Annotated in this window: 114 protein-coding genes and 1 pseudogene (2 of these 115 only partly in view); 67 read left to right on the top strand and 48 right to left on the bottom strand. The window is 71.6% G+C overall.

From position 1 onward, the window contains the following. The 9 genes from treY to ACFYL6_RS10755 all read left to right on the top strand — a co-directional run. Positions 1–1,616: the 3' portion of a malto-oligosyltrehalose synthase gene (treY, locus tag ACFYL6_RS10795; RefSeq protein WP_387170051.1), read on the top strand. 691 nt of this gene lie to the left of the window's left edge; the window shows 1,616 of its 2,307 coding nt (coding positions 692–2,307); its start codon lies off the left edge, out of view; it ends in the stop codon at positions 1,614–1,616. Beyond that, complete coding sequence (gene treZ, locus ACFYL6_RS10790; RefSeq protein ID WP_387170049.1) at positions 1,613–3,337, top strand: malto-oligosyltrehalose trehalohydrolase; 1,725 nt, start codon at positions 1,613–1,615, stop codon at positions 3,335–3,337. Before treY ends, treZ begins: the two co-directional genes overlap by 4 nt. Positions 3,338–4,499: 1,162 nt before the next feature. Then, positions 4,500–7,280, top strand: a complete 2,781-nt coding sequence (locus tag ACFYL6_RS10785) for a tetratricopeptide repeat protein (RefSeq protein ID WP_387170047.1) — start codon at positions 4,500–4,502, stop codon at positions 7,278–7,280. Positions 7,281–7,631: 351 nt separating this feature from the next. Further along, entirely contained in the window at positions 7,632–8,822 is a 1,191-nt protein-coding gene (locus tag ACFYL6_RS10780) for a helix-turn-helix domain-containing protein (RefSeq protein WP_387170404.1), read from the top strand. Between the two features lie 118 nt (positions 8,823–8,940). Then, entirely contained in the window at positions 8,941–9,102 is a 162-nt protein-coding gene (locus ACFYL6_RS10775; RefSeq protein WP_387170045.1) for a hypothetical protein, read from the top strand. A gap of 250 nt (positions 9,103–9,352) precedes the next feature. Beyond that, positions 9,353–9,931 (top strand): hypothetical protein, encoded by a 579-nt coding sequence (locus ACFYL6_RS10770; RefSeq protein WP_387170043.1) that lies wholly within the window; start codon positions 9,353–9,355, stop codon positions 9,929–9,931. A gap of 102 nt (positions 9,932–10,033) precedes the next feature. After that, entirely contained in the window at positions 10,034–11,224 is a 1,191-nt protein-coding gene (locus ACFYL6_RS10765) for a helix-turn-helix domain-containing protein (protein ID WP_387170402.1), read from the top strand. 129 nt (positions 11,225–11,353) lie between these two features. Then, positions 11,354–11,515 (top strand): hypothetical protein, encoded by a 162-nt coding sequence (locus tag ACFYL6_RS10760; RefSeq protein WP_387170041.1) that lies wholly within the window; start codon positions 11,354–11,356, stop codon positions 11,513–11,515. Next, positions 11,502–12,749, top strand: coding sequence for a helix-turn-helix domain-containing protein (locus ACFYL6_RS10755; RefSeq protein ID WP_387170039.1), 1,248 nt, complete (start codon positions 11,502–11,504; stop codon positions 12,747–12,749). Before ACFYL6_RS10760 ends, ACFYL6_RS10755 begins: the two co-directional genes overlap by 14 nt. A 15-nt stretch (positions 12,750–12,764) precedes the next feature. Here ACFYL6_RS10755 and ACFYL6_RS10750 read toward each other — a convergent pair whose 3' ends face one another. Further along, positions 12,765–13,394, bottom strand: a complete 630-nt coding sequence (locus ACFYL6_RS10750; protein WP_387170037.1) for a VOC family protein — start codon at positions 13,392–13,394, stop codon at positions 12,765–12,767. Positions 13,395–13,638: 244 nt separating this feature from the next. Next, positions 13,639–14,277 carry a TetR/AcrR family transcriptional regulator gene (locus ACFYL6_RS10745; protein ID WP_387170035.1) on the bottom strand — a complete coding sequence of 213 codons (639 nt, stop codon included), beginning with the start codon at positions 14,275–14,277 and terminating at the stop codon, positions 13,639–13,641. A gap of 61 nt (positions 14,278–14,338) precedes the next feature. Here ACFYL6_RS10745 and ACFYL6_RS10740 point away from each other — a divergent pair, with 61 nt between their 5' ends. Further along, the gene (locus ACFYL6_RS10740) at positions 14,339–15,007 is read left to right on the top strand and encodes a class I SAM-dependent methyltransferase (RefSeq protein ID WP_387170033.1); all 669 of its coding nucleotides are present in this window, start codon (positions 14,339–14,341) and stop codon (positions 15,005–15,007) included. A 42-nt stretch (positions 15,008–15,049) separates the two neighbouring features. On the opposite strand, the gene ACFYL6_RS10735 is transcribed toward ACFYL6_RS10740, so the two are convergent. From ACFYL6_RS10735 to ACFYL6_RS10710, 6 genes are all read right to left on the bottom strand, one after another. Beyond that, positions 15,050–15,727, bottom strand: coding sequence for a hypothetical protein (locus ACFYL6_RS10735; protein ID WP_387170031.1), 678 nt, complete (start codon positions 15,725–15,727; stop codon positions 15,050–15,052). 95 nt (positions 15,728–15,822) lie between these two features. After that, positions 15,823–16,896: a glycoside hydrolase family 43 protein gene (locus tag ACFYL6_RS10730; protein ID WP_387170029.1), complete on the bottom strand. Its 1,074-nt coding sequence runs from the start codon at positions 16,894–16,896 to the stop codon at positions 15,823–15,825. Positions 16,897–17,174: 278 nt separating this feature from the next. Beyond that, positions 17,175–17,597 (bottom strand): hypothetical protein, encoded by a 423-nt coding sequence (locus ACFYL6_RS10725; protein ID WP_112698352.1) that lies wholly within the window; start codon positions 17,595–17,597, stop codon positions 17,175–17,177. 11 nt (positions 17,598–17,608) lie between these two features. Continuing rightward, positions 17,609–17,866: a hypothetical protein gene (locus ACFYL6_RS10720; RefSeq protein ID WP_387170027.1), complete on the bottom strand. Its 258-nt coding sequence runs from the start codon at positions 17,864–17,866 to the stop codon at positions 17,609–17,611. After that, positions 17,866–18,243, bottom strand: a complete 378-nt coding sequence (locus tag ACFYL6_RS10715; RefSeq protein ID WP_387170025.1) for a DUF2089 domain-containing protein — start codon at positions 18,241–18,243, stop codon at positions 17,866–17,868. The genes ACFYL6_RS10720 and ACFYL6_RS10715 overlap by 1 nt, the downstream gene beginning before the upstream one ends. A 127-nt stretch (positions 18,244–18,370) precedes the next feature. After that, entirely contained in the window at positions 18,371–19,036 is a 666-nt protein-coding gene (locus tag ACFYL6_RS10710; RefSeq protein WP_387170023.1) for a TetR/AcrR family transcriptional regulator, read from the bottom strand. Positions 19,037–19,135: 99 nt separating this feature from the next. On the opposite strand from ACFYL6_RS10710, the gene ACFYL6_RS10705 reads away from it, so the two are divergent. After that, a complete protein-coding gene (locus tag ACFYL6_RS10705; RefSeq protein WP_387170021.1) occupies positions 19,136–20,050 on the top strand; it encodes an SDR family NAD(P)-dependent oxidoreductase in 915 nt (304 codons plus the stop codon). Between the two features lie 65 nt (positions 20,051–20,115). On the opposite strand, the gene ACFYL6_RS10700 is transcribed toward ACFYL6_RS10705, so the two are convergent. Beyond that, positions 20,116–20,505 (bottom strand): hypothetical protein, encoded by a 390-nt coding sequence (locus tag ACFYL6_RS10700; RefSeq protein ID WP_387170019.1) that lies wholly within the window; start codon positions 20,503–20,505, stop codon positions 20,116–20,118. Between the two features lie 217 nt (positions 20,506–20,722). Between ACFYL6_RS10700 and ACFYL6_RS10695 the strand changes: the two genes are divergently transcribed. Next, on the top strand, positions 20,723–21,178 hold the full coding sequence (locus tag ACFYL6_RS10695) for a DUF3592 domain-containing protein (protein ID WP_387170017.1): 456 nt from the start codon (positions 20,723–20,725) through the stop codon (positions 21,176–21,178). A gap of 27 nt (positions 21,179–21,205) precedes the next feature. Here ACFYL6_RS10695 and ACFYL6_RS10690 read toward each other — a convergent pair whose 3' ends face one another. Beyond that, positions 21,206–22,138, bottom strand: a complete 933-nt coding sequence (locus tag ACFYL6_RS10690) for an NmrA/HSCARG family protein (protein WP_387170015.1) — start codon at positions 22,136–22,138, stop codon at positions 21,206–21,208. A gap of 105 nt (positions 22,139–22,243) precedes the next feature. Here ACFYL6_RS10690 and ACFYL6_RS10685 point away from each other — a divergent pair, with 105 nt between their 5' ends. Next, a complete protein-coding gene (locus ACFYL6_RS10685) occupies positions 22,244–22,822 on the top strand; it encodes a TetR/AcrR family transcriptional regulator (protein ID WP_387170013.1) in 579 nt (192 codons plus the stop codon). Positions 22,823–23,092: 270 nt separating this feature from the next. Here the strand turns inward: ACFYL6_RS10685 and ACFYL6_RS10680 are convergent, their stop codons facing one another. After that, positions 23,093–23,752 carry a winged helix-turn-helix transcriptional regulator gene (locus ACFYL6_RS10680; protein ID WP_387170011.1) on the bottom strand — a complete coding sequence of 220 codons (660 nt, stop codon included), beginning with the start codon at positions 23,750–23,752 and terminating at the stop codon, positions 23,093–23,095. Positions 23,753–23,827: 75 nt separating this feature from the next. Between ACFYL6_RS10680 and ACFYL6_RS10675 the strand changes: the two genes are divergently transcribed. Continuing rightward, positions 23,828–24,325 (top strand): pyridoxamine 5'-phosphate oxidase family protein, encoded by a 498-nt coding sequence (locus ACFYL6_RS10675; RefSeq protein ID WP_387170010.1) that lies wholly within the window; start codon positions 23,828–23,830, stop codon positions 24,323–24,325. Between the two features lie 41 nt (positions 24,326–24,366). Further along, entirely contained in the window at positions 24,367–24,933 is a 567-nt protein-coding gene (locus tag ACFYL6_RS10670) for a dihydrofolate reductase family protein (RefSeq protein ID WP_387170008.1), read from the top strand. Between the two features lie 4 nt (positions 24,934–24,937). Here ACFYL6_RS10670 and bla read toward each other — a convergent pair whose 3' ends face one another. From bla to ACFYL6_RS10655, 3 genes are all read right to left on the bottom strand, one after another. After that, positions 24,938–25,852: a class A beta-lactamase gene (gene bla / locus ACFYL6_RS10665; protein ID WP_387170006.1), complete on the bottom strand. Its 915-nt coding sequence runs from the start codon at positions 25,850–25,852 to the stop codon at positions 24,938–24,940. A gap of 26 nt (positions 25,853–25,878) precedes the next feature. Beyond that, positions 25,879–28,509 carry a rifamycin-inactivating phosphotransferase gene (gene rph / locus ACFYL6_RS10660; protein WP_387170004.1) on the bottom strand — a complete coding sequence of 877 codons (2,631 nt, stop codon included), beginning with the start codon at positions 28,507–28,509 and terminating at the stop codon, positions 25,879–25,881. Between the two features lie 169 nt (positions 28,510–28,678). Beyond that, positions 28,679–29,380, bottom strand: coding sequence for a DUF4396 domain-containing protein (locus ACFYL6_RS10655; protein ID WP_387170002.1), 702 nt, complete (start codon positions 29,378–29,380; stop codon positions 28,679–28,681). 155 nt (positions 29,381–29,535) lie between these two features. Between ACFYL6_RS10655 and ACFYL6_RS10650 the strand changes: the two genes are divergently transcribed. The 5 genes and pseudogenes from ACFYL6_RS10650 (at position 29,536) to ACFYL6_RS10630 (ending at position 31,647) form a co-directional block, all read left to right on the top strand. Then, on the top strand, positions 29,536–30,006 hold the full coding sequence (locus ACFYL6_RS10650) for a hypothetical protein (RefSeq protein WP_387170000.1): 471 nt from the start codon (positions 29,536–29,538) through the stop codon (positions 30,004–30,006). Between the two features lie 69 nt (positions 30,007–30,075). After that, a pseudogene (locus ACFYL6_RS10645) lies at positions 30,076–30,324 on the top strand (MBL fold metallo-hydrolase); the annotation flags it as partial. Positions 30,325–30,379: 55 nt separating this feature from the next. After that, a complete protein-coding gene (locus ACFYL6_RS10640) occupies positions 30,380–30,511 on the top strand; it encodes a hypothetical protein (protein WP_387170423.1) in 132 nt (43 codons plus the stop codon). Positions 30,512–30,538: 27 nt separating this feature from the next. Beyond that, entirely contained in the window at positions 30,539–31,189 is a 651-nt protein-coding gene (locus tag ACFYL6_RS10635) for a TMEM175 family protein (RefSeq protein ID WP_387169998.1), read from the top strand. 14 nt (positions 31,190–31,203) lie between these two features. Then, a complete protein-coding gene (locus tag ACFYL6_RS10630; protein ID WP_387169996.1) occupies positions 31,204–31,647 on the top strand; it encodes a DUF5990 family protein in 444 nt (147 codons plus the stop codon). Between the two features lie 13 nt (positions 31,648–31,660). Here the strand turns inward: ACFYL6_RS10630 and ACFYL6_RS10625 are convergent, their stop codons facing one another. Together ACFYL6_RS10625 and ACFYL6_RS10620 are read right to left on the bottom strand one after the other, a co-directional pair. Then, positions 31,661–32,752 (bottom strand): winged helix DNA-binding domain-containing protein, encoded by a 1,092-nt coding sequence (locus ACFYL6_RS10625; protein WP_387169995.1) that lies wholly within the window; start codon positions 32,750–32,752, stop codon positions 31,661–31,663. A 9-nt stretch (positions 32,753–32,761) separates the two neighbouring features. Continuing rightward, positions 32,762–33,949 (bottom strand): DUF418 domain-containing protein, encoded by a 1,188-nt coding sequence (locus tag ACFYL6_RS10620; protein WP_387169993.1) that lies wholly within the window; start codon positions 33,947–33,949, stop codon positions 32,762–32,764. 116 nt (positions 33,950–34,065) lie between these two features. Here ACFYL6_RS10620 and ACFYL6_RS10615 point away from each other — a divergent pair, with 116 nt between their 5' ends. Continuing rightward, entirely contained in the window at positions 34,066–34,632 is a 567-nt protein-coding gene (locus tag ACFYL6_RS10615; RefSeq protein ID WP_387169991.1) for a hypothetical protein, read from the top strand. Between the two features lie 5 nt (positions 34,633–34,637). On the opposite strand, the gene ACFYL6_RS10610 is transcribed toward ACFYL6_RS10615, so the two are convergent. Next, complete coding sequence (locus tag ACFYL6_RS10610; protein ID WP_387169989.1) at positions 34,638–35,354, bottom strand: carbonic anhydrase; 717 nt, start codon at positions 35,352–35,354, stop codon at positions 34,638–34,640. Positions 35,355–35,535: 181 nt separating this feature from the next. Between ACFYL6_RS10610 and ACFYL6_RS10605 the strand changes: the two genes are divergently transcribed. The 3 genes from ACFYL6_RS10605 (at position 35,536) to ACFYL6_RS10595 (ending at position 37,807) form a co-directional block, all read left to right on the top strand. Further along, positions 35,536–36,204, top strand: a complete 669-nt coding sequence (locus tag ACFYL6_RS10605) for a HEAT repeat domain-containing protein (protein WP_387169987.1) — start codon at positions 35,536–35,538, stop codon at positions 36,202–36,204. A 6-nt stretch (positions 36,205–36,210) separates the two neighbouring features. Continuing rightward, positions 36,211–37,221, top strand: a complete 1,011-nt coding sequence (locus ACFYL6_RS10600; protein WP_387169985.1) for a HEAT repeat domain-containing protein — start codon at positions 36,211–36,213, stop codon at positions 37,219–37,221. 109 nt (positions 37,222–37,330) lie between these two features. Next, entirely contained in the window at positions 37,331–37,807 is a 477-nt protein-coding gene (locus tag ACFYL6_RS10595) for a hypothetical protein (RefSeq protein WP_387169984.1), read from the top strand. An 87-nt stretch (positions 37,808–37,894) separates the two neighbouring features. Here ACFYL6_RS10595 and ACFYL6_RS10590 read toward each other — a convergent pair whose 3' ends face one another. Continuing rightward, positions 37,895–39,397 carry a DUF1996 domain-containing protein gene (locus ACFYL6_RS10590; RefSeq protein WP_387169982.1) on the bottom strand — a complete coding sequence of 501 codons (1,503 nt, stop codon included), beginning with the start codon at positions 39,395–39,397 and terminating at the stop codon, positions 37,895–37,897. Between the two features lie 244 nt (positions 39,398–39,641). Then, entirely contained in the window at positions 39,642–40,655 is a 1,014-nt protein-coding gene (locus ACFYL6_RS10585; protein ID WP_387169980.1) for a saccharopine dehydrogenase NADP-binding domain-containing protein, read from the bottom strand. Positions 40,656–40,748: 93 nt separating this feature from the next. Here ACFYL6_RS10585 and ACFYL6_RS10580 point away from each other — a divergent pair, with 93 nt between their 5' ends. Next, positions 40,749–41,708 carry a helix-turn-helix domain-containing protein gene (locus tag ACFYL6_RS10580; protein ID WP_387169978.1) on the top strand — a complete coding sequence of 320 codons (960 nt, stop codon included), beginning with the start codon at positions 40,749–40,751 and terminating at the stop codon, positions 41,706–41,708. Between the two features lie 78 nt (positions 41,709–41,786). On the opposite strand, the gene ACFYL6_RS10575 is transcribed toward ACFYL6_RS10580, so the two are convergent. From ACFYL6_RS10575 to ACFYL6_RS10560, 4 genes are all read right to left on the bottom strand, one after another. Further along, positions 41,787–43,838, bottom strand: a complete 2,052-nt coding sequence (locus tag ACFYL6_RS10575; protein WP_387169976.1) for a glycogen debranching N-terminal domain-containing protein — start codon at positions 43,836–43,838, stop codon at positions 41,787–41,789. Then, the gene (locus ACFYL6_RS10570) at positions 43,835–44,203 is read right to left on the bottom strand and encodes an SCP2 sterol-binding domain-containing protein (RefSeq protein ID WP_387169974.1); all 369 of its coding nucleotides are present in this window, start codon (positions 44,201–44,203) and stop codon (positions 43,835–43,837) included. Before ACFYL6_RS10570 ends, ACFYL6_RS10575 begins: the two co-directional genes overlap by 4 nt. Before the next feature lie 81 nt (positions 44,204–44,284). Then, positions 44,285–45,490 carry a WD40/YVTN/BNR-like repeat-containing protein gene (locus tag ACFYL6_RS10565; protein WP_387169973.1) on the bottom strand — a complete coding sequence of 402 codons (1,206 nt, stop codon included), beginning with the start codon at positions 45,488–45,490 and terminating at the stop codon, positions 44,285–44,287. Then, positions 45,477–45,989, bottom strand: coding sequence for an RNA polymerase sigma factor (locus ACFYL6_RS10560; RefSeq protein WP_387169971.1), 513 nt, complete (start codon positions 45,987–45,989; stop codon positions 45,477–45,479). Before ACFYL6_RS10560 ends, ACFYL6_RS10565 begins: the two co-directional genes overlap by 14 nt. Positions 45,990–46,217: 228 nt before the next feature. Here ACFYL6_RS10560 and ACFYL6_RS10555 point away from each other — a divergent pair, with 228 nt between their 5' ends. From ACFYL6_RS10555 to ACFYL6_RS10540, 4 genes are all read left to right on the top strand, one after another. Next, the gene (locus tag ACFYL6_RS10555; protein ID WP_387169969.1) at positions 46,218–47,168 is read left to right on the top strand and encodes an SRPBCC family protein; all 951 of its coding nucleotides are present in this window, start codon (positions 46,218–46,220) and stop codon (positions 47,166–47,168) included. Between the two features lie 29 nt (positions 47,169–47,197). Beyond that, a complete protein-coding gene (locus tag ACFYL6_RS10550) occupies positions 47,198–48,370 on the top strand; it encodes a zinc-dependent alcohol dehydrogenase (RefSeq protein ID WP_387169967.1) in 1,173 nt (390 codons plus the stop codon). Positions 48,371–48,456: 86 nt separating this feature from the next. Then, the gene (locus ACFYL6_RS10545) at positions 48,457–49,032 is read left to right on the top strand and encodes a GNAT family N-acetyltransferase (RefSeq protein WP_387169965.1); all 576 of its coding nucleotides are present in this window, start codon (positions 48,457–48,459) and stop codon (positions 49,030–49,032) included. Between the two features lie 190 nt (positions 49,033–49,222). Further along, positions 49,223–49,609, top strand: coding sequence for a DUF2267 domain-containing protein (locus ACFYL6_RS10540; RefSeq protein ID WP_387169963.1), 387 nt, complete (start codon positions 49,223–49,225; stop codon positions 49,607–49,609). Positions 49,610–49,652: 43 nt separating this feature from the next. On the opposite strand, the gene ACFYL6_RS10535 is transcribed toward ACFYL6_RS10540, so the two are convergent. The 3 genes from ACFYL6_RS10535 to ACFYL6_RS10525 form a co-directional block, all read right to left on the bottom strand. After that, positions 49,653–51,458 carry a hypothetical protein gene (locus ACFYL6_RS10535; RefSeq protein ID WP_387169961.1) on the bottom strand — a complete coding sequence of 602 codons (1,806 nt, stop codon included), beginning with the start codon at positions 51,456–51,458 and terminating at the stop codon, positions 49,653–49,655. Between the two features lie 61 nt (positions 51,459–51,519). Then, the gene (locus tag ACFYL6_RS10530) at positions 51,520–52,611 is read right to left on the bottom strand and encodes an LD-carboxypeptidase (RefSeq protein WP_387169959.1); all 1,092 of its coding nucleotides are present in this window, start codon (positions 52,609–52,611) and stop codon (positions 51,520–51,522) included. Between the two features lie 91 nt (positions 52,612–52,702). Next, positions 52,703–54,181: a glutamate--cysteine ligase gene (locus tag ACFYL6_RS10525; RefSeq protein WP_387169958.1), complete on the bottom strand. Its 1,479-nt coding sequence runs from the start codon at positions 54,179–54,181 to the stop codon at positions 52,703–52,705. A 153-nt stretch (positions 54,182–54,334) separates the two neighbouring features. Here ACFYL6_RS10525 and ACFYL6_RS10520 point away from each other — a divergent pair, with 153 nt between their 5' ends. Further along, positions 54,335–54,673, top strand: coding sequence for a DUF3817 domain-containing protein (locus ACFYL6_RS10520; protein WP_387170400.1), 339 nt, complete (start codon positions 54,335–54,337; stop codon positions 54,671–54,673). 102 nt (positions 54,674–54,775) lie between these two features. Here ACFYL6_RS10520 and ACFYL6_RS10515 read toward each other — a convergent pair whose 3' ends face one another. Next, positions 54,776–55,324: a hypothetical protein gene (locus ACFYL6_RS10515; protein WP_387170399.1), complete on the bottom strand. Its 549-nt coding sequence runs from the start codon at positions 55,322–55,324 to the stop codon at positions 54,776–54,778. Positions 55,325–55,466: 142 nt separating this feature from the next. Between ACFYL6_RS10515 and ACFYL6_RS10510 the strand changes: the two genes are divergently transcribed. Genes ACFYL6_RS10510 through ACFYL6_RS10500 form a run of 3 tightly spaced genes read left to right on the top strand, consistent with a single transcriptional unit; the run spans position 55,467 to position 59,485 of the window. Next, positions 55,467–56,591: a Vms1/Ankzf1 family peptidyl-tRNA hydrolase gene (locus tag ACFYL6_RS10510; RefSeq protein ID WP_387169956.1), complete on the top strand. Its 1,125-nt coding sequence runs from the start codon at positions 55,467–55,469 to the stop codon at positions 56,589–56,591. Continuing rightward, positions 56,584–58,338 carry a thiamine pyrophosphate-binding protein gene (locus ACFYL6_RS10505; protein WP_387169955.1) on the top strand — a complete coding sequence of 585 codons (1,755 nt, stop codon included), beginning with the start codon at positions 56,584–56,586 and terminating at the stop codon, positions 58,336–58,338. Before ACFYL6_RS10510 ends, ACFYL6_RS10505 begins: the two co-directional genes overlap by 8 nt. Positions 58,339–58,387: 49 nt before the next feature. After that, complete coding sequence (locus ACFYL6_RS10500) at positions 58,388–59,485, top strand: iron-containing redox enzyme family protein (protein WP_387169953.1); 1,098 nt, start codon at positions 58,388–58,390, stop codon at positions 59,483–59,485. An 86-nt stretch (positions 59,486–59,571) separates the two neighbouring features. Here the strand turns inward: ACFYL6_RS10500 and ACFYL6_RS10495 are convergent, their stop codons facing one another. Further along, the gene (locus ACFYL6_RS10495) at positions 59,572–59,802 is read right to left on the bottom strand and encodes a CDGSH iron-sulfur domain-containing protein (RefSeq protein WP_387169951.1); all 231 of its coding nucleotides are present in this window, start codon (positions 59,800–59,802) and stop codon (positions 59,572–59,574) included. Between the two features lie 182 nt (positions 59,803–59,984). Between ACFYL6_RS10495 and ACFYL6_RS10490 the strand changes: the two genes are divergently transcribed. Then, the gene (locus ACFYL6_RS10490) at positions 59,985–61,427 is read left to right on the top strand and encodes a hypothetical protein (RefSeq protein WP_387169949.1); all 1,443 of its coding nucleotides are present in this window, start codon (positions 59,985–59,987) and stop codon (positions 61,425–61,427) included. A gap of 222 nt (positions 61,428–61,649) precedes the next feature. Further along, positions 61,650–62,792, top strand: a complete 1,143-nt coding sequence (locus ACFYL6_RS10485; protein WP_357760174.1) for a SigB/SigF/SigG family RNA polymerase sigma factor — start codon at positions 61,650–61,652, stop codon at positions 62,790–62,792. A gap of 65 nt (positions 62,793–62,857) precedes the next feature. Here the strand turns inward: ACFYL6_RS10485 and ctaD are convergent, their stop codons facing one another. From ctaD to ACFYL6_RS10460, 5 genes are all read right to left on the bottom strand, one after another. Next, positions 62,858–64,849 (bottom strand): cytochrome c oxidase subunit I, encoded by a 1,992-nt coding sequence (gene ctaD, locus ACFYL6_RS10480; protein WP_387169947.1) that lies wholly within the window; start codon positions 64,847–64,849, stop codon positions 62,858–62,860. 124 nt (positions 64,850–64,973) lie between these two features. Beyond that, positions 64,974–65,702 (bottom strand): ATP-binding protein, encoded by a 729-nt coding sequence (locus ACFYL6_RS10475; protein ID WP_387169945.1) that lies wholly within the window; start codon positions 65,700–65,702, stop codon positions 64,974–64,976. Positions 65,703–65,810: 108 nt separating this feature from the next. Further along, the gene (locus ACFYL6_RS10470; RefSeq protein ID WP_387169943.1) at positions 65,811–66,269 is read right to left on the bottom strand and encodes a DUF4383 domain-containing protein; all 459 of its coding nucleotides are present in this window, start codon (positions 66,267–66,269) and stop codon (positions 65,811–65,813) included. Positions 66,270–66,353: 84 nt separating this feature from the next. Then, a complete protein-coding gene (locus ACFYL6_RS10465; RefSeq protein ID WP_387169941.1) occupies positions 66,354–67,511 on the bottom strand; it encodes a glycosyltransferase in 1,158 nt (385 codons plus the stop codon). Positions 67,512–67,587: 76 nt separating this feature from the next. Next, positions 67,588–68,571, bottom strand: a complete 984-nt coding sequence (locus tag ACFYL6_RS10460) for a glucosyl-3-phosphoglycerate synthase (protein WP_387170397.1) — start codon at positions 68,569–68,571, stop codon at positions 67,588–67,590. A 227-nt stretch (positions 68,572–68,798) separates the two neighbouring features. Here ACFYL6_RS10460 and ACFYL6_RS10455 point away from each other — a divergent pair, with 227 nt between their 5' ends. The 9 genes from ACFYL6_RS10455 to ACFYL6_RS10415 all read left to right on the top strand — a co-directional run bounded on the left by ACFYL6_RS10455 (position 68,799) and on the right by ACFYL6_RS10415 (position 79,663). After that, complete coding sequence (locus tag ACFYL6_RS10455) at positions 68,799–69,809, top strand: Gfo/Idh/MocA family protein (RefSeq protein WP_387169939.1); 1,011 nt, start codon at positions 68,799–68,801, stop codon at positions 69,807–69,809. Further along, complete coding sequence (locus tag ACFYL6_RS10450; protein WP_387169937.1) at positions 69,802–70,890, top strand: zinc-binding alcohol dehydrogenase; 1,089 nt, start codon at positions 69,802–69,804, stop codon at positions 70,888–70,890. The genes ACFYL6_RS10455 and ACFYL6_RS10450 overlap by 8 nt, the downstream gene beginning before the upstream one ends. Positions 70,891–70,930: 40 nt before the next feature. Beyond that, positions 70,931–72,712, top strand: coding sequence for an ABC transporter ATP-binding protein (locus ACFYL6_RS10445; protein ID WP_387169935.1), 1,782 nt, complete (start codon positions 70,931–70,933; stop codon positions 72,710–72,712). 75 nt (positions 72,713–72,787) lie between these two features. Then, the gene (secA2, locus tag ACFYL6_RS10440; protein ID WP_387169933.1) at positions 72,788–75,079 is read left to right on the top strand and encodes an accessory Sec system translocase SecA2; all 2,292 of its coding nucleotides are present in this window, start codon (positions 72,788–72,790) and stop codon (positions 75,077–75,079) included. A gap of 181 nt (positions 75,080–75,260) precedes the next feature. Then, positions 75,261–76,001 (top strand): GAF and ANTAR domain-containing protein, encoded by a 741-nt coding sequence (locus ACFYL6_RS10435; RefSeq protein ID WP_387169931.1) that lies wholly within the window; start codon positions 75,261–75,263, stop codon positions 75,999–76,001. Between the two features lie 192 nt (positions 76,002–76,193). Further along, a complete protein-coding gene (locus tag ACFYL6_RS10430; RefSeq protein WP_387169930.1) occupies positions 76,194–76,679 on the top strand; it encodes a DUF2231 domain-containing protein in 486 nt (161 codons plus the stop codon). A 168-nt stretch (positions 76,680–76,847) separates the two neighbouring features. After that, on the top strand, positions 76,848–77,042 hold the full coding sequence (locus ACFYL6_RS10425; protein WP_387169928.1) for a DNA-binding protein: 195 nt from the start codon (positions 76,848–76,850) through the stop codon (positions 77,040–77,042). 74 nt (positions 77,043–77,116) lie between these two features. Continuing rightward, the gene (locus ACFYL6_RS10420) at positions 77,117–77,881 is read left to right on the top strand and encodes a class I SAM-dependent methyltransferase (protein ID WP_387169926.1); all 765 of its coding nucleotides are present in this window, start codon (positions 77,117–77,119) and stop codon (positions 77,879–77,881) included. A 174-nt stretch (positions 77,882–78,055) separates the two neighbouring features. Then, entirely contained in the window at positions 78,056–79,663 is a 1,608-nt protein-coding gene (locus ACFYL6_RS10415; RefSeq protein WP_387169925.1) for an alpha/beta hydrolase fold domain-containing protein, read from the top strand. A gap of 150 nt (positions 79,664–79,813) precedes the next feature. On the opposite strand, the gene ACFYL6_RS10410 is transcribed toward ACFYL6_RS10415, so the two are convergent. Further along, positions 79,814–80,761 carry a DUF3500 domain-containing protein gene (locus ACFYL6_RS10410; protein WP_387169923.1) on the bottom strand — a complete coding sequence of 316 codons (948 nt, stop codon included), beginning with the start codon at positions 80,759–80,761 and terminating at the stop codon, positions 79,814–79,816. A gap of 31 nt (positions 80,762–80,792) precedes the next feature. Next, the gene (locus ACFYL6_RS10405; protein WP_387169921.1) at positions 80,793–81,185 is read right to left on the bottom strand and encodes an ankyrin repeat domain-containing protein; all 393 of its coding nucleotides are present in this window, start codon (positions 81,183–81,185) and stop codon (positions 80,793–80,795) included. A gap of 64 nt (positions 81,186–81,249) precedes the next feature. Here ACFYL6_RS10405 and ACFYL6_RS10400 point away from each other — a divergent pair, with 64 nt between their 5' ends. From ACFYL6_RS10400 to ACFYL6_RS10355, 10 genes are all read left to right on the top strand, one after another. Continuing rightward, complete coding sequence (locus ACFYL6_RS10400; protein WP_387169919.1) at positions 81,250–81,627, top strand: signal peptidase I; 378 nt, start codon at positions 81,250–81,252, stop codon at positions 81,625–81,627. A gap of 112 nt (positions 81,628–81,739) precedes the next feature. Then, entirely contained in the window at positions 81,740–82,195 is a 456-nt protein-coding gene (locus tag ACFYL6_RS10395) for a cysteine dioxygenase (protein WP_387169917.1), read from the top strand. A 42-nt stretch (positions 82,196–82,237) separates the two neighbouring features. Next, a complete protein-coding gene (locus tag ACFYL6_RS10390) occupies positions 82,238–82,726 on the top strand; it encodes a rhodanese-like domain-containing protein (RefSeq protein WP_387169915.1) in 489 nt (162 codons plus the stop codon). Positions 82,727–82,776: 50 nt separating this feature from the next. Then, positions 82,777–83,328 carry a winged helix-turn-helix domain-containing protein gene (locus ACFYL6_RS10385; protein WP_387169913.1) on the top strand — a complete coding sequence of 184 codons (552 nt, stop codon included), beginning with the start codon at positions 82,777–82,779 and terminating at the stop codon, positions 83,326–83,328. A gap of 248 nt (positions 83,329–83,576) precedes the next feature. Further along, entirely contained in the window at positions 83,577–84,182 is a 606-nt protein-coding gene (locus tag ACFYL6_RS10380; protein WP_387169911.1) for a winged helix-turn-helix domain-containing protein, read from the top strand. 41 nt (positions 84,183–84,223) lie between these two features. Continuing rightward, positions 84,224–84,886 carry a uridine kinase gene (locus tag ACFYL6_RS10375; RefSeq protein WP_387169909.1) on the top strand — a complete coding sequence of 221 codons (663 nt, stop codon included), beginning with the start codon at positions 84,224–84,226 and terminating at the stop codon, positions 84,884–84,886. A gap of 164 nt (positions 84,887–85,050) precedes the next feature. Next, positions 85,051–85,449, top strand: a complete 399-nt coding sequence (locus tag ACFYL6_RS10370; RefSeq protein WP_238659536.1) for a TraR/DksA C4-type zinc finger protein — start codon at positions 85,051–85,053, stop codon at positions 85,447–85,449. Positions 85,450–85,497: 48 nt separating this feature from the next. Further along, positions 85,498–86,370, top strand: a complete 873-nt coding sequence (locus tag ACFYL6_RS10365; RefSeq protein WP_387169907.1) for a DUF72 domain-containing protein — start codon at positions 85,498–85,500, stop codon at positions 86,368–86,370. Between the two features lie 111 nt (positions 86,371–86,481). Continuing rightward, positions 86,482–86,667 carry a hypothetical protein gene (locus ACFYL6_RS10360; protein WP_238659534.1) on the top strand — a complete coding sequence of 62 codons (186 nt, stop codon included), beginning with the start codon at positions 86,482–86,484 and terminating at the stop codon, positions 86,665–86,667. Further along, a complete protein-coding gene (locus tag ACFYL6_RS10355) occupies positions 86,660–87,088 on the top strand; it encodes a DUF2267 domain-containing protein (protein ID WP_387169905.1) in 429 nt (142 codons plus the stop codon). Before ACFYL6_RS10360 ends, ACFYL6_RS10355 begins: the two co-directional genes overlap by 8 nt. A gap of 42 nt (positions 87,089–87,130) precedes the next feature. Here the strand turns inward: ACFYL6_RS10355 and ACFYL6_RS10350 are convergent, their stop codons facing one another. Next, positions 87,131–87,910, bottom strand: coding sequence for a DUF72 domain-containing protein (locus ACFYL6_RS10350; protein ID WP_387169903.1), 780 nt, complete (start codon positions 87,908–87,910; stop codon positions 87,131–87,133). 157 nt (positions 87,911–88,067) lie between these two features. Here ACFYL6_RS10350 and ACFYL6_RS10345 point away from each other — a divergent pair, with 157 nt between their 5' ends. Then, a complete protein-coding gene (locus ACFYL6_RS10345; protein WP_387169901.1) occupies positions 88,068–88,373 on the top strand; it encodes a hypothetical protein in 306 nt (101 codons plus the stop codon). A gap of 9 nt (positions 88,374–88,382) precedes the next feature. Next, the gene (locus tag ACFYL6_RS10340) at positions 88,383–89,660 is read left to right on the top strand and encodes a cupin domain-containing protein (protein ID WP_387169899.1); all 1,278 of its coding nucleotides are present in this window, start codon (positions 88,383–88,385) and stop codon (positions 89,658–89,660) included. A 140-nt stretch (positions 89,661–89,800) separates the two neighbouring features. On the opposite strand, the gene ACFYL6_RS10335 is transcribed toward ACFYL6_RS10340, so the two are convergent. From ACFYL6_RS10335 to ACFYL6_RS10315, 5 genes are all read right to left on the bottom strand, one after another. Continuing rightward, positions 89,801–90,463, bottom strand: a complete 663-nt coding sequence (locus tag ACFYL6_RS10335) for a hypothetical protein (RefSeq protein WP_387169897.1) — start codon at positions 90,461–90,463, stop codon at positions 89,801–89,803. Next, positions 90,460–93,135 (bottom strand): FtsK/SpoIIIE domain-containing protein, encoded by a 2,676-nt coding sequence (locus ACFYL6_RS10330; protein WP_387169895.1) that lies wholly within the window; start codon positions 93,133–93,135, stop codon positions 90,460–90,462. The genes ACFYL6_RS10335 and ACFYL6_RS10330 overlap by 4 nt, the downstream gene beginning before the upstream one ends. Beyond that, the gene (locus tag ACFYL6_RS10325) at positions 93,128–94,300 is read right to left on the bottom strand and encodes a hypothetical protein (RefSeq protein ID WP_387169893.1); all 1,173 of its coding nucleotides are present in this window, start codon (positions 94,298–94,300) and stop codon (positions 93,128–93,130) included. Before ACFYL6_RS10325 ends, ACFYL6_RS10330 begins: the two co-directional genes overlap by 8 nt. Before the next feature lie 6 nt (positions 94,301–94,306). Then, positions 94,307–94,567, bottom strand: a complete 261-nt coding sequence (locus tag ACFYL6_RS10320) for a hypothetical protein (protein ID WP_030332749.1) — start codon at positions 94,565–94,567, stop codon at positions 94,307–94,309. A gap of 152 nt (positions 94,568–94,719) precedes the next feature. Further along, a complete protein-coding gene (locus ACFYL6_RS10315; RefSeq protein WP_387169891.1) occupies positions 94,720–95,112 on the bottom strand; it encodes a hypothetical protein in 393 nt (130 codons plus the stop codon). Positions 95,113–95,252: 140 nt separating this feature from the next. Between ACFYL6_RS10315 and ACFYL6_RS10310 the strand changes: the two genes are divergently transcribed. Genes ACFYL6_RS10310 through ACFYL6_RS10300 form a run of 3 tightly spaced genes read left to right on the top strand, consistent with a single transcriptional unit; the run spans position 95,253 to position 98,370 of the window. Continuing rightward, complete coding sequence (locus ACFYL6_RS10310; protein WP_238660179.1) at positions 95,253–97,811, top strand: ATP-dependent Clp protease ATP-binding subunit; 2,559 nt, start codon at positions 95,253–95,255, stop codon at positions 97,809–97,811. Continuing rightward, the gene (locus ACFYL6_RS10305; protein WP_387169888.1) at positions 97,808–98,020 is read left to right on the top strand and encodes a hypothetical protein; all 213 of its coding nucleotides are present in this window, start codon (positions 97,808–97,810) and stop codon (positions 98,018–98,020) included. Before ACFYL6_RS10310 ends, ACFYL6_RS10305 begins: the two co-directional genes overlap by 4 nt. Next, on the top strand, positions 98,020–98,370 hold the full coding sequence (locus ACFYL6_RS10300) for a DUF3140 domain-containing protein (protein ID WP_357351511.1): 351 nt from the start codon (positions 98,020–98,022) through the stop codon (positions 98,368–98,370). The genes ACFYL6_RS10305 and ACFYL6_RS10300 overlap by 1 nt, the downstream gene beginning before the upstream one ends. Before the next feature lie 54 nt (positions 98,371–98,424). On the opposite strand, the gene ACFYL6_RS10295 is transcribed toward ACFYL6_RS10300, so the two are convergent. From ACFYL6_RS10295 to ACFYL6_RS10285, 3 genes are all read right to left on the bottom strand, one after another. Beyond that, positions 98,425–98,670 (bottom strand): hypothetical protein, encoded by a 246-nt coding sequence (locus tag ACFYL6_RS10295; protein WP_053655798.1) that lies wholly within the window; start codon positions 98,668–98,670, stop codon positions 98,425–98,427. Positions 98,671–98,730: 60 nt separating this feature from the next. Continuing rightward, positions 98,731–99,711, bottom strand: coding sequence for a LysR family transcriptional regulator (locus ACFYL6_RS10290; RefSeq protein ID WP_238660183.1), 981 nt, complete (start codon positions 99,709–99,711; stop codon positions 98,731–98,733). Between the two features lie 82 nt (positions 99,712–99,793). Further along, entirely contained in the window at positions 99,794–100,405 is a 612-nt protein-coding gene (locus ACFYL6_RS10285) for a hemerythrin domain-containing protein (RefSeq protein WP_387169885.1), read from the bottom strand. 148 nt (positions 100,406–100,553) lie between these two features. On the opposite strand from ACFYL6_RS10285, the gene ACFYL6_RS10280 reads away from it, so the two are divergent. Next, a complete protein-coding gene (locus ACFYL6_RS10280; RefSeq protein ID WP_387169883.1) occupies positions 100,554–101,882 on the top strand; it encodes a M20/M25/M40 family metallo-hydrolase in 1,329 nt (442 codons plus the stop codon). A gap of 58 nt (positions 101,883–101,940) precedes the next feature. Continuing rightward, positions 101,941–102,603 (top strand): hypothetical protein, encoded by a 663-nt coding sequence (locus ACFYL6_RS10275; protein ID WP_387169881.1) that lies wholly within the window; start codon positions 101,941–101,943, stop codon positions 102,601–102,603. Between the two features lie 51 nt (positions 102,604–102,654). Here ACFYL6_RS10275 and ACFYL6_RS10270 read toward each other — a convergent pair whose 3' ends face one another. The 3 genes from ACFYL6_RS10270 to ACFYL6_RS10260 all read right to left on the bottom strand — a co-directional run bounded on the left by ACFYL6_RS10270 (position 102,655) and on the right by ACFYL6_RS10260 (position 104,542). Further along, positions 102,655–102,846 carry a DUF5703 family protein gene (locus tag ACFYL6_RS10270; RefSeq protein ID WP_013734349.1) on the bottom strand — a complete coding sequence of 64 codons (192 nt, stop codon included), beginning with the start codon at positions 102,844–102,846 and terminating at the stop codon, positions 102,655–102,657. A 329-nt stretch (positions 102,847–103,175) separates the two neighbouring features. Further along, entirely contained in the window at positions 103,176–104,126 is a 951-nt protein-coding gene (locus tag ACFYL6_RS10265) for an SseB family protein (protein ID WP_387169879.1), read from the bottom strand. After that, positions 104,123–104,542, bottom strand: coding sequence for a YbaB/EbfC family nucleoid-associated protein (locus tag ACFYL6_RS10260; protein ID WP_387169877.1), 420 nt, complete (start codon positions 104,540–104,542; stop codon positions 104,123–104,125). Before ACFYL6_RS10260 ends, ACFYL6_RS10265 begins: the two co-directional genes overlap by 4 nt. Before the next feature lie 92 nt (positions 104,543–104,634). Here ACFYL6_RS10260 and ACFYL6_RS10255 point away from each other — a divergent pair, with 92 nt between their 5' ends. The 3 genes from ACFYL6_RS10255 to ACFYL6_RS10245 are packed head-to-tail and all read left to right on the top strand — an operon-like array spanning position 104,635 to position 106,945. After that, positions 104,635–104,967 (top strand): hypothetical protein, encoded by a 333-nt coding sequence (locus ACFYL6_RS10255; protein ID WP_387169875.1) that lies wholly within the window; start codon positions 104,635–104,637, stop codon positions 104,965–104,967. Beyond that, positions 104,964–106,025: a WXG100 family type VII secretion target gene (locus ACFYL6_RS10250; RefSeq protein WP_387169873.1), complete on the top strand. Its 1,062-nt coding sequence runs from the start codon at positions 104,964–104,966 to the stop codon at positions 106,023–106,025. The genes ACFYL6_RS10255 and ACFYL6_RS10250 overlap by 4 nt, the downstream gene beginning before the upstream one ends. A gap of 11 nt (positions 106,026–106,036) precedes the next feature. Further along, positions 106,037–106,945, top strand: coding sequence for a hypothetical protein (locus ACFYL6_RS10245; protein WP_387169871.1), 909 nt, complete (start codon positions 106,037–106,039; stop codon positions 106,943–106,945). A 36-nt stretch (positions 106,946–106,981) separates the two neighbouring features. Here the strand turns inward: ACFYL6_RS10245 and ACFYL6_RS10240 are convergent, their stop codons facing one another. Beyond that, positions 106,982–107,953, bottom strand: coding sequence for an aldo/keto reductase (locus tag ACFYL6_RS10240; protein ID WP_130400857.1), 972 nt, complete (start codon positions 107,951–107,953; stop codon positions 106,982–106,984). Positions 107,954–108,139: 186 nt separating this feature from the next. Here ACFYL6_RS10240 and ACFYL6_RS10235 point away from each other — a divergent pair, with 186 nt between their 5' ends. The 3 genes from ACFYL6_RS10235 to ACFYL6_RS10225 form a co-directional block, all read left to right on the top strand. Next, positions 108,140–109,192: an LLM class F420-dependent oxidoreductase gene (locus ACFYL6_RS10235; RefSeq protein ID WP_030332780.1), complete on the top strand. Its 1,053-nt coding sequence runs from the start codon at positions 108,140–108,142 to the stop codon at positions 109,190–109,192. Further along, on the top strand, positions 109,189–110,025 hold the full coding sequence (locus ACFYL6_RS10230; RefSeq protein WP_091408473.1) for an undecaprenyl-diphosphate phosphatase: 837 nt from the start codon (positions 109,189–109,191) through the stop codon (positions 110,023–110,025). Before ACFYL6_RS10235 ends, ACFYL6_RS10230 begins: the two co-directional genes overlap by 4 nt. Positions 110,026–110,134: 109 nt before the next feature. Next, positions 110,135–110,735: the 5' portion of an MSMEG_4193 family putative phosphomutase gene (locus ACFYL6_RS10225; RefSeq protein WP_387169868.1), read on the top strand. 104 nt of this gene lie beyond the right edge of the window; only the first 601 of its 705 coding nucleotides appear in the window; the start codon lies at positions 110,135–110,137; its stop codon lies beyond the right edge, outside the window.

Below are 110,735 nucleotides of genomic sequence, written 5' to 3'. Positions count from 1 at the left end.
ACGGCATCCGCGTCGACCACCCGGACGGCCTGCGCGACCCCGCCGGCTACCTGGCCCGGTTGCGGGCCGCCGCGCCCAACGCCTGGCTCGTGGTGGAGAAGATCCTGGAGTACGGCGAGGAGCTGCCGGACTGGCCGGTGGACGGCACCACCGGCTACGAGGCCCTGGCCGCGGTCAGCGGGCTCTTCGTCGACACCGACGCCGAGGGTGACTTCACCGCGCTGGACAACCGCCTGACCGGGCGGCACACCTCCTGGGAGGACCTGACCCACGCCACCAAACTGGCCGCCGCCACCCAACTCCTCGCCGCCGAGCTGACCCGGCTGGCCGCCCTCGCCCCCGAGGTGCCCACCGAGCAGGCCCGCGCGGCGCTCGCCGAGCTGGCCGCCGCGTTCCCGGTCTACCGGGGCTACCCGCCGCACGGCGCCCGGCACCTCGCCGCCGCCCGCTCCGAGGCCGGCCGCCGCCGCCCCGACCTGGCCGGCGCCCTGGACGCGATCACCCGCCGACTGCGCAACCCCGACGACGAGCTGGCCCAACGGTTCCCCCAGCTCAGCGGCGCGGTGATGGCCAAGGGCGTGGAGGACACCGCGTTCTACCGCTGGACCCGGTTCGTGGCGCTCAACGAGGTCGGCGGCAGCCCCGCCCACTTCGGGGTGCCACCGGCGGAGTTCCACCGCTTCGCCGGCGCCCACCAGGTCCGCTGGCCGGCCAGCATGACCAGCCTCTCCACCCACGACACCAAACGCGGCGAGGACGTCCGCGCCCGGCTCGCCGTGCTCAGCGAGCTGCCGGGCCGCTGGGCCGAGCAGGTCAAGACCTGGATGGAGTACGCGCCGCTGCCCGACCCGTCGTTCGCCCACCTGCTCTGGCAGACCGCCGTCGGCGCGTGGCCGATCGAGCGGGAACGACTGCACGCGTACGTCGAGAAGGCCGCCCGGGAGGCCGGGGCCTCGACCAGTTGGGCCGACCCCGACCCGGCCTTCGAGCAGGCCCTGCACGCCGTGGTCGACCGGATGTACGACGACCCGAGCCTGCACGACGAGCTGACCGAACTCGCCGCCGCGATCACCCCGGCCGGCTGGTGCAACGCGCTCGGCCAGAAGCTGATCCAACTCACCATGCCCGGGGTGCCGGACACCTACCAGGGCACCGAGCTGTGGGACAACTCCCTCGTCGACCCGGACAACCGCCGCCCGGTCGACTTCGACGTACGCCGAGAGCTGCTGGCACGGATCGACGGCGGCTGGCGTCCCCCGATCGACACCGACGGAGCGGCGAAGCTGCTCGTCGTGTCGCGGACCCTGCGGTTGCGGCGGGCGCACCCGGAGCTGTTCACCACCTACCGGCCGGTGCCCGCGCACGGGCCGGTGGGCCGGCACGTGGTCGCCTTCGACCGGGGTGGCGCGATCGCCGTGGCGACCCGGCTGCCGCTGGGCCTGGCCCGCGCCGGTGGGTGGTGTGACACAGCGTTGTCACTTCCCGTTCACGAGATGAAGGACCTGTTCACCGGCCGGGTCTACAGTGGCGGGGAGACCCCTCTGGACGACCTTCTGGCCGACTATCCCGTGGCTCTGCTGACTCCTTCCACCACTTCCGTGGAGGCTGCGCGATGACCGAATTCAGCGTGTGGGCGCCGGACGCCGAGCGGGTGCGGCTGCGTCTGGCCGACGACTCCGACCACGAGATGCGCGCCGCCGCCGAAGGCTGGTGGCGGGTCGACGTGCCCGACGCCGGCCTCGACTACTCCTTTCTGCTGAACGACGACGAAACCCCACTGCCCGACCCCCGGTCACCGTGGCAGCCTGCGGGAGTGCACGGGCCGAGCCGCCGCTACGACCACGCCGAATTCGCGTGGTCCGACAGCGCGTGGACCGGCCGGCAACTGCCCGGCAGCATCCTCTACGAGCTGCACATCGGCACCTTCACCCCGGAAGGCACCTTCGACGCGGCCATCGACCGCCTCGACCACCTCGTGTCGCTGGGCGTCGACCTGATCGAGCTGCTCCCGGTCAACGCCTTCAACGGCGAACACAACTGGGGGTACGACGGCGTCTGCTGGTACGCCCCGCACGAGCCCTACGGCGGCCCCGACGGCCTGAAACGGTTCGTCGACGCCGCCCACGCTCGCGGTCTGGGGGTGATCCTCGACGTTGTCTACAACCATTTCGGGCCCTCCGGGGCCTACGCGCCGCAGTTCGGGCCCTACCTCGCCGAGCAGAGCAACACCTGGGGTCGCTCGATCAACCTGGACGGCCCGCACTCCGACGAGGTACGCCGCTACATCATCGACAGCGTGCTCATGTGGCTACGCGACTACCACGTAGACGGGCTGCGGCTCGACGCCGTGCACGCCCTGCACGACTCGCGGGCTGTTCCCATCTTGGAAGAGCTGGCTATCTCCGTGGAGTCGTTGTCGACGCACGTGGGCCGGCCGCTGTCGCTGATCGCCGAATCGGACCTCAACGATCCGCGGCTCATCACGCCTCGCGAGGCGGGCGGGTTCGGGCTGCACGCCCAGTGGAACGACGACGCCCACCACGCCCTGCACACGTTGCTGACGGGGGAGCGGCAGGGGTACTACGGGGACTTCGGATCCCTGGAGACGCTGTCCGACGTGCTGACCGGCGGGTTCTTCCACGCTGGCACCTGGTCTAGCTTCCGCAACCGGCACCACGGGCGGCCGGTTGACCCGCGGGTGCCGGGGCACCGGTTCGTGGCCTACCTGCAGAACCACGACCAGATCGGAAACCGGGCCACCGGGGACCGGATCTCGGCTTCGCTGTCGCCTTCACTGCTCCGCGTTGGGGCTACGTTGCTGCTGACCGCGCCGTTCACTCCCATGTTGTTCATGGGGGAGGAGTGGGCGGCTTCTACGCCCTGGCAGTTCTTCACCTCGCACCCGGAGCCGGAGTTGGCCTCCGCGGTGCGGACCGGGCGGCGGCGGGAGTTCGCTGCGCACGGGTGGCCCGAGGGGGACGTGCCCGACCCGCAGGACCCGCAGACGTTCGTGCGGTCGCGGTTGGACTGGGCGGAGCTGGACAAGCCTGAGCATGCTTCGATGCTGTCGTTCTATCAGCGGTTGATCGCTCTGCGGCGGTCTCTTCCTGACCTGTCGGATCCTCGGTTGAACGCTGTTTCTGTTCAGCACGGGGACCAGTTCTTGGTGATGCGGCGGGGGGACACGCTTGTCGTGGCGAACCTGGCTGGGCGGGGGCAGGGGGTGTCGCTGCCTGGGGTGGCTCGGCGGGTGCTGCTGGCTACGGGGGAGGGGGTCACCGTGATGCGGGACCGGATCCAGTTGCCGGCGGAGACTGCGGCGATCGTGGCGCTGTGACAAGTGCGCTCCACAGAAGCAATTCTAGGCCAGTTACCAACAAGGGCATCCTGCGTACGGCGCACGCGCCGCCGTTCCCGGGCTGTCCAGCCGGCTACAACCTGACGTTGTATTCGCAAGGTGCAGCGCGACGCTTTGTTCATGCAAGGATGACTAACGCATAGGCTTGTACTGATGATTGCTGCTGACCTGCCCACCGGCTGGTTGACCACGGAGCATGTGCGTGCCGACCTGGCCATGGTGGGTGCCCCGATCAGCCCTGCCACCTGGGCCTCGTACGCATCTCGCGGTCAGGCGCCCGCACACGACCGCATGTTCAGCCTGTCCCCGGCTTAGAAGCCCAGGACCATCCAGCAGTGGCAGGCCGATAGGCCACGCAAAGGAACTCCGGCCGATTAGCTCGGATCATCTGGGGCCTCCTTCCATCGGCTTCGATCTGCGGCGGGTTCCTGCCAACGAGACTGCCCTACGACCGGTCGGGTGGGCAGACCCCGGGAATGGACACGATGGACACGCCGCGTGTCTACGGAGGTAACCCGCCAGTTCAAGCCCAATCTCGTGCTGGTCAACCGCCGCAAGGCCGCCGTCCGGGGAGTCGCGAAAACGCCCCGCGCGCGAACTGCACCGCCTCGGCCTACAGCACGGCATCCGGGAGACATCCACGGTCGAGGCGATCGAGCACGCCGCCGGCCTTCTAGTCGCTCGTCGGTATAAGTCCTGGTCAAGTAATCATGCGAGCTGAGATCCTGAGGTCCCGGCCTCGCTCTCAAGGGACGACCGGTCCCTGACGGCGCCCTGAGGTGTCACCCATGTCATCGCTGCCATCAGAGGAGGGTTGACCTGCCAAAACGGTGAGCGAGCCATGTGACACCTTGGTGACACGATGAGGAGCGGGATGGGACCGTCCCTCGGAGGAGGATGCTGGGCTGTGTTTCGGCGTAAAGGGATGCAACGGGCCCCTGAGCTGCTGGTCGTCGTGGGACTAGCAGCTCTCGTCTTCTTCCTCGTGCGCGAGGGTCGCTCGAAGGCCGACCAGTGGTCAAGCATCCTCAGCGGGCTATTCGCGACGCTTGGCTTCGCGGGCATGGTGGTCTCGCGGGTGAGACGGTCCGCGGCAGCGGCTCCGGCGCCGCGCGGGCAAGACGTTGATCTAATGGGATTAGTGCTACATCTGCACGATGCCGCTCTGCCCCTTGTAGGGCAGCTCGACCCCCTCAGGCTCGGCGTCAAACCAGCGATCGGCACCGTGGCGGACGATGGCCGGGATCTACCGGCCTACGTGGATCGGGTCAGCGACGGCGACTTAGAGTGGGCAATCGCCGAAGGCGGACTTGTGCTTCTGCATGGGCCTGCGGCATCAGGCAAGACGCGTAGCGCTTTCGAAGCGATCCGGCGATTGCGTCCGGCATACCAACTAATTGACCCTACTCATCCGAGGGCATTGCGTCAGTTGCTCGACGCCGGTTACGAACTTCGAAACGCGGTGATTTGGCTTGACGACCTGGAAAGGTATCTCGTTCCAGGAGGCTTGGATGAGGGATTACTTCAGCGGCTATGTCCTGCCGGGAACCATGACGTTGTGGTGTTAGCGACTATTCGCGACGAGGAGTTAGCTCGCCTAGAGCAGGGAGCGGCAACGCATAGCCATGGAGAGTTGACGTCCACCGGGCTGGACCCAGGCGGAGCGCGTTTAGTGTTTCATCTACAAGGTCGCCGGCGGGTTGCGGTCGGCAAGTACCTGACCGCCGCTGAAAAGGGCCGAATTGACTCGACGACGTCGGATCAAAGGGTTGCCGAGGCTCTGAGGGCGTCTTCAGGCTTCGCGGAATACCTAGCGGCTGGGCCACAAATGATGCGCCGGTGGACTGTGGGAGACGGACCCCTATTCGATGTGGGCCAGGCCGTGATATGTGCGGCGGTTGACTGCCGCCGGGCGGGCTATCATCGACCGATATCCGTTGAAAATCTGTCGGCATTGTTCCGCAGTTACGTGTCCGAGGCGCGTCGCTTACGTGCCGATCTGCCGACGTTGGCGGAAGGGCTCGGCTGGGCGTCCCAGCCCGTCCTAGGTGCGAGTTCCTGTCTTGTGCCCCACGCTGGGAATAGTTACCTGGCCTCTGACTACTTGGTCGACCAAGCGCAGGTCGGCGCAGGGCCGCTAGCTGGGGAGATCGATCCAGAAATATGGCGAACTGTCCTAACTTTAGCGGACTCTGATGCCGCCTTTTCCGTGGCCATCGCGGCATACTCCGCTTCGCGGACGGATATTGCAGTCACCGCTTTCCGTCGTGCTGCGGATGCTGGTCACCCTAACGCCGACTACAACCTCGGCGTTTTGCTGGAAGACTTGGATCGGCAAGTAGAAGCGGAGCAGTCGTACCGACGCGCTGCTGATGCGGGACATGCCGAGGCGATGAGCAATCTCGGAATCATGCTGGCAAATCTTGGCCGAACCGAGGATGCTGAGCAGTGGCTGCGTCGAGCAGGAGACGCCGGTGAGAAGAGCGCCCTCTACAACCTTGGCGTCCTGATGGATGAGCTAAATCGTCCGGAAGATGCCGAGCGGTGGTGGCGCAAGGCAGCCGCCGCAGGCCATACCGTCGCGATGTTCAACCTTGGCGTGGTGCTTCGCGAGGCAGGACGCCTGACTGATGCTGAGCAGTGGCATCGGCGTGCGGCCTCGCAGGGTCATATTGGTGCGACGATGAATGTCGGTGTGCTTTTGGAAGAACAGGGGCGTGTCGAAGAAGCGGAGCAGTGGTGGCGTCATGCGATCGACGCGGGCCATACGAGTGCCATGTTCGACCTTGGGGTGCTGTTGGCGAACGAGGGCCGTGTTGAGGAAGCTGCGCGCTGGTACCGCACTGGCGCGGAGGCGGGCGATGCCAGCGCGATGTTCAACCTTGCCGTATTTCTGTATGAACACAACGATATTGCGGGGGCTGAGGAGTGGTATCGGCGTGCAGCCGAGGTGCCGTTGAAGCCACCGAACGACCGCAGTCGGAAGCAAAGTGCGCGCGCGACCGAAGTGGACTCCTGGCACTGGTACGAGCGGATGGCCGAGGTGAGCGTCGAGGCAATGAAGGCTCTTGGAACGCTGATGTTCCAACGCAACGATGTCGAGGACGCGAAGACGTGGTGGCAGCGGGGAGCCGAGGCTGGAAGTTCCGGGGCCATGTTCAACCTTGGGGCGATGCTGCTAAGGCAGGAGCAGGTGGCGGACGCGAGTGATTGGCTGCGTCGCGCGGCTGACGCTGGACATACGGAGGCAACATTCAGGCTCGGGGTGCTGCTGGCGGGGCAGGATTGCGGCGACGAAGCTGAGCAATGTTACCGACGCGCCGCCGCAGCCGCCCATCTCGACGCTATAAACAATCTCGGAGGGCTTTTAGAACAGCAAGATCGCCCAGACGAGGCCGAGCAGTGGTATCGGCGTGCAGCCGAGCACGGCCATGCAGGTGCGATGTCCAACCTCGGGGTGTTGTTGCAGGATCAGGATCGCGACGAAGAAGCTGAGCAGTGGTTCCGGCAGGCCGCCAGAGCCGGGCTAACTAACGCGATGTTTAACCTGGCTATGTTGGTCGAAGGGTTGGGTCGAACCGAGGAGGCAGAGCAGGAATACCGCGAGGCTGCAAAAGCAGGTGACGTCGGTTCTATGCTCAACCTCGGGATGCTGTTCGAAGATGAGGATCGTGACGATGAGGCCGAGCATTGGTATCGGCGTGCCGCTGGCGCGGGTGATGTGGAGGCGCTCTTCCGCATGGGGGCGCTCCTCGAAATGCAAGATCGCGTCGACGAGGGAGAGGAATGGTACCGCCGCGCGGCCGAGGCAGGTCATCTTGCCGCGATCCTCCGACTCGATGCCCGTTCTAAGGGCATGTCCTCTTCCGAAGATCGACAGGCTGAGAGTGGGGACCACTTGGGAACCGAACGCCACGAGTAATCGTGCACAGACCCGCACGAGGCGGCCGTGAGATTGTGTACGCACAGCGGGTTTGACGTGCGCGGACGCTTAGCGAATCGTCCTGGGGTCAAGGGGCCGTCGGCTCGAAGCCGGCCGTCCCGACGCAGGTGAGGCGCCATCTCGGAAGATCGATCGGCCGCTTGTCGTACCTGGGTGACTAACTAAGTGACTATGTCTCAGCATCGTAGATACGGTCCATGCCGGCTGTGCGGCGCAGCGGTACTGGACCTCTAGTGTCACCGCAACGATGTTCTGCAGGTGTACCGTTCGATCGCAGGGATAGAGGTGCTTGCCGCTATCTCAGTCCTCTACCTCAGGGTGGGCGAAGGCATGGCGAACAAGCCGGACACCGTCGGTACCAGGATCCGGTACTGGCGGATGCGCCGTGGCGGGATGACTCAAGCCGTCCTCGCTGGGCTTGCTGGTGTCACTCAGTCGTACGTGTCGCAGGTCGAGTCGGGTCGGAAGACCATCGACCGTCGCTCCACTCTGGTGGCTCTCGCTGCGGCCCTCCAGGTCACGGTGGCAGACCTGCTCGGCCAGGGCACGGAGTCCGGCGATCCGGCCCGTGAGAGCGCCGCAGAGTGTGTACCGGCGATCTGGTCGGCCCTGATCGAGATCGAGGACGGCGAGCGGCGCCCGTCGGCATACACCACGGAACGCCTGGCGGCCGAGATCGCCCGCGCCGATCAGCTCCGCAATTCGTGCAACTACCCGGCCATGGCGCGCATGCTCCCGAGCCTGCTGCTCGAAGCCGCTGCCGTGGGCGGGGCCTCGCTCGCTCAGGTCGCTTACCTAGCCTCCACCTGCCTCCGTCATCTCGGCTACCGCCACCTTGCCCTCAACGCCGCTCGAATATCCGTATCGGCTGCCGAGGACGTTGAAGATTGCGCGTGGATCGGCGCGTCGCGGTTCGTCTACGCGCAGAGCCTGCCGATCGAGTCCGCCCGCTTGGCCGCCAGGGCCGCTGACCGCTCGCTGGTGGAGCTTCAGGGGGATGCCGCCGACGTCCGGGTGCGGCAAATGCTTGGTCAACTTCACCTTATGGCTGCGCTGGCCTCGACCGTGGACGCTCGTCCGAATGTTGCCCGCGACCACCTTGCGGAGGCCACACGTGAGGCGGCGAGTTTGGGTGATCCGGCCGACGGTGGTGGTTTCAACGGTTGCTGCTTCGGGCCGACCAACGTCGGGCTCTGGAAAATGTCCATCGCGGCAGAACAGGGCGAGTCTGGCAAGGTGATCGAACTGTCTCGGACGATACGGCCGCAGGTGCTCAAGGCATCGAACCGCCAACTGTCTTACTGGCTCGATATTGGGCGAGCCTTGGCCGATGGCGGTCGTCGGGATGCCGAAGCCCTCGCCGCATTCGTGCAGGCCGAACGGGCAGCACCGATTCCGTTCGCCATCAATCCGCTCGCCCGCGACGCCGTGGTGACCCTGGCGCAGCGTGCCCAGCGCCGAGCCATCCCCGACGAGCTGCGCCTGCTCGCCGGCCGCATCGGCGTCAACCTGGCTGCATAACTGCCGGTAATCACGAAATCGCTATCCCCGTCCCACTGTCCGAACGTGAACGCGTTCTGATGGTCCACGCGGCAACGGTCGATCCTGAGCAGCTGGACCTCCGCCTGAGGAGGCGGGGATGGGCGGTCAGGACGACAACGCTCCGGAGACCAAGGGTGAGGCGGCCGAGCGGGAGGCTGCCAAGCAGCGCCTTCTGGCGCAGGCTGAGGCGGAGCGCGTACCCGTGGACGACCCAACCCGTGCGGTTCGGGACCGGCGGTGGCGGCGTGACCAGCGATGACGTGCGGATCGGCCGTCGGGTGGCGCGCTGGCGGGAGCGGCGGTCGATCGGAGACTGCGGCGATCGTGGAGTTGTGACGTCAAGGTCGAATCGTGTGAAGGGTATTGCATGCCGCACCGGACTTTGGACCGGTGGCTGGTCGACCGCGAGCTGACAACGCGACCGTTTCCGGTTGCCCGAGCGACGTAGCTTGGAGGACGGTGCCTCCTGATCGATGGCATGCCCGACTCACCGTTGGACGAGGAGAGCTGTGGACGCGAATTCGGTTACTGCCATCTGCGCAACTGTGATCGCCGTCGCTTCACTTGTGGTTTCGATTACAGAGGCAAGAGCAAGCCGAAGGCACAACTTCCAATCGGTTCGTCCATTGTTGAGCCTGGACTGCCTCCGGTTGAATAGCGGCCTGGCAGGCATTCGAATCCGGAACGCCGGCCTTGGCCCGGCTATCATTCGGGTAACTACGCTATATCTCGACGGCGATGAAGTCGGGCCGTGGGAGAAGCAGGTTGTTGATCCACTGCGCGGCACCTTCGCGGCCTGGCCAAACTTCTCAACCCTTCGCGCAGGTAAGCCCATCCCGGTCGGCCAGAAACTGATGATCCTTGCGGTAGAGGACTACGAACCAGCAAGAGATGCCGAATTTTGGGCGGCGGTGACCCAGCGGATCAGGATTCATGTGCAGTATGAATCGATATATGGCAACGAGCGGCAGGAGGCGTGGTTCGAAGGGTCCCCCTCTCATAAGATTGAACTTCCTTCGCTCGGGAGGGATGATGCGGGATCTTCGATAAATAACGAGGGTCAAACCGAACCAAGCCAATATCTGTAGTGGCCGCCGTCACTTGTACGCACTCTCGGTGTACCGTCCAACGTGCGGGTGCAGCAGGGTTTGGCCGCTGTCCTGGTCCTCTACCTGGGGGTTGGCGAAGGCATGGTGACGAAGCCGGACACCATCGGTGCCAGGATCCGTTACTGGCGGATGCGCCGGGGCGGCATGACCCAGGCCGTCCTCGCCGGGCTCGCCGGTGTCACCCAGTCCTACATCTCGCAGGTCGAGTCGGGTCGGAAGACCATCGACCGTCGGTCCACTCTGGTCGCTCTCGCTGCCGCGCTCCAGGTGACGGTGGCCGACCTGCTCGGCCAGGGCACCGAGTCCGGCGACCCGGCTCGTGAGAGCGCCGCCGAGTGCGTGCCTGCGATCTGGTCGGCCCTCATTGAGATCGAGGACGGCGAGCGCCGCCCGTCGACTTACACAAAGGACCATCTGGCGCGAGAGATCGCTCGCGCTGAGCAGCTTCGCACCTCGTGCAGCTACCCGGCGATGGCCCGTATGCTGCCCGCCCTCCTGCTTGAAGCCGCCGCCGTAGGTGGCACAGTGCTCGTTCAGGTCGCCTGCCAAGCCGCCACCTGCCTGCGTAACCTCGGCTACCGTCACCTGGCCCTCAACGCCGCCCGGCTCGCTGGGGCGGTCGCCGAAGATACCGAGGACCCGGCCTGGATCGCGGCCTCCCGCTTCGCCTACGCGCAGAGCCTTCCGATCGAATCCGCACCGGTCGCGGCCCGTGCCGCCGGCCGGTCACTAACCGAGCTGCAAGCTGACGCCGCCGACGAGCGGGTGCGACAGATGCTCGGACAGCTCCACCTGTCGGCAGCGCTGACGTCGACGGTGAGCGGTCGTTTGGACGTAGCTCGCGATCACCTTGCCGAGGCAGCGCGCGAGGCCGCAACGCTCGGGGATCCTGTCGACGGGGCCGGTTTCAACGGCTGCGGGTTCGGACCAACAAATGTCGGCCTGTGGGAGATGTCCATCGCCGCCGAGCAGGGCGAATCCGGCCGGGTTATCGAACTGTCCAGGACGGTCCGTCCGCAGGTGCTTGCGGCGTCTATCCGCCAGCAGTCCTACTGGCTCGACCTCGGTCGTGCCCTGGCGGACGGCGGTCGTCGAGACGATGAGGCCCTTACTGCATTCGTGCAGGCCGAGCGGGCAGCACCGATCCCGTTCGCCATCAACCCCCTCGCCCGTGATGCCGTGGCGACACTGGCGCAGCGCGCCCAGCGCCGAGCCATTCCCGACGAACTGCGTCTACTCGCCAGCCGCATCGGCATCAACCTGGCCGCATAACTGCCAGTAATCAGCACATCACCAGTTCGCCCTACTGTCCGGTTTGGGACGCAAGCACGTCCCGTGGCCTGGTGCGGCGGTGATCGAATCCCGAGCATCACCGCTGGGCCTCTACCGGAGGAGGCGGGGATGAGCGGTCGAGACGACAACGCTCCGGAGAACAAGGGTGAGGCGGCCGAACGGGAGGCTGCCAAGCAGCGCCTCCTGGCGCAGGCTGAGGCGGAGCGCGTACCCGTGGAGGAAACGACCCGTGCGGTCCCGGACCGGCGGTGGCGGCGTGACCAACGATGACGTCCCGATCGGTCGGCGGGTGGCTCGCTGGCGGGTGCGGCGGTCGATGACGCAGCAGATGCTCGCCGACCGGTTGCGGAGGTCGAAGAGTTGGGTGGACAAGGTGGAGCGCGGCGTGCGCGCCCTGGACCGGTACTCGGTGATCCAGGAGTTGGCCCACGTCCTGCGCGTCGACCCGGAGGTGCTGCTTGGCCAGCAGCGGCCAACGCCTGCCGGCACTCCGGACGGGGTGGACGACATCCGGGCCGCGCTCGCCCGCTACGAAACTCCGCATGCCCCACAACAGACGACGGAAGAGGTGAGAAGGCAGGTCGGGTACGCCTGGTTGAGCTACCAGCACGCGCACTACGGGCAGTTGGTGCGAGTCCTGCCGGGTCTGCTCGACGCCGCTCAGGGCGTGCGGACACCAGACTTGCTGGTGCAGGCGTACCGGATCACCTCGTCGCTGCTGGTTAAGCTCGGCGAGGCCGAACTCGCCTGGCTGGCTGCCGACCGGGCGATGTCCGCCGCCGGCGACGATCCGATCCTGGCGGCAACGGCGGCCATCTCGGTAGCCCAGGCACTTCGCGCCTCCAACCGCGACCGCCTAGCCCTAACAGCGGCCGTAACCGCAGCGAACCGCATCACCCCCACCCCAGCGCACTCCCGTGATCATGAAGTTGACGGGCCTTCCGAAGATCAAACCGACCGTCAACCTCATGATCACCGGGGCGGGGGCAGGGTCGCGCCGCAGCGGTCAGCGGGGGAGTGGGCCGTGGGTGGAACGTTGCTGCTCCAGGCTGCCCTGGCCGCCGGCGGCTGCGGCGAGAGCCGCCGCGCCGACGAGCTGATCGACCGGGCCGCGGGGGTCGCCGCCGGGCTCAGGGGGTACGACGATGTGCACCGGACCAGCTTCGGGCCGATCGCCGTCGACGTCGCGCGGGTGGTGGTGGCCGCGCAACGGGGTCAAGCCGTCGAGGCGCTCCAAAGGCACGGGACCGTGGTTCGGCGGGAGGCATGGCGGCGGTTGCCGGCCGAGTATCGGGGCGCGTACCTGGTGGACGTCGCGCGGGCGTACCTGCAAATGGGTGACCTGCGCGGGGCGGCACGGGCCCTGGTGGACGCGGACAGTGTCGCGCCGGCCGAGGTTCGGTGTCGGCCTCTGGCGCGTACCGTGATCGCCGATGTTGCCCGCGCGCAGCCGGCGCCGGCCGGCGTGGCGCGACTGGCGACGCTGGTCGGGCTCACGAGGTGAAAGCTCGCCGTCCTGCTATGCGCGGCCGACCCAAGTGGCGACGCACGCCTCGTTGCCCTCGGCGTCGGCCAGGACCCACCACATGGGTGCGTGCGCGTCGGAGACCAGGTTGCCGCCGGCGGCCAGGGCGGCGGCGATGCGAGCCTCTGCCTGATCGTGCGGGACAGCGATGTCGAGGTGCATGCGGTTGCGCTGTGGGCGCGCCTCGTCCGACGGTTGCAAACCGAAGCCCGGGCCGCGGCGCGACGGGTCGAACAGGTAGTCGTCGCCGCTCTGCCGATAGCCGAGCAGCGCCTGCCAGAACGGCAGCACGTCCGCGCCGGCGAGTGCGTCAAGGGTGACGTTGATGAGTTGTACGGCGGTCGGGTCGGCGGGGAGGCCCAGCTCCTTGGCGGCGGCCGAGATGCGCCGGGCCAACGAGATGTCGCGCCGACCGAGGCTCACCGTGACGCCGGTGCCGCGCAGATCGACGATGAGGTACTGCTGCTGGGCCTCGTCGGCTAGCCGGCCAATCTCATCGACGAGGGCGATGCCCTTGGACAGCGAGCCGGTCGGGAAGTAGGCCGAGACCAGATGGTAGAGGCAGCGCCAGTCCTCGACACCGTCGGCCGCGTGGAACTGCGCGGCCGTGATCTGCCCAGTCATGTCACCGAACCTAACATCGGCGGAACGACGGCCTCCGACTCGGCGGTTGCCAGCTGAGTATCGATCATCGGTGTGGCGCTGGCGAACAGGCTCACCTTCACCCGGCTTGCCGGCGGCGACGACACCCCCCGTCGGCGGGTCCGTCGCAGCCAGGCGAAGGGCTGAACGGGCGGGAGCGGGCAAACGCCGACTCCCGCCCACGATCACCGTGCCGGACTGGTGGACGATCGTGACATCCGTCCGCTCAGTCGGGGTTGGCGCAGAGTTGGGAGGTCAAGGCGGTGCGGGCCCACTCTTCCCACGTGTCCGGTGACCAGTCGCGGTCGCGGACGAAGATCAGGTAGAGCTGCGGGCTGAGCAGGCCGAACAGCAGGTCCGCCGCCATCTCGACGGAGAGGCTGGGACGGATGTCGGGCTTGCCGACCAGGGCTTCGGCCGCTGCGTACTGCACGGTGTAGCGCGGGTCGGGGCCGTCCGGCCACTGTGCGGCGATCTCCGGGTCGGTGGCTGCGGCAGCCTCGATCAGCGGCATGATCGGGGCGACCCGGCCCAGGACCTTGCCGGTGCCGTGGACGTGCGCGCGCAACTGCCCGGCCGCGGTGGGCTCGGCGCACGCGGCCCGAAACCACTCACGATCCATGGTGGCGACCGGCTCCGTGTCCCCGGCGATGGACGCGTCGACGACGTCCTTGAACAGCGTGCGCTTGTTGCGGAAGACGAAGTAGACCGTCTGGACGGCCACGCCCGCACGGTCCGCGACCTCCTGCAGGCTCGTCGCTCCGTAACCCTGTGCGACGAACAGCTCGCGAGCCGCCTCGATGACCTTTTCGCGGGTGCGGCGTGAACGCTCGGCTCGCTTGTCCGGCCGCTTGACCTTGTCCATATTGCGAGTCTAACTTTAGAGCATGTCACTAGAGTTCGACTCTAACTTGTTGGAGGAGACGATGGACCAGCCCAACGCCACCCAGAAGCCACGACCGGACCTGACCTCGACGCAGCGAGACCCGGAGGAGGAGTCCGTCCACCGTGCGCTGGAGAGCTACTACCGCGCCGGCAAGCCGCCGTGGGACACCGGCGTGACGCCGCCCGAGCTGGTCGACCTGGTGGAGGGGCACAGCGCGCTGCCGCCCGGTCGGGCCCTCGAACTCGGCTGCGGCACGGGGACCAACGCCATTTACCTGGCACGGCACGGCTGGGAGGTGGCCGCCGTCGACCTGATCGACAGCGCCGTCGACCAGGCCAGGGAGAAGGCCGCGGCGGCGGAAGTGACGGTACGACTGCTGCAGGGAGACGCCACCCGCCTCGACGAGCTGGACGTGCCCGGCCCCTTCGATCTGTTCTTCGACCTGAGCTGCTACTGCGGGGTCCCGCTACACCGCCGCGACGCCTACGCCGCCGGGCTCACCCAACGCGCCGCTCCCGGAGCACGGTTGCTGATGTTCGGGTACGGCCCCGAACCGGTCGACAATCCGAGCACCGAGATCGCGTCGTGGGCGGCGGGCGTCACCGCGGACGAACTTCGCGCCAGGTTCCCCGGCTGGGCGCTGATCGACGTCACGCCGGGCACCAACTCGGTGCCGACCTTCTGGTTCACGCTACGCCGCGACGCCTAGCAATCTTTGGTCGCGGGTTTCCCCAAGCTCCACAGGAGCCGACTAGCCCGGTCTGCGGGCCATGACGAGGGGGCGGAGCTTGGCAGTGATTTCCTCGTTGAGCACGAGCTGGTAGTAGGTCCCGCCCGTCACCGTGTAGACGACTGCCGGACAGGAGTTCACACTGCCCCTCAACGTGAAGCTGCTGACCTGCTTACCGGTCTTGGCCTCGAACACCCGGTAGATGAAGCGCGCCGACCGCAGCACGGCGGTCGTCTTCTCGCCGGTGCCGGTGTCGTAGGTACATGTTTCGACCTTCTTGCTCGGATAGTCGTCGTCGAAGTATTCGCATACGACGAGCTGCGTGTGCTGCTCCGGGTACAAGCCCGGATGCAGCTGCGACTGCCACTCGGCAGGCAGCTCGTACTCCTGCTCCCGGGAGTCATACGGGTGCATCACGAAGAATTCCGCCAGGTGGATGGGACCTCCGGCGTAGGCAGGGCCGTCCGGGTTGTAGGGACGTACCGCTCGCGGGTTGTAGGTGGAGCCGCCGCACGCCTCCTCGTAAGTTCCCATCGTCGGGGGCGGTGGCGGCCAGGTCGGGCTGGCTGCCGTCGACGCGGACGGCGTCGGCGTCGTTGCCGCCGGTGGCGGGTCGGGCTCGCCTGTGCACGCGGTGAGGCCGCACAGGGCGCCGACGATCACGGCCAGGAGTCGTGCTTTCCGCTGCGAACCGGTCACGCCGCCCCCATCGTCCTACTGTCGGCCCCACGGGAGCGCCCGTGAGTGCTCGGGTCACGTCCGCTGGGTCTCGACGATGGTACCGGCGGTAGCGATCACTCGAAGAACTTGATGCTGAACCCGGTGTCGGTCGTCGGGCCAGGCACGTTGGCGCGGCGGTAGGTGGTGTTGCCCCACCAGCAGAAGGTGCCGGTGTACCAGTACCGGTTCGCCCAGGAGTACGCGGTGCCCTTGGGTACGGCGTGGAACATCAACGGGAACCGCGGCCCGGCGGGCGGGCTCGTGGCAATGTCGCCGTTGAGCAGCACGAAGCTGTGGTGGCCGGGCCCGTTGACGTGCAGGGTGGGATCCCACCCGGCCATCATGGTGGCCCGGTTCGACCCGAACAGGCAGCCGTTCGACTTGTACCAGTCCCACACGTACGTCGGGTCGCCGCCGGCGCGCAGTCGCAGGTCGGCCAGGCAGTACTGGTCACTCCAGCTGCCGTTGGCGGAGTAGACGATGTGGAGCTGCCCGCTGGGGTCCCTGATCGCCTCCGGGGACTCGTTGATGTACGGGTTGCCGACGACGCGCTCCCAGCTCTCCCGTGGTTGGGAGATGACGTACCGGTTGCCAGTCGGGGTGAGCGGGTCGCTCATGCGGCTGAGGTAGATGTTCTGCTCGACGTTGGTGTCGCCGGCCCATCCCGACCAGACGAACCACCGCTGCCCGTTGAAGGTGAACAGGCTGCCGTCGATAGCCCATTTGCCGTCGGGCAGCGCGAGCTGCCGCTCGGTCGTGTAGCCGCTGGCCGGCGACGCCGAGTGGATCGCGTACATGCGGTGGGCGGCACCCCGCCCGGCCGAGAAGTAGATGTAGTACCGGCCGCCATCGGTGATGATCTCCGGGGCCCAGACCTCACCGAGATCGCGGGTGTCCGTCCACACCTGGCGCGCGGGTGCGGCGGCCAGCGCGTCAGGCGACGCTGCCTGCCGCACGGCGATCCCGCCGTTGAGCGACTGGACGGAGATGTAGGTACCGCCGACGCGGATCACGCTCGGGTCGGCAGCCCGCAGGCTGGTTTGCCCGGCGGTCGCCGGTCCGGCACCGGCGGCGGACAGGCCGGTGGCGAGCACGGCGGCCAGCAGGGCGGAGAGAAATCGCGGGAGGGTTCGGTTACCGACGTTCACGATCGGGCCCTTTCCTCGGACTGCGCTGATCGCCAGCATTGACATCCATAGATTAGGCGGGAGGGCGTCGCGCTGTCCGACATCCAGAAGAGGGCGTCCGGAATGCGACCAGCGGCAGGACGGCGCGGAGGGACCACCCGTCCGAGTGGTCCCTCCGCTGGTTTGCTGGTGAGTGGCTAAACTTCAGGTTGGCAGTTCACCTGTGCTCTGCTGCGGCGGGCGCAGCCTCGGGAGGGTGTTCCAGCACCCTCTCGAGGGCCCGTCCCATCAGACGGCGCCTACTCGCAGAAGACCCGCACGGTGGCATCGGGCGAATCCACCTCCACGGTCACCTCGTCGAGGTGCTCCACGAGCGCCTCCAACTGCTCGGGCTTGAGCTGCGTCAGGTCGATCGGCACGCCCGAGTCGCTGAGTGAGGCATTGGCCTTGACCAGGGCCTGCGGCGGGACCAGCGCCGCCAGCCGTACACCAGCCCGCAGCAGTTGCAGTGGCACCCGCACGTTGACCCGTGACGGCTCGCCGTTGTCGGTGGCGTCCACCACCACCCGCAGGTACTTCACCTTGCCCTTCGGTCGGGCGTCGTGACTCGCCGTCGCCGGGGCGTGGTCCCGTTCGAGTGCGGCGATGAGTTGCTCCGCCTCCTCGGCCGTGATCTTGCCGGCGGCCAGCATGTCGAGGATGTCCTTGCGTTGTTCGGTCATTCGAACCTCTCCTATCGGATAGCCACGAACACGGCCGTGCGGCCCTGCTCGATGTCGAAGCGGGCGCCGCGCAGCGCGGAGATGACACGCCAGGCGGCGCCGAGTGCCCGCACCACACCGATGCGGAACACGACGCAGGCCACGATCGCCGCCAGCACGACCAGGACCACGACCGGGAAGAGCACGAGCGCCACGGGAAGCACCGGAACCCAGACGCGGATGGGCCGGCGGTCCGGACGGTTGACCTTGACGGTCACCAACTGCGGCATCACGTCCGGCCGTCCAACTCGGCCAACGCCTGCTGTGCGGTGATCTCACCGCGGCGCAACCGGTCGATGATGTCGGCGCGCGAGGGCGCCGGGTCGGTCTCGACGAAGTCGAGCATCTGGGTGATCCGGTTGAGGCGCGACTTGATCGTCGGGTAGCTCACCCCGAAGATCCGTTCCATCTCCTTGATCGAACCGTGGCAGCGCACGAACGCCGTGACGAAAACCTGATCATCGACGTTGAGCTGAGCCAGTTGCGGTGGCTCGAACTCGCCCTCGATCGCGACGCCGTTGCTCGCCAGGCGCACCCGCTCGACGACGAACGGCTGCCCTCGCGTCAGGCTGGTGAGTTCCTGCCAGTCCATCGCCTGCTCTGTCATACCTGAATTTGTAACTCAGAAAACTTCAACTTCCAAGAGGTTGACCTTAATTTTCTTAAGATGAAGCTCGCGGCGGTGGAGGTGGTTGGCCGGAGGGAGGCCTGCGGCGGTTGCCGGCCGAGCAGGCTCAGGAGCGCGGCAGGATGCCCACGAGCGACGTGATGATGGCGAGCCGCAGGGCTGTCCGCAGGTCGACGTGGTGGACCGCGAGCGCCGGTTCGGACTCGTAGACGGCGAGCAGGCTCGGTGGTGGAGAGGTGTACGCGGACAGCGCGCCACCCATGATCAGGGCGTGCAGGCAGAACAGCTCGGCGTTGTCGCCGATCTCGGGCAGGTGTCGCCGGACGAGGCCGGCCATCACCGCGAGGTTGCCCAGCGCGGCCCGCTTGTGCCGGCGGACCACCTCGACCGACACGTTGTGTTCGAGCACCCCGCCCTGCGCGCCGAACAGATCGCAGAGCACCGTCTGGGCGGCGAGCGACCGGCTGAGCACGTCGGCTGTCTGCTCCGCCCGTTCCATCGCGGGTCGGTTCAGGTCGACGCCGTGGGCCAGTTCCTGGTCCAGCTCGGCCAGCCAGGTCGTCGTCCGGTCGTCCAGCAGGTCGAGCAGCGCCGCCTCGCGGGACTCGAAATAGCGCAGCACCGCAGTCTTGGCCAGGCCGACCCGCCGGCTCAGCTCGTTCAGGGTCACCTCGGCCACCGGCATCTCGTCGAGCATCGCCGAGGTCGTCTCCAGGATCGCCCGACGCCGGACCTCACGCTGCTCCTCGCTGCGCGCCCGCTGGAACGTCATGAGCCCACACTAGCTTAGGTACCGGCGGTCCCTTGACAGCGTACCGTCGGTACATTACCGTTCGGGTATAAGTTACCGGCGGTACCTAAGGAGCCCGAGATGAAGTGGACCGAGCAGCAGATCCCGCGCCAGGACGGCCGGGTGGCAGTGGTCACCGGCGCCAACACCGGGCTGGGCTTCGAGACCGCCCGGCGGCTCGCCGAGCGCGGGGCGTCGGTGGTGCTGGCCGTACGCGACACGGAGAAGGGCAAACTGGCCGCCGCCCGGATCAACGGCGACGTCTCCGTACGGGAACTGGACCTGACCTCGCTGGAATCGGTACGCGCCGCCGCGGCCGGCCTGCGCGCCGGCCACCCGCGGATCGATCTGCTGATCAACAACGCCGGCGTGATGTACACCCCGAAGCAGACCACCCGCGACGGCTTCGAGATGCAGTTCGGCACCAACCACCTGGGCCACTTCGCGCTCACCGGCCTGCTGCTCGACCTGATGCTGCCCGTGCCGGGCTCCCGGGTGGTCACCGTCAGCAGCGTCGGCCACCGCATCCGCGCCGCCATCCACTTCGACGACCTCCAGTGGGACCGTTCCTACAGCCGGGTGGCCGCCTACGGCCAGTCGAAGCTCGCCAACCTGATGTTCACCTACGAGCTGCAACGCCGGCTCGCCGAGCACGGCACCACCGCCGCGCTGGCCGCACACCCCGGCATCTCCAACACCGAACTCGCCCGCAACTCCCCGGCCGTCGTCCGCCGGCCGCTCACCTGGCTCGCCCCGGTGATCACCCAGCCCGCGACGGCGGGCGCGCTGCCCACCCTCCGGGCCGCCACCGACCCGTCCGTCCTCGGCGGGCAGTACTACGGCCCCGACGGCCTCGGCGAGGCGCGCGGCTATCCGAGGCTTGTCACCTCCAGCCCCGAGTCCTACGACGTGAGCGTGCAACAACGCCTCTGGGCCGTCTCGGAAGACCTCACCGGTGTGCGGTTCCCGCTGGGCCAGGCGGTCGTCGCGGCGTGACCGCACCAAAGGGCAGGCGCCGGTAACGGCTGGTGATCACCGGCGGCCCGGCGGCGGTCAGGCGGTCACGGAGTTGTCGTCCCTGCCCTCCGCCGGGCCAGTGTGTCGCGGATGGTGAAGACGACGAGCGAGAGCGGCACGAAGACCCACAGCTGGAGCACGGTGTAGCGGCGCAGTTCCCGGTTGGTGTCGACGCCAGCCAGTTCGGCGTCGAGCGCACCGCGCCGCATCAGCGCGATCGCGTACACGGACAGCGGTGCGTAGTTGAGACCGGCGCCGATCAGCCACAGGCCGAACGCCCGGCTGCCGAGGCCACTCGATGACGACAGCAACCAGATGCCCCACGTCACCATGGCAACCACGCCGACGAGGAACTCGGCCAGGATGATCCGCCGCCGGCGGGTCGTTCCTCGGCTGCCGTACATGTCGACGGCCGCCAAACGACGAACGTTCACCGAAACGATGGTGCCACCGGCGGACAACCTCCGGGGTTGCAGCGGCACAGGCCGCACGACCCGACGATCCACTCGCGTTCACGGAAGTCGGGGTGTCCCGGCTCCGGGGACACCCCGACTTCACGAACCCCGAGTCGATCTGGCGTGTCGGCGCCGGCCTCCACTGTGGCGTTGCGCCCTGGAGATGGTCTTGCGACGCGTGACTACCCTCTCGGCCATGTCTGACTTCCGCGGGGACACCTCAGGTGTCTCGACGCTCCGGGCCGCACTGACGATCGTCATCGTCGGAATCCTGGCGGCCGGTCTCGGCGTCACCTTCATCTGGGACGACCGAGGCTCCCCGCAGGAAGTGACCACGACGGGCACGCTGACCGGCTCACACCCATCGGCCCAGCGCGAGAAGCGCAAGGGAACGTGGTACGAGTTCCAGTACGCCATCGCCGATGGGCGGCAGGTCACCAGCACCTTCAAGGTCACCCCCAGCGGCTCCCTCGACCGCGACGGCGACACGGTCAAGGTCATCTACTCGCCGGATGCCCCGCTGGAGGGCCGGCTGTGGGTGACCCGAGGCGGCCTGGAGTTTCTGCCGGCGGGCGCCGGGACGGCGCTCACTCTCGGCGGGCTCCGGGTCGTCATCCGTGAGCTGCTCAAACGGCGCCGCCGACGGGGCTGATCTCCGCAGCTGCGCCGTCGTGGGTCCTTACGGCTGCGACGGCTCGGGCAGGTGGTGACGCGCCCAGGCTGCGAAACTCGTGAGGGGAATGCCGAGGGCTCGCGCGTACTCCGGGCGGGCGGGTTGCCCGACCACGTTCATCTGCTCGTGGGAGATGCCGGCCCACTCCGGCATGCCTGCGGCGACCGCCTCCTCCTCGGTCATGTCCGGCGCGGTCAGCTCGGTGCCCAGGGCGTCGGAGAGCGCCTTCGCGATCTCCGTCATCGTCAGGTAGTCGCTCGCCAGCTCCAGCTCGACTCCGTGGAACCGATCGGGTTCGGCGATGGCCGCGGCGGCCGCGCGGCCGATGTCGTCGACCGCGACGAGGGAGAGCGAGGTCTGTGGCTTGATCACCGTCGCCAGGCCGCCGGCGACGCCCCGGGGGAGCAGGTAGGCCATCGAGGGCAGGAAGTTGTCCATGAAGAAGCCCGGCTTGAGGAGCGTCCAGTGCGCGAAGCCGGCCTCTCGTACCCGATCCTGGATGCCGGCCTTGGTGGTGTAGTAGGGCTCCATGGTCGCCCAGCGGCCCTCGGCCCAGCCGGGCGCCTCGGTGTGCTGGCCGGCGCCGCTGACGGACGTGTGCACGAACTGCGGCACCTTCGCGGCCAGCGCGCTTTCGATCAGGTTGACGCCCTGGGTCAGCTCGCCCGCGAAGTTGATGGTGTTGCCGTCCATCGCGGGCATCTGCACCGAGAAGACGGCCCGTGCTCCGTGCGCGGCCCGAACCAGCGAGTCGCGATCGTCGAGGTCGCCGGTGACCAGCTCGGCCCCGAGGGCCTGGACCGCCCGCGCGCGGTCGGTCGCGGGGTCGCGGACCAGTGCCCGCACGGGTACGCCGGCCGCGAGCAGCGCGCGGGCAGTGGCGCCGCCCTGCCTTCCGGTGGCGCCGGTGACCAGGACGGGTGCGGAGTCGGTGGGCATGAGGGGGTCTCCTGTCGCGGGGCAACGCTAAACGGCGGGGCCCGCCGTTTCTTCTTCGCTAAGATACGGCGGACCCCGCCACTTAGCAAACCTTGAGGTGACGCCATGTCCACCCAGCGAGCGGACGCCCGGCGCAACTACGCGCGCCTGCTGGCCGTGGCCGAGCAGGAGATCGCCACGCACGGCGCGGACGCGTCCCTGGAGCAGATCGCCCGCATCGCCGGAGTCGGGTCGGCCACCGTGCGCCGGCACTTCCCGAGCCGCCACGCACTGCTGGACGCGGTCTTCCGCGGGGTGATCGAGAACCTCGGCGTCCGCGCCCGGGAGCTGTCCGATGCCGCCGACGCGCGGGCCGCGCTGCTGGAGTGGCTCACCGCCGTCAACGGGAACGTCGCCACCATCAGGGGCCTGGCCATCGCGCTCACCCGCGACTGCACGGCCAACCCCACCGAGGCGCACGAGCACTGCGCCACCGCGCAGCTCACCGAGGCGGGCGAACCACTCGTACGCCGGGCCGCGCTGGCCGGTGCGGTGGCGCCCGACGTGACCATCACCGATCTGCTCGCGCTGATCACCGGCATCGCCCTGGCCACCGAGCACCACTCAAATCCCGCCGCCGCCGCGACCCGACTACTCGACCTCGCGGTAGCAGGAATCAGCCCAGCGAAGGGCAAGCGCGCCTGACCCCCAACCCCGCCCCTGCCCCTGCCGCTGCCCCCGCCCCCGACCCTGGTTGATCATGGAGTTGTGGTGCCGGTTTAGGGATGCATCGCGGCTTTTGCGGCCCACCACAACTCCATGATCGACCACGGCCAGGGCGGGCGGGCCGGGGCGGGCCGGCCAGGGCGGGCCAGCCGGCCGGGGCGGGCCAGCCGGCCGGGGCGGGCCAGCCGGCCGGGGCGGGCCAGCCGGCCGGGGCGGCCGGGGCGGGACGGGCGGCGGGGTGGGTGGGCGTTAGCGTGCGGGGGTGAACGGGGTTAGGAGCAGGTCGGTGAGGCGTCGCCTGGCGTCCTCGTCGCCGGTGAGCCGCAGCGCGCCCGACTCGACCGCCGCCGCCATGGTGATCTCTCCGCCGCAGACGGCCCGGAGGGTGCCGATGTCGGTGCTGAGCGCCGCGTCGGGCTCGGACGCCGTGCCGCGCCGGAGTTGCACCGTGTCGTCGGCGACGTCAGCGAGGTACGTGTCGGCGTCGATGTGGAACGCGTAGCTGCCGGCGAGCTCCCGGGCCCGCGCCGGGTCGAAGGCCGCCTTGATGCTGAGCAGCAGGGAGTCGATGCCGAGAGCGCCGTCGGGTGACTGGGGGGACTGACTTCCCCAGCGGCCGAACTGCAGGAGGATCGGCTCCAGGGCGCGGCCCCACTCGGTGAGCTCGTAGAGGTGGACCCGCGTCGGTGGGCCCAGGTCCCGTCGGCGCACCACGCCGTGCTCGGTCAACTGGCGCAGCCGCTGGCTCAGCACGTTGGGGCTCACGCCGGGCAGGCCGCCGAGCAGGTCGTTGAACCGTCGGGGGCCGAGCAGCAGGTCGCGTACCACCAGCAGCGCCCACCGCTCGCCGATGATGTCCAGTCCACGCGCGACACCGCACGGATCTCCGTAACTACGCAGGCCGCTCATGACGTCCACCCTACCTGGATCCTAATTCAGGAGTTGCACTTGTTCTTTAGGAGTTAGCCCCCTAGCGTGGTTCTCATGAGCCTGCCGCAAGGTGACGTGAAGCTGCTGGACACCCCGTTGGCCCGACGCCTGCTCGCCGCGTCCCTGGTGGCACGCCTCGCCTACACCGGCAGGGACGGCACGCCGCGGTTGATCCCGGTGAACTTCCTCTGGACCGGCGACGAGCTGGTCGTCGGCGCGTTCGCCGGCAACTACAAGATCCGTGACCTGAGCGCCCGACCGGACGTGGCGGTCTGCATCGACACCACGGACGGCCTTCCCGAGGTGCTCATGCTGCGCGGGAAGGTCACCCTGGCGGAGGTCGAGGGCGTCCTGCCGGAGTACGCCACCATCCAGCGCGCCGGGATGGGCGACGAGGTGGGCAACGCCTACCTCACCGCGATCGACCAACCGGGCCTGCGGATGGTCCGGATCGGCCTGCGCCCCACCTGGGTCGGAGTCGTCGACTTCCAGGAGCGGTTCCCGGCCCGCACACCGGAACCCGTCCGAGCCGCGCTCAGCGGCGGCCAGTAACCAGCCCGGGGTTCACCACACCATCACGGAGGACGAGAGAGATGCGCAAGATTGTCGTGTCGATGTGGACCACCCTGGACGGGTTCGTCGCCGGCCCTGACGACGAGATGGACTGGCTCCTGGTCGACGACCACCTGCAGAAGTACGAGCGGGCCCTGGTGGACAACGCCGGCAGCCTGATGCTGGGCCGGATCACGCACGCCGACTTCGCCGGCCACTGGCCGCGGACCGCCCAGGACCCCGACCAGCCCGACGACGTACGGGGGTACGCCCAACGCCTCGACGAGCTGGAGAAGATCGTCGTCTCCGCCTCGGGTAACACCGCGACCTGGACGGACACCCGACGGCTCGCCCGCCTCGACCCGGACGAGATCACCGAAATCAAGCGCGGGCCCGGCGGTGACATCGTGGTCTACGGCAGTCTCACCCTGGTCCGGTCCCTCGCCGACCTCCGGCTCATCGACGAGTTGCACCTCCTGGTGCATCCCGTGTTCCTCCGCCAGGGCAAGCCGTTGTTCGCCGGTGGTCAGCCGCCGGCACGACTGGAGTTGGTGTCCGCCGAACCCTTCGCTTCCGGGGTCGTCCTCCTCACCTACCAGCCCGCCTAGCCGCTCACAGCTGGGCGACGACGACCCGGGTGGCCTGGGCGAGAAGGGCGTCGTCGGGGCTGGCGTCCTTCTTGTCGCGACTGGACAGCACGGCGAGGACGATCGGGGCCCGGTCGGGCGGCCAGAGCACCGCGATGTCGTTGCGGGTGCCGTACCCTCCGGTCCCGGTCTTGTCCCCGACCACCCAACCGGCCGGCACCCCGGCGCGGACCAGCGCCGCGCCTGTGGTGTTGCCCCGCAGCCAGCCGCGCAGCACGTCACGGTCCGCCGGTTCCAGAGCAACCCCCACGGTGTACGCCCGGAGGTCGCCGGCCAGGGCCCGCGCGGTGCTGGTGTCCCGCTTGTCGCCAGGTGTTCCCTCGTTCAGCGCGGTCTCGTAGCGGGCGGCCTCGGTGACCGTGTCGCCGAGCGCGCGCAGCTTCGACTCGAACCCCGCCGGCCCGCCGAGGTGGCGCAGCAGCAGGTTGCCGGCCGTGTTGTCGCTGTAGCGCACGGCGGCGTCGGCGAGGGCGCGCAGGCTCATGCCCTCGCCGACGTGCTTCTCGGTGACGGGGGAGTGCGCCACCAGGTCCTGCGTGGAGTACCGCACCACCCGGTCCAGTTGGGCGTCGGTGGTGCCGTCGAGCACCTCGGCGGCAGCGAGGGCCTTCCAGGTCGAGGCGTACGCGAACCGCTCGTCGGCGCGGTACTCCACCGTGCGACCGCTGCCCGTGTCGACGGCGTAGATTCCCAGCCGCGCAGCGAACTGCTCCTCCAACTGCCGGAACTCCTGATCGGTGGCCGGCGACGGGGCGAGCGTCACCTGCGGGCTCGGCGTCGTCCGCGTCTCGGTGGCGTCCCCGCCGCCGCACCCCGCCAACGACACCACTGTCGCCGCCGTGGCCACCACGGTCGCCAGTCGTCGGACGGGAACCGTCATCGTCGTTCCTCCTGAGGTGCCGTCGGTCAGGGCAGGATCTCGACGTACCCGTCACTGCCGTGTACGCGGATCCGCTGCCCGTCGCGGATCAGCCGGGTGGCGTCCAACACGCTGACGACAGCCGGCAGACCATACTCCCGTGCGATCACCGCGCCGTGCGTCATCGACCCGCCGACCTCCGTCACCAGCCCGGCGATGCCGACGAACAGGGGCGTCCAACTGGGGTCCGTGTGGGCCGTGACGAGGATGTCACCCGCTTCGAGGTCGGCCTGCGCCATGTCGAGGATGACGCGGGCGCGTCCTTCGACCGTGCCGGCGGAGACCGGCACACCGGCCAGGGCGCCGGCCGGCACGTCGTCACGTCGGTACGCGCCGGTGATGGTCTCGCCGTCGGAGGTCAGCACTCGGGGCGGGGTGAGCGCCTGGTACGACCGGAACGCCTCCCGGCGCTGCCGGACCAGTTCGTCGTCCACCCGGTGCGAGCGCGCGACCTCGTGGAACTCCTGGAACGTGAGGTAGAAGACGTCGTCGGTCGCGGTGAGCACGCCGGCCCGTACCAGGCGTTCGGCCTCCGCCAGCAGGGCCTGCTTGTAGATGAAGTAGCGGCTGATGATGTCGTACTTCGGGTACTCCCGATAGCCGGTGAAGGCCCGCACCCGGTCGATCATCCGCGCGGTCTCGTCGGCCTTCTGCTCCCCGTCCGGCAGCGCCCGCAGGCGCGTCAACACCTCCTGCGCCTTCTGCCGCGCCTGCTGTTCGCCCTGCTCGAAGCGCCGCCTGGCCGCGCCCGGCTCGAAGAGCTTGACGTTGTCCAGGAGCACGGGCACGAGTGTGCTGGGTCGTTCGCTCCACCGCGGCCTGGTGATGTCGATCTCGCCGACGCAGCGCATGCCGTACCGGTCGAGGTACGCCTCGATGGCGTCGCGCGCCTCGGCCCCGCCCGGGACCTTCGGCAGCTCGTCGAGGAAGTCGTCGCGCGCGACGCCGTCGTCCGCGGCGCCCTGCAGAAACGCCACCACCTCCGGGTACGGACGGATCACGTCGGCGACGTCGAGCAGCGCCAGCCCCATCTCCGAGGTCACGTTGCCGGGGGCGGAGAGGGTGAGGGTGTCCGCGGCGTTCTTCTCGCCCAGCCACTCGTGCAGCCGGTCGTTGAGCCACCAGGTGGCCTCCATGCCGGCCATGATCGCCTGGATGTTCAGCGGATCGCCGAGGACCCGCTTGTGCTCCTGGAAGGCCTCCAACAGGAAGTCGAACAGCGCCGGACCGGTCACCGTCGCGATGTCGCGTCGCAGGGCGGCGATGGACGCCCCGCTGCGCTCGATCAACTCGGTGACGACGGCCGGGTCGGTCTCGGTCGAGGTGGACGCGCCGCCGGTCGTCGGCCCGCCGGGACCGCCGCCGTCCGGGAGCGTCGGAACGAAGTCTCCGCGGTCGATCAGGGTCTCCAGCGCGTCCCTCATCAGCGGATCGGACTTGCCCGCCATGGTCAGGAAGCCGGCGCGGCTCGTGGGCGAGGCCAGCAGCCGGGTGGCGTCGACGAACAGCCTCCCGCCGGCCTGCAGCATCGGGGCCATGGCGGTCAATTGCCACATGGAGAGCCCCAGCGGCCGCATGGCGTCGGTCATCATCTGCTGGTGACCGACCGAGAGGTAGACGTGGTTCTCCTGGTCGGCGGCCGCCGGGATGGGGAACAACGTGGTGATCGGCCGGCTCTGCACGATCTGGAAGTCGTCGTCGAGAAGGCACCACTCGATGTCCTGCGGGCGGCCGAAGTGCGCCTCGATCCGTCGCCCGAGCCGTACGAGCCGTACCACCTGGGCCTGCGTCAGTGCCGGCTGCTCCTGCCGCTGCCTGTCGACAGCCACCTCGCGCGTCCCGCCGCCCGGCAGGGCGGCGACGGCACGCTGCTTGGCGGCGACCGTGGCGGCGACGACCTCCCCGTCGCGCACCGTGTAGACGTCCGGGTTCACCAGGCCGGACACCAGGGCCTCGCCGAGGCCGAAGCTGGCGTCCACTGTCGCGACCTTCCGGTTGCCCGTCACCGGGTCGGCCGTGAACAGGATGCCGGAGGCATCCGGAAAAACCATCCGCTGTACGACGACAGCCATCTGGACGGTGCGGTGGTCGATGCCGTTGCGCAGGCGGTAGATGACGGCGCGCTCGGTGAACAGCGACGCCCAGCACCGGCTGACGTGCCGCAGGATCGCCTCCGGCCCCACCACGTTCAGGTAGGTGTCCTGCTGGCCGGCGAAGGACGCCGTCGGCGTGTCCTCCGCCGTCGCGCTGGACCGCACGGCGTAGGCGGCCTGCTCGCCGAACCGGGCGAGCGCGCCGGTGATCGCGCCGGCCAGGTCGTCCGGTATGGCGGTCTCCTCGACGCTTCGGCGGATCTCAGCGCTGAGCGTGCGGATCCCTTCCCGGTCGTCCGGTTCGAGGCGCGACAGCAGATCGAGCCGTTCGTCGATTCCCGGCGTCTGCGCCATGACCTTCCGGAAGGCGGCCGTCGTCACGCAGAACCCGGCCGGCACCCGGATGCCGTCGATCCGGGACAGCGCGCCCAGGTGCGCGGCCTTGCCGCCGACCACCGACACCTGCGTCTCGTCGACCTCTCGAAGGTCCAACAGCGGTGCCCGGTCGCCGCGGTCTCCGTCCATCGACAACACACTCACGTCGCGCCCCCGTTACCTCGTTTGTGCTGGTCCGGCCGCCGATTGTGCGCCACGACCGGGGTCTTGCGGCAAGCCCCCAGGTGCGATATATGTTAGAAGTGGCAGGGGGAGTGATCTCCTTGCCGCTTGTTTTTGTCGGGGCGGCCGGGCCCGCTCAGTCGTAGGGGAGTTGGCGCGGCTCGATTCTCAGCCCCCGGCCGAGCTGCCAGGAGGCGGTCGGCCAGGCCGCGAGGAACCCGGCTATCAGCCCGAGCTGACCGGCGAACCAGAACGTGGGGCCGTCGGGTCGCAGCGGCGGCTCCGGCAAGACCACGCGATGCGCGAGCGTCAGCCACACGAACAGCGCCACCTCGAACGCGGTGATGGTCAGCAGCTCGATCCGGCCGACGTTAGACAGGGCGTGCCAGACCTTCGTCAGGCTGCGACCTGGCCCGGCGAAGTACCGGAAGAGCACGGCGATCGTCACCGCCATCAGGTAGTCGCCGGCGTAGTCGACCCACAGCGGGTCCTCCGCCGGGTCGAATCTCACCGCGTACAGGGCGACCTCGGCGATGATGAAGCCGAGAGCGCAGTGGGCGCCGCAGCGGGACACGTGGGTGACGACGAGGCCCCGGCGGGGTCGTCGCGGTCGACCCTCCTGCCGCCGTCGAGAGAACGCCTCGGGCCGTCCCCAGTTCCAGTAGAGGCGGACGGCGGCCGGGCCGATGTAGAGGACGGTCACCAGCCAGACGATCTCCATGACCCGGACGGGCTGTCGGTGTCCGCGGAGATAGGTGTCGGCCAGGACGACCGCGAAGCTGACGACGCCGACCGCGAGCGAAGCCCACGAGAGCGCTACGAGCCAGGTAGGTTGCATCCCCGCCCCTTCCGCCAGCCGGGCGAGTCTTTCACGTCGTACTCGTCGGCACCGGAAGATCGGGCGACCCGGCCGGCCGGTGCGAACGGGTTCACCCTCCCGCCGTCGCCCGGACGGTGGAGTGACCTTCGGTGCCGCTGCACTACCGTGCGAGGGTGACGAGTGCCCCTCGCGAAGCGGAAGCGCGTGTCGGTCCGATCGGCGCACTGCTCTCCCGGCTCCTGTTCCTGGTCATCTGCCTACCCGGACCGGTCCTGCTCGTCGTCGCCGTGACGCTGGACCCGCCGCGATCGTCGAGCGACTTCTGGGGTCTGCTGGTCGGAGGCGTCCTGGCGACAGCCATCGGTGTCGGGTTCGGCGTCTTCGGCTGGCGGGTGGTGGGCCGCTCACGTCGCGACGCGCGTCGACTGTCCGCCGCCGGTGTCGCCGCGACGGCGGAGGTCCTCGCGGTGGCGAACCACCTGGCTGGAGAGAATCCCGAGCTGGAACTCCACCTGCGCATCAGTGGGCCGGGGTTCGCCACCTTCGAGGCGGACACGATCCGCGCGACCGACCCGGCCCTCGTGCCCGGCGCGGTGCTGGCCGCCGTCGTGGACCCCGCTGACCGTCTGTTCGCGATCATCTGAGTTCTTCCCTGCCCCGGAGCGTGATTCGCGGGGTCGAAGCGGCATCGTCGCGCTGGCAGACTCTCGGACATGGTCGACTGGTACACGTGGGTCGAACTGGACGGCGACGTCGTCCGGATCTCGGAACCGCACGTCAACGAACTGTTGTCGGCGAACCTCTGGTGGCTGCGGGGCACCGATCGGGACGTCGTGATCGACGCCGGGCTGGGTGTCGTCGCCGTGCGGGAGGCGATTCCGGGCCTGTTCGAGCGCGATCCGCTGGTCGTGCTCACCCACGCGCACCTGGATCACGTCGGCGGGGCGTCAGAGTTCGGTGACCGGGCCGCCCACCCCGCCGAGGCGGGGATCTTGGCGGCGGGCGTACCGGCGAAGCATGCAATTCCTCGTCGACCTCGACGTGTCCGTCGTCCATCCCGGCCACGGGGACAGCTTCGACCGGACGCGCCTTCGCCAGTTGGCCGAGACCTACCTGCGTAAGGCAGCCGTCAGCGTTGCTGATAAATGAAAGCGGACCTATAGCATAATTCGCTGCGTGCCTCCCAAAAGGGAAACTTCACGGCTCACCCGTAGCCCGGGCCGCCTGCTGGCCTTCAGCGACGGTGTCTTCGCGATCGCCGTGACGCTTCTCGTGCTGGAGATCCAACCGCCCCACGACTTCGGGCACCTCGTCCAGGGGCTCGGTGCACTGTGGCCGTCGTACCTGGCGTACACGCTGAGCTTCCTGCTCATCGGGCAGGTGTGGGTGAACCACCACGTCATGTTCGACCACGTTCGGCACGTCGACCGAGGGGTCCTGTTCCTCAACACGCTGCTCCTGATGGTCATCGCGTTCCTGCCGTTCTCCACGTCGCTGCTCGCCGACGCGTTGCGGGCTGAGCAGGGGCTGCGCGCGTCGGTCGTGGTCTACGGCGGCACACTGTGGACGGCGGCCGCCCTCTTCAACATCGTGTGGGCCCACCTCCGCCGCGCCAAACTGCTGGACCCCGGCCTCGGTCCCGTCGGCGCTCGGGCCATCAGTCGCCGATTCGCGCTCGCGCTGGTCTGGATCGGCGGCGGGATCCTCGTCGGCGCGTTCGTGCCGATCGCCGGCGTCGCCATCATCGCCGCGTTCCTGCCCGCCTACTACCTGCCCATCCGCGGCGAGTACGGCGAGGACGACACCGCCGCGCAACCGGCCGACTGACTAGAGTCGGCGGCATGCGGATCCGGATCGACGGCACCGATTTCCCAGGTCAGCGTCCCGGTGCGGAGGCCGACGCCGTGCGGCTGGGCAACGTACACGTCGGGGTTCAGCGCAAGGCCGAGGTGGTCGATCAGGTGCCGGCCGACGCGGCCAGCGTCACCTGGTCCTTCGAGGTGTCCAGCCGTGAGATCGACGGCGCGCTCGACGTCGGCGGCCCCTGGGTGCACGGCCGTCCCGGGGCACGATTTTTGTATCTGAGCTGGGGTGCGGTGACCCAGGACGGGTTCGCCATGTTCCGACGAGCGAAGCTGATGTTCACCGACGTACCGACCGAACTGCTGCGCGCCGCCCACGAGGGCAACGGAACGCTTGTCGGCCGGGTCGGGTTGACCGATGCCGCCGGTGAGCCGATCTGCGCTCGGGTGCACCCGCCCGCAGTCGCCTGGGCGGTGGAGTGAGCGCTGTTGACGGCTAGCTGCCGAAGTCGACGCCGCTGAGGGAGACGGAGCGGTACGCGGCGAGGCGCTCGGCCTGCGCGGTGACGGCCATACGCGTGGCGTCCGACAGTCGGCGCCACGGCTGGACGGCGACAGTGAACGCCTTGCCGGACTTGCGAGGGCGCCAGGTGCCAACCAGTTCGCCGCCGACCAGGACCGCGCCCGGACGACCCAACACCGGCCACAGCTCCTTGGCGTGGGCGGCGTCCGGCACCAGCGTTGCCCGGTCCTTGGCCTGCAGGAACAGGTCGAACGGGCCGAGCAGGCGGGTGCCGGTGCCGTCGGCCGACTCCAGCGCCTCCTCGTCGGCGGCCAGCAGTGAGCGCACCTCGCGGTCGACCGTCACCTCGATCACATCGTCGGGCCAGTGCGCCTTCACATCCCTCACCGGGGCGTCGAGGTAGTCGGCCACCTGTTTCGGGGTCGCCGGGCCGAGCAGGCGAAGGTACGCGCGCACGAGGTCGAACCGGTCACCCGGGGCGGCCGACTTCCGGAACCCGGTGATGCGCCGCAGGACCGGAGGTGAGGTGTCGAGCTGCAACTCCAGTCCGGCCCGTACGGCGGCGAGCCGGAACGGCATCTCGTAGAGGTGCGTGGCGTTACACGGCCGGCAGAACCGCAGATACGGCTCGGGCAGCATGGTGGCCAGGCGCCCGGAGACCTCCCCCTTGACCGTCGGCGTGCTGACGACGGTCCGCATCCGGTCGGCGATCTCGTCCAGGGCCGTGAGGTTGTCGATGCCGGCGGCCTTCAACGGCTTGGCGGCGTCGTAGATGCGCTTGCCCGCGTCGGCGTCGGAGAAGGGCTCGACGGCGGCCGCTACCTTCGCCACGTCGGCCCGGCGGTAGAGGTGGGGCGCGCCCCGCACGGTCCACAGCAGGACCAGATCCGTGTCGGACAACGCGGTCACGTCGACCCCGCGCACCGCCAGCGCCCACCGGGCGCCGTCCGGACCGGTGTTCTGCACCCCGAAATCCAGGACGGCGGTGTCGGCGAGCGTGCCCTCGGCCCGGTCGAGCTGCTGGGCGCGGACCCGGAAGTTCATCACCTGGCGCCGATCGACCATGTCAGCACCCTAGTTGGGGTGGCGCTTCCGGTGGGTCCAGGCGCGCAGCGCCCATTCGACCGGGCCGTACCGGAACCGCCGCAGCCACCACGCGCTGGCCACCAGCTGGAACGCGAAGATCACCAGCGCGATCAGCAGTGTCTGTGCCGGCGAGGTGCGGCCAACCAGGCCCCACCCGACACCGGTGAAGACGAGCACGCACACGAGCGACTGGGCCAGGTAGTTCGTCAGGGCCATCCGCCCGGCCGGCGTGAACGCGTCCGCGACACGCGGTCGCCGCGTGAACAGGCGCAGCAGGGTCGCGGCGTAGGCCGCGGCCAGAAACGGCGCGGTGACGATGCTGACCATCAGCCCGGTCAGGTTCGCCGTGCCACCACCGACGGCGAACACGACGGCGCCGGCCAGACCGATCGGATACCCCACCCGTTCGCACCGGCGCAGTAGGTCCTCGTGGGCGGGCACGGCGGCAAGAAGCCGGTGCCGGCCGGCGGCGAGGCCGACGAGGAACGCCGCGAACGCCAGTGGCCCCTGCACGGCAAGGCCGCCGACCATCGCCGGCATCGACCGCAGGTGCTCCAGGACGACGTCACCGAGGCCACCGCCGAGCGCCAGCGTCGAGCGCGCGCCGGCGTCGACCGCGGCGGCCTCGTCCGGAACCAGCGTGGCGCCCAGGACCGCGGCGAGCCCGACCACGACGGCGATGCCGCCGATGATGGCCGCCGCCGCGATCAGCGCGGTGCGGGGCTCGATCCGGCGCACGGCGAGCAACACCAGTCCGAGCAGCGCGTACGTGGTGAGGATGTCGCCGTGGAACAGCAGCACCGCGTGCAGCACACCGAGAACGAACAACCCGGAGAGCCGGCGCAGGAACGCCGGACGGAATGCCACACCGCGCCGAGCCGCGGAGTCGAGTTGCAGGGTGAAGCTGTAGCCGAACAGAAAGGCGAACAGCAGGTACGCCTTCATCGCGAACAACAGCTCCACCGCGCCGGCGATCAGCAGGTCGAGTGCGCCGCGCGTCGGGTCGTCGACGAGGTGGAACTCGTACCCGGAGCTGAAGAACGCGATGTTCACCAGCAGGATGAGCAGCAGCGCGCTGCCCCGCAGGGCGTCCACGACGGTGATTCGGGCGGAGGCGCCCCCGGGCGAGGACTGTGGACGACCGTCGCCCGGTCGGTCGAGTCGGGTCACATTCATGGTGTCCAGCCTCGGGAGCATGGCCCGCCGCCGGGAAGTGTTTTCGTCACACGCGCTGTCGTGACGAAAAGACGCCATGGGCCCGCCGAGCCGGTCACGTGGCGTGGATCGCCCCCGTGCTGGGATTCATCCCGCTGCACGTGCCGTGGATCCTCGGCATCCCGCTGTTCGCCAATCCCGGTCCGTTCCGTGAGTGGTACCACGGTCGCGGGCCCGGGGTGGGGGACCACCCGGTGGACGGTTTCCTGGGCCTGCCGGCCGGCGCGTTCTACCTGGGTCTGCTGTGCGTCCTCGCCGGGCTCGGTGGCCTCCTGGCGTTGGGACTCATCAAGGACTGGGGTGTGGTCTTCCCCCGGTGGGTGCCGTGGCTGCGCGGACGTCGGGTGCCACCGTGGTTGCCGCTGACGCCGACGGTACTGGGATCCGCCCTGATGATCGGCTACTCGGCGACCCTGCCCTGGCAGTTCACCGCAGACCTGGCCGAGTCGAGCGCGGAGGACATCTTCACCCCGACCGGCGTTCTCATCGGCCTCCCGCTCCTGCTGGCCTGGACGGTCGCGTTGCCGCTGGCCGGGTGGTCCTACTACCGCCGCACCCGGCTGCCGCGACGCGACCGGCGACGCTGGTCGGTGTCGGTGGATGACCGACCAGCGTCGCCGCCCGGGTTGCCCAGGATCGGGTGACGGGCTCAGGCCACCAGCGAGACCTGCCCGTTGTCCAGGTCGTAGCGGGCGCCCACCACGCGCAGCGCGCCCTCGTGCACCTTCTCGGCGATGATGGTGCTGCGCGCGCTGAGCGCCCGCACCTGCGCGGCGATGTTGGCGCGCACACCGTTCTCCACCGGGTCGCCGGGCTGGTCCAGCACCGGCTCGACGATCGGGCGCAGGGCGTCCACGATGGTGCCGATGTGCCCCGGTGCCGTGCCGCCGGTGTGGATGGCGTCGATGGTGGCGGTGATCGCGCCGCAACGTTCGTGGCCGAGGACGACGATCAGCAGGCTGCCGAACTCCTCCACCGCGAACTCGACGCTGCCGAGCAGCAGGTCGTCGACGATGTTGCCGGCCACCCGGTTGTCGAACAGGTCACCGAGCCCCTGGTCGAAGAGCACCTCGGGGGCCACCCGGGAGTCCGCGCAGCCGACGGTGATGGCGAACGGGTGCTGGCCGGCGGCGAGCCGGTGCAGGTCGGCCAGGCTCTGGTGCGGGTGCCGGCCGTGACCGGAGGTGAACCGCCGGTTGCCGGCCTGCAGCCGACGCAGCGCCTCGGTCGGCGTATCGACCGGGTTGTCGGCTGGTGCGGCGGCAGCGGCGGAAGGGCTGGCTGCGGCCGCGCCGAGCGCCACGGCGGCGGCGCCACCGGCGGACAGCAGCGAACGGCGGGACAGGTGGGAACGTGCCACGATCATCTCCCTGAGGGTAGGCGATTCGCTCTTCCTACCAGGCCGCCGTCCACAGTGGTTTTCGCCCTCTCGTGGTCAGCAGGCGACGGTGAATCGCCCCTGCTCCTTCGCCACGCGAGCAACAGCATGGACGGGTTGACCTTGACACAGTGACAAGGTCTTCACTGGGGCGGAAGGGGTGATTCCGATGACCACGCCGAAACAGGACACGAACGCGATGAGGGTTCTCCGCGGGCTGGGAAACAGCGACTCGTCGGTGCGGCTGCGCGCGGCACTGACGGCCGGCACGACCCCTGACCCGCAGCTCATCGACACGCTCATCGAGCGCTGCGCGGTCGAGCCCGAGTTCTCCGTACGCGAGATGCTCACCTGGGCACTCCTGCGCCACCCACCCGAACTGACCGTCGCGAACCTCACCGACGAGCTCCGCTCGGAGCGTGCGCAGGCCCGAAGTCAGGCGTTGCACACGCTGTCCAAGATCGGGGACCGGCGAGGCTGGCCGGCGATCACTCGGGCGCTGCTGACCGACGCCGACGACGAGGTGGCGCGAAGCGCCTGGCGCGCAGCGGTCGCGCTCGTACCCCTCGGCGGCGAGCCCGAGTTGGCCACGGTGTTGTCGACACAGTTCGGGCGGGGCGGGCGGGAGATGCAGTTGAGCCTCAGCCGGGCGCTCATAGCGCTCGGCGAGGTGGTCATGCCGGTCCTGCGCGCCGCGATGGCGGATCTCGACCCACGCGTACGCGCGCACGCGGTCGCCACACAACGGCTGAGGCAGGATCCGGATGCCGGGTTCGAGTTCGCGATCGAGGCGGCGAAGCGCGTCGTCGCCCTCGGCCCGATGGGAGAGAAGGGATGACGCCAGGTGTTGATCGGTGAGGTGGCGCGACGGTCCGGCGTCAGCGCCCGCATGCTCAGGCACTACGACGCGCTCGGGCTGATCCGGCCCACCGGTCGCACCGGTTCCGGCTATCGCGAGTACACCAGGGGGGACATCCGGCTGATCTTCCACGTCGAGAGCCTGCGTTCGTTGGGCCTGTCGCTACGCGACGTGCGCCGCGCGCTCGATGATCCCGGTTTCACACCCGCCGAACTCGTCGACGACCTCATCCGGCGGACGCGACTCCGCATCGCGGACGAGATGGAGCTGCTCACCCGACTCCGCCGGATCGGTGCCGCGGACCCCGCCGACTGGGAGGACGTCCTTCAGGTCGTGACGCTCCTGCGGGCACTGGGGTCGGAGAGCGCGGGCACCCGCCAGCGCGCCGCCCTGTCCTCGGTCGGTGAGGGTCCGGTGCCGGTGGAGGCACTTGTCGAGGCGGTGCTGAGCGAGTCGGACCCGAACGTCGCCGGAGCCCTGCGCTGGGCGCTGGCGCAGTCCGGCGACGGCGGGGTGGCGCTGCTGGCCGAGGGCCTCGGCTCACCAGAAGCCGAGGTACGCAGGCGTGCCGTCCAGTCCGTCGCCGAGATTCCGCACGCTGCGGCGACCGACGTGCTGCGGGACGCCCTCGCGCACCCCGACCTCGTGGTCCGCGGGTACGCGGCTCTGGCGCTCGGGGCACGCGGAGTGGCGGACGCGCTTCCCACGTTGATCGGCATGGTCGTCGAGGAGACCAAGGACGTCGACGCCGCCGACGCGTTGAGCCTGCTGGCGGCCGATCCCGCGCTGGCAGACCAGATCACGACCCGGCTCGTGGCCTGCCTCGGGCAGAGCGGCGTCGCACCGTCTGCACGGAGACGGCTGACCGAGGCCTTGGCGGACATCCCGGGGAGCCTCGCCACACGCGCCCTCACGGACCTGTCGCACGACGAGGACCGCGCCGTCGCACTGACGGCGACCTCCATTCTCGCCCTCCGCGACGAGGGTTCACCATGACCACACCCTGTGGAGCCGACCAGAATCGGTGCGGCGTCGCGCGAATTGATCATCGTTTGGGCTTCGACTATCGTCCGCGTCCGTGAAATCTTCCCGTCTTGCTTCCGTCATGTTGATCCTTGCCGTTACGACTGCCCTCGCCGCCTGTGGCGACAGTGACAAGGCGACCACCGCCGGACCCGCCACGCCCGCTGCCACGTCCGCGGCCCCGTCCGCGGTGGCCACCTCCGCCGCCACGCCCGCCTCGTCACCCGCGGCCGGCGCCGCGAGTGACAAGGAACTCTGTGAGTCGGCGAAGAAGGCCAGCGACGAGATGAAGGCCGAGCTGGTGAAGGTCGCCATGACCGGCCAGGACTCGCCGGCGGATTACCAGAAGATTCTGAGCGACCTGGACAAGAAGATCGTCGCGGTCGCCTCGACCGGCGACGGCAAGGTGGCCACCGCCCTGCGGGCGTTCGGCGCGGAGGCGGCCAAGGCTGCTGCGGCGGCGGACCCGGCGACCGCCGCCGACAACCCGGCCTTCGAGAAGGCCGGCAAGGACATCTCCGACGCGTGCAAGGCGGCTGGATTCAAGCTGGTCATCTGACCATCGTGGCGTGGTCGCGCCGGGTGCGATGACGGACGGCCCCCTCGCCTGAGCGTGGGGGCCGTCCGCCGACAACGGAGGCGGTGGTCAGCCGCCGGCGAAGGTCGTGTCGACGCCGCACTTGGCGTTCTGGTTGAGGCAGGACTTCACCAGGTCACCGAGACGCTCCGGCTCCCAGGCGTTCATGAAGTCGCCGTGCATCGAGGACGGCTTGCCGGAGGAGAGGCTGAGGCCGTCACCGCCCAGCGACTCGTAGTTGACCATGAAGGAGAGGTCCGGCACGGCCACCGGGTACTTGCCGGTGCAGACGCCGTTCACCGGGTCGCCCATGTGCGACTTGTGATCGGGTGAGTCGATGTTCTTGCCGTCCCAGCAGTCCTTGAACACGAGCTGGAAGATCAGGTTGCCGCCGGGGGCGCACCTCGGCCAGTTGCCGTCGGCGCTGCGGCCGATCTCGGCGCTGCCCGCGCACCAGAACTGGTTGCTACCGGCGTTCTTCGGAGTGTCCACCTGCCGCTTGGCGTCGCCTTCGACCACCACCAGGCCCGGCGGGAAGGGCTTGACGGTCGACGGGTCCTTGACCCGCGAGCCGTAGTAGATGCGCATGCTCTTGATCGGCACGGCCTTGCCGTCCTTGCGTAGCTCCGGGGTCCAGTAGGCGCTCTTGTCCCCGGGGGCGTTGCAGGTGTTCGGCGCGGAGAACAGCTTCTCCGTCGTGGTGAAGGCGTCGATCTTCGGGCCGAAGAAGGTGTGCATGTGGGAGGCGCCCGAGAGTCCAGGCAGGACGATCGGGTCGTCCGGGGCGGAGTTCGCGACGCCGCAGTCGGTGTGGAACTCGGGAACCCGGGTGGTGCCCGGCGGCACCGCCTTCGGCGTGATGGCGTTGAAGGCGGCCAGTTCCCTGCTCCACTTGGCCTGGTCGACCGGCACCCAGCCGCCGGCCGGCGCGCTCGGCGGGACGGACGTCGACGGGGACGCGGACGCGGTGGAACTCGGCGTGGCCGAGGGGACCGGGGCAGCCGACGTGCTCGGCGTGCCCGACGTGCCCGTCACCGGGCCGAACGTGAACCAGTTCAGGTTCACGAAGTCCGACGTCGAGGTGCTCTTCATGACGGCGAAGACGGTCTGCGGGCCCGCCGGCACGGCGGACGCCGTCGCGGTGACGGTCTTCCACTTCTGCCAGCCACCGGTCTGGGCGATCGGGAAGCTGGCCAGCAGTTGACCGTTCTGCGCGCCGAGGCGCAACTCGACAGTGCCGCCGGCGGCGTTCTGCGAGGCGACCCGGGCCGTCAGGTCGACGCCGGTCAGCGACACACCGTCGTAGCGCAGCCAGTCGCCGCTGGCCAGCCAGCCGACGTTCCGGCCGCCGTCGGCGTCGCCGGTGCCCTCGGTCTGCGCACCGGACTGCGCCGCGAAGGTCTCGGCCTGCACCCGGCCGGGCACGGCGACCTCTTCGGCCTGGGCGCCGGCGATGTAGATGCCACTGCCGGCCAGCGCGGCGACGACCGCGGAGGCAAGCGTGATGCGGGCGAGACGACGACGCTTTCGCGCCCGGTCCGGCGGCGCGACATGCGCGGGGGTAGTCCGCATTACCAGTGATTTCCTTCGAGTCGGTGACAAAGCTCCTGTTGAAGGAAGTATGTGCACGTCAGGGGCCTGCATCAACTCGCGGGGAAAGAATTAAGGAGGCCGTTCGGCACCTGCCCTGGCTGCCAGCGCGTCGGCTCGGAATGACAGTTTTTCGCTCGTACAGCCTTAAGTTTCTTTTAAGTCCGGTCCCCGCGTTCCGGTTCACTGATTACGAATTTCGCGTAACGAATTGCGGTCGAATTCCTCAGTCCCGGAGCAGTTCGACGGCGACGGCTGGTGACAGTGCGCGCAGGAAGTCTGGCGCGTCGAACATCTCGCCCGCGGAGGCCACGCCGCTCGTCCTCGTCCGACCGTCGAGGATGCGCCGGACCGCCTCCACGGCCAGGGGCGCGCTGACCGCGTAGATGTCGTGGCCGCTGGCCACGACGCGGCGGCGCGTGTCGCCGCGACGCACGATGACGTCGACCGTGAACGTCTGCGCCGATCGGCCCGCCTCGTCGACCGCGACCGGCGCCGCCGCGGCGGCCAGGTCGGTGGCGGCGTCGACGCTCATGTACGTGCGGACCTCGGGGATGGCCAGGTGACGGGGGATGGTCACGACGTCGGCCATGGTGAACCCACCGAGGACGGTGCGCCGGCCCAGCGGCGCGGGGAAGTCCCAGTCCATCCTCGGTAGGTCCCGCGCACCGGAGTGGTACTCCAACCGGCCTCCGGTGTAGCGGACCCGGCGGCCGGCGCGGCGCTCGTGGGAGACGGCGCCCGCGGCGACCGTCCCGGCCGTCGGGTGCCAACTGCTCAGTCCGTACGCGACGTGCGCCTCGTCGGCCGACGTCCAGTCGCCCATCGCCGTCGTCGCGAGCAGGTCGCCGAGCCCACCGAAGAAGGCCATCGCCGGGACCACCGCGACACCGGCCGCCCGGGCGCGTTCGGTGAAGTGCGTGAACGTGTCGAGGTTGGCCTCGATCTCGGCCGCCACGTCCACGTACGGGATCCCGGCTCGCAGCGCGGCCTCGATCACGCCGGCGGCGGTCGACGCGAACGGGCCGGCGCAGTTGATGACCGCGTCCACGCCGGCCAGCGCCGCGTCGAGCGAGGCCGGATCGTCGGCCGACGCCACCCGGTAGGCGAGCCCGGACGCCGCCAGCCGGCGCGGGTCGCGGCCCACCGGCAGCGCGTCGAACCCGCGCTCGCGCACCTCCGTCACCACGAACCGTCCGGTGTGCCCGTACGCCCCGACAACCGCCACGATGTGGCCCATTGCTGCCCCCTCAAAGATCGACTGGGACCAGCCTCACCCAGCGGCCGGCGACCGACCAGTGTCGGAAACGCCAACCCCCGTACAGTTTCGGACATGGCCCGTGTCGCGATCGCCGCCACCGACGGGATGCTGCACTTCGAGCTGGCCCTGGCCTGCGAGGTCTTCGCCCACGACCCCTCCGGCCTGGCCGACCCCTGGTACGACGTGGTGGTCTGCGGCCCCGGCCCGGTCCGGATCGGCCGCTTCCTGGTGGCGCCCGACGACGGGCTGGACCGCCTCGCCCGCGCCGACACCGTGATCATCCCGTCGGTCGAGGACGTCGACGCGGACGTACCCCCCGACCTGCTCGACGCGGTCCGCGCGGCCCACCGCTCGGGTGCCCGGCTGGTCTCGCTGTGCACCGGCGCGTTCGTGCTGGCCGCCGCCGGCGTGCTCGACGGGCTGCGGGCCACCACGCACTGGGCCCACACCGAGGCGCTGGCCGCCCGCTACCCCCGTGTACGGGTCGACCCGGACGTGCTCTACGTCGACAACGGCACCGTGCTCGCCTCCGCCGGCAAGGCCGCCGCGATCGACCTGTGCCTGCACCTGATCCGCCGCGACCACGGCTCGACGGTCGCCAACGCCGTCGCCCGCCGCCTGGTCGTGCCACCGCACCGCGCCGGTGGTCAGGCCCAGTACGTCACCACCCCGGTGCCCGCCCGTGACGACCACCCGCTCACCACCCTGTTCCCCTGGGCGCTGGCCCGCCTAAACCGGCCGCTGACCGTCGAGGACCTGGCCCGACAGGCGAACATGAGCTCGCGCAACCTGGCCCGCCACTTCCGGTCGGCCACCGGCACCACCCCGCTGCTGTGGCTGTCGACCCAGCGGATCCGCCGCGCCCAGGAGCTGCTGGAGAACACCGACCACAGCATCGACGTCATCGCCGAGGCGGCCGGCATGGGCACCGCCGCCACACTGCGCCGACACTTCCACCGCACCGTCGGCGTGCCGCCGGACGCGTACCGGCGCACCTTCCGCGCCGCCGGGCCTGCCGTCGGTTCGCTCTGAACCCCGCCGGCCCGTGGTTCTGTCGGGAGCGCGTGCGGTGGGCCGGCATGGCGGCTTCACCGTCGGCTGACGGTGTCGCTAGAGCTGGTCGGGGCGTTGGCGGGCGAACGCGTCGCGCTTGCCCCAACGACCGGGGATGTCCAGGAGCGCGATCCGCCCGAAGGTGGCCGGCAGCGCCGGGTCCACGGCCAGGTGGTCATCGTGCGGGTTGATACCGAGCATGGTGCGGATCAGCAGCATGGAGGCGCCGCTGGACCAGGCCTGCGGACTGCCGGCGGTCGGGTACCGGATCGGAAACCGGGTGGTGTTGCGGTCGAACCCGCCGAACGCCTCGGGTAGCCGACCCTCGAAGTAGGTGGCGGCGGAGAGGATGCCCTCGGCGATGCGGGCCGCCTCGTTGCTGAACCCGTAACGGCGCAGACCCCAGGCGATGAACGAGTTGTCGAAAGGCCAGACCGTGCCGTTGTGGTAGCCGAGCGGGTTGTAACGCCGCTGCCCCTCGGCGAACGTCCGCACCCCCCACCCGGAGAAGAGCGCCGGACCCATCAGGTGCTCGACCACCCGGGGCGCTCGCTCCGGTGGCACGATGCCGCTCCACAACAGGTGCCCGATGTTGGACGACAGGCTGTCCACGGGGGTGCCGTCGTGGTCGAGCGCGAGGGCGTAGAAGCCGCGGTCCTCAAGCCAGAAGTCCCGGTTGAACCGCTCGTACAGGGCCGCCGCCTCGCTCTCCAGCCGCTCGGCGTAGGCAGGGTCACCCCAGACGGTACGGGCCAGCCGTGCCCCTCGGATCTTGGCGTCGTAGGCGTACCCCTGGGTTTCGCAGGTGGCCCTCGGGAAGCCCGGCAGCCGGCCGTCGGCGTAGGAGATGCTGTCCCAGGAGTCCTTCCAGCACTGGTTGTCCAGACCGGTGGCGCGGTTGCGTCGCTGGTACCAGACGTAGCCGGTGGAGGTCAGGTCCGCGTACCTGTCGATCCAGTCCAGGGCGGCGCGGGCCTCCTGCTCCAACTCCGTCACCAGCGCGGTGTCGCCGCTCCAGCGCTCGTACTCGTCGAGCAGCACCACGAACAGCGGCGAGGCGTCCACCGTGCCGTAGTAGGGGGAGTGCGGCTGCTCCTCGAACGCGGCCGACTCCCCGTAGCGCAACTCGTGCAGGATCCGGCCGGGGTCCTCCTCCAACACGTCGTCGGTCCGGGCGCCCTGCAGCGACGCGAGGATCCGCAGTGTCGGTGGGGTCAACGACGGGGTGATCGGCAGGGTCTGCAGGCAGGTCAACAGGCTGTCGCGCCCGAACAGGGTCATGAACCAGGGCAACCCGGCCGCGGGCACGCTCGCGCCGCTGAGCGAGAGCGGGGCGAAGCGCAGCGCCGCCAGGTCCACCAGGCTGCGCTTGTAGACCTGCTGGAGGGCGACGCTGTCGGTGTCCAGGGTCGGAGCCGCCGCGACCCAGGCCTGCACGCTCGTGGGCAGGGTGGATTCGTCCGGCCGAAGGGCGCGCAGGGCTTCGCGCAGGTCGACGCCGTCCGGGCGCAGCGCCAGCATGGCGGCCTGCAACCGGGTGGACCACTGCTGCCCGGGACGCAGCCGGACCGCGAACCGAAGGCCGCCCGGGTCGAACTCCGCCGGCTCACTCGCCGACACGACGACCTCACGTCGGTAGGTGCCGCGCCGGTAGCCCAGGCGCAACTCGTCCGCGCCGACGTGGGTGTAGTACGCGCCGGTCTTGTCACCGATGTCGAACTTGATCTCGAAGATGTCGGCGAAGTCGGCGGCCACCTCCAGGCGCACGTCGAGCGTCATGTCCCGCTCGCCGTAGTTGAAGATCGTCAGCGACTCGGTGAGGTCCGGGCCGATGCGCCGGCGCCGAATGGCCGACACGTCGGCCTCCACGTAGTCCACCGCCGCGCCCGGCACCACGAAGAACGTGACCTCGAAATACTGGCTGTCGTCCACCGACAGCGCGGTCATGCACTCGCCGTTGACGGTGAGCCGCCAGCGGGACAGGAAGCGCGTGTCGGCCGCGAAGAGACCGACGGGGGTGCTCGGGGACGACTCCACGTCGCCACTGGCGTCGGACACCATGAAGGTGTTCCCGTCGATGCACGCCGCGGTGCCCGCGATGTCCCTCATCGGTCACGTCCGTTGTCGGGGTCATTGCGCTGAAGCCGTCCGGGCTCTCGCGGAAACAACCGCCCGATGCGCAACGCCAGGGCGAGGTCGCCGTCGACCATGATCTCCCCCCGCGTGATCGCCGCCAGCCCGTTCACCTCGCCCCGCGCCATTGCCTCCGCGAGCTGCGCGGACACCTGGATCACCGTGGTGGCCGGGCCACCGCTTCGGGTCACCCGCATCTGGCCATGATCGATGTCCAGCATCCACTGCTCCAGGTGGCCGCCGTCGCGGATGTCGAATCGCACGCTCCCGCAGATATTGCTGAACCGGGGATCCTGGCCGGCGACCGTCAACCGCTCGAAGAAGGCACTGGTCGCCGACATCCCACCTCCTCGGGCGCTGGTCAGAGCGGATGCCGGCTACCCGCTGCGGGTCACTCCTAACGCCGCACGGTGCCCGTTTGTTCACGGTGCGAGCGAGAAGCGGGTCCAGGTGGTCGCGTCCGTGGTGACGAGGACGTGGTCCGGTTCGCCCGTCGACCCGTCGTCCCGCCCGAAGAGCCAAACGTAGCCGGGCGCGACACTGACCGAACCAACGAGCCGGCCGTACTCCCGGGCGACGGTGAAGTGCCGCCCGTCGTCCCGGCTGACCAGCAACCGCGCGCGGCGGTCGGGCTCGGTGCCCCCACCGGCGGTGATCGCCAGCAGGGATCCGTCCGACCCCACCGTGAGGTCGTAGGGGATCTGATCCGACAGCTCGGCACCGGTGTCCGTCCAGGTCTTCGCGCCGTCCGTGGTCCGCAGCAGCCGCACCCCGCCACCTGCCGTCGGTGCGGTCAGCACGTACCCTTCCTGGTCGTCGATCCCGACCGCCGCGATCACGTCCCGGTCGTCGCCCACCTCCCAGGTGGTCCAGGTGGCGCCTCGGTCGGCGCTGCGGGCGACGGTCGATCCCTGGGTGCTCCCCATCCGGTACGTGGCCCAGATGCTGCCGTCCGCTGCCGGGTAGAGGCTGAACAGCGGACGCCACGAGGGTGCCCTGGCGGTGAGCCGGTACACCGTTCCGCTCGACGGGTCCACCGCCAGCGGCTCCGACACCGGCGCACAGCGGAACCCGCAGAGGACCGGTCGGGCCGTCGCCGGGAACGTGGGCACGGCGACGATGGCCGAAGCCGCGTCCTGCCAGGTGCGGCCGTAGTCGGTGGAGATGTGGGCCAGCCCGGAGTCGGTGACCAGGTAGGACCGCTCACCGAGTACGAAGAAGTCCGTGCCGCTGCCCGGCGTCCCGGCGGCGGTGCCGGCCGTACATCGGGTGCCCTCGAAGCGCGCCGCGTCCCAGTCCGACCAGCTGCGGCCGCCGTCGCCGGTGTAGGCGAAGCGCACGACGCAGCCGTCCTGCCGCACGTCGACCCCGGAGTCGGGCCCGGTCAGCGTGAGTTGGCTGAACTGCGCACCCGACGGTGTCGGAGGGTCGGCCGGCGCGGCCCGGTCCGGCTCAGCCAGCAGCGGTACGACCGCCAGCGCGGCCAGTGCGACCAGTGCGGTCGTCACCGTCGCGACCGACCGGTGCCGTCGCGATCGGGCGTTGCTTCGCAGCTCGTCGAGGGACGGCTGCGAGACGGCCTCGGTGACGGCGTCCACGTCGAAGCCGGAGAACTCATGACCGGACATCGATCCTCCCGGTTTCCGTAGCGTCGGTGTCGGCGAGCAGCGCTGCCAGGGCGACCCGACCCCGTGACAGCCGGGACTTCACCGTCCCGGACGACACGCCCAGCGTCGCGGCGACCTCGTCCACCGGCAGGTCGACGAGGTAGTGCAGGGCCAGCGCATGTCGCTGCCCCTCCGGCAGCACGCGCAGCGCCGCGAGGAGGGCGAGGTGCTCCGGGGAGTGGTCGGCGACGGCCGGCGGCGGACCGATGCGGCGCAGCAGCCCGTCGAGCATCCGACGGCGGCGGAACCGGCTGCGGGCCCAGTTCACCGCGACCCGACGCAACCAGGCCTCCGGGTTCTCCAGCCCGGCGAACCGCCCCGGCGCCATCAGCGCTCGGGTGAACGCCTCCTGGACCGCCTCCTGTGCCTCGGTCAGGTCGCCCGTCACCGCGTACAGCTGGACGACCAGGCGTCGGAAACAGCCGGCGTAGAGCTCGGAGATCAGATCGCCGTCGGACACCGCCACCCCCCTTCTCCACCACTCCCACCAACGGGCGGGGGAGAAGGTTCCGGTGGCCGGCCAGAATATGTCGGCCGTCGGCGCCGCGTTTCCGTCCCCGCAGCCCGCATCGGACGTTCTGCGCCGAACCTGGCGCATACGGCACCTCTACGACATAGCGTCACGGGGGCGGACAACCGCTGCCTCCGCCGGCGGACCGGCGGCGACGCCCACCGGAAGGGACCGGACATGAGTCATGTCGACACTGTGCTCCTGCCGGAGCTGGACGGACCGGTGCCGGCGACGCTGCCGAGCACGCTCGGCCTGCTGAGCCTGGCCCTGGGAGTGGGTGCGCTGGTCGCGCCCGGACCCATCGCACGGCTGACGGGGGTGGACGACGCCCCGACCGCGCGGGCCGTGCTTCCGGCCATCGGCCTGCGGGAGTTGGGCAGCGCCGCCGGCCTGCTCAGCGGCCGCCGCCCGGCCGGCTGGGCCTGGAGTCGGGTGGCCGGCGACGCGATGGACCTCACCCTGCTCGGTCGGGCCCTCGCCGACCGCGGCGGGGAACGCCGCCGTCGGGTCGCGCTGACCACCCTCGCCATCGCCGGCATCACCGCCGTCGACGTGCTCGCCGCCGTACGCGTCAGCCGGGCTGGACGGGCCCGCGCCCGGGTGATCCGGATGCAGGTCGCGGTGACGGTGAACCGGTCGCCCGCCGAGGCGTACCGGTTCTGGCGGGACATGGAGAACCTGCCCCGGTTCATGGCGCACCTGGAGTCCGTACGCGCCGACGACCTACGCCGCTCACACTGGATCGCCCGTGGTCCGGCCGGGCACCGCGTCGAGTGGGACGCCGAGATCATCGACGACCAGCCGAACAAGTCGATCACCTGGCGTTCGCTGCCGGGGACCCGGGTGCCGAACGCCGGCCGGGTCCGGTTCGTGCCCGCGCCCGGCGACCGGGGCACCGAGGTGCGGGTGGAGCTGCGCTACGCGCCGCCGGCCGGCGCGGTCGGCAGAGCGGTGGCGAAGCTCTTCGGCGAGGAACCCGAGCAGCAGGTCCGTGACGACCTGCGCCGGTTCAAGCAGGTGCTGGAGACCGGCGAGGTCGTCCGCTCCGAGGGCAGCCCCAACGGCATCTCCCTACGCCACCAGGCCATGCAGCGCCCCGCCCAGCCGCTGCCGGCGTCCCGCCGCTGACCGCCCGAGCTCTCCGAAAGGGACCGAGAATGAAGGCCACCGCCTGGATGGGCACCGACAGGGTCAAGGTCATCGACGTGCCCGACCCGAAGATCATGAACGCCCGGGACGCGATCGTCCGGATCAGCACCACCGCGATCTGCGGCTCCGACCTGCACCTCTACCACGGCTACATCCCCGCCATGCGCAAGGGCGACATCCTCGGCCACGAGTTCATGGGCGAGGTGGTGGAGGTCGGCCCGCAGGTCCGCAACCTCGCCCCCGGCGACCGGGTGGTGGTGCCCTTCCCGATCGCCTGCGGGCACTGCTCGTCCTGCCAGCGCGGCCTCTACTCGGTCTGCGAGAACTCCAACCCGAACGCCGGCATCGCCGAGAAGATCATGGGGCACTCGCCGGCCGGCATCTTCGGCTACTCCCACCTACTCGGCGGCTACGCCGGCGGCCAGGCCGAGTACGCCCGGGTGCCGTTCGCCGACGTCGGCCCGGTCAAGGTGCCCGCCGAGATCAGCGACGACCAGGCGGTGTTGCTGGCCGACGTGTTCCCGACCGGCTACATGGGCGCCGAGATGTGCGACATCAAGCCCGGGCAGGTGATCGCGGTCTGGGGTGCCGGGCCGGTCGGGCTGCTCGCCGCGGCCAGCGCCCGGCTGCTCGGTGCGGAGCGGGTGATAATCATCGACCGGTTCCCGTACCGGCTGCGGCTGGCCGAGGAGCACATCGACGCCGACACGATCAACTACGAGGAAGTCGACGTGCTGGACACCCTCAACGAGATGACCGCCGGCCGGGGCCCCGACGCGTGCATCGACGCGGTGGGCCTGGAGGGCCACCACGGCAACGCCGCCATGTACGCGTACGACCGGGCCAAGCAGGTGGCGCGGGTCGAGACGGAACGGCCCTTCGCGCTGCGGCAGGCGATCCTGGCCTGCCGCTCCGGCGGGGTGGTCTCGGTCGTCGGCGCGTACGGCGGCTTCGTCGACAAGTTCCCGATGGGCGCGTTCATGAACCGGTCGCTGATCATGCGGACCGGTCAGTGCCACGTCCAGCGCTACACCCGACCGCTCCTGGAGCGCATCCAGCGCGGCGAGATCGACCCGAGTTTCATCGTCAGCCACCGGATGCCGCTGCGCGACGCCCCGAAGGGCTACAAGATCTTCCAAAAGAAGCAGGACGACTGTACGAAGGTGCTGCTCAAGGTCTGACCGGGTGGCAGCTTTGCCGGCCGTCACCGTTTCGGCCAGGCGGTCGCCGGGCGCGTTTTCCGTTGCCCGGCGGCTAGCGTGTCGTCATGGACAGTGGTGACACCTCGACGCCGGGCTCGGCCGACCTCACCGTCCGGCTGCGGCCGGTTGCCGAGCCCGACCTGGCGATATTCCGGCGGTTCTGCACCGAGCCGGGCCTGATCGGGTTGGACTGGGCCGGCTTCCGGGATGCTGGGGCGCCGGCGCGGCGGTTCGCCGTCGACGGCTACCTCGGTGAGGACGACGGGCGGCTCGTCGTCGAGGTCGAACAGGAACGGGCTGCCGCCGGCGTCGTCAGCTACCGCTCCGGCCGTTACGCCGGACGGGCGTCGTACTGGGAGATCGGCATCGTCCTGCTGCCGTCCTGGCGCGGGCGGGGCATCGGCTGGCGCGCGCAGGCGTTGCTCTGCGACTACCTCTTCCAGCACAGCCCGGCACAGCGCATCCAGGCCGGCACCCATCCGGAGAACGTGGCCGAGCAGCGCGCACTGGAGAAGGCCGGCTTCCAGCTTGAGGGCGTCATCCGGGCCAGCGAGTTTCGGGCCGGTCAGTGGCGCGACGGCTATCTCTACAGCCGGTTGCGCGACGATCCGTCCCCGTGGGACGCGCCGACCGCAGGCTGACGCGCGCCCGACCTGGCTCAGCGGGCAACCCGACTGACGTGACTGGCACGTTTTGCGAGGCCCCGCCCACCGATGGCAGGGAGTCCGGATCCGCGCGTGACCCCGTTTGCGGGCAGGGAGCCGGGGAACTCGCCCCGTTCGTCCGCCGGCAGGGCCTGACGGCCGGTCGAGGAGACGGAAGGAGCGGGTCATGGAGTACGAGCAGATGATCGCCACGGTACGGCGGCGCGCGGGCCTCGGGGAGAACGAGGCCGTCCGGTCCATACAGGCCGTTCTGTCGGTGCTCGGCGAACGGCTCGCCGGAAAGGAAGCCGACAACCTGGCGGCACAGCTACCGGACCGGCTGGACGCGTCGGTCACCCGTAATCCGCAGGGCCGCCGGTGGGACATCGGTGATTTCCTGAAACACGTCGGCGACCGGGAGCAGGTCGCGGATGCGGACCAGGTGCGTCTACACGCCCAGGCGGTGTTGCGGACCGTCGCCGAGGCGCTCAACGACGACGAGCGTCACGACCTGCTCGCCCAGCTTCCCGCCGGCATCATCGATCTCTTCGGTGTTCCCACCCCGCGCGGCTGAGCACCGCCCCCGCCGCAACCGGCGCGGGCAGGGCAGCGTGGGGTCAGGTCTTGCGGACGGCGCTGGTGAAGCCCGCGATGAAGAGGGTCGCGAAGCTCCAGGCGAGCAGTTGCAGGATCCAGCCGGCGATGGTGAGGGTCTGACCGGCAGCGGTGTCGGTCGGTTGGCAGCGATCCCGGGCGCCGGTCCTGAGCAGTGGGGCGCCGAGGTCGAGGCCGACACCGATCTGGTCGATGCTCGTGCAGGCGGCGGCAGCTCCGCTGGCCACCGCCTTCTGCGCGAGGCCGCCGTGGTGGCCGCCGACGACGCTGAGCGCGACGGCGACCGCCAGTGTGGCGAGGAGCAGGAGCAGGGCGCGCCAGGGCTGGTAGCCGTAGCCGAGGGTGATCCCGATGAGGCGACCCCAGGCGCGTTCGGCGGCGCTCAGCCCGGCGCGCTGGAGCTGGTCACGGCGTTGGGCGATGAGGATGGTGCGGGCGTCGCGGTCATGGCCGGCGGCCCGGTAGGCGGCGGCGAGCTGCTGGTAGGGCTGGGCGCTGTAACGGGGCGTGTCCTCGCGCAGCAGGGTCAGCCAGCGCCGCAGTGACGCCCGCCGCGGCTGCCCGCTGTAGGTGAGCCCCTCCACCTCGACAAGCGGGCCCGGTGTCGTACGGACCACCCGATCCATGTCGAGGCGGAGAGCACCGCCGACCCTGGTCCCGGCCAGCACCAGCACCACCACCTCGTCACCGCCGCTGGTGGCACTGAACCCGTCATCCAGGAGCACGTCCTGGTCGACCCGAAGGCCGTTCAGGTCGAGGGCGGGACCGACCGTGTTCTCCAGTTGCGCCCCACCGCAGGCCAGAAGCCCACCGATGTGGGCGCCGGCCAGGCCGACGCCGCCCCACCCACTGGCGCTGCGGGCGGTGAAGCCATGATCCAGGGCCAGGTCCCGGTCGACGGTGACGCCGTCGGCGTCGAGAACCGGCCCGGCGGTGTTCGTGAGCCGCGCACCGCCCGCGCTCAGCGACCCGATGTGCGCGCCGATGAGCCGGACCGTGCCCTGCTCGCTGGCGCTGCTGGCACTGAAGCCGTTGCGGAGCAGCACGTCCTGGGCGGTTCGAAGGTTGTCGGCGTTGAGCGCCGGGCCGACGGTGTTCTCCAGCCGTGCCCCACCGCAGTTGAGCTGGCCGCCGATGTGAGCGCCGAGCAGCCGGACCGTGCCGCGCGCACTGGCGCTGGTGGCGGTGAAGCCGTCATTCAGGAACACGCTCTGGTCGACGGTGAGGCCGTCGGCGTCCAGGGCCGGACCGCTGCTGTTCTCCCACCGCGCCGCGCGGCAGTCCAGTGTGCCGACGCGGGCGGCAGCGAGACGAATGGTGGCGGCGACGGTGTCAGCGCTCGCCGTGCTCCCGTCGAGCGAGAGCGCCCAGGCCGCACAGCGCGTGGCCTCCACTGCCGGGTCCGTCGAGCCGGGCGCCTGCTCGATGCGGCACCCGCTCAGGGCGACCGCGGACAGGCGGGCGTTGCGAAGGTTCACGCCGTCGGGCAGCAGGCAGTCGCGCAACTCCAGCGCCAGGTCACTGGTGACGTTCTCCAGGTCGATCCGGCCGACGACCCGGGCTCCGCGCAGCCGCAGGCCGTGCGGGTCGGGCTCGCCGACCAGCCGGCCGCGCACCAGCTCACGGATGACGGAGGCCGAGATCGCGTGGTCGTCGCCCCAGGAGCGCATCGCTTCCTCGTCGACCGGCCCGTCGCCGGCCAGGTCGAGCACCTCGCCGCGGGCGACGGACTCGATCAGTCGCTGCTCCACCGCAGTGTGCGTCGCGCCGTTCGCATCCCGCACCCGCTGGGCGCCCACTGACGTCATGACACCCATCATCAACGACAGGCGCGCCGAGCGGTCGGCGAGCCCTGGTCGAGCCAAGCGGCTAGCGGGGACGGACTCCCGGCTCCACGGTCAGGGTCCCCGCCGCGGCGTCGATCGTGGCCCGCGAACCGAGCGGAACCGTGAGCTGCCCGTTGCCGTGGCCCAGGCGGAGCCCGCCCAGGACCGGCACCCCGAGGTCGTACAGGCGGTCCTTCAGCACGGCCGCCGCGTCCCACTCACCCGGTTCACCGACGCTGTTGGTGATCTGACCGATGACCACCCCGGCGACCCTGGACAGCACACCCACCCGGCGCAGCTCGGTCAGCATCATGTCGATGCTGTACGGAGCCTCGTCCACGTCCTCGAAGAACAGGATCGCGTCGTTGAACTTCGGCGAGTCCGCCGCGCCGAACGACGTGGAGATCAACGTCAGACAGCCGCCGAGCAGCGGCCCCGATGCCCGCCCCGGGACCAGCACGGAGGCCGCTGTCTCGGCCGGGTCCCTGGTGATCGTCACGGGCTCGGTGGTCATCACCGCCTTGCGCAGCGCCTCGGCCGACTCGGGGCCGGTGCGGGCGTCACTCCAGTTGACCATGGGGCCGTAGAACGTGACCAGGCCGGTGTCGCGCCAGAGCTTGCCGTGGATGCTGGTGATGTCGCTGAACCCGACGACCACCCGGGGGTCGCGGCGGAGAGCGGAGACGTCGATCTGGTCGACGATCCGCTGGGTGCCGTATCCGCCGCGGGCGGCGAAGACGGCACGGATTCCCGGGTCGGTGAGCGCCGCGTTCAGGTCGGCCAGCCGCTCCGCGTCGGTGCCGGCGAGGTAGCCGTACTTGGTGAAGACGTGCCTGCCCAGCTCGACCATCAGACCCCAGCTCCGCAGGATCTCGATGCCGCGGGCCATGTTCGTGGGGTCGGGGGTGCTGCCGGGCGACACGACCCGAACCCGGTCACCGGGTGCCAGCGCCCGCGCCCGCAGGACCCGCTTCGCATCACCGGGAGCGGCGGCCTGCGCCAACGCCGGCTCCGCCGCGGCGACGAGCGCCGCCCCACCGGCAGCCGCCGCGCCGATCCGGAGCATGTGCCGACGGGACAGGGCCAGCTGCGCGGGCCGTTGGGTCGGGACGCGGTCGGTTCCAGAAGTGGCCACCGGCAACCCTCCATCATCATCGATGTCCGAGTCGCCAAAGCCTACGGCAGTCTTCGATGAGCGTGGGGGTCCACAAGGGACACCCGAGGGCTTACGGGATCGGCCACTCGTGCACGGGGCGGTTGCTGTGCATCAGGTCCACGTAGTGCCGCACCACCTCGCGCAGCGCCTCCGGCCGGTCCAGGTGGTCGGCCGACTCCAACCGGTGCAGCGTCTCCACCTGCCAGGTCGCGCCGTTGCGGCTGGTCAGGCAGCGCTGCTCGATGATGCCGAGCAGCCGGTCACGCTCGGCCGGGTCGAGCCCCCACCGGTCCAGGCCGTGATGCGCCATCGGCAGCAACCGGCGCAACACCAACTCGGTGACCGGCAGATAGCCCAGACCGGGCCAGAAGACCTGCGCGTCGATGCCGTGCCGGGCGCAGCTGGTGAAGTTCTCCTCGGCGGCGCTGAACGACATCTGCGACCACAGTGGCCGGTCCGATTCGGCGAGGGCGCGAACCAACCCGAAGTAGAAGGCGCCGTTGGCGATGGTGTCCAGCACGGTCGGGCCGGCGGGCAGCACCCGATTTTCCACCCGCAGGTGCGGGCGGCCCCGCGACACGTCGTACACCGGGCGGTTCCACCGGTAGACGGTGCCGTTGTGCAGGCGCAACTCGGCCAGATTGGGCACCTCCCCGGCCGCGAGGGCCTGCGCCGGGTCCTCCGGATCGCAGACCGGCAGCAGCGCCGGGAAGTAACGCACGTTCTCCTCGAACAGGTCGAACACGCTGGTGATCCAGCGTTCGCCGAACCAGACCCGGGGGCGTACCCCCTGGGCTTTGATCTCTTCCGACCGGGTGTCGGTGGCCTGCTGGAACAGCGGGATGCGGGTCTCGCGCCACAGCTCCCGGCCGAAGAACAGCGGCGAGTTCGCGCCGACCGCGACCTGGATGCCGGCCACCGCCTGGGCGGCGTTCCAGTAGTCGGCGAACTGGGCCGGGCTGACCTGGAGGTGGAACTGGGTGCTGGTGCAGGCCGCCTCCGGGGTGATCGTGTCGGCGGTGACCGCCAAGCGTTCCACCCCGCTGATGGCGATCGGCAGATCCTCGCCCCGCGCCGCGAAGATCTGCTCGTTGAGCAGCCGGTAGCGGGGGTTGGCCGACAGCGTCTCGGCGGTCAGGTGCTCGGGACGCAGCGTCGGCAGGATGCCGATCATGACCATGTGCGCGCCGATCGCCCGGGCCTTCACCTCGGCGGCGTTGAGGCTGGCCCGCACGTACTCCTCGAAGTCGGCCGTGCCGGTGCCGGTCAGCCGGCGCGGCGGCACGTTGATCTCGATGTTGAACTGGCCCAGCTCGGTCTGGAAGCTCGGGTCGGCGATGGCCGCCAGCACGTCCGCGTTGCGCATCGCCGGGTTCGACGCCTCGTCGACCAGGTTCAGCTCGATCTCCACGCCGGTCATCGGCCGGTCGAGGTCGAAGCGGGACTCCCGCAGCATCTCGGCGAAAACATCCAGGCAGCGGCGGACCTTGTCGCGATAGCGGGCTCGATCCTCTCGACTGAAGGTTCGCACGCCGACGTCCTCGCCCATGGTCACCGCCCTGTCACCGCTGGTCCCCCTAACCTCGCACGCGGTCGGCGAGCGGGGGAAGACCTGAGGACCCTTTCCTACCCAACTGCCCGCCCTGTTAGCCCAGCCAGAGCAGACCGATAGCATGGCGGCCCGAGAGGTGGTGGCGTGCGGATGCGCGAGAAGGTGACCCGGTTGTTCGTCGCGGCGGCGATCGCCGAGGCCTGCTCCTGGCTGGCCCTGCTGGTCGGCATGCTGGTCAAGTACGGCCCGCCGGACAACGAGCTGGGCGTCAAGATCTTCGGGCCGATCCACGGCGGCCTGTTCGTCGCGTACGTCCTGCTGGTGCTGGCCGTGGCCCGGCTGCACCGGTGGAGCCTGCTGGCCACGGCGGTGGCCCTGGCCAGCGCGGTGCCGCCGTTCGCCACCCTGGCCTTCGAGCGCTGGGCCCGCCGCCGGGGAATGCTCGGCGTAGAGCGGCAAGCCGCGCGCGAGCCTGCCCCGGTCGGCTGAGCCGCCGTCCGCGCCGGTTGGGCTGAGTCGCCGTCCGCCCCGGTTGGGCTGAGCCCGCCCTGACCGGTCGGACCGTCCGGCCCCGACCGGGCCGGGCACGGATCAGGTCAGTGCGGAGCAGGCCGCGACGCCGGCCAGCAGCAGCGCGCCCAGGAACGCCTGCAACAGCAGTGGCGGCCCGAGGTGCGACCAGAGCGTCGCGGTACGCGGGGTCAGCAACTGCCCGGTGGTGAGGTTGACGATGCGCTCGATCCGGGGCGGCAGCTCCGGGTCGCGTTGCGGGCGCAGGGTGAGCTGCACCTGGTCCGCCGGGTGCAGGGCGCTCTGCGGCAGGTGGCCGTGCAGCTCCACCTCGCAGAGCTGCCCGGCGGTGTTGCGCAGCCGCACGGGCGTGACCAGATATTCGGGGCCCTGCTTCAGCTCCTTCCAGCGGCGCCGGGTGCCGCCGCCGCCGAACGAGAAGAGCGAGCGCAGCAGCAGGGCGGGCAGCCGGGCGAAGGCCGCCGCGGCGAGCACCGCCACCAGCACCGGCTGACCGATGCGTACCTCGCGGGTGTAGCCGTCGAGCAGGCGGATCAGCCGCCCGGTGACGATTCGTTCCGTCGGGTGCACGATCCGTCGGGTATCGAGTCCGCTGTCCATCTCCACCACCGAGAGTCCGCTTGTGTTCACAGATCGTATCGACGTCCTCGGTTGAACGACGTGAATGAAACCTGGTCACGGGCTCACGGCCGCGAGGTGACATCCCCGGCGACCCGGGTAAGCGGGGGGCCGAGCTGGAAAGGGGTCGAGCATGCAGCTGTCCTTCCTGCGCCCGCTCTACGACCGTCCCGGGCCGTGGTGCTCGGTGTATCTGGATGCCTCCGCGGACACGGAGGACGCCCACCCCGCCCTGGACCTGCGCTGGCGTGCCCTGGAGCGCAGCCTGATCGAACAGGGAGCGGGCGAGGCGAACATCGCCGCGCTGGACCGGGTGGTCCGGGGTCATGACCCGATGGTCGGGGACTACGGCCTGGCGGTCTTCGCCAGTCACGGCCGGGTGGTGCTCTCCGAGTTCCTGTCCGCGCCGCCACTGCGCGACCTGGCCCACGTCGGCCCGTTGCCGCACGTGATGCCGCTGCTCGCCCAACGCGGCGAGCAGGTGGCCTGGGTACGCGTGCTCGCCGACCGCACCGGCGCGGACGCGATCGCCATCAGCGCCGGTGGGGTTCCCCGGAAGGCGCACGTCGTCGGCGGGGAGACCTTCCCGCTGCGCAAGCCGCAGCCCGGTGGCTGGTCCCAGGACATCTACCAGAAGGCCGCAATGGAGGCCTGGCACCGCAACGCCGGCGACGTCACCGCGGCGACAGTCGACCTGGCCGAGAAGGTCGGCGCGGAGGTGGTGGTGGTGGCCGGCGACGTCCGGGCCACCGGAATGATCGCCGCCCAGATGCCCGAGCGCTGGCAGGACCTGATGGTCCGTACCGACGCCGGCTCCCGGGCCGCCGGCGCCGACCTGACGTTGCTGGACGACCTCACCGTGCAGACCATCGCGGAGATCGCCGACCAGCGGATCAGCGCCGCGCTGGACAAGTTCGGCGTGCAGGAGGACGTGGGCGGCGGCCTCGACGCGGTCGTCTCCGCCCTGCAACGCAACCAGGTCGACACGATGCTCATCGTGGACGACCCGTCGGCCAACGGTGAGCTGTGGATCGGCGCGGAACCCACCGAGATCGCCGTCGACCCCGGGCAACTGGCCGCCATGTCGGTGGCCGACCCGCAGCGGGTACGCGCCGACGCGGCGCTGGTCCGGGCGCTGGTCGGCACCGACGCGGCACTGACCGTGCTCGGCCCCGACGAGGCGCCCGACCTGACCGACGGCGTCGGCGCGGTACTGCGCTACGTCGACCCCAGCACACCGGGGCGCGGCAATGGTTGACCGAACGGTCGCGGACGTCGTGGTGGAGCGGCTCCTGGCCTGGCGGGTGCCCCGCGCCTTCGGGTACCCAGGCGAGGCGATCGCTCCACTTGTCGACGCGCTGGACCGTACCGGCGGCGAGCCGGCGTTCATCCCGGCCCGGCACGAGGAGACCGCCTCGTTCATGGCCACCGGGCACGCCAAGTTCACCGGCGGCATCGGGGTCTGCCTCGCCACCCAGGGGCCCAGCGCCGTCCAGCTGCTCAACGGCCTCTACGACGCCAAGCTGGACAGCAAGCCGGTGGTCGCCATCGTCGGGGAGGACATCTCCGGGCCGCTCGGCGGCGCACACCAGGAGATCGGGCTGAGCCGGCTCTTCGGGGACGTGTGCAACCAGTTCGTCCGGTACGGCCGCAGCCCGGACGAGGTGGGGGTGCTGCTGGACCAGGCGTTCCGGACGGCGGCGGCGACCCGCAGCCCGACCTGTGTGGTGCTGCCCCGCCAGTTGCAGGAGGCGCTAGTGCCCGACCTGCAGTCGTACGGCGCCGGGGTGATCACGGCGACCCCCGGCGAGCCGCTGGCCCGGGTCCTGCCGCACGACGCGGACCTCGACGCCGCCGCGCAGCTGCTCAGCGGGGGCCAGCGGATCGCGATCCTGGTCGGCCAGGGCGGTCGGGACGCGGCCGCCGAGATCGTCGAGATGGCCGACCGGCTCGGCGCCGGGGTGGCCACCTCGCTGCTGGGCAAACCGGTGCTCGACGAGCGGCTGCCGTTCCACGCCGGGGTGCTCGGCGAGGTCGGCACCCCGGCGGCGGCCGAGCTGATGGGTGGCTGCGACACCCTGCTGATGGTCGGCACCAACGACCCGTGGACCGATTACTTCCCGATGCCCGAGCAGGCGCGCACGGTGCAGATCGACATCGACGGCCGCCGGATCGGCACCCGGTACCCGGCCGACGTGCCGTTGGTCGGTGACGCCGCCGAGACGCTGCGGGCGCTGCTGGGCCGGGTGCGGGCTCGGCCCGAGCAGCAGTGGCGCGCCACCGTGGAGAGTTCGGTGGACCGCTGGCGGGAGGTCGCCGCCGAGCGGGCCGCCGCTGTCGCGGACCCGGTCAACCCGCAGCTCGTCCTCCAGGAGTTGTCCGCCCGGATGCCCGGCACCGGAGCGGTCGCCGTCGACGTCGGCTCGGTCCTCTACTGGTACGCCCGGCACCTCACCCTGCCGCCGGGGGTCAACGCGCAACTGTGCGGCACCCTGGGCTCGATGGGCTGCGCCTTGCCGTACGCGGTGGCGGCCAAGCTCGCCGCCCCCGACCAGCCGGTGGTCGCGTTGGTCGGTGACGGGGCGATGCAGCTCAACGGGCTGGCCGAACTGATCACCGTGTCGCACCTCTGGCAGCAGTGGCGCGACCCGCGGCTGGTGGTGCTGGTGCTCAACAACCGGGACCAGAACGGCATGGGTGGCGGGCGACAACCGTCGTCCGACCCGACCCACCGCCGCCCCGACGTGCCGTACGCCGGGTGGGCCCGGCTGCTGGGGCTGCACGGGGTGCGGGTGGACCGCCCCGAGCTGGTCGGCGCGGCCTGGGACGAGGCCCTCGCCGCGGACCGCCCCTGCGTACTGGAGGCGGTCGTCGACCCGGCGGTGTCGCTGGCGCCGCCGGAGCCCGCCTTCGCCGACCTGCGGGGTCTGTACGCCGAGGGCGCTCCGGCCCGGAAGGTCCGCGAGCAGGTGGAGGTCACCGCGAACGCCGACGATCTCGTTTAGTCACTCTGGACCAGGGCATCAGTAGCGGCCCGACGACGCTGGAGGTCCCATGTCCGAGCCCGCCGACCGCCGCTACGGTCCCGCGACCCTGCCGAGGGAGCGGGGTCCGCTCTCCGCGGCGGTCGTCGAGGCTCTGCGGCACCCGCCGCACGACCTGCGGGCCGATCTCGGCGTCGGCCTCGACCCGGCGGAGCCGATCGCCGACGAGGACCTTCAGCTGACGCTGTTCCTCTGCTACGAGCTGCACTACCGGGGCTGGTTCGGGGTGGACGAGTCGTGGGAGTGGCAGCCAACACTGCTGGCGTTGCGCGGCCGCTGCGAACGCGTCTTCGAGGCGGCGCTGCGTCGGCTGGTCGGCGCGCCGCCGGTGCCGGCCGCCGGGGTGGCGGCCGGCCTGGCCGAGCTGGTCGCGGCCGACGACGGGCCGGCGCTGGCCGCGACGCTGCAACGGCACGCCGACCTCACCCAGTTCCGCGAGTTCGTCGTCCACCGGTCGGTCTACCACCTGCGGGAGGCGGACCCGCACAGCTGGGCGCTGCCCCGCCTGGGTGGCCCGGCCAAGGCCGCGCTCGTGGAGATCCAGACCGACGAGTACGGCAACGGGCGGTTGGACCGGATGCACGCCGAGCTGTTCCGACGCACCCTCGACCGGTTGGGGCTGGACACCGGCTACGGCGCCCACGTCGACGTGGCGCCGGCGGTGACGTTGGCGACCAACAACGTGATGTCGCTGTTCGGGCTGCACCGACGGTTGCGCGGCGCGCTGCTCGGGCACCTGGCCGCGTTCGAGATGACTTCCTCGCTGCCGAACCGCCGCTACGGCAACGGACTGCGCCGGCTCGGCTTCGACGAGGTGGCCACCCGCTTCTACGACGAGCACGTCGAGGCCGACGCGGTGCACGAGCAGATCGCCGCGCACGACATGTGCGGCGGCCTGGTCCGCGTCGAGCCGGCCCTCGGCTCCGACGTGCTCTTCGGCGCGGCGGCCGGGCTCGCGGTGGACCGGCTGTTCGCCGCGCACCTGCTGGACAGCTGGGCCGCCGGCCGCAGCTCGCTGCGCGCACCCGCCCCGCCGGCGCTGCCGCCCAAGGTCTCGCTTGTCGCGTTGCCCGCGGTGGCCCCGCCAGCCCCGCCCGCGCTCGTCTGACCCGAGGGGCTTGTCACCTCCACGCCGTCGACAGTGGTGCCGGTCTTGCGGCGGAGAGGAAGCCGACAGACCACGCCCGGCGTGGGTCACCCCTCGCGGGCGGTGCCCGCGCGGAAGTTGATCGCCTTGTGGGTGCCGTCGCAGAACGGCTTGAGCGCCGACTTGCCGCACCGGCACAGCGCCACCGTGCCCCGCCGCGCGTCGATGCGCTCGCCGTCCGGGCTGACCAGCGCGAAGTCGCCGCGGATCAGCAGCGGCCCGTCCTCGTACGGGGTGATCGTGGCGGCGGCTGGCTCGCTGGTGTCGTCGGTGCGCATGGCCCCGGAAGTGCCCGTCCTAACCCTGGCGAAACCCGAGCCCTCCGCCGCCGACCAAGCGCGACTCCGGCCGATCGTCGCGGAACGCCGGCGATGACCGAGGCACCCCGCTGACCAGCGGAATGTGCCGCCGGGTGGGTGATGCCCCGTTTGAACCCCATCGGGACGGGAAGCCGGGCCGCGTGGTGAGCGAACGAGGCAAGGTGGGGCCGGTGCACAAGGTGCACAAGGGGCTCACGGCCGATGGCGCCGGTCTCGCCGGCGACCGGGTCGTGGCCGCGGGCAGCTCCGCCCGGGTGCTGGTCGCCGCCACCGCCCGGGCGCTGCGCGGGGCCGACTGCGCCGACCTCGGGCACACCGGGCCGACGTCGCGGTTCCCCGGCGCCCCCGAGCCGGTACGCCGCGCCGCGGTCACCCGCGCCGCCGGCCGGGTCGCGCTCACCGTGGCCCAGGTCGACGAGGTGGACGCCGCCCGGGTGGCCCGCTGGTTCGTCGACCAGTACCCCCGCCGGCGCTACCCCGGGGTGCTGATCGGCTCTCCGCACGGCGCCGCGGCGCACCTCGCGGTGGCCCTCGGCGTGCCGTGGCTGCCGGCCGGCTTCGAGATGACCGTGCACTGGTCCGACGGCGGGGTGGACCGCCCGGCGGACGCCGTGGAGCACGGCGCGGCACTCGCCACCCGGTTGCTCGCCGGCAACGCCGACCTGCACCTGCGCCAGGTGCACTGCCCGGCCAGCCGCGGGGCGCTGACCGGGGCGACCGTGTCGCTGACCGCCGCGTGGAGGGCCCTACCGGCCGCGTACGCGCAGTTCCTGGCCGACCGGCTGGTGCCGGAGGCCCCCGTGCTGCTGGTCCACGACGCGCGCACCTGGCCGGTGCTGGAGCGCGGGCCGGGACACAGCTTCCAGGTCGGCTGCCCGGGCAGCGGGCTGGACCCGGTGGACTTCCACCCGGACAGCCACGCGTTGCGGCAGGTGCTGCGCTCCGCCGGCGGCGACGCGACCCGGTGGGAGCCACCGGAGGTGTCCATACCGGCGGCGTACGCCGAGCACGGCGTCGACTCGGGCTTCGAGCTGGCCACCCGGGACTGGTCCGCCCGGCACCAGCACCCGTTGCACCGGGTGCTGGTGCCCCGGCCGGCGGCGCTCAGCGCGGGCGTGGCCGACCTGTACCGGCGGTGGTTGCGGCGCGCCGGTAAGACCGGTGACCGGTTGGTGGTGGAGTGCGGCCGACTGCTCGATCCGTGGCAGGTGGTGCGGGCGGGGCTGGTGCCGTACTGGTGTGAGAACGCCACCCGCCGCAGCGTCGACGAGGCCGAGTGGTGGCTCGCCGGCAGCGAGGCGTTCAGTTCGGTGGACGTGTTGCCCGAGCCGCCCGGGGTGCGCTCGCCAGCGCTGGCCGGGCTGCCGCAGTGGCTGGCCGTCGCCGGGTTCGGCCGGCGGCGTCGGGCGCTGGACCGCACCACCGCCCGGGGCTACCCGGTCACCTCGGTGCCCACCCGCCGGGCCACCGAGGTCCTGCGCGCTCAGCCGTACGACCTGCCCGCGCCGCCCCCACTGGGGGTCGCCGAGGCGCTGGCCGTGCTCCGCGACAGCGGCGGCCACCAGGGGTTGTTGGTCTCCTGAGACGCAGCACGCCGAAACATCCTCGCGAACCCGGGGTCCCGTGATTGAGTACCTACGGAGCGGGAACATCGCTGGCTGCGACGGCCTGATTGCGCTGCGTAGAGGCGGTGTCGCCCGCTGGCATCCCAGTCACTGACCCACTTTCCGGCCCGGTGCGTGGCTCGACCACGCGCACGACCGGTTTCCCGATCCGGGCGGGGGACCTTCCTGAGGGAGGCGCGGATGTTCGGACAGACGAGCACGACCACGACCACACCACCACCCACCGATCGAGGTCTGGAGGATCTCGACGCGGCGGCGATGGCGTACGCGGCCCGGATCGCCGGGCTCCCACCGGAGCGGCGGGGGGAGGCCCGCGAGGACCTCGTGCGCTTCGCGCTGCCGTTCGCCGGACGGCTGGCCCGCCGGTACCGGGGGCGGGGGGAGCCGCTGGAGGACCTGGAGCAGGTGGCCCGGCTGGGGCTGGTCAACGCGGTCGACCGCTATGACCCGGAACGGGGCTCGTTCACCGCGTACGCCGCGATCACCATCGTGGGCGAGATCAAACGGCACTTCCGGGACCGGACCTGGGGCGTGCACGTGCCCCGCCGACTGCGGGACCTGATCCTCGAGGTGGGCCAGGCCACCGCCGCGCTCACCAGCGAGCTGTCCCGGGCCCCGTCGGTGGCCGAGCTGTCGGCCCGGCTGGAGACCCCGGAGGAGGAGATCCTCGCCGCACTGGAGTCGGCGGCCGGCTACAGCCCGGCCTCGCTCAACGCCCCGGTGGGTGGGGAGAGCTCCGCCGAGTTCGGGGACCTGGTCGGCGAGTCGGACAACGCGTTGGAGTCGGTCGACGACCGGGTGACGGTGAGCGGTCTGCTGCACCGACTGCCCTGGCGTGAACGGCGGATCCTCGCGATGCGCTTCTACGGCAACCAGACCCAGGCGGAGATCGCCGCCCGGTTCGGCATCTCGCAGATGCACGTGTCCCGGCTGCTGTCGCGGGCGCTCACCTGGCTGCGTCAGGCGATGCTCGCCGACGCGCCGCCGCCCTGGCAGAACGGCGCCGCCGAACCCGACCCGGGCAAGACCCGGATCTCGGTCAAGCAGAACGGCGACTCGGTGGTGGTCGAGGTCGGCGGCGAGATCGACCGCGACGGCGCGGACCAGCTGCGCCGGGCCATGCTGGAGGCGGTCACCGGCCAGCCCAGCGAGGTGGTCGTCGACCTGGTCGGCGCGGGTGGCTTCGACGCGGGTGGGATCGCCGCGCTGATGGCCGGTCGGGACGCGGCGGAGCGGACCGGGGTGCCGCTGCGGCTGACCCGGGTCCAGCCCGCGGTACGCCGTTCGCTCACCGCCGCCGGCCTGGCGCCCGCCCGGGACTGACCGCACCCAGACGAACGAAGGGCCGACACCCCGCGGGGTGTCGGCCCTTGCGCGCGTACCCCTGGTCAGTGCTCTTCGGGGTTGCCGTCGCTGTGCGGGTGCCGCCAGCGCTCGTGCGGCTTCGGTGTGTCCTCGGCGTCCTTCGGCGAGTCGCTCTCCTCGAAGCTCGGCCGGCGGACGCCCTCGGGCTCCGGCACGTCCACCGGCCGGGCGCCGGAGCGCGGCGCCGGCTGGTAGTCGGTCGCGTCGCGGGCACCGTGCGCGCCCTCGGCGGACGGCGACTCCGGGGCGTGGTGCTCCATCCGCAGCTCGTCGGAGAACTGCTGCGGCGGCTTCGTGGTGCGCTGCGGCAGGTCGCGGCCCAGATCGGCGACGAGCGGACCGTACTTCAGGTCGAAGGCGGGGCGCTCGGACCGGATCCGGGGCATCCGGTCGAAGTTGCGCAGCGGCGGCGGGCAACTGGTGGCCCACTCGAGGGAGTTGCCGAAGCCCCACGGGTCGTCAACGGTCACCACCGCCCCGTACCGCCAGGACTTCCAGGCGTTGTAGATGAAGAAGAGGGTGGACAGGCCGAGGATGAACGCGAAGATGCTGGAGATCGTGTTCAGCGTGGTGAAGCCGTCGGTGGGCAGGTAGTCGGCGTAGCGGCGCGGCATGCCCTCGCTGCCCAGCCAGTGGTGCACCAGGAAGGTGCCGTGGAAGCCGATGAACATGGTCCAGAAGTGCGCCTTGCCGAGCCGCTCGTCGAGCAGTCGCCCGGTCATCTTGGGCCACCAGAAGTAGTAGCCGCCGAAGAGGGCGAAGACCACGGTGCCGAACACCACGTAGTGGAAGTGCGCCACCACGAAGTAGGTGTCGTGGGTGTGGAAGTCCACCGGCGGGCTGGCCAGCAGCACCCCGGTGAGGCCGCCGAGCAGGAACGTCACCAGGAAGCCGATGGCGAACAGCATCGGCGTCTCGAAGGTGAGCTGCCCCTTCCACATGGTGCCGATCCAGTTGAAGAACTTCACGCCGGTGGGCACCGCGATCAGATAACTGAGGATGCTGAAGAACGGCAGCAGCACCTGGCCGGTGGCGAACATGTGGTGCGCCCAGACCGTCATGGACAGCACGGTGATGGCGATGGTGGCCAGCACGATCCCGGTGTACCCGAACAGCGGCTTGCGGGAGAAGACCGGGATGATCTCGGTGATGATGCCGAAGAACGGCAACGCGATGATGTACACCTCGGGATGGCCGAAGAACCAGAACAGGTGCTGCCAGAGCATCGGGCCGCCGGTGGCCGGGTCGTACACGTGCGCGTTGAGCAACCGGTCGGCGGAGAGCGCCAACAGCGCGGCGGCCAGCAGCGGGAACACCAGGATCACCAGCACGCTGGTGAACAGCATGTTCCAGGTGAAGATCGGCATCCGGAACATGGTCATGCCGGGCGCGCGCAGGGTCAGGATCGTGGTGATCAGGTTGACCGCGCCGAGGATGGTGCCGAGCCCGGAGACGACCAGGCCGATCACCCACATGTTGGCGCCCACACCGGGGCTGTGCTCGTAACTGCTGAGCGGGCTGTACGCGGTCCACCCGAAGTCCGCCGAGCCGCCCGGGGCGAGGAACCCGCCGACCACCATGAGGCCGCCGAACAGGTACAGCCAGTAGGCCAGCGCGTTGAGGCGGGGGAACGACACGTCCGGCGCGCCGATCTGGATCGGCACGATGAAGTTGCCGAACCCGAACGCGGCGGGCGTGGCGAACAGCAGCAGCATCACCGCGCCGTGCGAGGTGAAGAGCTGGTTGTACTGCTCCGAGGAGAGGAACTGCAGCCCCGGGCGGGCCAACTCGGCGCGCATCAGCATCGCCTGTAGCCCGGCCAGCAGGAAGAACCCGAAAGAGGTCAGCAGATACAGCAGACCGATCTGCTTGTGGTCGGTCGTGGCGAGGAACTTGATCAAAGAGTTGCCGGGGATCGGCGTGCGTACCGCTCCCGGGAAACCCCCGAAACGGGCCGGTGCCAGGATCGCCGGGCCCCGATCTCGACCGGGTTCTGTGGTTACCCGCTTGGGCATGGCTGCTCACCCCGTCGTGACGGCAGAAAGGACGGGCGTGCTCTACCCACCCTCACACCATGTAACCAGCCAGCAGCGGTAATTTCGGTCAGATCGCCAGTACCGGGGCAAGCACCCCAGGCGTTCAGGTCGCCGGCAGCATCGCCCAGACGGCCTTGCCCCGACCGGCCGGCACGCTGCCCCAGCGCTGGGTCAGCTCCCGGACCAGCATCAACCCCCGGCCACCCTCGGCGTGCAGGTCAGTCCCACCCGCCCGGGCCTGGGCGCTGCTGCCGTCCACCACCGCCAGGTGCAGATAGGGCCGGCGCAGGGTCACCGTCACCTGCATGGGCGTGCCGGCGTGGCGCACCACGTTGCCGACCAGCTCGCTGAGCACCAGCGCGGCCGGGCCGGACGCGTCGGGCAGGTTCCACCGGGCGCACGCGTCGGTGACCAGCTCCCGGGCCCGCCGGCACGCCCCGGCCACCGGCTCCAGCCGGGCCCGCATCCGCAACGTGGACGTCGTGCCGGCCAACCGGGTCGCCTCCGCGCAGTCCGCGGAGACCGGGAGCACCCGGCACGTGGTCGACTCGGCCAGCCAGCGCGCGGCGACCGGCGACGGGGCGCAGAGCAGCACCGGCACGGCCGGCCACTCCTCGGCCCGGCGGGCGGTCGCGGCGAAGACGGACAGCGCCAGGCGATCCTCCACGTTCACGCCGGCCATGTCGACCACCAGCGCCTCCGGCTGGTCGACAAGCGCGTCGCTGAGCGCCTGGTGCACCGAGCGCATCGTGCCCAGGTGTAGCGGGCCGGTGAGCCGGACGACCGCCACCGGTGCGGTGGTACGCACCTCGCAGGTGATCCCGCTCGACATCGGCGCCTCAATTCGCTGCTGGGTCCGGATCTGCCAACTACCCGAGGCCGTTCCCGATCAAACCGGACCGACGGCGGGGCGAGGCAGGTCACGCCCCGCAACGCCAGGTCAGGGACGGGGTCGGCCGGTCAGGATGCCCAGTGCGATCATGCCGACACCGAGACCCAGGTGCAGCCAGTCGTCGGCGTCGTTGACCGGGAGCACGTTCGCTCCGGTGTCGTGGTCCACCGCCAGCCCGTAGAGCCAGAGCACCAGGTAGATCGCGCCTCCGCCGATCAGGAACGCCCGAGCGCCGGTGACCGTCCGCGCCAACAGCAGACCCGCCACCCCGAACGCCAGGTGCACCAGGTTGTGCAGCACCGACACCTGGAAGACGCCGAACAGGTACGCGCCCGAGTCGTGGCCGGCGAAGCGCAGCGCGTCCATGCCGCTGGTGATCCCCGGCACGAAGCCGAGCACGCCGACCAGCAGGAACAGCACCCCCACCGTCGCCGCCGCGCGACGGACCGGCGGTTTGCCGTCGGCCGGGTTGGGTCGCGCCCGGGAGTGCGCCATCGGTCCGACCATTCCCGGCTCCTCGTCGCGCGGCGGACATGAGCGGTGCCGGCTACCCGCTGTCGCGGCCGACAAACCGGTCGGCCGCGCCACCGATCAGGCCGGCAGCAACCTCGGCGCGCTCGCCAGCTGCCGCACCCGCTCGTACAGCTCGACGTAGCGCTGCGCCATCACCGCGGGCGTGAAGCGCTGCGCGGCCACCCGCCGGCACTCGTCGGGGTCGAGCAACTCGGCGGCGAGGACGAGGTCGTCCAACTCCTCCTCGTCGGTGGTGAGCAGCCCGGTGCGGCCGTGCTCGATCAGCTCCGGCAGGCAACCCCGGGCGGTGGCCACCACCGGCGTGCCCAGGGCGAGCGACTCGACGACCGCCGTGCCGCCCGGCTCCTCCCACCGCAGCGGGAACAGCGACGCGCGGGCGCTGGCGAGCAGGTCGTCGCGCTCCTGGCCGGCCACGGTGCCGACCCAGCGGACCAGGTCACCGTCGACGTGTGGAGCCACCTCGTCGAGGAAGAACCGCACGTCCGGGTTCTGCCGGGCCTCGTCGCCGGCCGCGGCCAGGTCGGCCGGCCGGTGGTACGGGCCCACGGGGCCGGCCAGCACCAGCGGAAGACCGACCCGGTGCGCCAGGCGGGCACCCACGTCCTGCCCCTTGCCCGGGTTGATCCGACCCAGGATGAGCAGGTGCTCGCCCTTCTCCGGTCGCGGCCGCCGGTCGGCGTCGACGGCGAGCGGCGTGGACAGGTGCACGTGCCCCACCGAGTGCTCCCGCAGCGCCAACGGGGCGCGGGCCAACTGCGACGCGGAGACGCCGTTGACCCGGACCCGGCCGCCGCCGTCCAGGCCACCATAGAGCGCCGGGTGCTTGGCCAGGTCCCAGTGCAGGGTGTGCAGGGTCGGCGGCCCCGCCGGCCCCATCGCGGTGAGGGTGGCCAGCCCGACCGCCTCGACATGATCGTGGACCAGGTCGATGTCGTCACGGGAGCGCAACTCCCGGACCACCCCGGCCAGGTGCGCCTGGGCGATCCCGCAGACCTGGTTGTACGGCCGCTGCAACGCGGCGAACTGCCCGTCGGCGAAGACCGAGACCTGCTCGTCCACCGGCAGGGTGCTGCTGCCCACCGAGGCGAGCACCACCCGTACGCCGAGCCGCCGCAGCTCCGGCACCAGCGTGGCGATCACGTTCTCGATGCCGCCGTAGCCGGGCGGTGGCACCGACAGCCACGGGCCGGCGTTCATCAGCACGGTGAGGCTCATCCGGCTCGTCCCTTCCGGCCGGCTGTGCCTCCGGTTCGCGACTGCGGGGCTCGCAAGATCGGCTCACTCCTCGCGCTCACGCGGCGGCCACCCGGCGGCGGGGCATCCGGTGGCGCAGCTCGGCCAACGGCGGGCGCTCCTCGATGGACACGTCGCTGACCACGATCTCGCGGTCCAGGTTCGGCAGAGTGTCCGAACCACCGCGACGGAACTGGGTCAGCAACGCCTCCGGCGCGAACCCGGGGGTCGCCCAGCCGCGCCGTTGCAGCCGGGACCAGGCGGTCAACATGATCTGCGCCGACATCCGGCCCAGGGCGGCGGTGTCCTGGTGGCGGTGCTTGCGCTCACCGAGGTCGACCTGGGCCAGCGCGTCCAGGCCGACCAGGTCGAGCAGGTCGATCATCATGGCCGTCTCCACCCCGTACCCGGAGACGAACGGCACCTGGGCCAGCACGTCGCGGCGGCCCGCGTACTCGCCGGCGAGCGGCTGCACGAAGCCGGCCAGCTCGGGCCAGAAGAGGTTGAGCAGCGGTCGGGCCATCAACTCGGTCACCCGACCCCCGCCGTCCTGCTCCACGCTGGCGGTGCCCACCAGGGGCCGGTGGTAGAAGCCCTTCACGAAGTCGACCGACGGATCGGTCAGCAGCGGGCCGAGCAGCCCGCTGACGAAGTGCGGCCGGAACTCCCGCAGGTCGGCGTCGATGAACGCCACCACGTCTCCCTCGGCGGCGGCCAACCCGGCCCAGAGCGCGTCGCCCTTGCCGGTGAGCCGGGGCAACCCCCGGGTCATCGCGTCCTGGCTGACCACCTCCGCACCGGCGGCCCGGGCCACCTGGGCGGTCCGGTCCGTCGAGCGGGAGTCCACCACGATCAGCTCGTCGACCAGGGCGACCCGATCCATCAGGTGCTCCCGGATGGTCGACACGATCGCGCCGACGGTGGCCTCCTCGTTGCGGGCCGGCAGCACCACGCTGACCCGTGTCTGACCCTTGGCACGCAACAGTCGACGTGTCGGCCAGTCCGCCGCCGACGTCGTCCGGTACGTGGCCCACGCCTCCACCACCGGTGACACGCTCGATGTCGTATCCCGCACGGGCACCCCTCCGTTCGTGCGTGGAAAAACCGAATTTGGTTGTTCCCATTCCTCGTCACGCGCTAACCGCTTTCTCGGCAACAGCTTGATCACAGAGGTGACGTCAATGGGTTCCCGGGGGATGAACGTTTGATTGCGCACACCCCAGGGGACTGCTCCCAGGGCACATGAAATGTCTTCGAAGGGGTGTCAGGATGCGGAAATGCCGGGTGGGTCTGGTCGGCGCCGGCGGCGTGGCACAGCGTCACGCGCGGGTGCTGGCCGGGTTCGACGACGTCGAGCTGGTCGGGGTCACCGACGTGACGCCGGAGGCGGCGTCCGCGCTTGCCGCACAGCACGGCGGGCGGGCCTGCGCCGACGTCGCCGAGCTGCTGGCCATCGAGCCGGACGCCGTGTACGTCTGCGTGCCACCGTTCGCGCACGGCCCCGCCGAGGAGGCGGTGATCGAGGCCGGGCTGCCGATGTTCGTGGAGAAGCCCGTCGCGGTCGACCTGAGCACCGCCGAGCGGATCGCCGACCTGGTCGCGCACCGCGGGCTGCGCACCGCCGTCGGCCACCACTGGCGCTACCTGAGCGTCCTCGACCAGGCCCGTGACCTGCTCGCCGACCGCCCGGTCCGGATGGTCAGCGGCGCCTGGCTGGACAAGGTGCCCCCGGTGGCGTGGTGGTCGCGGCGGGACCGCTCCGGCGGCCCGGTGGTCGAGCAGGCCGCCCACGTGCTCGACCTGATCCGCGTGCTGGCCGGCGAGGTCACCGAGGTCACCGCGTACGGCAACGGCACCCCACCGCCGGTCGACGGCGCCGACATCGACTCGGTGACCACCGCCGCGCTGCGCTTCGCCGACGGCGCGGTCGGCACGCTCAGCGCCGCCTGCGTCCTCGGCTGGAAGCACCGCGCCGGCCTGGAGATCCTCGCCGACGGGCTGGCCCTCGCGATCACCGAGGACGGGCTGTCGATCCGCGACGCCGACGGCGAACGACACCTCCCCGCCGACCCGGAAGCCGCCCGGGTGGCGGTGGACCGGGCCTTCGTCGACGCCGTCCGCGGCATCGGCGACGACGTGCGCGTCCCGTACGCCGAGGCCCTCGCGACCCAGCGCCTGGCCCTCGCGGTGGCCGACTCGGCCCGTACCGGCACGACCGTGCGGCTCGGCGCCGCGACGGCGCCGGCGGTGCTCACCACCGGGGTGGCCGTCGATGCGTGACAAGGTCGTGGTGGTCACCGGCCCCGGTCAGGTCGACCTCGTCGAACAGGACGCCGCCCCGCTGCGCCCCGGCACGTTCCGGGTCGAGACGCTGTTCAGCGGTGTCTCCGCCGGCACCGAGCTGAGCTACGTCAAGGGCACGAACCCGTACCTGAACGTCACCTGGAACGCCGACCTGGGGCTGTTCCAACCGGGGGCGGCCAGCACGCCGTACCCGGTGACCCGACTCGGCTACATGCAGGTCGGCCGGGTGGTGGAGAGCGACACCCCGGCCGTTGCGGTGGGCACGGTCGGCGCGATGACGTACGGGCACCGCACCGGCTGGTTGGCCGACCCGGTCGCCGAACGGTTCGTGGCGTTGCCCGACGACCTGGACCCGCTGCTCGGCGTCTACGTCGCGCACATGGGCCCGATCTGCGCCAACGGTCTGCTGCACGCCGCCGCCGACCTGCACGGCACCGACGTCCGGACGCTCGGCGACGGGGTACGCGGCCGACGGGTCGCCGTCGTCGGCGCCGGTGTCGTGGCGCTGCTGACGGCGTTGTTCGCCCGGCGCAACGGCGCCGCGTCGGTGGTGGTGCTCGACCCCACCCCGCACCGCCGTCAGGTCGCCGAGGCGCTCGGCCTGGAAACCCTCGACCCCGACGCGGACGACCCGGCGGTCGTGCTCAAGACCCGCTGGGCGCACACCGCCGGCGACCGGGGCGCCGACGTGGTGTTCCAGTGCCGGGGGCAGGCGTGGGCGTTGCACCTCGCCCTGCGGCTGCTGCGGCCCCAGGGCACCGTCATCGACCTCGCCTTCTACCAGGGCGGCGCGGACGCGGTCCGCCTCGGCGAGGAGTTCCACCACAACGGGCTGTCGCTGCGCTGCGCCCAGATCGGCCGGGTGCCGCGCGGGCTCGCGCCCACCTGGGACCGCGAACGGCTCTCCGCCGAGACCGTCGACCTGCTCAGGACGTACGGAGACGCCATCCGCAAGCACCTCGTCTCGGCGGTGGTGCCGTTCGACGAGGCGCCCACCCTCCTCACCGACCTGGCCGACCGTCGCCGGCAGGAGCTCCAGGTGGTGCTCGCCGCCTGACCGCCGTCGCCGCGTGCCAGGGCCGGCTACCGTTCGCGACATGAGCACAGTGCAGGACCGACCGGCTCTTCCGGGCACCGCCGCCAAGAGCCGGTCGGTCGGCCTGGCCGCGTTGCTGCCGTACCTGCGGGAGCACCGCGGCACCCTGGTCGTGGTGGGCGTGCTGTCGCTTGTCGGCTCGGCGGCGTCGCTGGCGCAGCCGCTGCTCACCCGGTCGGTGCTCGAGCGGATCGGCGCCGAGCAGGGGGTGTCCCGGCTGGTGGCGGTGCTGGTGGCCCTCGTGGTGCTCGGCGCGGCGATCGGCGGGCTGCGCGACTACCTGCTGCAACGCACCGCCGAGGGAGTGGTGCTGGGCACCCGGCGCCGGCTGGCCGGGCACCTGCTGCGGCTGCCCATCGCCGAGTACGACCGCCGACGCACCGGCGACCTGCTCTCCCGGGTCGGCTCGGACACCACGCTGCTGCGCGCGGTGGTCACCTCCGGGCTCTTCGAGACGGTCACCGGGGCGGTGACGGTGGTCGGCGCCGGCACGGCCATGGTGCTGCTCGACCCGCTGCTGTTCGGCGTCACCCTGCTCGGGGTGGCGCTGGGGCTGCTCTTCGCCGCCACCTTCGCCCGCCGGGTCCGGGCGCTGGCCCGGGTCGCCCAGGAACGGATCGGCGAGATGACCTCGGCGGTGGAACGGGCCATCTCGGCGGCCCGGACCATCCGGGCCAGCCGCGCCGAGACCCGGGAGACGGAGGCCGTCACCGGCAGCGCGCGGGAGGCGTACGCGGCGGGGCTGCGGGTGGCCCGGGTGCAGGCGTTGGTCGGCCCGATCGGCTCGGTCACCGTGCAGGGCGCGTTCCTACTGGTGCTCGGCATCGGTGGGGCGCGGGTCGCCGCCGGGGCGATCTCCGTCGGTGACCTGGTGGCGTTCGTCATGTACCTGTTCCTCCTGGCGCTGCCGCTGGGCCAGGTGCTGCGGGCGTACACCCAGTTGCAGTCCGGCCTGGGCGCCCTGCAGCGGATCGAGGAGATCCTCACCGTGCCGGCGGAGGGCGCGGACGACCGTCCGGCGGCCGCCGCGACGGCGACCCCGCGCCGCCCGACCCCGATGATCGAGTTCGACCGGGTGGGCTTCGGCTACCCGGGCGGCGAACCGGTGCTGCACGAGGTCAGCTTCGCGGTTCCCGCCGGCACCCGGACCGCCCTGGTCGGTCCCTCCGGCGCCGGCAAGTCCACCCTGCTGGCCCTGGTCGAACGCTTCTACGAGGTGATCGCCGGCGCGGTCCGGCTCGACGGCACCGACGTCCGGGACCTGCCCCGCGACGCGCTGCGGGCCCGGCTCGGCTACGTCGAGCAGGAGGCTCCCGTGCTGGCCGGCACGCTGCGGGAGAACCTGCTGATCACCACCCCGGACGCCACCGACGACCGGTTGCGCGAGGTCCTCGACGAGGTCAACCTGGGCCACCTGGCCCGGCGCACCCCGCAGGGCCTCGACGTGCAGGTGGGGGAGGGCGGCGTCCTGCTCTCCGGAGGTGAGCGGCAGCGACTGGCCATCGCCCGCGCGCTGCTCGCCGGCCCGCCGGTGCTGCTGCTCGACGAGCCGACCAGCAACCTCGACTCCCGCAACGAGGTCGCGCTGCGCCGCGCCATCGACGCCGTGGCCGTCCGCCGGACGCTGTTGATCGTGGCGCACCGGCTGGCCACCGTGGTCGACGCCGACCAGATCGTCGTCCTCGACGGCGGCCGGGTGGTGGCCGTGGGCACCCACGCCGAACTGACCGCCACCGACCCGCTGTACCGGGAGCTCGCCACCCACCAGCTGCTGGTGGGCTGACGTCGTCCCAGGAAGTCCGACTTCCCGGCCGGCCGGGCCGCGCACGCCGCCCGGAATCGCGTACCGTTGCCGCTCATGGGTGTGTCGCAACGGTTCAAGAGCAAGTTCCGGCGGTTCCTCCAGCGCCCCGGCTCGACCGTGGATCTTGCTCCGCTGGAGAAACTGCTCCCGGCGATCGAGGCGCGCGAGGCTGAGCTCGCCGCGCTCGACGACGCCGAGCTGACCCAGGCCGCGGGCGCCGCCGCCGGTTACGAGGAGATCTGCGCCGTCGGCCGCGAGGCCGCCCGCCGTGGCCTCGACCAGCGGCCGTACGACGTGCAGCTGCTCGGCGCGATGTCACTGCTCTCCGGCAAGGTCGCCGAGATGGCCACCGGTGAGGGCAAGACACTGACCGCCACGATCGCCGCGTACGGGCACGTCCGGCTCGGCAACGGCCCGGTGCACGTGCTCACCATCAACGACTACCTGGCCCGTCGCGACGCCCAGTGGATGGAGCCGGTCTACACCCTGCTCGGCCTCACCGTCGGCTGGGTCAACGAGGCCTCCACCCCCCAGGAGCGGCGCGACGCGTACGCCTGCGACGTCACCTACGTCTCGGTGAGCGAGGCGGGCTTCGACTACCTCCGCGACCAGCTGGTCACCGACGTGGAAGACCGGGTGCAGCCCGCGCTGACCACCGCCATCGTCGACGAGGCCGACTCGATCATGATCGACGAGGCCCGGGTGCCGATGGTCCTGGCCGGCGCGGTGCCGGGCGAGCAGGATCCGGTGCACGCGGCCGCCGCGCTGGTGCGCGGCCTGCGTAAGGACAAGCACTACACGGTCGCCGAGGACGGGCGGAGCGTGGCCTTCACCTCCGCCGGCCTGGCCGCCATGGAGGCCAAGCTCGGCATCGACCTGTACGACGAGGAGCAGGTCGCGCAGCTCTCCGCGGTCAACGTGGCGCTGCACGCGCACGCCCTGCTGCACCGTGACGTGGATTACATCGTCCGGGACGGCTCGGTCGAGCTGGTCGACGAGATGCGCGGCCGGGTGGCCCAGCGCCGCCGCTGGCCGGACGGTCTCCAGGCCGCGGTCGAGGCCAAGGAGGGGCTGGACGCCACCGCCGAGGGCGAGGTGCTCGGCACCATCGCCATGCAGGCGTACATCGCGCTCTACCCGAAGGTCTGCGGGATGACCGCCACCGCGGTGCTGGTCGGCGACCAGTTGCGGGAGTTCTTCGGCCTCGAGGTCGCGGTGATCCCGCCGAACACCCCGTGCATCCGCGAGGACGAGCCGGACCGCATCTACGCCACCCGGGCGGAGAAGGACGAGGCGCTGATCGACGAGATCCAGCGCTGGCACGCCAAGGGGCGACCGGTGCTGGTCGGCACCCTGGACGTCAAGGAGTCCGAGGGGTTGGCCGCCGGGCTGAACGCCGCCGGGGTGCCCTGCGTCGTGCTGAACGCCAAGAACGACGACGAAGAGGCCGCGATCATCGCCGAGGCCGGCGCGTACGGCGCGGTGACCGTCTCCACCCAGATGGCCGGCCGGGGCGTCGACATCCGCCTCGGCGGCAGCGACCAGGCCGACCAGGAGCGGGTCACCGAGCTGGGTGGGCTCTACGTGATCGGCAGCGGCCGGCACGACAGCCGCCGCGTGGACGACCAGCTGCGCGGTCGGGCCGGCCGGCAGGGCGACCCGGGTGGCTCGGTCTTCTTCGTCAGCCTGGAGGACGACCTCGTCGTCCGGCACGCCGCCGACTCGGTGCCGGCCTCGCCGCGGATGAACGCCGACGGTCTGGTGACCGACGAGCAGGTCGACTACGCGGTGGAGCACGCCCAGCGGGTCGCCGAGGGCGTCAACCACGAGATCCACCGCAACACCTGGCGTTACAGCGTGGTGATCGAGCAGCAGCGCAAGGCCCTCGCCGCGCGCCGGGAACGGCTGCTGACCAGCGACGTGGCCGCGGTGATGCTGCTGGAGAAGGAGCCCGAGAAGGCCGGCGAGATGGACGAGGATTTGCTAGCCCGTGCCGCCCGGTCGATCGCGCTCTACCACCTGGACCGGCTCTGGGCCGAGCACCTGGCCGAGCTGTCGGAGGTCCGCGAGGGCGTGCACCTGCGCGCGCTGGGCCGGCTCGACCCGCTGGACGAGTTCCACCGGGCCGCGGTGCCGGCGTTCAACGACCTGATCCCGGAGATCGAGGCCCGCACCATCGCCACCTTCACCGAGACCGAATTCGATGACGACTGGCAGCCCGACGACGGCACCCTGGTCCGGCCCACCGCCACCTGGACGTACCTGGTGCACGACAACCCGTTCGGGTCCGAGCTCGACCGCCTGATCGCCTCGATCGGGCGGCGGCTCAGCGGCGCCTCGCGCTGACGTACCGGCCGTCGGGACCCCGGTCGCGCCTCAGCACGCGGCAGGGGCCCCGATTTACGCCGTTTCGACCCAGCTTTCCCAGGGTAGTAGGGCTGGTCGGTCGAGTCGGGAGAGAGCAGACGATGACACAGGTGACGATGCGTGCCGGGCAGGCACGAGACGGCACGGAGGCTGCGAACCGGTGAACCTCGACACGCGGGAACCGGTGGTGCAGACCCTCGGCGTACTGGAAGCAGCCGCGCTGCTCCGGGAGTTGACCGCCGGGCTGATCTCCCTGACCGACTTTGATGAGGCGCTTCTGGCACTGGTCCGAGTCACCCGGGACGCCGTCGCCGGGGTGCGCTGGTGCGGGTTCACCGCCCTGCGAGCCGGCGAGCCGGCCGGGGTGGCCGCCTCCGACGAGGGGCTGGCCGGGCTGGACGACCTGCGACACGGGCCGGACTCGCCCGCGATGAGCGCGATCCACCGCCGCGAGATGATCCTCGCCGCCGACCTGGCCAGTGAGCCCCGCTGGCCGGCCTGGACGGCACGTGCCCGCGACCTTGGCGTACGCGGGGTGATCTCCGCGCCGGTCGACATCGACGACCAGGTGATCGGCGCGATCAACCTGTACGCCGCCGCGCCGGACCTGCTGACCCCGCAACACCAGTTGACCGCGATGCTGCTCGCCGAACACGCCGGCCTGCTGCTCGCCGCCGTCCGCGACCGTGGCCGGCAACTCACCCTCGCCGGTGAACGGGACGCCTCACTCCTGCAGGACGGGGTGGTGGGCCAGGCCGTCGGCGTGATCATGACGCAGCGCGGGTGCCCGCCGGCCGAGGCCCTCGACGTGCTGCGGACCGCCGCCTCGTCGCTGGACATCCCGCTGCGCGAGGTGGCCGAGCGCCTGGTCCGAACGGTCTCCCGCCAACGCGACAACTGACCCCGGCCGCACCGGCTGTGTCGGCTACTCGGGCCGCCGTTCTGGCCGTCCGGCATCGACGGACGGCGTCGGCGGGCGTGGCCAGGGTGCCCGTTCTCCCTGCTGCCGGCGAGTCGGGCGGCATCGTTTCGCCTCGACCGGCCTCGGGTAGCACTCTGGTCAGGTGAGCTGCGCCGACCCGGGGGAGGACCGATGCAGAGCCGGCTGCGGGTGCAGGGGCACCCGATCCAACCGATGCTGGTGACGTTCCCGCTCGGGCTCTTCGTCAGCGCGACTGTCTTCGATCTCACCGACGTGGTCGGCGGGCCGGCGTTCCTCGGCGAGGTCGGCTACTGGACCGGCGTCGCCGCCCTCGTCGCCGCCGCGCTGACCGCCGTGGCCGGCATGGTCGACCTGTGGGACGTGCCGGTTGACCGGACCCGCCGTACCGCGGTCGCCTTCAACCTGGTGAACGCGGTGATGGCCGCCATGTTCCTGCTCACCTGCCTGGTCCGGTCCCACTCCCCGCAGCGCGGCGCGTCGGTCGCGATCCTGGTCACCGAGCTGGTCGCGCTGGCCGTCGGCGGGGTCGGCGTGCACCTGGGCGCCCGGCTGATGCGTCAGTTCGACGCCCCTCGCACCGAGGCCGGCGGCCTGGACGCACTCGCCAGCTCCACCGGCGAGATCGCCCGCCCCTGACCCGACGGACCCGTCCCTGACCCGACCTGCCGGACGGGCCCGTCCCCGAGCCGACCTGCCGGGCCTGCCAGACGGGCCCGCTCGACCCGTGAGCCGGGCGCCAGGCCTGCCGGCGGGCCTGGCGCGCGGGGCCGGCATCCGTGCGACTGGTCGGTCTACCATCCCCGGATGACCTCCTCTCTGGACACGCTGCCGAAGATCGGCGCGCCCGCCACCCGGGCCCTGCACGGCGCCGGCTACACCGCGCTGCGCCAGCTCGCGGGTGTCCCCCGGGCGGACCTGGCCAAGCTGCACGGCATGGGCCCGAAGGCGCTCGGGATCCTCCAGGCCGCCCTCGAAGAGCACGAGCTAAGCCTCGGCTGAGATCCACCGCGGGCGTCCCGGCAAGGCGGCAATTGGGTTGCCGGTCGGGTGGCCCGGCTACGAGGCTGACCGGCATGACCGCTGAGCGTGACGCCGAGGACTTGATGGCGGAGGCCGCCGCCGCGCCCGTCGATGGTTGGGGCTTCGGCTGGCTGGCCGGCCGGGCCACCGAGGAGCGTCCACCCTGGGGGTACGCCCGACTGGTCGCCGCCCGGATGGCGCACGCCGACGCGGCTCTCGACGTGGACACCGGCGGCGGGGAGGTACTTGCCGAGGTGCCACGTCCACCGAAGCTGCTGACGGCGACCGAGGCGTGGCCGCCGAACGTGGAGGTCGCCCGACGGACCCTGCGTCGGGTCGGCGCGTCGGTGGTCGCGGTCGCGCCGGACGGACTGCTGCCGTTTCGCGGCGCCTCGTTCGACCTGGTGGTCAGCCGGCATCCGGTGCGTACCGACTGGATTCAGACGGCGCGGGTGCTGCGACCGGGCGGAACGTTCCTGTCGCAGCAGATCGGGGCCGGCACCATGCGGGAGCTGAGTGAGGCGATCCTCGGGCCGTTGCCGCCGCCGACCCAGCGACACCCCGAGCACGCGGTCGCCGCCGCCGAAGCCGCTGGCCTGCGGGTGGTCGACCTGCGTCGGGCCACCCTGCGGGCGGAGTTCTTCGACGTGGGCGCGGTGGTCTGGTTTCTGCGCAAGGTGATCTGGACAGTCCCCGGGTTCACGGTCGACCGCTACCGCGAGCAGCTGCGAGACCTCCACCACCGCATCACGAATGAGGGCCCCTTCGTAGCTCACGCCCAACGCTTCCTCATCGAGGCCACCCGCGAAGTCCGGTGACATCGCCGGCCATCCCCGCCAGGACGGCCGGTCATGCGGGGGGAGCTGGGCGCCACCGCCTGGCTGGGCGTGCGCTGACCAGCGTCGACCCGCCCGTTCGGGTTGTCGTCGACATGCCAGGTTATGCCGCGGAGGCGGTGCCGGTTGCGGTAAACGTGGAGGAGGAGGTGTCCGATGACGCTGCCGTACGCGACCTTGCCGGGCGACCTCGACCACCTGATCGCCGACGAGCACGCGGTGGCGAGCCGCCTCTTCGAGCACCTCGAGGCCGGACGCGGTGACCGGCGCACCTTGGTCGACCAGGTGAGTTACGGCCGCGCCCTGCACGCCCACGCCGAGGAGGAGGTGTTGTATCCGGCGCTGGCCGAGATCGGCGCCGCCGGGGACGCCGAGGAGGGGCGGGACGAGCACCAGGCCTCGAAGAGGCTGCTCGTCCTGCTTGACGATGCGGATCCCGGCAGCCGCGAATTCGAGCGGGCGCTGAACAAGCTGATCGGCGGTATCCGGCACCACGTCGAGAAGGAGGAACGGGAGTTCCTGCCGGCGCTGCGTCGGGCGGTGGGCGCGGAGGAGATGGGTCGGCTCGGCGAGCGGTACCTCGCCGCCAAGCGGTCGGTCCCGGCCCGCTCGCATCCCACTGTCCCACCCACCGGACGCCGTCGCAGGGTCATGCACATGGCCGCCGGGTTCATGGACAAGGTACGCGACCGGGTATCCGGCCGCAGCAACGTCCTGTCGACCGACGCCTCCTGTCTGCTCGACACCCAGGCGCAGCGGATCCTCGACACCTGGTCCCGACTGGTACTGGCCCCGTACGAACTCCTCACCCCCGAGCAGGCCCGACAGCAGCCGAGCCTCGCCGACGCGGCGATGGAAATCCTGCAGCAGGACGGGCGGCCGACGGACCCCGAGGAGGTCGGATCGGCAGCGGACGTCACCGTGCCCGGCCCGGGTGGTGATCTGGTCGTACGGGTCTACAAGCCGCTCGGCCAGACCTCCGACCCGGTGCCCGTCGTGATGTGGGTGCATGGTGGCGGTTGGGTCCTGTTCACGAACGACGACTATGACGCGTCCTGCCGCGCCCTGGTCAACCGGACGGGCGCGATCGTGGTGTCGCCGGAGTATCGCAAGGCTCCCGAGCACGTGTTCCCGGCCGCCCACGAGGACGTGTTGGCCACCTACCGGTGGCTCCGGGCCAACGCCACCGGGCTCGGCGGCGACCCGTCACGCATCGCCGTCGGTGGCGAGGGCGTCGGGGCGAACATGGCGGCCGCGACCTGCGGTCAGCTCAAACAGGCAGGTGAGGCACCGCCCGTGGCGCAGGTGCTCGTCTGCCCACTGACCACCACCGCCCAGTACGGCGCGTCCATGCGGGACGCCGCAGACGCCCGGCCGCTGAATCGTCCACTGCTGTCCTGGATGATGATGCACGCCTTCCGTGGCGTGGCCGACAGCCTGAGAGACCCCAGGGTCGATCTGCTTCCGCTCTCCGCGCAGGGCCTCGCCGGTCTGCCGCCGACACTGATCGTCACCACCGACCGCGACGTGCTTCAGAGCCAGGGCGACGAGTGGTGCGGCCGCTTGGAGGCCGCCGGCGTGCGGGCCACGTCGGTCCGTTACGGGGGAGTGATGCACGACTTCTTCGGCCTTGCCGCGGTGCTTGACAAGGCCGCGCACGCCCAGGAGGAGGTCGCCGTGCACCTGCGCCAGGCGTTCGGGGAGGCCCCGGCCACACATCCGTTGGATGGTGCGTCAATGCGAGCGCCCAGGGTCATCGGGTGACCCTGGCTGTCCTGTCGCCGATCGTCCGACTGCTGGCCCCGCCGGCACTTCGGTAAACAGGCGCATCGCGACGCGAGCGTGAGTGATCGCGCAGATCGTGGTCCAGGTCGGTGGCGATGGCAGTGCCACCGAGGCCCGCAGGCTGGCCGCCTAGTGGTGGGTTTGGTGGTGGGTGGCTAGGACGTCGGCGCCGAAGTCGCTGGCGGGGCGGCGCAGCACGGTGTGCGCGTGGTTGCCGTCCGCGGTGGTGTTGTCGTACTCGATCAGCAGGTCGTCGCCCTGCACCCGGTAGTAGTGCCGGCGACCGGGGTGGGTCGGGCCGGCCCAGGCGAAGTGCAGCGCACCGGCGTCCAGTCGAGCCGCCTCCCGGATGGCCAGCTCGGGCGGCAGTCGGTCGAGGTAGAGGGCGACCACCTGGTCGAGCAGCGCGCGGCCGGTCGGTCCCAGCCGCTGCGCCGGTACGCCGAGTGGCTCCAACGGCCCGTCTACCCGACCACGGGTGGCGCTGATGATGTCCGCCGGCGCCTCGTCGGCGATGATCGCGGCGGTTCGTTCGGCCGGGCCGAGCGCGTCGAGCAGGGCTCGGGCCAGGTCCTCCTCGACGCCGAGCGGGCGGGAGACGGGCCGGCCGGCGTAGCGGACCGCGGCCGGGTTGGCGCCGAAGAAGATCGGCGCGGGGGAGACCTGACCGTCCACCACTGTCATGTTCACCGACAGGTGGTGCCCTTCGAGTCGCCACGCCCAGCGGTCGTCGCGCGCCGGGTCGCCGAACACGGCCACCCAGTAGTCGGCGCTGTGTCGCCCGCGCTGCCAGCCCTCGGCCCGGTCCAGCACCTCCTCCAGCGAGATGATCGCCATGGACTGCGCGTACGCCGAGGGGCTGAGCGCGGTGGCCAGCAGCCGGTGCGCGGCCTTGCGGGCGGTGACGTCGAGTTCGGCGAGGCAGACACCCGGTCGGGGTCGGGGCCGGTACTCCAGCCAGCGTCGGGCCGCCTCGTCGTCGAACGAGTGCACGGCGCTGTCGCGGGCGGCGGGGTCGAGCGCGGTCAGCAGCGCGGTGCTGGCGGCCCGCATCTGCTCCGGCAGAGGATCTTCCACCGACCCTGTATACCGGCCGGCCGTGCCGGTGTCAGCCGACGCGCAGCAGCTCCGTCATCTCCGGCAGGTCGAAGAAGTTCGCCGTGTCGATGGCGGAGGGGTTGCCGTGTGCCGGATCCGCGCCGGCGGCGAGGAGCGCGCGGACCGCTTCGGTGCTGCTGCGGAAGACCGCCGCGGCCAACGCGGTCTGCCCCCGGTCGTTGGCCCGGGTGTGGTCGGCGCCGCGGCTGAGCAGGGCGGCCACCGTGTCCGGGTGGGAGTGGTACGCGGCCAGGATGAGCAGCGTGTCGCCCTTGTCGTTGGTGAGGTTGACCGGCAGGCCGGCGTCGATCTGCGCCGCCAGCTCGTCGGTGGCGCCGGCTCGGGCCAGGTCGAACATGCGGTGCGCGAACGCCAGCGTCTCGGCGTCGAGGTCCTCGGTCACCGGTCCAGGTTAGTCGTACCGGTCCTGATAGGTTGCTCGGCCGGCGTGCTGGGGGAGGGGCCCGATGGGTGAGACGGTGTACGTGGGCAACGCGGGTGTCGACGGCGCCACCAACGCCGGTTGGCTGCTCGGGCACTTCGCGCCGCCGGGGGAGGTCCGACACAGCACCGACGTCGAGGTGAAGTGGGGCGTGCACCCACCCGGGCAGGCCCGGTCGCGGTGGGCGACAGGCGAGCTGCGGACCACTCTGCTCGTCCTCGTCGAGGGGTGTTTCCGGGTGGAGTTGCCGGACCGGACGGTACGGCTGGCCGCGCCGGGCGACTACGTGGTGTGGGCCCGGGGGGTGGACCACTCCTGGTTCGCCGAGCGCGCGTCGGTGGTGTTGACCGTGCGTTGGCCGTCGCTGCCGGGCTACCGGGCGGACCCGCCGGTGCTGCGCTGATCCACCCGTACGGCTGACCTGCGTCCCAACAGGCGGAATTACCTACTAAACCTATAGGCTTTGCCGTCTAGAGTACGAGAGCACCCCGCCGAACGACCCGCGAGGAACCGTCATGACGCACCACCGTCCGGAGCCCGACCTGCTCACCGTCGCCGCCGGTTGGGCCGACCCGGCCGGCTGGCCGGTGGCGCTGTGTTTCGACCCGGGCGAGCGCTGGTACGCCCGCCTCGCCGTCAGCGACGAGCACGAGGTGTGGGCGCTGAGCTGGCTGCCCGGGCAGGGCACCGACCTGCACGACCACGGCGGCTCCTCCGGCGCGTTCCGGGTGGTCAGCGGCACGCTCACCGAGGAGACGGTGAGCGCCGGCCGACTACGTCCCCGACTGCTGCCCGCCGGCGCCGGCCGCCGCTTCGGCCCCCGGCACGTGCACCAGGTGACCAACCGGGGCGTGGAGCCGGCTGTCAGCGTGCACGTCTACCGGCCGGCGCTGCTGCGGATGACCCGCTACCACCTCCTGGACGGGCGGCTACGGGTCGCCGAGGTCGCCGAGGCCGGCCGGTCCTGGTAGCCGCCCGCACCGAGATCCCCTGTCACCGGAAGGAACCGAGAGATGCAGATAACCGCCGAGCACTGTCCCGCCCCCGTGCCGCCGCCGGGCTCCCGGGGCATCGACGAGATCCTGGCCGCCGCGCGGGCCCGGCTGCACCGGCTGGACCCGGAGCGGGCGCACCTCGCGTACCGGACCGGAGCGCTGCTGGTCGACATCCGCCCGGCCGCGCAACGGGCCGCGCACGGCATGGTGCCGGGCTCGCTCGTCGTCGAGCGCAACGTGCTGGAGTGGCGCTTCGACCCGCGCTGCCCGGCCCGGCTGCCGCAGGCCGTCGACTACGACGTACCGGTGGTGATCCTCTGCCAGGAGGGCTACACCTCGTCGCTGGCCGCCGCCGCGTTGCAGGACGTCGGCCTGCACCGGGCCACCGACGTGGTCGGCGGGTTCGCGGCCTGGCGGATCGCCGGCCTGCCGGCCCTCGGCCCGACCCCGCTGCACCGATCCTCTCCCCTCGCGTCCCCGGTCAACGCCGGCTGGGCGCGCCACTGACCGCCACGCCACACCCGGCGTGGCGGCCGCACCGCCACTCAGGAGGCACCATGTCCGTCGTCGCCATCCCCACGCGCCGCCACCCGGGGGTGCGCCCGGCCCGTCCGCGCACCAGCCCGACCCTGACCATCACCCTCGACCTCGTGCCCGGGCCGCTGAGCCCCCGGCTGGCCCGGCTGGTGCAGCTGCTCGGCGAGCTGGCCGAATCGGGAGAGGGCCAACTGCGCGCGGTGGAGGACACCGCGTCGGCGCCGCGACCGGCCGCACGCCCCGTCGCCGCCGAGCCGCCCGCCGCGACGGCGGACCACGTCCGCATCCTGGCCGGCTCGCGGATGGTCCGCCAGGGCGACCGGGTCATTCCGCTGACCCGCATCGAGTACGAGCTGCTGCTGTTCCTGGCCGAGCGGCCCCGTCGGGTGTTCACCCGCCTGCAACTGCTCTCCAGCGTCTGGGGCTACGAGCACGCGGTGGCCCGGACGGTGGACGTGCACGTCCGCCGGCTGCGCGCCAAGCTGGCCGGCTCGGAGGTGGTCACCACCGTCTACGGGGTCGGTTACCGGCTGGCCGACGAGGCCCCGATCAGCGTGGACCACAGCAGCTGAGCCGGGGTCCGGCGGCCATGTGACCGGCCTGGTGAACCGGTCGGGGACCCCCGTATCGGGGCATCTCGGCGACTCTGCTGTAATCATCAGGCCTCGTACGCAGAGCGAGCATCTGGCTCCGATGTGTTCGTCAATTGTCACATTCATGCAACGCAGCCGCCTCTTGACCCTCGCCCAGGCGCCGGGAAGCATCGATGAAGCGGCGTCCCGGGCCGTGGGGAGATACCCGGACCAGCCCAAGGAGGACCATGTCGGTCAGCCCCGCCTCGTCGCGCGCCGGATGGCATACGTCCCAACCCGCGGTGCCCGGTCGACCTCCCGGCGGCCAGCGTCGCCCGGCGAACACCGCCGCGCCCGTGCTCACCGTGACGCTGTCCATCCCGCTGGCCTGTGAGGAGTCGCTGACCCCGGCGGCACGTCGGCTGCTGGAGGCCGCTCGGGAGATGCTGGAGCGGGGCGAGGGCGTGATCGTCGGCTCGGTCCCGGCCGAACGGCGCCCCGACCAGGCGCCGACCGGCCGGTCGCCGGCCCGTCCGATCAGCCCGACCATTCCCGCCCTGCACATCCTCGCCTCGTCGCGTTCGGTGCTGCGCGACGAGGAGCCGCTGCCGCTGACCCGGCTGGAGTTCGACCTGCTGCTGCACCTGGTCGCCCACCCGCGTCGGGTGTTCACCCGGCTGCAACTGCTCAACGCCGTCTGGGGCTACGAGCACGCCGGCGTCCGCACCGTCGACGTGCACGTACGTCGGCTGCGCGGCAAGGTCGGGGTGGACGTCCCGTTGGTTACCACCGTCTACGGCGTGGGCTACCGGCTCGCCGACGACGCCCGGGTCACCATCGACCGCTCCGGCTGACCGGCGGCACCGACGCGCCCGGCGCGGGGCAGGATGGTCCGGTGCGCATCCGTCCCATCTCGCCCGACCTGCTCGTGACCGAGCTGACCGGTCGGCTGGCCGACGCGGCGACCCGTGCCGCGAGCGCCGCCGCCGGGCCCGCGCGACTGCGGGTGGCCGTGGACGGCGCCCCCGCCGCCGGCGCCGACGAACTGGCCGCCGCACTCGTCGACCCGCTGCGCGCCCAGGGCCGCCCGGTGCTGCACGTCCGCGCCACCGACTTCCTCCGCCCCGCGTCGCTCCGTTTCGAGCTGGGACGCACCAACCCGGACTCCTTCTATGAGGGCTGGGTCGACGAGGCCGGACTACGCCGGGAGGTCCTCGACCCGGCCGGTCCGGGCGGCACCGGCCGGCTCCTCCCGTCGCTCTGGGACGCCGACGCCGACCGGGCCAGCCGCGCCCGCTACGTCGACCTGGCACCCGGTGGTGTCGTCCTGGTCAGCGGTTCGCTGCTGCTCGGCGGCGCCCTGCCCTTCGACGTGACCGTCCACCTGGAGCTGTCGTCGGCGGCGCTGCGCCGACGGACCGAACCAGCCCAGCAGTGGGCGTTGCCGGCCTTCGACCGGTACGCCGAGGAGGTCGTTCCGGCGAGCTTCGCCGACGTCGTGGTACGCGCCGACGACCCCCGCCGACCGGCGCTCGTGGAGCCGGGCGGAAACGACTGACAACAACCGAAAACTTGTCGGTTTGCGCGACTGATCCGGCGGGTACTCGCCCGGCTCACAGAGCGCGGGTGATCGCCCGCGTACCGAACGCGACCGTGACCGGGGCCCCGCGCCGCCGGCACCCGGTTCACCTTGAGCCACAGGCCCAGGAAAGGCAGGCAGCGATGCTCGTCCACGACACGGTCGGTACGACCCGGTCCCAGACGGAGATCGACCAGATCCGACAGTCGCTCCAGGCGCGTTACGACGAGCTGACCGCGGAGTACGACCAGGCGGTGCTCCAGAGCCAGGTGCTGCGGCTGGTGGAGGTCGGCGACACCGCCGGCGACGACCAGGCCGACAGCGGCACCAAGACGGCCGAGCGGGACACCGCCCAGTCCCTGCTGCGCACCATCCTCGACCGCCGCGGCCAGTACGAGCACGCGCTCGGCCGGCTCGAGGAGGGCACCTACGGCTGGTGCGAGGGCTGCTCGGCGGCGATCCCGGTGGAGCGGCTGGAGATCTTCCCATCCGCCACCACGTGCGTGACGTGCAAGCAGACTCGCGAGCGGCGGGCGGCCTGAGCCACGCCAGCGGTTGCCGGTCGGTCCGCGACGCGGTGGACTTCCACCATGGGTGACATCCTGGTGGGCACCGCGTCCTGGACCGACCGCACACTGCTGGACTCGGGGTGGTATCCGCAGACCGCCGACACCCCGGAGAAACGGCTGGCCTACTACGCCCGGCAGTTCCCGCTTGTCGAAGTGGACGCCACCTACTACTCGCCGCCCGCCGAGGCGACCGCCCGGCTGTGGGCCGAGCGCACCCCGGCCGGCTTCACCTTCAACGTCAAGGCGTTCAGCCTGCTGACCGGGCACCCCACCCGGGTCAGCGCGCTCTACAAGGACCTGCGCCCGGAGACCGAGAAGAAGAACGTCTACCCCGACGACCTGCCCGCGCAGTCGTACGAGGAGGTGTGGACGCGCTTCCTGTCCGCGCTGGACCCGCTGGTCGAGGCCGGCAAGCTGGGCGCGCTGCTGTTCCAGTTCCCGCCCTGGTTCACCATCAAGCGGGCCAACAAGCAGTACCTGCTGGAGGTGGCGAAGCGCTGCGCGCCGCTGCGCCCGGTGTACGAGTTCCGGCACGCCTCCTGGTTCGACGGCGACAACGCCGACGAGACCCTGGCCTTCCTGCGCGAGCACAAACTCCCGTACGTCTGCGTGGACATGCCGCAGGGCCACCGCTCGTCGCTGCCCCCGGTGCTGGCCGCCACCGCGGACCTCGCGGTCATGCGCTTCCACGGGCACAGCGACAAGTGGACAAGCAAGGACATCCACGAGAAGTTCGGCTACCACTACTCCAAGCGGGAGTTGGCCGACTGGGCGCCGAAGCTGCGCGAGCTGGCCGACGAGGCCGGGCAGACCCACGTGCTGATGAACAACTGTTACCGCGACTACGCGCAGACCAATGCGAAGACCCTCGCGGGTCTCCTCGACGCCGGCTGACCTCACCCGATCCGGGTGGGGCCGGCTCACCCGCTCGGCAGGGATGGTGGACGCGGTGGGTACGGCCGCCCGCGGACGGCCGACGCCGGAGACGACACGGAGGTGACGGGGATGACGGTTCGATTGGTGACGGATCGACGGCGTGGTGCCGTCCTGCACGTGGTCGGTACGGCCGACAACGCCCGGCGCGCCCCGCAGGGCAGCCCGGTACGGGCCCGCCGTGGCCCGGTGGGGCCGCCGCGCCGCGCCGACGACCGACGGTGGGACAGCACGGAACGGGGGTCGACCGATGGCTGACACGATGATCTCAGCGTTCGAGTCCTCGCTGGACAAGACGAACCTCATTCTCAAGGACATCGAGAATGCCTACGGTTGGCCGAAGGATCGGCGTAACCAGTCGTACGCGGCCCTGCGCACGGTGCTGCACCTGCTGCGCGACCGGCTGCCGGTGGACGAGAGCGTGGAGTTCGCCCAGCAGTTGCCGGTGCTGGTCCGGGGGATCTACTTCGACGGCTGGGTGCCGTCCGACGTGCCGATCAAGCTCAACCGCGACGACTTCCTCTACGAGGTCCGGCAGGGCTTCCCGTACGACGCGGAGGGTGGCCCGGAGCGGGTGACGCAGGTGGTGCTGGACACGCTGCGCCGTCACGTCACCCAGGGTGAGTGGCAGGACGTGAAGGACACCATGCCCAAGGACCTCGCCATGATGATGCCGTGACGGCCTGACGCCGTGAGCCCGCCCGACCACTGTCGGGCGGGCTCAGTCGTCGCCGCCGGTCGCCTGCTCGGCGGTGGGCACCCGCGACACGGGGTGCCCGGCCCGACGGGCCAGCGCGGCGAACGCCACGGCGTCCACGATCGCCGCGCCGCCCGGATCGTTGTTGAAATAGACGTACGCCGGCTCGTCCGCGCCGAAGGTGTCGGTCAGCCGGCCCACCCAGGACCGCAGCGCGGCCCGACCGTAGCGGGGCCACGGCCGCGCCCGCCCCTCGTGCAGCCGCAGGTACCCGAAGTCGGTGGTGCGCCAGCGGGGGGCGACCGGGCGGCCCAGCCGGTCCGCCCAGACCAGCGCGGCCCGACGCCGTTCCAGCACCGCCCGGGTGTCGTCGGTCCACCAGGAGGGGTGCCGGGGCTCGACCGCGACCCGCACCTCCGCCGGGAACAGTCGCAGCGTCGCGTCCAGCGCCTCCACGTCCGCCCGCAGGTTCGGTGGCAGTTGCAGCAGCACCGGGCCGAGCCGGTCACCGAGCGCGGTGGCGCGGCCGAGGAACCGGGCCACCGGCTCCGCCGGGTCGCGCAGCCGCTTGATGTGCGTGAGGTATCGGCTCATCTTCACCGCCACGCAGAAGTCCCCAGGGGTCCGGGCCCGCCAGGCGGCGAAAGTTTCCCGCTCGGGCAGCCGGTAGAAGGCGTTGTTGACCTCGACCGTGGCGAACCCCGCCGCGAAGTGCTCCAGCCAGAGCCGCTGCGGCAGCCGCTGCGGGTAGAAGCGGCCCCGCCAGTCTTTGTACTGCCAGCCGGACGTGCCCACCAGGATCACCACCCCATCCTGGCACTCTCCGCCGCCGCTCGCGAACTGCCCGTGTCGCCCCGGTTCGGCGTCTACGGTGAGGGTTAGAGAAGATCGCGCGTGGGGTACCACCCGCAGCACGACGGACCCCGGCGCACGGCGGGGCGGCACACCCGAGGGAGTACCGATGGCACTCAACGATGACGACATGCAGACCAGTGGCGGCGGCGGCGTGGAGGGCCCGGCCGACGGTGGCGCGACCCCCGGTCAGCACGACGGTGGCGCCGATGGCGGCGCGGAGGGCCCCGCTGACGGCGGTGCCACCCCGGGCCAGCACGACGGCGGCGCGGACGGCAGCGCGGAGGGTCCCGCCGACGGCGGTGCCACTCCCGGCCAGCACGACGGTGGCGCCGACGGCGGCGCGGAGGGTCCCGCCGACGGTGGCGCCACTCCGGGTCAGCAGGACGGTGGCGCTGACGGCAGCGCCCGGTAGCGGCACGCCATGACGTACCTCGACCCGCCGGGCGGCCACCACAGCCGCCCGGCGGTTCCGTCCGCCGACGCCGCCGCGGCGCTGGCCCGCTGCGTCTCGGTCGAACCGGCCAAGTTCGCCGCCGCGCACTGGGGGCACACCCCGCTGCTGTCCCGCGCCGCCGAACTGCCCGACCCGGCCGGCTTCACCGACCTGCTCAGCCCCGCCGACGCCGACGAGCTGCTGAGTCGGCGCGGTCTGCGTACCCCGTTCCTGCGCATCGCCAAGGACGGCCAGTTGGTCGCGGCGGCGCGCTGGACCGGCGGCGGCGGCGCGGGCGCCGAGATCGGCGACCAGGTGCTCGACGAGCGGGTCCTGGAGCAGTACGCGGCCGGGGCCACCCTGGTGCTGCAGGGTCTGCACCGGATCTGGCCGCCGCTGATCGACTTCGCCCGGGATCTGGGCCTGGCGCTCAACCAGCCGCTGCAGATCAACGCCTACCTGACCCCGGCCGGCAGTCAGGGCTTCGCCACCCACTACGACACCCACGACGTGTTCGTGCTCCAGGTCGACGGGCGCAAGCACTGGCGGATCCACCCACCGGTGCTGCCCGACCCCCTCGAGAAGCAGCCGTGGGGTGGCCGTGCCGATGAGGTCGGTGCCACCGCCCAGGGCCCGGCCGCGCTGGACGTGGTGCTCGCCCCCGGTGACGCCCTCTACCTGCCCAGGGGATGGCTGCACAGCGCGCAGGCGCAGGACGCCAGCTCGCTGCACCTGACCGTGGGCATCCGCGCGCTCACCCGCTACGCCCTGGTCGAGGAGTTGTTGGCGCTGGCCGCCGAGGACCAGCGGCTGCGAGCCAGCCTGCCGTTCGGCACCGACGTCGCCGACCCGGACGCCATCGAGCCGGAGCTGACCGAGACCGTGGAGGCGTTGCGGGACTGGCTGCTGCGCGCCGACCCGGGCGCCGTCGCCGCGCGACTGCGGCAGCGCGCCTGGCCGGCCGCCCGCCCGGCGCCCATCCGACCGCTCGCCCAGGCCGACGCGTTGGCCACCCTGGACGCCGACTCCCGGGTCACCCTGCGGCCCGGCCTGCGCTGGCAGCTGGTGCCAAACAATGCGGACACGGTGGCGCTGCGGCTCTTCGACCGCACCATCACCCTGCCGGCGAGCTGCGAGCCGGCCGCCCGCGCCCTGCTCGACGGCACTGTCACCCGGGTCGGTGACCTGCCCGGCCTGCCCGACGACGCCGACCGCGTCACCCTGGCCCGCCGCCTGCTCCGCGAGGCGGTCCTCGTCCCGGCCTGAGCCGGCGGCGCGCCGACCGTCCCGGCGGGTGGCCAGCGCGATCTTGCACTTTCTGTGGCTGATTCGTCCGCTCCTGCGCCTTGTGTCGCCGCAGAAACTGCAAGATCGACGGGGTTGGGGGTGGGGTCGGCCCTCGTGGGTCAGTGGCCGAGGATCAGCAGCAGCACTGTGGTCAGCAGACCGGCGCCTAGGACCACGGTGATCGGTCGGGGGCCGAGCACCGCGTGTCGGCGGTCGGCCAGCACCCGGGCCGGCACCAGGCCGACCAGGGGGCCGAGCAGCGTCACCACCAGCGCCAGCACCGGTAGCCCGACCGCCAGGTCACCGCCGTAGCCGACGCCGAGCGCGCGGGCCCCGGCACCCAGCCCGTACGCGAGCACGCCGCCGGCCACCCCGCAGAGCGCCAGCAGCGGGTTGACCGAGCCCGGCAGCTCACCCGGCTGCCCGGCCCGGTCGAGCAGGTCACGGGCCTTGGCGAGCAGCAGCACGGGGTCGGTGGCCCCGACGCCGTTCGCCGGTGCGGGCGGGCCGCCGAGGCGGCGGGCACCGAGGCGCGAGCGGACCTGCTGCCACAGGTGCGCCACCTCGGCGTCGACCCGTTCCTGCTGCTCACGGGCGGCGACCAGCTCCTCCTCGGCGCTCTGGAGCTGCTCGGCCGCGTCGGCGACGGCCCGCTCGGCGGCGGCGCACTGCCGCTCGTGCCAGGTGTGCGCCTCGGCGCGCTGCTCGCGCACCCGAGCGGTGAGGTCGGCCAGCCGCCGCAGCTGCGCCGCGTACGTCTCGCTGGTCACCGGTTCGTTCATCGTCTGGGTCCATAGGGGATGATCACCTGGCCGGTGCGGTGGACCGCCCGGTCGAAGAAGAGCCCCCGCCAGGGGCGGGGATACCAGTCCGGGCCGCCGGTGCCCGGGTAGAGCGAGGAGCCCAGCTCGTCGCCGTGCGCGTCCAGGGCCACCCAGGCGCCGATCTGGTCGGTACGGGCGCCCGGCCCACCCAGGTCGGCGCGCATCCGGGCCACACCCCGCCACCAGGCCAGCACGTGCGTGCGTCGTTCCGGCCCGTCGTGCATGATCCGGCGCAGCTGTTCCAGCCCGGTGCGCCGACCCACGCGGGCGGCCAGCGCACCCGCTGCCGCGTCGACAGCGAACAGCAGCAGGTAGTGCGGGCTGCCCGGGCCGGTGAGCCCGTCGGCCGTCTCGGCCATCAGCTCACCGACGGTCTCCTCGTCGTACCAGGCGGCGTCGTCGGCCAGGTCCTCGTAGAGGGCGCGGGCGATCGGGTCGGCGTCCGGGTCGAGGCAGGCGATGGAGAACCGGGCGGTGCCCGGCGGGTGCTGACGGGCCAGCGACCGGGCCGCCGCGTCCAGCACCGCGCACGCCTCGTCGACGCGGGTGCCGAGCACCGCGAGGTTGCGGCCCGGGGCACGCGGCAGCCGCAGCGACGCCGAGCGGGACTGCACGTCGATGATCTCGCCCAGCAGGGCCACCGGGTTGCGCGGCGCGGTCCCGTCCGGGGGTACGGCGAGCGCCCGGAAGTCCGGGGCGTCCGCCAGTCGGGGGATCGCGTCGCCGTCGAAGAGCCGGGCGGGCGCCGCGTCGGGGGCGCGCATCCGCCACAGCCGGTGCTGCAACCCGCTCCAGGTCTCCCAGTCGCTGGCCGACGGGATGCGGGCGACCTCGTTGCCCTCCACCATGCCCGACTCGGCGTTGACCACCGCGTGCCAGCGCGGCAGCGACTGCGCCGCGTCGTTGCGCTCGGCGAGGATGCGAAGCGCCTTGGGCAACGCGATGCGCAGGGTGAACTGGGCCACCAGCGCCGGGCGGCCCCACAGCGCCTCGATGCCCCGCACGTCCTGCGAGGCGAGGACCAGGTGGATGCCCTGGGACCGGCCGCGCCGGGCCAGGTCCTCCAGCAGGTCGGCCGCCTCCCGGGCGACCACGTCCCGGCCGGCCAGCAACATCTGGAACTCGTCCACCACGGCGACGATGCGTGGCCAGTGCCCGGTCGGGTCGACCGCCCGCAGCTCGGCCAGCTTGGTCACCTCGTGTTTCTTGGCCGCGTCGGCGCGTCGGCGCAACTCCTCGGCGAGGAAGCGCAGCAGCGCCAGCCCGAACTCCCGGTCGGTGTTGACGTTGATGCCGACCAGCCGCATGTGCGGCAGCCAACTCGGGTCGCGCCGGCCCTGCGCGAACCGCGCGAAGGAGACCCCCTCCTTGAAGTCCAGCAGGTAGAACTCCAGCTCGGCGGGGGAGTAGCGGGCCGCCAGGGCACCGATCCACGCGAAGATCAGGTTGGTCTTGCCGGTGCCGGACGGCCCGCCGATCAGCGCGTGCGGTGGATAGTCGCCAAGCGTCAACCGCACCGGCCGGCCGTGCGGGCCCTCACCGATCGGCGCGGTCAGCCCGTCGGCGGAGTCCTCCCGCCACATCAGCTCGGGCGGGGGCAGCAGGTCGGTGAAGGGGGTCGGCGGCGGGCCGGCGTTCACCCGGGCGGCGACGTCCCGGCACGTCTCGGTGACAAGCGTCGCCGGTGGCGGTGGGTCCAGCCGGACCGGAAGCCCGGCCGAACCGCCGATCCGCGCGCCGGACACCCCGGCCACCACCCGGGTCACCGTCGGATCCTCCGGCAACGGCACGCCATGCACCACCAGGTGTACGCCGCAGGCCGCACCGGCCCGCACCACCCGGTCCAGTTGCCCGCGCTCGTGCCGGTTCAGCTCCTCACCACCGAGCAGCACCGCCACCCGCCACGGCTCGGGTCGTCGGCCGGTCGCCGCGGCCAGTTCGCGCAGTGACGCGTACTCGCCGGCGAGGACCGTCTCGTTGATCCGGCGGATCTGCTCCACCAGGTCGTCGAGCAGTGCGCCCAGCCCGCCCGGGCCGACGAAGGTCAGCAACCCCGCCGTGCCCAACGGGGAGAACCCGGCCAGCCCACCGCCGAGCTGGTCCGGGTCGTACCCGATCAGTCGTACCGCCCCGGGGTCGGCGCGGCCGACGGCCCGCAGCAGCAACGCGGACACCACCGCGTCGCAGCCGGCGCGATCGTCCCCGGAGAGGTGGACGTGCCCGGCGTCGAGCAGCGGCACCAGCGCGGGCACCGGATCGACGCCCTCGATCCGGACCGTGCCGACCCGCAGCGCCCCGGGCGGCTCGGCCCGGCGGGCGGGCGTCGGCGCCCACCCCGCCCAGTCGGCCCCCGCGCAGCCGGGCGCCTCCTGCCGGGCCGCGTCGGCGGCCCGCCGGGCCAGCTCCGCGATCCGGGTGGAGTAGCGGGCGTCGATCTCGGCGATGCGGCGGTCCCGTTGGGCGCCCACCCGCTCCGGTACGGCGGCCGCCGCCCGCTGGACCCGGGCCAGTCGTTCCCGCCCGGCGGTCAGGTCCGCCTGGGCCGCGGACAGCCGGGTACGGGTGGCGCCCAACGCCTCGGCGAGGGTGTCCCGGACCCGGCTGGCCAGCTGACCGCGCCGGTCAGCCATCGGAGCCCCGACGCGTCGGCGCGTCCCGCCAGGGGCTGCCCGAGCGCGGAGGCAGCCCACCGGCGCGCGGCGGCGGCCCATCCGAGCGCGGCGGCAGCCCACCGGAGCGCTGCGCGGCAGCGCTGCCCGGCCGCTGCACCGCACCCGCAGCGCGGGGAACCGCGCCCGCCGGCCGCCCGCTAACGCCCGGTTGCCCCGCGCCGGCCGGTTGCCCGGCTCGCGTCGGTTGCCCGGCCCGCGCCGGTTGCCCCGCGCCCGTTGATTGCCCGGCCCGCGTCTGTTGCTCCGCGGCCACCGGTTCGCTGGCGCCCGCCGGTTCTCTCGGGCCGCCGGCCGGCAGGTCCCGGCCGAGGCGGGCGAGCAGCAGCCCGGTCGCCACCCCGGCGGTCACCGCGGAGTCGGCGGCGTGCGGTGGCTCCCCGGAGGCTCGCGGCGGCGGCATCCGGCAGACCCGGGTCAGCAGCGTCTCCAGCACCGGTGGCGGCAGGCCGGGCAGCAGATCGCGGACGCGCCCGTCCAACTCGCCGCGCAGCCGCCCGAGGTCGGTGGCGCGGGGCGGGTGCCCGAGCAGCTCACCGGCCAGCTCGCGCAGCAGCGGTGGTGCCAGCGCCGCCATGCCCAGCCCCACGTCGGCCGGGGCCCGGCGTAGCTCCTTACGGAGCCGGTCCCGGTCGCCGGAGCGAACGCCACCCACCACTCGGCGCAGCAACTCCTGGGAGTCGTCCACCCGCTCGTCGGGTTCGTCGTCGGTGCCCTCGCGCCCGCCGGTCAGCTCGGCCACCCGCACCGACCACCAGCGGCGCATCCGCACCTGCTCGGCCGGCTCCGGCGCGACCGCGGTGGGCCCGGACGCCGGTGGCGTGTCGTGTCGGGGAGCGCGTTGCTCGGGGCGGGGGGCCGGGGCGCCGTCCGCGCCGAGCCCGATCGCCGTGAGATAGGCCGACAGTTGTTCCTGGGCCACCCGCAGCGCGTAGCCGGCGCTCTCGGCGTGCTCGGTCGCGGCGGACAGCTCGGGCACCCCCATCGGGTTGGCCGACTCCTGTCGTACCCAGCGCAGGCGCTCCGCGGCCAGGCCGAACTTCTCCAGCGCCTGCCCGAGCAGGGCCACCGGGAACTCCTCGGTGGCGGCACGGACCTGCCCGCCGACATCCTCGATGATGGACATGGCGGCCTACAGGGTGGAGACGTAGAGCTGTGCCTGCTCCACCGCGACAAGCGTCGCGGCGAGACACTCCTCCAGCTCCTGGCTGGCCTGGGTCAGCGACGCCTGGGCCGCCTCGACCGTCTCGTGCCCGCTGCCCTCCAGCGCGCCGGCCAGGGTCTGCTGTGCCTCGGACAGCTTCTCGCCGGCCGCCTGCACGGCTGTCTGCCCGTCCCCGATCTGTTGGAGGGCGACATCGATGGCAGCCTTCAACTCGGCGACGCTCGCCACGGCGGAACCTCCTGGGGGCGGGGAGATCTCCATTAGAGCCTATCGGCGGTCCCGAAAGAACATCCGCCCTGTCGGTGTTCCTGCCCGCCTGTCCGGAAGGCCCTCGGAAGTGCCGGGAGTCCGATCTGTGGGAGTCCCAGTGCGAGAATTTCTCAGTTGCTGGTCGGGTTCTCGCGGAGCCAGCGTGGCCCGTACACCTCGGCGCCCAGCGCCGTCACGCGCCCGCGCAACTCCCGGTCCGCGGTGACCACCAGCCGGCGACGCCGCGGCGCGCCCTCCACCAGCTCGACCACCGTGTCGTCGCCGGAGCCGGCGGCGGAGACCACCCGGACGCCCTCGGTGCCCGGCACGTCCCGCGCGGCCCCCTCGACCACCAGGACCACCTCCACCGGGGCGCTCAGCCGGGCCGGCAACCCGACGCTCGCCACCGGGGCGAGCGAGTCGCGCAACCGGGCCGCGGCCCCGGCCCGGTCACGCCACCACCCGTTCGGGCGGGAGCCCACCACGTTGGCGCCATCCACGATCAGCAGCGGGGTCTCATCCATCCCGTCAGCCTGCCACCATCGGCCGGCCCTGGCCCGACGCCACTCCCGGAACGCCGGTCCTCCGCCACCTGCGGCGTTTGTCGCGGCGCGCGCCGGGTAGCCCCTGCCGACCGTGCCGAGCCCTACTGCGGAGGACAGACATGATGGGACCCGGTGACATCGGCTCCGACCCGTGGGACGAATTCCTGGCCAGGTACTTCGGCCGGGGAGAGGGAGGGCGCCGACCGCCGCACCGGGTCGACATCACCCGACTGATGACGGCCGACGCCCGGGAGATGCTTGCCGACGCGGCCCGGCGGGCCGCGCAACGGCAGAGCAGCGACCTGGACACCGACCACCTGCTCTGGGCGGCGCTGCAACGCGAACCGCTACGCGACCTGGTACGCCGAGCCGGGGCCGACCCGGACACCCTGCTCAACGCCCTCGGCGGAAAGGGCGACGGCGCGCCGCGCGGGGAGGTGCCGCCGAACCTGTCGTTGACGCCGGCCGCCAAGCGGGCGCTGCTCGACGCCCACCAGCTGTCCCGGGCGATGGGCGCCAACTACATCGGCCCCGAGCACATCCTGATGGCGCTGCCGCTCAACCCCGAGTCGCCGGCCGGGCGGATGCTGGCCGCCGGCCGGATCCAACCCGAGTCGTTGCAGGCCGCCAACGCCGAGCGCGGGCCGATGAACGGACCGAAGCCGGACCGTGGCACCCCCACCCTGGACCAGTACGGGCAGGACCTCACCGACCTGGCCCGCAACGACCAGATCGACCCGGTGGTCGGCCGGGCCGACGAGATCGAACAGGCCATCGAGATCCTGTCCCGGCGTACCAAGAACAACCCGGTGCTGATCGGCGAGGCCGGCGTCGGCAAGACCGCCATCGTCGAGGGGCTGGCCGAACGGATCTGCGACGGCGACGTGCCGCAGACCCTGCTCGGCAAGCGGGTCGTCCAGCTCGACCTCGCCGGCCTGGTCGCCGGCACCCGATACCGGGGTGACTTCGAGGAACGGCTGAAGAAGGTGATCGACGAGATCCGGGCGCACCGGGACGAGCTGATCATCTTCATGGACGAGATCCACACCCTGGTCGGGGCCGGTGGCGCCGGCAGCGAGGGCGGGATGGACGCGTCCAACATGCTCAAACCCGCCCTCGCCCGGGGTGAGCTGCGGGTGATCGGCGCGACGACGCTTGACGAGTACCGCAAGAGCATCGAGAAGGACGCCGCCCTGGCCCGGCGCTTCCAGCCGGTGCTGGTGCCCGAGCCCAGCGTCGACGACACCATCGCCATCCTGCGCGGGCTGCGCGACCGGTACGAGGCCCACCACCAGGTGCGCTTCACCGACGAGGCGCTGGTCGCCGCCGCCGAGCTGTCCGACAGGTACGTCACCGACCGGTTCCTGCCGGACAAGGCGATCGACCTCATCGACCAGGCCGGCGCCCGGGTGCGGTTGCGCACCCGTACCCCCGCGTCCGACGTGCGGGAGCTGGAGCAGGAACTCGACGACGTACGCCGGGACAAGGAACAGGCCGTCACCGACGAGCAGTACGAGCGGGCCTCCGCGCTGCGCGACCGGATCGCCGAGTTGGAGGAGGACATCCGTCGCGCCAACGGCGAGGACGGCTCGTCCGGCTCCCAGGTGCCCGAGGTGGGCCCGCAGGAGATCGCCGAGGTGGTCTCCCGGGCCACCGGCATCCCGGTCAGCCAGCTCACCGAGGAGGAACGCGACCGGCTGCTGCGCCTGGAGGGTCACCTGCACCAGAAGGTGGTCGGTCAGGACGACGCGGTCACCGCGGTGGCCGAGGCCGTCCGTCGCTCCCGGGCCGGGCTGGCCGACCCGGAACGGCCGATGGGCAGCTTCCTGTTCCTCGGCCCGACCGGTGTCGGCAAGACCGAGCTGGCGCGGGCCCTGGCCGAGGCGTTGTTCGGCGAGGCGGACCGGATGGTCCGGGTGGACATGAGCGAGTTCCAGGAGCGACACACGGTCAGCCGGCTGGTGGGTGCGCCGCCCGGATATGTCGGCTACGAGGAGGCCGGTCAGCTCACCGAGGCGGTGCGTCGCCGCCCGTACGCGGTGGTGCTGCTCGACGAGATCGAGAAGGCCCACCCGGACGTGTTCAACATCCTGCTCCAGGTGCTCGACGACGGGCGGCTCACCGACAGCCAGGGTCGTACGGTGAACTTCAAGAACACCGTGTTGATCATGACGAGCAACCTCGGCTCCGAGCTGATCACCGGCGCCCAGCGCTCGGTCGGCTTCGGCACCGGGGACGTGGGCAGCGAGCAGGAGAGCAACGAGCTGCGGGAGCGGCTCATGCGCCGCCTGCAGGAGAACTTCCGCCCGGAGTTCCTCAACCGCATCGACGAGGTCATCATCTTCCGCCGGCTGGAGGCCGAGCAGTTGCGCGACATCACCGCGCTGCTGCTGGAGGAGACCCGTCGCCGGATGCACGCCCAGGACCTCCAGGTGGAGTTCACCACCGCCGGCATCGACTGGCTCGCCGAACACGGCTACCAGCCGGAGTTCGGCGCCCGCCCGCTGCGCCGGGTGATCCAGCGGGAGGTGGACAACCACCTGTCCCGGATGCTGCTGGAGTCGGCGATCTCGCCGGGGCAGAAGGTCACGGTGGACGTCCGCGACGGCGCACTCACCTTCGACGTGACCGCGGGGGAGCGGGGCTACACCGCCGCCACGACCACACACCCGCGATGAGCGGGCCGGCGCGAGGGGACGACCACGAGGACCCGCACCAGCGCGCGGAGCCCGCGAAGACCCGGGACGAGGACGACCATCCCGACCCGATCCTGGCGCCGCCCACCGCGAACCCCCGCCGCACGCGGGTGCCCGCGGAGGGCCTGCATCCGAAGACCGACCAGGACGACCCGGAGACGTCCGGGCCGCCGCCCGGAGAGGAGACCTGATGGTACGCGAAGCGCGGCTCGACCCCGAGGTGGAAGTGCTCTGGGAGGACTTCCACGCCGAGGTCAACGTCCCGTCGGAGCAGCTGCGGACCTGGCTGCTGACCCGGGGTTCCGGGGAGGAGTCGTTCAGCCCGAACCCGAACCTCGACCTGCCCCAGCCGGGCCGGGAGATCCTCAAGGTGCTCAACAAGCGCAAGGTGGACCTCACCCCGGAGGACATCGAGGTGATGCGGGAGGCGGTCGAGCGGATCCGCGAGCTGATGGACGCCAAGCCGTCACGCGGCAACGCCGACGACACCTGGCGGCACTCCCTGCTGGACCTGGGTCACGACCCGCTCGTCGAACGCTGAGCGACCCGCACGACGGTGCCGTCCCGGGCCGGGACGGCACCGTTGCGCGTCCTGCTACTGGCCCTTGTCGGACTCCAGGCTCGCGATGGTCAGGCCGGCCGCGTCGGCGGCGGCGTCCCGGTCACCGCGGGTCTGGTCCTCCCGGGTGAGCAGGTTGGCGTACTCGGTCACGTCGGCCGGGTCGGGCACCGCCGGCAGGCGGCGCAGGAACGCCTCCACCTCGCGGGTGGCGGCGGTGTGCGCGGCAGCCGCCTGGCGCAGCAGTTCGCGGTCGTCGGCGGGCGGGTAGAGGTCGGTCATGTCCGCCAGATACCCGGCCCACGGCGGTTCGCACCGCCAGCGGCCGGGAATACCTGCCGGTCAGCCCGGCCGGACCCCGGTGGGTTGCCGGACGCCGAACCCCGGGTTGCGGGGCAACCAGGCCAGGTACGCCGGGTGCGGCGCCAACGAGTCGACGTACGCCGCCTTGGCCGTCTCCAGCACCAGTTCCGCGCCCTGGGCGGCGGGGGAGTCCGGGTGCCAGCCGAGCAGGAGCCGCCAGCGCAGCGGCGTCCCGGCGAGTTGACGGGTGACCAGACCGCTCACCGGGCGGAACGTCGCCTGGCACAGGGCCACCGCCACGCCGGCCTCCACCAGGTCGACGCAGCCGCGGATGTCGGTCTCGTACACCTTGCGGGGGGTGAAGCCGGCGCGGGCGCAGGCGGCGGCGAAGCAGTCGGCGAAGCAGCCGTCGCCCGGCGCGGCGACCCACTGCTCGTGGCGCAGGTCCGCCAGGCGTACCTCGTCCTGCGCCGCGAGGGGGTGGGTCTCCGGCAGCAGCACCAGCACCGGGTCGACGGCGACCTCCTGCCAGCTCAACCCGAACCCGGCCGACGGGCTGGCGTCGCCGCACACGCCGGCCAGCGCGAAGTCCAGGCGACCGCCGGCCACCAACTGCGCCAACTCGTCCACCGACCATGACGCGTACGTGGTGATCTGGGCGGGTGGCTGCTCGGCCGCCAACCGGTGCACCAGCCGGCCCAGGATAGGGCTGTTCACCCCACCGAAGCGGTAGCACGGTGGGGTGTCGCCCGCCCCGGCCAGCCGGGCGGCCTCGTCCTGCAGGCCCTTCATGGCCGGTAGCAGCACCCGGGCACGGGCCAGCACCAGCTCACCGAGCGCGGTGGGCCGGGCCCCGCGCCGGTCCCGGTCGAACAGCGGGCCGCCCAGCGTCCGTTCGATGCGTTGGAGCTGGGCGGTGAGCGCAGGCTGGGCCAGGCCGAGCGCCGACGCCGCCTTCGTCACACTTCCCGTCTCCGCGATCGCGCAGACCACCCGCAGGTGACGCAGCTCCAGGTTCATAGGGTGACGGTAGGACTACGCGTCTGCTGGCGGAATAGCCCGAGCGGATCGGTGATAATGAATGCACTCCGGCTGGCGCCGGTCACCGGTCGCGCGGTGGCTCCGGCAGGTCCGCCAGGTACGTCGGCCGGCGCGTCACCGCGTCGAGGACCTTGTCCACCACCCCGACCGCCGGCTCCACGATCCGGTTCCACGGAGGGGTGGCCGGCGTGCCCGGGTGCGGTCGGGTCGGCGCCGCCTCCTCGGCGATCTCCAGCCGGTTGCCGAGCCGGATCAGCTCCTCCTCGGTCGCGACCGCGCGCAGCTCGGTGACCAGCTCGCCCACCCCGTCGACATGCCGGCGGACCCGCTCGGCGACCTCGGTCAGCGCCTCGTCCGTGAGCCCCTTCAGGGCGCTCAGCAGGGCCGCGTCGGCGTTGATCTCCGCGTCCACCCGCTCGGTGGCCGTCGGCAGCGCCGCGCGGACCGCCGGCAGCAGGTACTGCTCCTCGGCGGACAGGTGCCGCGACAGCGCGGCGGTGAGCACCGCCAGCCCCTCCTGCGGTGTGGTGTCCGGGCCGGAGAGCTGCTCCAGCAGCGCCAGCAGTTGCCGGTGCTCCCGGTCGACGATGTCGGCGATGCTGCGACCGGCGGGTCGGTAACCCTCCTCGGGTGCGGGCGCGGGCGGCAGCGGCGGCAGGGGAACAGCGGACATGGTGCCCTCCTCGACTGGCGGGCGGAAGCTCCGGCAGGGACGTACGGTCGTGGGCGGCGGTACCCGAACGCGGCCACGGCGAAACCGACCCGTCGATGCGTGCACCCGCGCCGGCCTGTCGACCGGCTCGGGCTGGTATGAAGAGGCGATGACGAGCGATGCCGCCTCCGCCCGACCCGACCCCACCGCAGAGGTCGTGGACCTCTGCCGCGACCTGCTGCGCATCGACACCACCAACACGGGCGACAACGACACCAGCGTCGGTGAGCGCCGCGCGGCCGAGTACGTGGCGGAGAAGCTCGCCGAGGTGGGCGTGGAGTCCGTCCTGCACGAGTCCGCACCGGGCCGGGCGAACGTGGTGGCCCGCATCCCGGGCACCGACCCGAGCCGGGGCGCGCTGCTGGTGCACGGCCACCTGGACGTGGTGCCCGCCGACGCCGACGAGTGGTCGGTGGACCCGTTCTCCGGCGAGCTGCGCGACGGCTACCTCTGGGGCCGGGGCGCCATCGACATGAAGGACTTCGACGCCATGGTGCTCGCCGTGGTGCGGCACTGGCAGCGCACCGGCGTACGACCCCCGCGCGACATCGTGCTCGCGTACACCGCCGACGAGGAGGCGGGCAGCGACTACGGCGCGCGTTTCCTGGTCGACAACCACCGTGGCCTCTTCGACGGCTGCACCGAGGCGATCGGTGAGGTCGGCGGCTTCTCCTACTCGGTCAACGAGAACCAGCGGCTCTACCTCATCGAGACCGCCGAGAAGGGCATCGACTGGCTGCGGTTGCACGCCAAGGGTCGCCCCGGGCACGGCTCGATGATGCACGACGACAACGCCGTCACGGCGCTCGCCGAGGCGGTCGCCCGGATCGGCCGGCACCGCTTCCCGGTGGTGGTCACCGACACCGTGCGGGCCTTCCTCACCGAGGTCTCCGACCTGCTCGGCATCGAGTTGGACCCGGACGACCCGGAGACGGCCATCGCCAAGCTCGGCCCGATCGCCAACATCATCGGCGCGACCATCCGCAACACCGCCAACCCGACCCGGTTGAGCGCCGGCTACAAGGACAACGTCATCCCCGGCCGGGCCACCGCCACCATCGACTGCCGCAGCCTGCCCGGCCAGTCCGAGCTGCTGGAGCGGCAACTGCGCGAGCTGGTCGGCCCGGACATCGCGATCGAGTACGTCCAGCGGCAGCCGGCGCTGGAGACCACCTTCGACGGTGACCTGGTCGAGGCCATGTCGGCGGCCCTGCGCGCGGAGGACCCGGGGGCGCGGCCCGTCCCGTACATGCTCTCCGGGGGCACCGACGCCAAGGCCTTCTCGCAGCTCGGCATCCGCTGCTTCGGGTTCGCCCCGCTCCGGCTGCCCGCCGACCTGAACTTCTCGGCGTTGTTCCACGGCATCGACGAGCGCGTTCCGGTGGACGGACTACAGTTCGGCGTGCGGGTTCTCGACCGGTTCCTCCGCACCTGCTAGCCGTGTCCGGCCGTAGCCGCCGGCGCGCAACCTCCCCATCGTGAAGGGACTGCCCCACATGACCGACCAGCATGGTGAGCTGGACGCCGCTCTCGAGCGGGTGATCGAAGCGGCCCGCCACCACCTGGCCGCCGTACGCGCCGCGCAGGGCCGCGTCGACGACGACGACGTCTGGCAGGCGTACGTGGCGTTGAACAACGCCTCCTTCGCGTACGACGAGCAGCTGCTCGACGCCTTCGGCGAGGTGACGCCGTGGGATGTCGACTCGATCGACCCGGACGAGGCCGACGAGCGTTTCGGCGGCGGCGAGGGTGCCGAGGCCAGCGACCCGCACCCCCGGGTGATCTCGGTGCGTCAGCGCCGTGACTACCGGGTGCCGAGCGTCGCCGCGCTGCTGCGGGTGGCCGAGGCGGCGCGCCGCGAGGGCACCCCGGAGGACGACGAGCCGGCCCCGGTGGAGGGCGTCGGCGAGGCGGTGCTGGAGCTGCTGCAGAGCGGTGACGGCTCGCTCGGCGCGTTGGATGTCCCAGAGTTGGAACCGCTCGACGGCGTGGTCATGGTCAGCGAGGTCGGCACCCCGGTCGACCTGGAGTCGTTCGACGACGACGACGCGGTCGGCCCGTTCCAACCGGCGGTCGACGACCGGCTGGTCGGTCGGCTCGACGAGCACCCGTTCCTGGAGCTCGACGACGACCACGACCACGCCGGGCACCAGCACTAGGCCGGGTGCCGCCCGGGGTCGACTCCGGCCCCGGGCGGCACCGCCCGGTCGTCAGTACGACAGACCCGGCTGCGGCTGGTTGACCCGCCGACGGCGCAGCACCACCTGGCGCGTGCCGTCCCGGTACAGCCGCACCCGGGCCAACTCCCATCCGGAGAACTCCGCCTGGATCGCCAACTGCGCCGCGGCGGTCAACCGGTCGACGTTCGGCGGCAGCCGCAGTGGCGCGTACTCGTAGTCCATGCCATCCATGCTGCCCAGCCCAGCGGCCGTTCGCCACCCCCTCCGGGGTGACCAACGACGCCACCGCGGGCGGTTCGTGCCACCCCGTGCCCCCGTGCCGCCCCATGCCCCCGTCGCGCCGATCTTGCAGTTCCTGTCGCCGACATGCGTGGAACGCCCCCTATGTCGGGACAGTAAGTGCAAGATCGCTGAGAAGGGCCGGACCTCGGCTGGTCGATCATGGAGTTGTGGTGTCCGGTTTGGCCTTTTGAGGCGACTTTGTTGCCCACCACAACTCCATGATCGGCGGTGCGGTGCGGTGCTCGCCGTCCGGCTAGACAGGAACCAGGCTAGGCAGGAACTGGGCCGGTGGGGACGTTCGCCGTCAGCAGGGCGGCTAGGGCTGGCGCGGCCAGGGCGACCGCTCGGGCGCTGCCCGGGTCGACCGCCAACCCCCAGGCCGGATCCGGCCAGTCCTCGAACAGCTCGGCGCAGGGCAGCGCGACGAACGGCACCCCGTCCCCGGTGAACGCGGTGAGCGCCCCGGGCGAGGTGAAGACCGGCAGCAGTGGCGCGCCGCTCGCGTCGCCGACCACCGTCCACGGGAAATCGGCATCCGGCGCTGGCTCCGCAGCCAGGGGGACGCACACCGTGGCGCCGGCCAGCGCTCCGAGGTAGCCGGGCAGGTCACGCCGGTCGACGGCCGCCGCGAGCACCGCCACCACCGCCGGCTCCGCCGCCGCGGCCGGAGCCGCCCCGGCGGGAGCGGCCTCGACCTGGGCCTCGACTGGTGTCGGCCGGGCGACCGGTAGCGAGGCCGGGCCAGGGCGCGCGGCCGCCAACACCGTCGGGTCGGGTGCGGCCGGCGGCACTATCGGCCCAGAGCCAGAGCCAGAGCCAGAGCCAGAGCCAGAGCCAGGACCAGGGCTCGCGGCTGGCGGCACCGTCGGGCCAGGGCCTGCGGCTGGCGGCAGGGCCCGGCAGGAGAGCGCCGCGGGCTCGTTGGTCAACACCTCGGCGGCGGTACGGGTCACGAACACACTGAGCCGCTCCACCTGCTCCGGAGTGCGCGCCGCCTCGTACCACCAGCCCTCGTCGCCGGTCGGGCGGTGCCAGCCGAGCGCGGCCAGGCGTGCCTCGTCGTGGCCGGGGCAGACCACCCGCACCACCTGGCGGCGCACCAGCAGCCGGATCCCACGCGGACCGGCGGAGAGCTCCAGGTCGGTGTCCCGGTCGCAGCGGGCCACGGTGTCCCGCAGCCGAGCGGCGATCTCCGGCCAGGTCGGCGACGGCGACGTCACGCCGGTGCGCCCGGCAGGCGGTCGTCCAGCCTCCCGAGCCGGGCCACGGTCTCCTCCAGCCGGCCCAGCGCCGAGAAGTCCCCCGGTGTGCCGAACAGGTCGCCGAGCCCCGCGCCGAGCGCGACGTCCAAACCCTCGGTGTGCTCGTCGACGTGCCCGGAGGCGACCTCACGAGCCCGCCGGTACGCGTCGAGCACCAGCTCGGCCACCCCCTCGGTGCCGAGGCGCAGGGCGGCGGGGACGAGGGTGAGGCCGGTCAGCGCGCCGGTGGCGTCGACAGTCGCGGAGACCAGCCCGCTCTCGTCCGTTGCGGTGCCGGACAGCTCGGCCAGGTCGTCGCGGAGGCCCGCGAACCGGCGCTCGATGTCGGCGATCCGCCCGGCGAGCGCGTCGAACGCGGACGTCGGGTCCGTCATGAGATTCCTCCCCGTGGATCCTGCGACCGGGTGGTGCCCGGTGGCCGGGAGATCGTATCGTCGGTGCGCTCGACTCATGCGGGAGGAACGGCATGCCACCGGATATCGAAGTCGACGTGCAGGCGGTCCGTCGACTGGAGACAGCCGCCAAGCAGGTCGCCAGCTCGCTCGCCGCGCTGGAGGGGCAGATCGTATCGGCCGGCGACGTGCCGTCGGACGCCTTCGGCCACCTGCCGTTCGCCAGCGACATGCTCCGCGACAAGTACGCCGAGCAGGTCACCGGCGGCAAGGAGCTGTTCGCCGCCGCGAACGCCGCGTTCGGCCGGGTCGCCACGGCGCTTTCCGACACGGTCGAGGCGTACGAGATCAACGAACGGGACCTCGACGCCGGGTTCAAGGCCATCCAGTCGGGGCTGCCCGGATGAGCGGCCCGGCCGGCAGCGCCGTCCAACTGTGGAACGGCCTGGACAGCGCGCTCTCCGGGGTGCAGGACGCCGTCGACAGTGTCTGCCGGACCCTGGCCTGGCCGCTGATCCAGCTCGTCGACCTGGTCGACGGCGAGCCCGCGGTGCTGCGGGCGAAGGCCGCCGAGTGGGACGCGCTGGCCGCGCAGGTGCGCGACCTGGCGCAGGGGCACCGCGGCACCCGCGAGTCCGCGCAGGCCGGGTGGCGCTCACCGTCCGGTGTGGCGTACGGCCAGCGGTTGGCCGAGGTGGAGCAGCAACTCCTCGACGTCGCCGAGCAGTTCGCCGCGACCGCGGAGTACCTGCGCGGTGTCGCCGACGGTCTGCAGACCGTGCACGACGTGCTGGTGGACCTCTGCGTGGAGTTCGTGAACTTCCTCCTGGTGACGCTGGTGACGGCGTTGCTGATGGCGCCGATCACGATGGGCGCGTCCTGGGCCGCCGGCGTGGGCGTGGCCGTCACCAGGGGCCTGATCGTGGTCACCCGGATGTTGAAGGTCATCCGGCCGCTCGCCGTGCACCTGCAGAAGGTCATCCGGCTGTTGCAACGGGTTCTGCTGTACCTGCGCAAGCTGCGCACGCACCTGGACAAGCTTGTCGACATGCAGAAGGCGCTGCGCACCGGCAAGAAGTACGCCGACAAGCGCCGCGCCGCCGGCAAGCTCGACAAGTGGCACCACAAGTTCCTCGACCCCACCAAGGGCACCTACAAGCTGGGCAAGTCCGGTTCCCCGTTCGACATGGGCGCGCTCGACCGGGCCGCCGCGCTGCGGGCGCACGGGGTCGCCGACGGCGCCCGGGTCATCGCCCGGGACTGGGCGACCCACCTGCCGTGGAACGTGCCGAACTCGGTCGTCCACGGTGTCACCTGGGGGACTGTCGCGTTGACCAGCGGGCTCTCCATTCCGGGCAGCGAACAGGTCGGCGACCAGATCGACCAGGCGGTGCAGGGCGGCGCGGACTGGATCGACCAGAATGTCTTCGGGCAGCCGCCGGCGGGCCAGCCGGCGGGCCGCTAGGGAGGCGACGGGTGATGTCAGGGGAGCGGGGTCGGCTGGGTCGGTTCACCGACGCGGTGCTCGGCGGCGCGCGGGCCGCCCGGGACAAGGCCCGCGAGCTGCGCGACGAGTTCCGCACCAGCGACGAGCCGGAGCGCGCCCTGGTCGCGCCGCTGCTCGTCGGGCAGGACCTCCGCTACGTGGGGCTCGGGCCGGTGCGCCTGTCGCAGACCCACCAGGCCGGTCGGCAGCTCGCCGACGAGGTCGGCGCCGAGTTGGCCGACGCGCTCGACCCGAAGGTGCTGTTCGGGCTGCTCAACATCGTCAACCCGGTGGTCTGGGTCGACGCCGTGTTGACGCCGGTACGGCTCGCCGCGGGTGTGCTGCTGCTGCCGGGCAAGGCCGGCGCCATCGCCGCCGGTGTCCCGGAGTTGGCCGCGCCGGAGCCGGGCCTGCCCCACCAACCCGCCCAGCGGGAGCCGATCCCGCTCACCGAGGAGCAGGAGGCGTTCCGCGCGCTGTTCCGGCTGAGCCAGTACCGTCCGCTGGCCGACCAGCTCGCCGAGATCGCCTACCGCCGCCGGTACGTCTTCAGCGGCGACCTCGCCACCCTCGCCGGCAGCCTGCTGCTCTTCCTGGAGCGTTACAGCGGCACCCCGTTGGCGGTGACCGACACCCACCTGCACCTGCTGCGGATGGGCCCCCGCCCGGACGCCGACCGACCCGACCGGCGTCAACCGCGGGTGCTGTGGAGTGTGCGCCGCGACCGGGTGGCCCGGGTCGACTCCGAGCGGGGGGCGAGCGGGCTCGTGCAGCTCGCCTCCACCATCGTCTTCGACGACGGCTCGTGGATCCGGCTCACCCAGCCCGCGCTCCGCGACGACCAGTCGCGCTTCCTGACCGCGATCCAGGACCTCCCCGGCCAGCGCCCTCAGCCGTGACCCGACGCGCTGTTCAGCCGTGACCCGGCGGGCCGGTCAGCCGTCGCGTTCGGGGTAGCCGACCGGCACCGCGGAGACGTCGTCCAGCGCGGTGGTGATCTCCTCGGGCAGGGTGATCCGTTCCACCTGGAGCGCGCCGAGCAACTGCCCCACCGTGCGGGCGCCGAGGATCGGCGCGGTCACGCCGGGCCGGTCCCGGATCCACGCCAACGCCACCTCCAGCGGCGACACCCCCAGCCCACCGGCCGCGGTCGCCACCGCCTCCACGATGCTGGAGCAGCGCGGCTCCAGGTACGTGGCGACGAACCGTTCGAAGTGCGGCGACGCGGCCCGGGAGTCGGCCGGACGGCCGTGCCGGTACTTGCCGGTGAGCACGCCCCGGCCCAGCGGCGACCAGGGCAGCACGCCGAGGCCGAGCGCGTCGCACGCGGGCAGCACCTCCCGCTCCACACCGCGCTCCAGCAGCGAATATTCCACCTGGGACGCGACCACCGGCGCCCGCCCCGGCCAGGCGGTCTGCCAGGCGGCGGCCCGCGCGGTCTGCCAGCCGGAGAAGTTCGACACACCCACGTAGCGGACCTTGCCGCTGGCCACCGCGTGGTCCAGGGCGGCCAGGGTCTCTTCGAGGGGGGTGTCCGGGTCGTACCCGTGCACCTGGAACAGGTCGACGTGGTCGGTGCCGAGCCGGCGCAGCGACGCGTCCAACGTGCGCAGCAGGTGCCCGCGGGAGCCGTCCCGGCGTCGGCCACTGCCGGGGCGCAACCCGGCCTTGGTGGCGATCAGCAGCTCGTCGCGGGGGACGAGGGAGCCCAGCAGCGAGCCGATCACCGACTCGGCGTCGCCGTCGCCGTACACGTCGGCGGTGTCGATCAGGTTGCCGCCCGCGTCCAGGTAACTCTTCAGCTGAGCGGCCGCATCATCGGCGTCGGTGTCCCGGCCCCAGGTCATGGTGCCGAGCGCGAGCCGGGAAACCGCCAGCCCGCTTCGGCCGAGCGGTCGCTGTTGCATGGGTGAACCTTATTTCGAACCTGCCGCCACCGATATCCTCGCTCCCGTATCTCTGCCGGTTCTGCCGGTTCCGCCGCCTTGGGCTGCCCCGATGGAGGGGGGACCAAAGGTGTCGAGCCGGTGATCGAGTCCGTTATCGGCATTGCGTAACCTGGGGCGACCTGTGCCACGGATGGGGGAGGACCAGTGCGACTCGGGCTCAGTCTCGGATACCAGACGGCGTGGAGCACACCGGCCGACCACCTGGCGCTGGCCCAGGAGGCGGACCGGCTGGGCTATTCGGTGGTGTGGGCGGCGGAGGCCTACGGCTCCGACTCGCCCAGCATGCTCGCCTGGATGGCCGGGCAGACCGAACGGATCGACGTCGGCGCCGCGGTGATGCAGATCCCCGCCCGGACGCCGGCGGCCACCGCCATGACCGCCGCCACGATCGACGCGCTCTCCGGCGGCCGGTTCCGGCTCGGCCTGGGCGTCTCCGGCCCGCAGGTGTCCGAGGGCTGGCACGGCGTGCGCTTCGCCAAGCCGCTGGCCCGGACCCGCGAGTTCGTCGACATCGTCAAGCTGGCCATCGCCCGCAAGGAGGTGGCGTACGACGGTGAGCACTACACGCTGCCGCTGCCGGACGGCCCGGGCAAGGCCCTGCGACTGGGCTTCCACCCACCCCGCGAGCACATACCGATCTACCTGGCCGCGGTCGGCCCGAAGAACCTGGAGCTGGCCGGCGAGATCGCCGACGGCTGGCTGGCCGTGTTCTACGCCCCGGAGTTCGCCGAGGAGCAGCTCGCCTCGGTCCGCGCCGGGCGGGCCAAGGTCGGCAAGGAGCTGGCCGGGTTCGACGTGGTGCCGTCGGTGCCCGTGGTGATCGGCGACGACGTGGCGTCCTGCGCCGAACTCGTCCGCTGGTACGCCGCGCTCTACGTGGGCGGCATGGGCAGCCGGCAGCAGAACTTCTACAACCAGCTCGCCACCCGGATGGGCTACGGCGACGCCGCCCGTGAGGTGCAGGACCTGTACCTGGCCAAGCGGCAGCGCGACGCCGCCGCCGCCGTACCCATGGAGTTCATCGACCGCACCTCGCTGCTCGGCCCGAAGGAGCGCATCGCCGAGCGGATGCGGGAGTACGCCGCGGCCGGCGTCACCACGCTGTCGGTGACCCTCTTCGTGGCCGACCGGGACAGCGGTGTGCAGACCCTGCGTACCGTCGCCGAGGCTCTCGACCTTTCGGGAGTCGGCGAGTGACCTGGGTCGAGGCCATCGTCCTGGGCATCGTCCAGGGACTGACCGAGTTCCTTCCGGTCAGCTCGTCGGGGCATCTGCGGATCACCTCGGCGATCTTCTTCGACCGGGACGCCGGTGCGTCGTTCACCGCGGTCACCCAGCTCGGCACCGAAGCGGCCGTGCTGATCTACTTCGCCAAAGACATCTGGCGGATCACCCGGACCTGGCTGGTGGGCATCCGGGACAAGTCGGTCCGTTCCAGCCTCGACTACCGGATGGGCTGGTACGTGATCGTCGGCTCGATCCCCATCGGGCTGTTCGGTTTCGTGTTCAAGGACCAGATCAAGACCGCCGGGCGCAACCTGTGGGTGGTGGCGACCACGCTGATCGTGTTCGCGTTCGTGCTGGCGTTCGCCGAGTACTGGGGGCGGCAGACCCGCACCCTGGAGAACTTCCGGATGAAGGACGGCATCGTGATGGGCTTCGCCCAGGCGATGGCGCTGGTCCCCGGGGTGTCCCGCTCCGGCGGCACGCTCACCGCCGGCCTGCTGCTCAACCTGACCCGGGAGGCGGCGGCACGGTACTCGTTCCTGCTGGCCATCCCGGCGGTGGTGATGTCCGGCGTGTTCAGCCTCGGGGACGTCTTCGAGCCGTCCGCCCCGGGCACCTCCGTGCCCACCGTGGCCCAGACGATCGTGGCCACCGTCATCGCGTTCGCCATCGGCTACGCGGCCATCGCCTGGCTGCTGCGCTACGTCGCCCACCACACCCTGTACGTCTTCGTGCTGTACCGGGTCGCGCTGGGCACCCTGGTCCTGGCCCTGCTGCTGACCGGCACGATCGACGCCACCTGACCGACAGTCGACGGCCCCCGGCCCCGCCCGCGAGCGGAGCCGGGGGCCGCAGTCGTCCTACCGCCGCCCGCGACGGCCCGGGGCGGAGCCCAGGTCATAGGGTGGTCCCGTGGCGACCCTTCTGCTTCTGCGACACGGCCGAACCACGGCGAACGCCGATGGCGGCCTGGCCGGTCGGCAACCGGTCGAGTTGGACGACACCGGGCGCGCCCAGGCCACCGCGGTCGGCGAGCGGCTGCGGGCGGTGGCGCTGGCGGCCGTGGTGACCAGCCCGCTCATCCGCTGCCGGCAGACCCTGGAGTTGGCGCTTCCGCAGGCCACCCCGGTGGTGGAGGACGGGCTGATCGAGTGCGACTACGGCAGCTGGGAGGGGCAGCCGCTGAAGAAGCTCGCCAAGGAACCGCTCTGGCCGGTGGTCCAGCAGCACCCCAGCGCGGCGGTCTTCCCGGGTGGGGAGGCGATGGCGGCGATGGCGGCGCGTGCCGTGGCGGCGGTGCGAGCCTGGGACGCCCGGGTGAGCGCCGAACACGGGCCCGAGGCGGTCTGGCTGGCGTGTAGCCACGGTGACGTGATCAAGGCCATCGTGGCGGACGCGCTCGGCGTACACCTGGATGCCTTTCAGCGGATCGTGGCCGACCCGGCGTCGGTGACGGCGATCCGGTTCACGCCGCTGCGTCCGTTTCTGGTGCGACTCAACGACACCGGCGGCG

Origin of the sequence: Micromonospora sp. NPDC007208 (genome assembly GCF_042869175.1) — a bacterium.
Taxonomy (GTDB): Bacteria; Actinomycetota; Actinomycetes; order Mycobacteriales; family Micromonosporaceae; genus Micromonospora; species Micromonospora foliorum.
Note: the sequence above shows the minus strand (reverse complement) of the source record. Positions and strands in the feature narration are given on the sequence as shown.

Coding starts and splice junctions, on each gene's coding strand:
- treZ (WP_387170049.1), top strand. CDS start 1,613: ATGACCGAATTCAGCGTGTGGGCGCCGGACGCCGAGCGGGTGCGGCTG.
- ACFYL6_RS10780 (WP_387170404.1), top strand. CDS start 7,632: ATGGCGAACAAGCCGGACACCGTCGGTACCAGGATCCGGTACTGGCGG.
- ACFYL6_RS10775 (WP_387170045.1), top strand. CDS start 8,941: ATGGGCGGTCAGGACGACAACGCTCCGGAGACCAAGGGTGAGGCGGCC.
- ACFYL6_RS10765 (WP_387170402.1), top strand. CDS start 10,034: ATGGTGACGAAGCCGGACACCATCGGTGCCAGGATCCGTTACTGGCGG.
- ACFYL6_RS10760 (WP_387170041.1), top strand. CDS start 11,354: ATGAGCGGTCGAGACGACAACGCTCCGGAGAACAAGGGTGAGGCGGCC.
- ACFYL6_RS10750 (WP_387170037.1), bottom strand. CDS start 13,394: ATGACTGGGCAGATCACGGCCGCGCAGTTCCACGCGGCCGACGGTGTC.
- ACFYL6_RS10745 (WP_387170035.1), bottom strand. CDS start 14,277: ATGGACAAGGTCAAGCGGCCGGACAAGCGAGCCGAGCGTTCACGCCGC.
- ACFYL6_RS10740 (WP_387170033.1), top strand. CDS start 14,339: ATGGACCAGCCCAACGCCACCCAGAAGCCACGACCGGACCTGACCTCG.
- ACFYL6_RS10725 (WP_112698352.1), bottom strand. CDS start 17,597: ATGACCGAACAACGCAAGGACATCCTCGACATGCTGGCCGCCGGCAAG.
- ACFYL6_RS10720 (WP_387170027.1), bottom strand. CDS start 17,866: ATGCCGCAGTTGGTGACCGTCAAGGTCAACCGTCCGGACCGCCGGCCC.
- ACFYL6_RS10715 (WP_387170025.1), bottom strand. CDS start 18,243: ATGACAGAGCAGGCGATGGACTGGCAGGAACTCACCAGCCTGACGCGA.
- ACFYL6_RS10710 (WP_387170023.1), bottom strand. CDS start 19,036: ATGACGTTCCAGCGGGCGCGCAGCGAGGAGCAGCGTGAGGTCCGGCGT.
- ACFYL6_RS10705 (WP_387170021.1), top strand. CDS start 19,136: ATGAAGTGGACCGAGCAGCAGATCCCGCGCCAGGACGGCCGGGTGGCA.
- ACFYL6_RS10695 (WP_387170017.1), top strand. CDS start 20,723: ATGTCTGACTTCCGCGGGGACACCTCAGGTGTCTCGACGCTCCGGGCC.
- ACFYL6_RS10690 (WP_387170015.1), bottom strand. CDS start 22,138: ATGCCCACCGACTCCGCACCCGTCCTGGTCACCGGCGCCACCGGAAGG.
- ACFYL6_RS10685 (WP_387170013.1), top strand. CDS start 22,244: ATGTCCACCCAGCGAGCGGACGCCCGGCGCAACTACGCGCGCCTGCTG.
- ACFYL6_RS10680 (WP_387170011.1), bottom strand. CDS start 23,752: ATGAGCGGCCTGCGTAGTTACGGAGATCCGTGCGGTGTCGCGCGTGGA.
- ACFYL6_RS10675 (WP_387170010.1), top strand. CDS start 23,828: ATGAGCCTGCCGCAAGGTGACGTGAAGCTGCTGGACACCCCGTTGGCC.
- ACFYL6_RS10670 (WP_387170008.1), top strand. CDS start 24,367: ATGCGCAAGATTGTCGTGTCGATGTGGACCACCCTGGACGGGTTCGTC.
- bla (WP_387170006.1), bottom strand. CDS start 25,852: ATGACGGTTCCCGTCCGACGACTGGCGACCGTGGTGGCCACGGCGGCG.
- rph (WP_387170004.1), bottom strand. CDS start 28,509: ATGGACGGAGACCGCGGCGACCGGGCACCGCTGTTGGACCTTCGAGAG.
- ACFYL6_RS10655 (WP_387170002.1), bottom strand. CDS start 29,380: ATGCAACCTACCTGGCTCGTAGCGCTCTCGTGGGCTTCGCTCGCGGTC.
- ACFYL6_RS10640 (WP_387170423.1), top strand. CDS start 30,380: ATGCAATTCCTCGTCGACCTCGACGTGTCCGTCGTCCATCCCGGCCAC.
- ACFYL6_RS10630 (WP_387169996.1), top strand. CDS start 31,204: ATGCGGATCCGGATCGACGGCACCGATTTCCCAGGTCAGCGTCCCGGT.
- ACFYL6_RS10625 (WP_387169995.1), bottom strand. CDS start 32,752: ATGGTCGATCGGCGCCAGGTGATGAACTTCCGGGTCCGCGCCCAGCAG.
- ACFYL6_RS10620 (WP_387169993.1), bottom strand. CDS start 33,949: ATGAATGTGACCCGACTCGACCGACCGGGCGACGGTCGTCCACAGTCC.
- ACFYL6_RS10610 (WP_387169989.1), bottom strand. CDS start 35,354: ATGATCGTGGCACGTTCCCACCTGTCCCGCCGTTCGCTGCTGTCCGCC.
- ACFYL6_RS10605 (WP_387169987.1), top strand. CDS start 35,536: ATGACCACGCCGAAACAGGACACGAACGCGATGAGGGTTCTCCGCGGG.
- ACFYL6_RS10595 (WP_387169984.1), top strand. CDS start 37,331: ATGTTGATCCTTGCCGTTACGACTGCCCTCGCCGCCTGTGGCGACAGT.
- ACFYL6_RS10590 (WP_387169982.1), bottom strand. CDS start 39,397: ATGCGGACTACCCCCGCGCATGTCGCGCCGCCGGACCGGGCGCGAAAG.
- ACFYL6_RS10585 (WP_387169980.1), bottom strand. CDS start 40,655: ATGGGCCACATCGTGGCGGTTGTCGGGGCGTACGGGCACACCGGACGG.
- ACFYL6_RS10580 (WP_387169978.1), top strand. CDS start 40,749: ATGGCCCGTGTCGCGATCGCCGCCACCGACGGGATGCTGCACTTCGAG.
- ACFYL6_RS10575 (WP_387169976.1), bottom strand. CDS start 43,838: ATGAGGGACATCGCGGGCACCGCGGCGTGCATCGACGGGAACACCTTC.
- ACFYL6_RS10570 (WP_387169974.1), bottom strand. CDS start 44,203: ATGTCGGCGACCAGTGCCTTCTTCGAGCGGTTGACGGTCGCCGGCCAG.
- ACFYL6_RS10565 (WP_387169973.1), bottom strand. CDS start 45,490: ATGTCCGGTCATGAGTTCTCCGGCTTCGACGTGGACGCCGTCACCGAG.
- ACFYL6_RS10555 (WP_387169969.1), top strand. CDS start 46,218: ATGAGTCATGTCGACACTGTGCTCCTGCCGGAGCTGGACGGACCGGTG.
- ACFYL6_RS10550 (WP_387169967.1), top strand. CDS start 47,198: ATGAAGGCCACCGCCTGGATGGGCACCGACAGGGTCAAGGTCATCGAC.
- ACFYL6_RS10545 (WP_387169965.1), top strand. CDS start 48,457: ATGGACAGTGGTGACACCTCGACGCCGGGCTCGGCCGACCTCACCGTC.
- ACFYL6_RS10540 (WP_387169963.1), top strand. CDS start 49,223: ATGGAGTACGAGCAGATGATCGCCACGGTACGGCGGCGCGCGGGCCTC.
- ACFYL6_RS10535 (WP_387169961.1), bottom strand. CDS start 51,458: ATGACGTCAGTGGGCGCCCAGCGGGTGCGGGATGCGAACGGCGCGACG.
- ACFYL6_RS10525 (WP_387169958.1), bottom strand. CDS start 54,181: ATGGGCGAGGACGTCGGCGTGCGAACCTTCAGTCGAGAGGATCGAGCC.
- ACFYL6_RS10520 (WP_387170400.1), top strand. CDS start 54,335: ATGCGCGAGAAGGTGACCCGGTTGTTCGTCGCGGCGGCGATCGCCGAG.
- ACFYL6_RS10510 (WP_387169956.1), top strand. CDS start 55,467: ATGCAGCTGTCCTTCCTGCGCCCGCTCTACGACCGTCCCGGGCCGTGG.
- ACFYL6_RS10505 (WP_387169955.1), top strand. CDS start 56,584: ATGGTTGACCGAACGGTCGCGGACGTCGTGGTGGAGCGGCTCCTGGCC.
- ACFYL6_RS10500 (WP_387169953.1), top strand. CDS start 58,388: ATGTCCGAGCCCGCCGACCGCCGCTACGGTCCCGCGACCCTGCCGAGG.
- ACFYL6_RS10495 (WP_387169951.1), bottom strand. CDS start 59,802: ATGCGCACCGACGACACCAGCGAGCCAGCCGCCGCCACGATCACCCCG.
- ACFYL6_RS10485 (WP_357760174.1), top strand. CDS start 61,650: ATGTTCGGACAGACGAGCACGACCACGACCACACCACCACCCACCGAT.
- ctaD (WP_387169947.1), bottom strand. CDS start 64,849: ATGCCCAAGCGGGTAACCACAGAACCCGGTCGAGATCGGGGCCCGGCG.
- ACFYL6_RS10475 (WP_387169945.1), bottom strand. CDS start 65,702: ATGTCGAGCGGGATCACCTGCGAGGTGCGTACCACCGCACCGGTGGCG.
- ACFYL6_RS10470 (WP_387169943.1), bottom strand. CDS start 66,269: ATGGTCGGACCGATGGCGCACTCCCGGGCGCGACCCAACCCGGCCGAC.
- ACFYL6_RS10465 (WP_387169941.1), bottom strand. CDS start 67,511: ATGAGCCTCACCGTGCTGATGAACGCCGGCCCGTGGCTGTCGGTGCCA.
- ACFYL6_RS10455 (WP_387169939.1), top strand. CDS start 68,799: ATGCGGAAATGCCGGGTGGGTCTGGTCGGCGCCGGCGGCGTGGCACAG.
- ACFYL6_RS10450 (WP_387169937.1), top strand. CDS start 69,802: ATGCGTGACAAGGTCGTGGTGGTCACCGGCCCCGGTCAGGTCGACCTC.
- ACFYL6_RS10445 (WP_387169935.1), top strand. CDS start 70,931: ATGAGCACAGTGCAGGACCGACCGGCTCTTCCGGGCACCGCCGCCAAG.
- secA2 (WP_387169933.1), top strand. CDS start 72,788: ATGGGTGTGTCGCAACGGTTCAAGAGCAAGTTCCGGCGGTTCCTCCAG.
- ACFYL6_RS10430 (WP_387169930.1), top strand. CDS start 76,194: ATGCAGAGCCGGCTGCGGGTGCAGGGGCACCCGATCCAACCGATGCTG.
- ACFYL6_RS10425 (WP_387169928.1), top strand. CDS start 76,848: ATGACCTCCTCTCTGGACACGCTGCCGAAGATCGGCGCGCCCGCCACC.
- ACFYL6_RS10420 (WP_387169926.1), top strand. CDS start 77,117: ATGACCGCTGAGCGTGACGCCGAGGACTTGATGGCGGAGGCCGCCGCC.
- ACFYL6_RS10415 (WP_387169925.1), top strand. CDS start 78,056: ATGACGCTGCCGTACGCGACCTTGCCGGGCGACCTCGACCACCTGATC.
- ACFYL6_RS10400 (WP_387169919.1), top strand. CDS start 81,250: ATGGGTGAGACGGTGTACGTGGGCAACGCGGGTGTCGACGGCGCCACC.
- ACFYL6_RS10395 (WP_387169917.1), top strand. CDS start 81,740: ATGACGCACCACCGTCCGGAGCCCGACCTGCTCACCGTCGCCGCCGGT.
- ACFYL6_RS10390 (WP_387169915.1), top strand. CDS start 82,238: ATGCAGATAACCGCCGAGCACTGTCCCGCCCCCGTGCCGCCGCCGGGC.
- ACFYL6_RS10385 (WP_387169913.1), top strand. CDS start 82,777: ATGTCCGTCGTCGCCATCCCCACGCGCCGCCACCCGGGGGTGCGCCCG.
- ACFYL6_RS10380 (WP_387169911.1), top strand. CDS start 83,577: ATGTCGGTCAGCCCCGCCTCGTCGCGCGCCGGATGGCATACGTCCCAA.
- ACFYL6_RS10370 (WP_238659536.1), top strand. CDS start 85,051: ATGCTCGTCCACGACACGGTCGGTACGACCCGGTCCCAGACGGAGATC.
- ACFYL6_RS10365 (WP_387169907.1), top strand. CDS start 85,498: ATGGGTGACATCCTGGTGGGCACCGCGTCCTGGACCGACCGCACACTG.
- ACFYL6_RS10360 (WP_238659534.1), top strand. CDS start 86,482: ATGACGGTTCGATTGGTGACGGATCGACGGCGTGGTGCCGTCCTGCAC.
- ACFYL6_RS10355 (WP_387169905.1), top strand. CDS start 86,660: ATGGCTGACACGATGATCTCAGCGTTCGAGTCCTCGCTGGACAAGACG.
- ACFYL6_RS10345 (WP_387169901.1), top strand. CDS start 88,068: ATGGCACTCAACGATGACGACATGCAGACCAGTGGCGGCGGCGGCGTG.
- ACFYL6_RS10340 (WP_387169899.1), top strand. CDS start 88,383: ATGACGTACCTCGACCCGCCGGGCGGCCACCACAGCCGCCCGGCGGTT.
- ACFYL6_RS10335 (WP_387169897.1), bottom strand. CDS start 90,463: ATGAACGAACCGGTGACCAGCGAGACGTACGCGGCGCAGCTGCGGCGG.
- ACFYL6_RS10330 (WP_387169895.1), bottom strand. CDS start 93,135: ATGGCTGACCGGCGCGGTCAGCTGGCCAGCCGGGTCCGGGACACCCTC.
- ACFYL6_RS10325 (WP_387169893.1), bottom strand. CDS start 94,300: ATGTCCATCATCGAGGATGTCGGCGGGCAGGTCCGTGCCGCCACCGAG.
- ACFYL6_RS10315 (WP_387169891.1), bottom strand. CDS start 95,112: ATGGATGAGACCCCGCTGCTGATCGTGGATGGCGCCAACGTGGTGGGC.
- ACFYL6_RS10310 (WP_238660179.1), top strand. CDS start 95,253: ATGATGGGACCCGGTGACATCGGCTCCGACCCGTGGGACGAATTCCTG.
- ACFYL6_RS10305 (WP_387169888.1), top strand. CDS start 97,808: ATGAGCGGGCCGGCGCGAGGGGACGACCACGAGGACCCGCACCAGCGC.
- ACFYL6_RS10300 (WP_357351511.1), top strand. CDS start 98,020: ATGGTACGCGAAGCGCGGCTCGACCCCGAGGTGGAAGTGCTCTGGGAG.
- ACFYL6_RS10295 (WP_053655798.1), bottom strand. CDS start 98,670: ATGACCGACCTCTACCCGCCCGCCGACGACCGCGAACTGCTGCGCCAG.
- ACFYL6_RS10290 (WP_238660183.1), bottom strand. CDS start 99,711: ATGAACCTGGAGCTGCGTCACCTGCGGGTGGTCTGCGCGATCGCGGAG.
- ACFYL6_RS10285 (WP_387169885.1), bottom strand. CDS start 100,405: ATGTCCGCTGTTCCCCTGCCGCCGCTGCCGCCCGCGCCCGCACCCGAG.
- ACFYL6_RS10280 (WP_387169883.1), top strand. CDS start 100,554: ATGACGAGCGATGCCGCCTCCGCCCGACCCGACCCCACCGCAGAGGTC.
- ACFYL6_RS10275 (WP_387169881.1), top strand. CDS start 101,941: ATGACCGACCAGCATGGTGAGCTGGACGCCGCTCTCGAGCGGGTGATC.
- ACFYL6_RS10270 (WP_013734349.1), bottom strand. CDS start 102,846: ATGGACTACGAGTACGCGCCACTGCGGCTGCCGCCGAACGTCGACCGG.
- ACFYL6_RS10260 (WP_387169877.1), bottom strand. CDS start 104,542: ATGACGGACCCGACGTCCGCGTTCGACGCGCTCGCCGGGCGGATCGCC.
- ACFYL6_RS10255 (WP_387169875.1), top strand. CDS start 104,635: ATGCCACCGGATATCGAAGTCGACGTGCAGGCGGTCCGTCGACTGGAG.
- ACFYL6_RS10250 (WP_387169873.1), top strand. CDS start 104,964: ATGAGCGGCCCGGCCGGCAGCGCCGTCCAACTGTGGAACGGCCTGGAC.
- ACFYL6_RS10240 (WP_130400857.1), bottom strand. CDS start 107,953: ATGCAACAGCGACCGCTCGGCCGAAGCGGGCTGGCGGTTTCCCGGCTC.